At 61.1% G+C, this 109,002-nt stretch carries 114 protein-coding genes, 2 tRNA genes and 2 pseudogenes (2 of these 118 running past the window's edge); 62 read left to right on the top strand and 56 right to left on the bottom strand.

Annotated features, from left to right (window positions below; all coding sequences use genetic code 11):
• The 3 genes from AB4N98_RS05845 to AB4N98_RS05835 all read left to right on the top strand — a co-directional run.
• Window positions 1-337, top strand: the final stretch of a protein-coding gene (locus AB4N98_RS05845; RefSeq protein WP_026067408.1) for a TPM domain-containing protein. 389 nt of this gene lie to the left of the window's left edge; the window shows 337 of its 726 coding nt (coding positions 390-726); its start codon lies off the left edge, out of view; its stop codon occupies window positions 335-337.
• Between the two features lie 31 nt (window positions 338-368).
• Complete coding sequence (locus AB4N98_RS05840) at window positions 369-986, top strand: TPM domain-containing protein (RefSeq protein WP_017529634.1); 618 nt, start codon at window positions 369-371, stop codon at window positions 984-986.
• 158 nt (window positions 987-1,144) lie between these two features.
• A complete protein-coding gene (locus tag AB4N98_RS05835) occupies window positions 1,145-2,347 on the top strand; it encodes a class I SAM-dependent methyltransferase (protein ID WP_017529633.1) in 1,203 nt (400 codons plus the stop codon).
• A gap of 16 nt (window positions 2,348-2,363) precedes the next feature.
• Here AB4N98_RS05835 and AB4N98_RS05830 read toward each other — a convergent pair whose 3' ends face one another.
• The 6 genes from AB4N98_RS05830 to AB4N98_RS05805 form a co-directional block, all read right to left on the bottom strand.
• A complete protein-coding gene (locus tag AB4N98_RS05830; protein ID WP_116078292.1) occupies window positions 2,364-3,263 on the bottom strand; it encodes a DMT family transporter in 900 nt (299 codons plus the stop codon).
• A 99-nt stretch (window positions 3,264-3,362) separates the two neighbouring features.
• Window positions 3,363-5,933, bottom strand: a complete 2,571-nt coding sequence (locus tag AB4N98_RS05825) for a TonB-dependent receptor (protein ID WP_460149306.1) — start codon at window positions 5,931-5,933, stop codon at window positions 3,363-3,365.
• Window positions 5,934-6,061: 128 nt separating this feature from the next.
• On the bottom strand, window positions 6,062-7,030 hold the full coding sequence (locus AB4N98_RS05820; RefSeq protein WP_017529631.1) for a FecR family protein: 969 nt from the start codon (window positions 7,028-7,030) through the stop codon (window positions 6,062-6,064).
• Complete coding sequence (locus tag AB4N98_RS05815; RefSeq protein ID WP_460149305.1) at window positions 7,027-7,566, bottom strand: RNA polymerase sigma factor; 540 nt, start codon at window positions 7,564-7,566, stop codon at window positions 7,027-7,029. The genes AB4N98_RS05820 and AB4N98_RS05815 overlap by 4 nt, the downstream gene beginning before the upstream one ends.
• Window positions 7,567-7,683: 117 nt before the next feature.
• Window positions 7,684-8,556 (bottom strand): dihydrodipicolinate synthase family protein, encoded by an 873-nt coding sequence (locus AB4N98_RS05810; RefSeq protein WP_017529629.1) that lies wholly within the window; start codon window positions 8,554-8,556, stop codon window positions 7,684-7,686.
• 28 nt (window positions 8,557-8,584) lie between these two features.
• Complete coding sequence (locus tag AB4N98_RS05805; protein ID WP_017529628.1) at window positions 8,585-9,367, bottom strand: aldolase; 783 nt, start codon at window positions 9,365-9,367, stop codon at window positions 8,585-8,587.
• 159 nt (window positions 9,368-9,526) lie between these two features.
• On the opposite strand from AB4N98_RS05805, the gene AB4N98_RS05800 reads away from it, so the two are divergent.
• The gene (locus tag AB4N98_RS05800) at window positions 9,527-10,054 is read left to right on the top strand and encodes a helix-turn-helix domain-containing protein (RefSeq protein WP_116078288.1); all 528 of its coding nucleotides are present in this window, start codon (window positions 9,527-9,529) and stop codon (window positions 10,052-10,054) included.
• A gap of 18 nt (window positions 10,055-10,072) precedes the next feature.
• Here AB4N98_RS05800 and AB4N98_RS05795 read toward each other — a convergent pair whose 3' ends face one another.
• A complete protein-coding gene (locus AB4N98_RS05795; RefSeq protein ID WP_017529626.1) occupies window positions 10,073-11,089 on the bottom strand; it encodes a DUF4917 family protein in 1,017 nt (338 codons plus the stop codon).
• A 124-nt stretch (window positions 11,090-11,213) separates the two neighbouring features.
• Here AB4N98_RS05795 and yiaY point away from each other — a divergent pair, with 124 nt between their 5' ends.
• From yiaY to AB4N98_RS05765, 6 genes are all read left to right on the top strand, one after another.
• A complete protein-coding gene (gene yiaY, locus AB4N98_RS05790) occupies window positions 11,214-12,362 on the top strand; it encodes an L-threonine dehydrogenase (protein WP_026067406.1) in 1,149 nt (382 codons plus the stop codon).
• 85 nt (window positions 12,363-12,447) lie between these two features.
• Window positions 12,448-13,122 carry an NAD(P)H-binding protein gene (locus AB4N98_RS05785; RefSeq protein WP_017529624.1) on the top strand — a complete coding sequence of 225 codons (675 nt, stop codon included), beginning with the start codon at window positions 12,448-12,450 and terminating at the stop codon, window positions 13,120-13,122.
• A complete protein-coding gene (locus tag AB4N98_RS05780; RefSeq protein WP_065877116.1) occupies window positions 13,122-14,075 on the top strand; it encodes a LysR family transcriptional regulator in 954 nt (317 codons plus the stop codon). Before AB4N98_RS05785 ends, AB4N98_RS05780 begins: the two co-directional genes overlap by 1 nt.
• Before the next feature lie 102 nt (window positions 14,076-14,177).
• Window positions 14,178-15,371: a CaiB/BaiF CoA transferase family protein gene (locus tag AB4N98_RS05775; protein WP_065877115.1), complete on the top strand. Its 1,194-nt coding sequence runs from the start codon at window positions 14,178-14,180 to the stop codon at window positions 15,369-15,371.
• On the top strand, window positions 15,368-16,309 hold the full coding sequence (locus AB4N98_RS05770; protein WP_116078284.1) for a hydroxymethylglutaryl-CoA lyase: 942 nt from the start codon (window positions 15,368-15,370) through the stop codon (window positions 16,307-16,309). The genes AB4N98_RS05775 and AB4N98_RS05770 overlap by 4 nt, the downstream gene beginning before the upstream one ends.
• A 59-nt stretch (window positions 16,310-16,368) precedes the next feature.
• Entirely contained in the window at window positions 16,369-17,697 is a 1,329-nt protein-coding gene (locus AB4N98_RS05765; protein WP_065877114.1) for an MFS transporter, read from the top strand.
• A 7-nt stretch (window positions 17,698-17,704) separates the two neighbouring features.
• Here the strand turns inward: AB4N98_RS05765 and AB4N98_RS05760 are convergent, their stop codons facing one another.
• Window positions 17,705-18,190 (bottom strand): DMT family transporter, encoded by a 486-nt coding sequence (locus AB4N98_RS05760; RefSeq protein ID WP_017529619.1) that lies wholly within the window; start codon window positions 18,188-18,190, stop codon window positions 17,705-17,707.
• A gap of 77 nt (window positions 18,191-18,267) precedes the next feature.
• Here AB4N98_RS05760 and AB4N98_RS05755 point away from each other — a divergent pair, with 77 nt between their 5' ends.
• The 3 genes from AB4N98_RS05755 (at window position 18,268) to AB4N98_RS05745 (ending at window position 20,537) form a co-directional block, all read left to right on the top strand.
• A complete protein-coding gene (locus AB4N98_RS05755) occupies window positions 18,268-19,173 on the top strand; it encodes a LysR family transcriptional regulator (RefSeq protein WP_411736600.1) in 906 nt (301 codons plus the stop codon).
• Window positions 19,174-19,248: 75 nt separating this feature from the next.
• Window positions 19,249-19,890: a LysE family translocator gene (locus tag AB4N98_RS05750; protein ID WP_065877112.1), complete on the top strand. Its 642-nt coding sequence runs from the start codon at window positions 19,249-19,251 to the stop codon at window positions 19,888-19,890.
• 119 nt (window positions 19,891-20,009) lie between these two features.
• Complete coding sequence (locus tag AB4N98_RS05745; RefSeq protein WP_017529616.1) at window positions 20,010-20,537, top strand: DUF4142 domain-containing protein; 528 nt, start codon at window positions 20,010-20,012, stop codon at window positions 20,535-20,537.
• Between the two features lie 64 nt (window positions 20,538-20,601).
• Here AB4N98_RS05745 and AB4N98_RS05740 read toward each other — a convergent pair whose 3' ends face one another.
• The 5 genes from AB4N98_RS05740 to AB4N98_RS05720 form a co-directional block, all read right to left on the bottom strand.
• Window positions 20,602-21,102, bottom strand: a complete 501-nt coding sequence (locus AB4N98_RS05740; RefSeq protein ID WP_017529615.1) for a methylated-DNA--[protein]-cysteine S-methyltransferase — start codon at window positions 21,100-21,102, stop codon at window positions 20,602-20,604.
• A 101-nt stretch (window positions 21,103-21,203) separates the two neighbouring features.
• Complete coding sequence (locus AB4N98_RS05735) at window positions 21,204-21,536, bottom strand: hypothetical protein (RefSeq protein ID WP_065877111.1); 333 nt, start codon at window positions 21,534-21,536, stop codon at window positions 21,204-21,206.
• A gap of 83 nt (window positions 21,537-21,619) precedes the next feature.
• A complete protein-coding gene (locus AB4N98_RS05730) occupies window positions 21,620-22,030 on the bottom strand; it encodes a type II toxin-antitoxin system HicB family antitoxin (protein WP_065877110.1) in 411 nt (136 codons plus the stop codon).
• 22 nt (window positions 22,031-22,052) lie between these two features.
• Window positions 22,053-22,235 (bottom strand): type II toxin-antitoxin system HicA family toxin, encoded by a 183-nt coding sequence (locus AB4N98_RS05725; RefSeq protein WP_065877109.1) that lies wholly within the window; start codon window positions 22,233-22,235, stop codon window positions 22,053-22,055.
• 168 nt (window positions 22,236-22,403) lie between these two features.
• The gene (locus tag AB4N98_RS05720; protein ID WP_017529614.1) at window positions 22,404-23,297 is read right to left on the bottom strand and encodes a LysR family transcriptional regulator; all 894 of its coding nucleotides are present in this window, start codon (window positions 23,295-23,297) and stop codon (window positions 22,404-22,406) included.
• 95 nt (window positions 23,298-23,392) lie between these two features.
• Here AB4N98_RS05720 and AB4N98_RS05715 point away from each other — a divergent pair, with 95 nt between their 5' ends.
• Entirely contained in the window at window positions 23,393-24,532 is a 1,140-nt protein-coding gene (locus tag AB4N98_RS05715) for an MFS transporter (protein WP_460149301.1), read from the top strand.
• 92 nt (window positions 24,533-24,624) lie between these two features.
• Here AB4N98_RS05715 and AB4N98_RS05710 read toward each other — a convergent pair whose 3' ends face one another.
• From AB4N98_RS05710 to AB4N98_RS05675, 8 genes and pseudogenes are all read right to left on the bottom strand, one after another.
• Window positions 24,625-24,930: a DUF6482 family protein gene (locus AB4N98_RS05710; protein ID WP_017529612.1), complete on the bottom strand. Its 306-nt coding sequence runs from the start codon at window positions 24,928-24,930 to the stop codon at window positions 24,625-24,627.
• 21 nt (window positions 24,931-24,951) lie between these two features.
• On the bottom strand, window positions 24,952-25,476 hold the full coding sequence (locus AB4N98_RS05705) for a DUF3833 domain-containing protein (protein WP_017529611.1): 525 nt from the start codon (window positions 25,474-25,476) through the stop codon (window positions 24,952-24,954).
• 304 nt (window positions 25,477-25,780) lie between these two features.
• Window positions 25,781-26,641, bottom strand: a complete 861-nt coding sequence (locus AB4N98_RS05700) for a DUF6216 family protein (protein ID WP_065877107.1) — start codon at window positions 26,639-26,641, stop codon at window positions 25,781-25,783.
• Window positions 26,642-26,846: 205 nt separating this feature from the next.
• Window positions 26,847-26,920, bottom strand: a tRNA-Gly gene (locus tag AB4N98_RS05695).
• Between the two features lie 110 nt (window positions 26,921-27,030).
• Window positions 27,031-27,915 (bottom strand): alpha/beta fold hydrolase, encoded by an 885-nt coding sequence (locus tag AB4N98_RS05690; RefSeq protein ID WP_017529608.1) that lies wholly within the window; start codon window positions 27,913-27,915, stop codon window positions 27,031-27,033.
• A 305-nt stretch (window positions 27,916-28,220) separates the two neighbouring features.
• Window positions 28,221-28,913, bottom strand: coding sequence for a 16S rRNA pseudouridine(516) synthase (locus AB4N98_RS05685; RefSeq protein WP_065877105.1), 693 nt, complete (start codon window positions 28,911-28,913; stop codon window positions 28,221-28,223).
• Window positions 28,903-29,115: a cysteine-rich CWC family protein gene (locus AB4N98_RS05680; RefSeq protein ID WP_017529606.1), complete on the bottom strand. Its 213-nt coding sequence runs from the start codon at window positions 29,113-29,115 to the stop codon at window positions 28,903-28,905. Before AB4N98_RS05680 ends, AB4N98_RS05685 begins: the two co-directional genes overlap by 11 nt.
• A 127-nt stretch (window positions 29,116-29,242) precedes the next feature.
• Window positions 29,243-29,353, bottom strand: a pseudogene (locus tag AB4N98_RS05675) (methyl-accepting chemotaxis protein); the annotation flags it as partial.
• A 128-nt stretch (window positions 29,354-29,481) separates the two neighbouring features.
• Here AB4N98_RS05675 and AB4N98_RS05670 point away from each other — a divergent pair.
• Window positions 29,482-29,859 (top strand): hypothetical protein, encoded by a 378-nt coding sequence (locus AB4N98_RS05670; protein WP_083221617.1) that lies wholly within the window; start codon window positions 29,482-29,484, stop codon window positions 29,857-29,859.
• Between the two features lie 54 nt (window positions 29,860-29,913).
• On the opposite strand, the gene AB4N98_RS05665 is transcribed toward AB4N98_RS05670, so the two are convergent.
• Window positions 29,914-31,026, bottom strand: coding sequence for an enoyl-CoA hydratase/isomerase family protein (locus tag AB4N98_RS05665; protein ID WP_065877104.1), 1,113 nt, complete (start codon window positions 31,024-31,026; stop codon window positions 29,914-29,916).
• A 135-nt stretch (window positions 31,027-31,161) separates the two neighbouring features.
• On the opposite strand from AB4N98_RS05665, the gene ung reads away from it, so the two are divergent.
• Window positions 31,162-31,854 (top strand): uracil-DNA glycosylase, encoded by a 693-nt coding sequence (gene ung, locus AB4N98_RS05660; RefSeq protein WP_065877103.1) that lies wholly within the window; start codon window positions 31,162-31,164, stop codon window positions 31,852-31,854.
• A 4-nt stretch (window positions 31,855-31,858) separates the two neighbouring features.
• Here ung and AB4N98_RS05655 read toward each other — a convergent pair whose 3' ends face one another.
• The 5 genes from AB4N98_RS05655 to AB4N98_RS05635 form a co-directional block, all read right to left on the bottom strand.
• Window positions 31,859-32,896: an AbrB family transcriptional regulator gene (locus AB4N98_RS05655; protein WP_026067404.1), complete on the bottom strand. Its 1,038-nt coding sequence runs from the start codon at window positions 32,894-32,896 to the stop codon at window positions 31,859-31,861.
• Entirely contained in the window at window positions 32,889-34,403 is a 1,515-nt protein-coding gene (locus AB4N98_RS05650; protein WP_017529601.1) for a tripartite tricarboxylate transporter permease, read from the bottom strand. Before AB4N98_RS05650 ends, AB4N98_RS05655 begins: the two co-directional genes overlap by 8 nt.
• 1 nt (window position 34,404) lies before the next feature.
• Window positions 34,405-34,863, bottom strand: coding sequence for a tripartite tricarboxylate transporter TctB family protein (locus tag AB4N98_RS05645; protein ID WP_017529600.1), 459 nt, complete (start codon window positions 34,861-34,863; stop codon window positions 34,405-34,407).
• 62 nt (window positions 34,864-34,925) lie between these two features.
• Window positions 34,926-35,909, bottom strand: a complete 984-nt coding sequence (locus AB4N98_RS05640; protein WP_017529599.1) for a Bug family tripartite tricarboxylate transporter substrate binding protein — start codon at window positions 35,907-35,909, stop codon at window positions 34,926-34,928.
• Window positions 35,910-35,943: 34 nt separating this feature from the next.
• Window positions 35,944-37,236, bottom strand: coding sequence for an OprD family porin (locus AB4N98_RS05635; RefSeq protein WP_017529598.1), 1,293 nt, complete (start codon window positions 37,234-37,236; stop codon window positions 35,944-35,946).
• A gap of 235 nt (window positions 37,237-37,471) precedes the next feature.
• Here AB4N98_RS05635 and AB4N98_RS05630 point away from each other — a divergent pair, with 235 nt between their 5' ends.
• A complete protein-coding gene (locus tag AB4N98_RS05630; protein WP_017529597.1) occupies window positions 37,472-38,143 on the top strand; it encodes a response regulator in 672 nt (223 codons plus the stop codon).
• Window positions 38,136-39,521, top strand: coding sequence for a sensor histidine kinase (locus AB4N98_RS05625; protein WP_017529596.1), 1,386 nt, complete (start codon window positions 38,136-38,138; stop codon window positions 39,519-39,521). The genes AB4N98_RS05630 and AB4N98_RS05625 overlap by 8 nt, the downstream gene beginning before the upstream one ends.
• On the opposite strand, the gene AB4N98_RS05620 is transcribed toward AB4N98_RS05625, so the two are convergent.
• On the bottom strand, window positions 39,522-40,343 hold the full coding sequence (locus AB4N98_RS05620; protein ID WP_217855973.1) for an HDOD domain-containing protein: 822 nt from the start codon (window positions 40,341-40,343) through the stop codon (window positions 39,522-39,524).
• 36 nt (window positions 40,344-40,379) lie between these two features.
• Window positions 40,380-41,321 carry a CAF17-like 4Fe-4S cluster assembly/insertion protein YgfZ gene (gene ygfZ, locus AB4N98_RS05615; RefSeq protein WP_460149300.1) on the bottom strand — a complete coding sequence of 314 codons (942 nt, stop codon included), beginning with the start codon at window positions 41,319-41,321 and terminating at the stop codon, window positions 40,380-40,382.
• Between the two features lie 140 nt (window positions 41,322-41,461).
• Here ygfZ and AB4N98_RS05610 point away from each other — a divergent pair, with 140 nt between their 5' ends.
• On the top strand, window positions 41,462-41,716 hold the full coding sequence (locus AB4N98_RS05610; RefSeq protein WP_017529593.1) for an FAD assembly factor SdhE: 255 nt from the start codon (window positions 41,462-41,464) through the stop codon (window positions 41,714-41,716).
• Window positions 41,700-42,146 (top strand): protein YgfX, encoded by a 447-nt coding sequence (locus AB4N98_RS05605; protein ID WP_135196708.1) that lies wholly within the window; start codon window positions 41,700-41,702, stop codon window positions 42,144-42,146. The genes AB4N98_RS05610 and AB4N98_RS05605 overlap by 17 nt, the downstream gene beginning before the upstream one ends.
• On the opposite strand, the gene nadB is transcribed toward AB4N98_RS05605, so the two are convergent.
• Complete coding sequence (gene nadB / locus AB4N98_RS05600; RefSeq protein WP_068937766.1) at window positions 42,115-43,731, bottom strand: L-aspartate oxidase; 1,617 nt, start codon at window positions 43,729-43,731, stop codon at window positions 42,115-42,117. The two genes, AB4N98_RS05605 and nadB, sit on opposite strands and share 32 nt — an antisense overlap.
• A gap of 463 nt (window positions 43,732-44,194) precedes the next feature.
• On the opposite strand from nadB, the gene rpoE reads away from it, so the two are divergent.
• The 4 genes from rpoE (at window position 44,195) to AB4N98_RS05580 (ending at window position 48,050) form a co-directional block, all read left to right on the top strand.
• Window positions 44,195-44,776 (top strand): RNA polymerase sigma factor RpoE, encoded by a 582-nt coding sequence (gene rpoE / locus AB4N98_RS05595; protein ID WP_003172477.1) that lies wholly within the window; start codon window positions 44,195-44,197, stop codon window positions 44,774-44,776.
• 32 nt (window positions 44,777-44,808) lie between these two features.
• Window positions 44,809-45,396 (top strand): sigma-E factor negative regulatory protein, encoded by a 588-nt coding sequence (locus AB4N98_RS05590; protein WP_003172479.1) that lies wholly within the window; start codon window positions 44,809-44,811, stop codon window positions 45,394-45,396.
• Window positions 45,397-45,412: 16 nt separating this feature from the next.
• Window positions 45,413-46,375: a MucB/RseB C-terminal domain-containing protein gene (locus AB4N98_RS05585; RefSeq protein WP_017529590.1), complete on the top strand. Its 963-nt coding sequence runs from the start codon at window positions 45,413-45,415 to the stop codon at window positions 46,373-46,375.
• Between the two features lie 235 nt (window positions 46,376-46,610).
• Entirely contained in the window at window positions 46,611-48,050 is a 1,440-nt protein-coding gene (locus AB4N98_RS05580; protein WP_116078267.1) for a DegQ family serine endoprotease, read from the top strand.
• Between the two features lie 65 nt (window positions 48,051-48,115).
• Here the strand turns inward: AB4N98_RS05580 and AB4N98_RS05575 are convergent, their stop codons facing one another.
• A complete protein-coding gene (locus AB4N98_RS05575) occupies window positions 48,116-49,549 on the bottom strand; it encodes a M48 family metalloprotease (RefSeq protein ID WP_068937763.1) in 1,434 nt (477 codons plus the stop codon).
• A 96-nt stretch (window positions 49,550-49,645) separates the two neighbouring features.
• Between AB4N98_RS05575 and AB4N98_RS05570 the strand changes: the two genes are divergently transcribed.
• Window positions 49,646-49,885 carry a sulfurtransferase TusA family protein gene (locus AB4N98_RS05570; RefSeq protein ID WP_010212198.1) on the top strand — a complete coding sequence of 80 codons (240 nt, stop codon included), beginning with the start codon at window positions 49,646-49,648 and terminating at the stop codon, window positions 49,883-49,885.
• A 31-nt stretch (window positions 49,886-49,916) separates the two neighbouring features.
• The gene (locus tag AB4N98_RS05565) at window positions 49,917-50,987 is read left to right on the top strand and encodes an AI-2E family transporter (RefSeq protein WP_003172484.1); all 1,071 of its coding nucleotides are present in this window, start codon (window positions 49,917-49,919) and stop codon (window positions 50,985-50,987) included.
• 44 nt (window positions 50,988-51,031) lie between these two features.
• Here AB4N98_RS05565 and AB4N98_RS05560 read toward each other — a convergent pair whose 3' ends face one another.
• Together AB4N98_RS05560 and AB4N98_RS05555 are read right to left on the bottom strand one after the other, a co-directional pair.
• Window positions 51,032-51,505 carry a peroxiredoxin gene (locus tag AB4N98_RS05560; RefSeq protein WP_017529586.1) on the bottom strand — a complete coding sequence of 158 codons (474 nt, stop codon included), beginning with the start codon at window positions 51,503-51,505 and terminating at the stop codon, window positions 51,032-51,034.
• A 10-nt stretch (window positions 51,506-51,515) separates the two neighbouring features.
• Window positions 51,516-52,076: a glycine cleavage system transcriptional repressor gene (locus AB4N98_RS05555; protein ID WP_017529585.1), complete on the bottom strand. Its 561-nt coding sequence runs from the start codon at window positions 52,074-52,076 to the stop codon at window positions 51,516-51,518.
• Between the two features lie 272 nt (window positions 52,077-52,348).
• Between AB4N98_RS05555 and dapA the strand changes: the two genes are divergently transcribed.
• From dapA to AB4N98_RS05520, 7 genes and pseudogenes are all read left to right on the top strand, one after another.
• Window positions 52,349-53,227 carry a 4-hydroxy-tetrahydrodipicolinate synthase gene (gene dapA / locus AB4N98_RS05550; RefSeq protein WP_017529584.1) on the top strand — a complete coding sequence of 293 codons (879 nt, stop codon included), beginning with the start codon at window positions 52,349-52,351 and terminating at the stop codon, window positions 53,225-53,227.
• A gap of 17 nt (window positions 53,228-53,244) precedes the next feature.
• Complete coding sequence (gene bamC, locus AB4N98_RS05545; protein ID WP_017529583.1) at window positions 53,245-54,360, top strand: outer membrane protein assembly factor BamC; 1,116 nt, start codon at window positions 53,245-53,247, stop codon at window positions 54,358-54,360.
• Between the two features lie 4 nt (window positions 54,361-54,364).
• The gene (locus AB4N98_RS05540; RefSeq protein ID WP_065877095.1) at window positions 54,365-55,123 is read left to right on the top strand and encodes an MBL fold metallo-hydrolase; all 759 of its coding nucleotides are present in this window, start codon (window positions 54,365-54,367) and stop codon (window positions 55,121-55,123) included.
• Between the two features lie 27 nt (window positions 55,124-55,150).
• Entirely contained in the window at window positions 55,151-55,864 is a 714-nt protein-coding gene (gene purC, locus AB4N98_RS05535; protein ID WP_003172493.1) for a phosphoribosylaminoimidazolesuccinocarboxamide synthase, read from the top strand.
• A gap of 83 nt (window positions 55,865-55,947) precedes the next feature.
• Window positions 55,948-56,037 (top strand) — tRNA-Ser (locus AB4N98_RS05530).
• A 531-nt stretch (window positions 56,038-56,568) separates the two neighbouring features.
• Window positions 56,569-57,288, top strand: a pseudogene (locus tag AB4N98_RS05525) (MCP four helix bundle domain-containing protein); the annotation flags it as partial.
• Between the two features lie 42 nt (window positions 57,289-57,330).
• Window positions 57,331-58,194, top strand: coding sequence for a methyl-accepting chemotaxis protein (locus tag AB4N98_RS05520; protein WP_370737713.1), 864 nt, complete (start codon window positions 57,331-57,333; stop codon window positions 58,192-58,194).
• 60 nt (window positions 58,195-58,254) lie between these two features.
• Here the strand turns inward: AB4N98_RS05520 and tcuC are convergent, their stop codons facing one another.
• Window positions 58,255-59,559, bottom strand: a complete 1,305-nt coding sequence (tcuC, locus tag AB4N98_RS05515) for an MFS transporter (protein ID WP_017526708.1) — start codon at window positions 59,557-59,559, stop codon at window positions 58,255-58,257.
• A 198-nt stretch (window positions 59,560-59,757) separates the two neighbouring features.
• On the opposite strand from tcuC, the gene AB4N98_RS05510 reads away from it, so the two are divergent.
• The 3 genes from AB4N98_RS05510 (at window position 59,758) to AB4N98_RS05500 (ending at window position 61,341) form a co-directional block, all read left to right on the top strand.
• Window positions 59,758-59,904, top strand: a complete 147-nt coding sequence (locus tag AB4N98_RS05510) for a hypothetical protein (RefSeq protein ID WP_175404185.1) — start codon at window positions 59,758-59,760, stop codon at window positions 59,902-59,904.
• A 96-nt stretch (window positions 59,905-60,000) separates the two neighbouring features.
• Window positions 60,001-60,924: a LysR substrate-binding domain-containing protein gene (locus AB4N98_RS05505; RefSeq protein ID WP_065877074.1), complete on the top strand. Its 924-nt coding sequence runs from the start codon at window positions 60,001-60,003 to the stop codon at window positions 60,922-60,924.
• 54 nt (window positions 60,925-60,978) lie between these two features.
• Window positions 60,979-61,341, top strand: a complete 363-nt coding sequence (locus AB4N98_RS05500) for a 5-carboxymethyl-2-hydroxymuconate Delta-isomerase (protein ID WP_065877073.1) — start codon at window positions 60,979-60,981, stop codon at window positions 61,339-61,341.
• A 49-nt stretch (window positions 61,342-61,390) separates the two neighbouring features.
• Here AB4N98_RS05500 and AB4N98_RS05495 read toward each other — a convergent pair whose 3' ends face one another.
• The 4 genes from AB4N98_RS05495 to AB4N98_RS05480 all read right to left on the bottom strand — a co-directional run bounded on the left by AB4N98_RS05495 (window position 61,391) and on the right by AB4N98_RS05480 (window position 65,387).
• Window positions 61,391-62,326 (bottom strand): LysR family transcriptional regulator, encoded by a 936-nt coding sequence (locus AB4N98_RS05495; RefSeq protein ID WP_065877072.1) that lies wholly within the window; start codon window positions 62,324-62,326, stop codon window positions 61,391-61,393.
• A 137-nt stretch (window positions 62,327-62,463) separates the two neighbouring features.
• A complete protein-coding gene (locus AB4N98_RS05490) occupies window positions 62,464-63,651 on the bottom strand; it encodes a cyanate transporter (protein ID WP_017526703.1) in 1,188 nt (395 codons plus the stop codon).
• A gap of 220 nt (window positions 63,652-63,871) precedes the next feature.
• Window positions 63,872-64,486, bottom strand: a complete 615-nt coding sequence (locus AB4N98_RS05485; protein ID WP_017526702.1) for an NAD(P)-dependent oxidoreductase — start codon at window positions 64,484-64,486, stop codon at window positions 63,872-63,874.
• 34 nt (window positions 64,487-64,520) lie between these two features.
• Complete coding sequence (locus AB4N98_RS05480; protein WP_065877071.1) at window positions 64,521-65,387, bottom strand: MBL fold metallo-hydrolase; 867 nt, start codon at window positions 65,385-65,387, stop codon at window positions 64,521-64,523.
• Between the two features lie 107 nt (window positions 65,388-65,494).
• On the opposite strand from AB4N98_RS05480, the gene AB4N98_RS05475 reads away from it, so the two are divergent.
• Together AB4N98_RS05475 and AB4N98_RS05470 are read left to right on the top strand one after the other, a co-directional pair.
• Entirely contained in the window at window positions 65,495-66,400 is a 906-nt protein-coding gene (locus AB4N98_RS05475; RefSeq protein WP_065877070.1) for a LysR family transcriptional regulator, read from the top strand.
• Between the two features lie 100 nt (window positions 66,401-66,500).
• The gene (locus tag AB4N98_RS05470; protein ID WP_017526699.1) at window positions 66,501-66,677 is read left to right on the top strand and encodes a hypothetical protein; all 177 of its coding nucleotides are present in this window, start codon (window positions 66,501-66,503) and stop codon (window positions 66,675-66,677) included.
• On the opposite strand, the gene AB4N98_RS05465 is transcribed toward AB4N98_RS05470, so the two are convergent.
• Window positions 66,670-67,548 (bottom strand): helix-turn-helix domain-containing protein, encoded by an 879-nt coding sequence (locus AB4N98_RS05465; protein ID WP_017526698.1) that lies wholly within the window; start codon window positions 67,546-67,548, stop codon window positions 66,670-66,672. The two genes, AB4N98_RS05470 and AB4N98_RS05465, sit on opposite strands and share 8 nt — an antisense overlap.
• Window positions 67,549-67,737: 189 nt before the next feature.
• Between AB4N98_RS05465 and pobA the strand changes: the two genes are divergently transcribed.
• Window positions 67,738-68,922, top strand: coding sequence for a 4-hydroxybenzoate 3-monooxygenase (pobA, locus tag AB4N98_RS05460; RefSeq protein WP_175404186.1), 1,185 nt, complete (start codon window positions 67,738-67,740; stop codon window positions 68,920-68,922).
• A gap of 66 nt (window positions 68,923-68,988) precedes the next feature.
• Window positions 68,989-70,506 (top strand): MDR family MFS transporter, encoded by a 1,518-nt coding sequence (locus AB4N98_RS05455; protein ID WP_068934967.1) that lies wholly within the window; start codon window positions 68,989-68,991, stop codon window positions 70,504-70,506.
• Window positions 70,507-70,575: 69 nt separating this feature from the next.
• On the opposite strand, the gene AB4N98_RS05450 is transcribed toward AB4N98_RS05455, so the two are convergent.
• Both AB4N98_RS05450 and AB4N98_RS05445 read right to left on the bottom strand, forming a co-directional pair.
• Window positions 70,576-71,415, bottom strand: a complete 840-nt coding sequence (locus AB4N98_RS05450) for a cache domain-containing protein (RefSeq protein ID WP_217855977.1) — start codon at window positions 71,413-71,415, stop codon at window positions 70,576-70,578.
• A gap of 116 nt (window positions 71,416-71,531) precedes the next feature.
• Complete coding sequence (locus tag AB4N98_RS05445; RefSeq protein ID WP_026067168.1) at window positions 71,532-72,305, bottom strand: transporter substrate-binding domain-containing protein; 774 nt, start codon at window positions 72,303-72,305, stop codon at window positions 71,532-71,534.
• 367 nt (window positions 72,306-72,672) lie between these two features.
• On the opposite strand from AB4N98_RS05445, the gene AB4N98_RS05440 reads away from it, so the two are divergent.
• From AB4N98_RS05440 to AB4N98_RS05420, 5 genes are all read left to right on the top strand, one after another.
• Window positions 72,673-74,043 carry a glutamine synthetase family protein gene (locus AB4N98_RS05440; RefSeq protein WP_135196705.1) on the top strand — a complete coding sequence of 457 codons (1,371 nt, stop codon included), beginning with the start codon at window positions 72,673-72,675 and terminating at the stop codon, window positions 74,041-74,043.
• A gap of 101 nt (window positions 74,044-74,144) precedes the next feature.
• On the top strand, window positions 74,145-74,744 hold the full coding sequence (locus AB4N98_RS05435; RefSeq protein WP_017526692.1) for a class I SAM-dependent methyltransferase: 600 nt from the start codon (window positions 74,145-74,147) through the stop codon (window positions 74,742-74,744).
• Window positions 74,745-74,866: 122 nt separating this feature from the next.
• Complete coding sequence (gene rnd, locus AB4N98_RS05430) at window positions 74,867-76,000, top strand: ribonuclease D (RefSeq protein ID WP_017526691.1); 1,134 nt, start codon at window positions 74,867-74,869, stop codon at window positions 75,998-76,000.
• Window positions 75,997-76,290 (top strand): YcgL domain-containing protein, encoded by a 294-nt coding sequence (locus AB4N98_RS05425; RefSeq protein WP_017526690.1) that lies wholly within the window; start codon window positions 75,997-75,999, stop codon window positions 76,288-76,290. The genes rnd and AB4N98_RS05425 overlap by 4 nt, the downstream gene beginning before the upstream one ends.
• A gap of 107 nt (window positions 76,291-76,397) precedes the next feature.
• Window positions 76,398-77,330 carry a D-2-hydroxyacid dehydrogenase gene (locus AB4N98_RS05420; RefSeq protein WP_065877067.1) on the top strand — a complete coding sequence of 311 codons (933 nt, stop codon included), beginning with the start codon at window positions 76,398-76,400 and terminating at the stop codon, window positions 77,328-77,330.
• 26 nt (window positions 77,331-77,356) lie between these two features.
• Here the strand turns inward: AB4N98_RS05420 and AB4N98_RS05415 are convergent, their stop codons facing one another.
• Window positions 77,357-77,950 (bottom strand): nitroreductase family protein, encoded by a 594-nt coding sequence (locus AB4N98_RS05415; RefSeq protein ID WP_135196704.1) that lies wholly within the window; start codon window positions 77,948-77,950, stop codon window positions 77,357-77,359.
• A gap of 153 nt (window positions 77,951-78,103) precedes the next feature.
• Between AB4N98_RS05415 and AB4N98_RS05410 the strand changes: the two genes are divergently transcribed.
• Complete coding sequence (locus AB4N98_RS05410; RefSeq protein ID WP_016971382.1) at window positions 78,104-78,553, top strand: YcgN family cysteine cluster protein; 450 nt, start codon at window positions 78,104-78,106, stop codon at window positions 78,551-78,553.
• A 13-nt stretch (window positions 78,554-78,566) separates the two neighbouring features.
• A complete protein-coding gene (locus AB4N98_RS05405) occupies window positions 78,567-79,787 on the top strand; it encodes a hypothetical protein (RefSeq protein WP_017526687.1) in 1,221 nt (406 codons plus the stop codon).
• Window positions 79,788-79,930: 143 nt separating this feature from the next.
• Here AB4N98_RS05405 and AB4N98_RS05400 read toward each other — a convergent pair whose 3' ends face one another.
• The 3 genes from AB4N98_RS05400 to AB4N98_RS05390 all read right to left on the bottom strand — a co-directional run bounded on the left by AB4N98_RS05400 (window position 79,931) and on the right by AB4N98_RS05390 (window position 81,351).
• The gene (locus AB4N98_RS05400; RefSeq protein ID WP_017526686.1) at window positions 79,931-80,281 is read right to left on the bottom strand and encodes a YgaP family membrane protein; all 351 of its coding nucleotides are present in this window, start codon (window positions 80,279-80,281) and stop codon (window positions 79,931-79,933) included.
• Between the two features lie 67 nt (window positions 80,282-80,348).
• On the bottom strand, window positions 80,349-80,816 hold the full coding sequence (locus tag AB4N98_RS05395; protein WP_017526685.1) for an RNA methyltransferase: 468 nt from the start codon (window positions 80,814-80,816) through the stop codon (window positions 80,349-80,351).
• A 160-nt stretch (window positions 80,817-80,976) separates the two neighbouring features.
• Window positions 80,977-81,351, bottom strand: coding sequence for a YajD family HNH nuclease (locus AB4N98_RS05390; protein WP_003210675.1), 375 nt, complete (start codon window positions 81,349-81,351; stop codon window positions 80,977-80,979).
• A 101-nt stretch (window positions 81,352-81,452) separates the two neighbouring features.
• Between AB4N98_RS05390 and AB4N98_RS05385 the strand changes: the two genes are divergently transcribed.
• The gene (locus AB4N98_RS05385; RefSeq protein WP_135196703.1) at window positions 81,453-82,373 is read left to right on the top strand and encodes a ParB/Srx family N-terminal domain-containing protein; all 921 of its coding nucleotides are present in this window, start codon (window positions 81,453-81,455) and stop codon (window positions 82,371-82,373) included.
• 57 nt (window positions 82,374-82,430) lie between these two features.
• On the opposite strand, the gene AB4N98_RS05380 is transcribed toward AB4N98_RS05385, so the two are convergent.
• Window positions 82,431-83,117 carry a spermidine synthase gene (locus AB4N98_RS05380; RefSeq protein WP_017526683.1) on the bottom strand — a complete coding sequence of 229 codons (687 nt, stop codon included), beginning with the start codon at window positions 83,115-83,117 and terminating at the stop codon, window positions 82,431-82,433.
• A 78-nt stretch (window positions 83,118-83,195) separates the two neighbouring features.
• On the opposite strand from AB4N98_RS05380, the gene AB4N98_RS05375 reads away from it, so the two are divergent.
• Window positions 83,196-83,474, top strand: a complete 279-nt coding sequence (locus AB4N98_RS05375; protein ID WP_026067166.1) for a hypothetical protein — start codon at window positions 83,196-83,198, stop codon at window positions 83,472-83,474.
• Here the strand turns inward: AB4N98_RS05375 and AB4N98_RS05370 are convergent.
• Together AB4N98_RS05370 and AB4N98_RS05365 are read right to left on the bottom strand one after the other, a co-directional pair.
• Complete coding sequence (locus AB4N98_RS05370; protein WP_065877064.1) at window positions 83,471-83,956, bottom strand: cyclic nucleotide-binding domain-containing protein; 486 nt, start codon at window positions 83,954-83,956, stop codon at window positions 83,471-83,473. The two genes, AB4N98_RS05375 and AB4N98_RS05370, sit on opposite strands and share 4 nt — an antisense overlap.
• Window positions 83,957-84,024: 68 nt before the next feature.
• Complete coding sequence (locus AB4N98_RS05365) at window positions 84,025-86,067, bottom strand: S9 family peptidase (protein WP_065877063.1); 2,043 nt, start codon at window positions 86,065-86,067, stop codon at window positions 84,025-84,027.
• 24 nt (window positions 86,068-86,091) lie between these two features.
• Here AB4N98_RS05365 and AB4N98_RS05360 point away from each other — a divergent pair, with 24 nt between their 5' ends.
• Genes AB4N98_RS05360 through AB4N98_RS05350 form a run of 3 tightly spaced genes read left to right on the top strand, consistent with a single transcriptional unit; the run spans window position 86,092 to window position 87,974 of the window.
• Window positions 86,092-86,622: an MFS transporter gene (locus AB4N98_RS05360; protein ID WP_460149298.1), complete on the top strand. Its 531-nt coding sequence runs from the start codon at window positions 86,092-86,094 to the stop codon at window positions 86,620-86,622.
• Between the two features lie 21 nt (window positions 86,623-86,643).
• The gene (locus AB4N98_RS05355) at window positions 86,644-87,420 is read left to right on the top strand and encodes a class II glutamine amidotransferase (RefSeq protein WP_003172536.1); all 777 of its coding nucleotides are present in this window, start codon (window positions 86,644-86,646) and stop codon (window positions 87,418-87,420) included.
• 11 nt (window positions 87,421-87,431) lie between these two features.
• Window positions 87,432-87,974 (top strand): DUF2937 family protein, encoded by a 543-nt coding sequence (locus tag AB4N98_RS05350; protein WP_017526678.1) that lies wholly within the window; start codon window positions 87,432-87,434, stop codon window positions 87,972-87,974.
• Between the two features lie 50 nt (window positions 87,975-88,024).
• Here the strand turns inward: AB4N98_RS05350 and AB4N98_RS05345 are convergent, their stop codons facing one another.
• Entirely contained in the window at window positions 88,025-88,954 is a 930-nt protein-coding gene (locus tag AB4N98_RS05345; protein WP_065877061.1) for a LysR family transcriptional regulator, read from the bottom strand.
• A 178-nt stretch (window positions 88,955-89,132) separates the two neighbouring features.
• On the opposite strand from AB4N98_RS05345, the gene AB4N98_RS05340 reads away from it, so the two are divergent.
• The 3 genes from AB4N98_RS05340 to AB4N98_RS05330 are packed head-to-tail and all read left to right on the top strand — an operon-like array spanning window position 89,133 to window position 91,485.
• Window positions 89,133-89,873: a 5-oxoprolinase subunit PxpA gene (locus AB4N98_RS05340; protein ID WP_017526676.1), complete on the top strand. Its 741-nt coding sequence runs from the start codon at window positions 89,133-89,135 to the stop codon at window positions 89,871-89,873.
• Window positions 89,870-90,574 carry a 5-oxoprolinase subunit B family protein gene (locus AB4N98_RS05335; RefSeq protein ID WP_017526675.1) on the top strand — a complete coding sequence of 235 codons (705 nt, stop codon included), beginning with the start codon at window positions 89,870-89,872 and terminating at the stop codon, window positions 90,572-90,574. The genes AB4N98_RS05340 and AB4N98_RS05335 overlap by 4 nt, the downstream gene beginning before the upstream one ends.
• Window positions 90,571-91,485: a 5-oxoprolinase subunit C family protein gene (locus AB4N98_RS05330; RefSeq protein ID WP_068934956.1), complete on the top strand. Its 915-nt coding sequence runs from the start codon at window positions 90,571-90,573 to the stop codon at window positions 91,483-91,485. Before AB4N98_RS05335 ends, AB4N98_RS05330 begins: the two co-directional genes overlap by 4 nt.
• A gap of 72 nt (window positions 91,486-91,557) precedes the next feature.
• Here the strand turns inward: AB4N98_RS05330 and AB4N98_RS05325 are convergent, their stop codons facing one another.
• From AB4N98_RS05325 to AB4N98_RS05315, 3 genes are all read right to left on the bottom strand, one after another.
• Complete coding sequence (locus AB4N98_RS05325; protein ID WP_017526673.1) at window positions 91,558-92,736, bottom strand: vWA domain-containing protein; 1,179 nt, start codon at window positions 92,734-92,736, stop codon at window positions 91,558-91,560.
• Window positions 92,736-93,581 carry an AAA family ATPase gene (locus AB4N98_RS05320; RefSeq protein ID WP_017526672.1) on the bottom strand — a complete coding sequence of 282 codons (846 nt, stop codon included), beginning with the start codon at window positions 93,579-93,581 and terminating at the stop codon, window positions 92,736-92,738. The genes AB4N98_RS05325 and AB4N98_RS05320 overlap by 1 nt, the downstream gene beginning before the upstream one ends.
• Window positions 93,582-93,685: 104 nt before the next feature.
• The gene (locus tag AB4N98_RS05315) at window positions 93,686-94,762 is read right to left on the bottom strand and encodes a DUF748 domain-containing protein (protein WP_017526671.1); all 1,077 of its coding nucleotides are present in this window, start codon (window positions 94,760-94,762) and stop codon (window positions 93,686-93,688) included.
• 127 nt (window positions 94,763-94,889) lie between these two features.
• Here AB4N98_RS05315 and cysK point away from each other — a divergent pair, with 127 nt between their 5' ends.
• The gene (gene cysK / locus AB4N98_RS05310) at window positions 94,890-95,864 is read left to right on the top strand and encodes a cysteine synthase A (RefSeq protein WP_065877057.1); all 975 of its coding nucleotides are present in this window, start codon (window positions 94,890-94,892) and stop codon (window positions 95,862-95,864) included.
• A gap of 109 nt (window positions 95,865-95,973) precedes the next feature.
• On the top strand, window positions 95,974-96,912 hold the full coding sequence (locus tag AB4N98_RS05305) for an aspartyl/asparaginyl beta-hydroxylase domain-containing protein (protein ID WP_017526669.1): 939 nt from the start codon (window positions 95,974-95,976) through the stop codon (window positions 96,910-96,912).
• 131 nt (window positions 96,913-97,043) lie between these two features.
• Here the strand turns inward: AB4N98_RS05305 and acnA are convergent, their stop codons facing one another.
• The gene (gene acnA, locus AB4N98_RS05300; RefSeq protein ID WP_116079550.1) at window positions 97,044-99,785 is read right to left on the bottom strand and encodes an aconitate hydratase AcnA; all 2,742 of its coding nucleotides are present in this window, start codon (window positions 99,783-99,785) and stop codon (window positions 97,044-97,046) included.
• A gap of 196 nt (window positions 99,786-99,981) precedes the next feature.
• On the opposite strand from acnA, the gene rlmM reads away from it, so the two are divergent.
• Complete coding sequence (gene rlmM, locus AB4N98_RS05295) at window positions 99,982-101,058, top strand: 23S rRNA (cytidine(2498)-2'-O)-methyltransferase RlmM (protein ID WP_065877055.1); 1,077 nt, start codon at window positions 99,982-99,984, stop codon at window positions 101,056-101,058.
• Window positions 101,059-101,085: 27 nt separating this feature from the next.
• Window positions 101,086-101,337 carry a sulfurtransferase TusA gene (tusA, locus tag AB4N98_RS05290; protein WP_065877054.1) on the top strand — a complete coding sequence of 84 codons (252 nt, stop codon included), beginning with the start codon at window positions 101,086-101,088 and terminating at the stop codon, window positions 101,335-101,337.
• On the opposite strand, the gene AB4N98_RS05285 is transcribed toward tusA, so the two are convergent.
• Window positions 101,334-102,728, bottom strand: a complete 1,395-nt coding sequence (locus AB4N98_RS05285; RefSeq protein ID WP_068934951.1) for an MATE family efflux transporter — start codon at window positions 102,726-102,728, stop codon at window positions 101,334-101,336. The genes tusA and AB4N98_RS05285 overlap by 4 nt on opposite strands.
• A 168-nt stretch (window positions 102,729-102,896) precedes the next feature.
• Between AB4N98_RS05285 and pdxB the strand changes: the two genes are divergently transcribed.
• On the top strand, window positions 102,897-104,039 hold the full coding sequence (pdxB, locus tag AB4N98_RS05280; RefSeq protein ID WP_460149297.1) for a 4-phosphoerythronate dehydrogenase PdxB: 1,143 nt from the start codon (window positions 102,897-102,899) through the stop codon (window positions 104,037-104,039).
• Window positions 104,040-104,091: 52 nt separating this feature from the next.
• Here the strand turns inward: pdxB and AB4N98_RS05275 are convergent, their stop codons facing one another.
• The gene (locus AB4N98_RS05275; protein ID WP_017526663.1) at window positions 104,092-104,265 is read right to left on the bottom strand and encodes a PA1571 family protein; all 174 of its coding nucleotides are present in this window, start codon (window positions 104,263-104,265) and stop codon (window positions 104,092-104,094) included.
• Window positions 104,266-104,501: 236 nt separating this feature from the next.
• Between AB4N98_RS05275 and AB4N98_RS05270 the strand changes: the two genes are divergently transcribed.
• Window positions 104,502-106,271 (top strand): ABC transporter transmembrane domain-containing protein, encoded by a 1,770-nt coding sequence (locus AB4N98_RS05270; RefSeq protein WP_175404183.1) that lies wholly within the window; start codon window positions 104,502-104,504, stop codon window positions 106,269-106,271.
• Between the two features lie 67 nt (window positions 106,272-106,338).
• On the opposite strand, the gene AB4N98_RS05265 is transcribed toward AB4N98_RS05270, so the two are convergent.
• Window positions 106,339-108,267 (bottom strand): transglycosylase SLT domain-containing protein, encoded by a 1,929-nt coding sequence (locus AB4N98_RS05265; RefSeq protein WP_017526661.1) that lies wholly within the window; start codon window positions 108,265-108,267, stop codon window positions 106,339-106,341.
• A gap of 213 nt (window positions 108,268-108,480) precedes the next feature.
• Between AB4N98_RS05265 and AB4N98_RS05260 the strand changes: the two genes are divergently transcribed.
• A protein-coding gene (locus AB4N98_RS05260; RefSeq protein WP_017526660.1) for an ATP-binding cassette domain-containing protein crosses the window boundary here: on the top strand, window positions 108,481-109,002 show its beginning. The gene runs 1,398 nt beyond the window's last position; the window shows 522 of its 1,920 coding nt (coding positions 1-522); the start codon lies at window positions 108,481-108,483; its stop codon lies off the right edge, out of view.

The following is a 109,002-nucleotide window of genomic DNA, read 5'->3' as shown; positions in this document are numbered from 1 at the left end:
CCAGGTCATTGTTCCCAAATTCAAGGCCGGCAACTTCAGCCAGGGCATCAGCGACGGCGTGGCCGCGATGATCCAGGTGGTGGGCGGCGAGCCGCTGGCGGTGCCCGCCCATGTGGCGGATGCCAATTTCGCCAAGGATAATCCCGGGTTTTCCATTGGCCTGTTCGTGCTGCTGATCGGCGTGTTGTGGTTGTGCAACCGCATGGGCCTGCCGGTGGGGGCGATCTTGCTGGCGCTGCTCAGCAGCGGGCGCGGCGGCGGGGGAGGCGGTGGTGGCGGTGGTTTCCGTGGCGGTGGTGGCGGTTTTGGCGGCGGCGGCGCTTCAGGTGGCTGGTGATGACAATAACGAGAAAAGAGCATGTACAACCATGGCATTACTGACTGAACACGAGCAACGCCAAGTCGCCGAAGCCATCGCCCGGGTCGAGCAACAGACCGACGCCGAACTGGTGACGGTACTGGCCGCGCGTGCCGATGATTACGCCTACATCCCGTTGTTGTGGGCCAGCTTGATCGCGTTGGTGGTGCCAGGTGTGGTGCATTACCTGTCGGGCTACCTGACCATGTACACCTTGTTGCTGGCGCAATGGGCGACGTTCATTGTGCTGTGCCTGGTGTTTCGCCTGCCCAAGGTCACCACGCGGCTTATCCCCCGGTCGGTGCGCCACTGGCGTGCTTCGAACCTGGCACGTCGCCAATTCCTCGAACAGAACTTGCACCACACCCTGGGCAGTACCGGCGTGCTGATTTTTGTCAGCGAGGCCGAGCGGTATGTGGAGATCCTAGTGGATGAGGGCATTTCCAAGCGCCTGGATAACAGCAGTTGGGATGCCATCGTCAAGGCGTTTACCCAGCAGGTGAAACAGGGGCAGACGCTGGCCGGGTTTATCGCTTGCATTGAAGCCTGTGGCGAGTTGCTCAAGGTGCATGTGCCGGTGACGCAGGCTCGCAATGAGTTGCCCAATCGCCTGGTGGTACTCGAATAGCCCAGCCACCACTGAGCAAAAGTGTGGGAGGGGGCTTGCTCCCTCCCACATTGGATCTACAGTGGCTCAGGAATTTACCACTGATCAAATAACCCCGTGCCCTTAACCCCCATCCCCCCTAAAATGCCTGGTATTCCCTGCCCGAGGCGTTTTTGTTCATGTCTGTCACCGCTCAACCGGATCATCACGCCCAGTTCATCGAACTGCTGAGCACAAACCTGGCGCAGAACGCCTTTATCAAACTGGTACTGGCCAAGTACGTGGGTGACGAAGCCGAACTGCAACGGCTGATCATCAAGCCTGTGACGGTCAAGGAGCAGGCATGCCTGTCCTTCGTTTACCGCTACAAAACTCGCGACATCACCAAGAACTTGCCCTTGGCCGACGGGGTGGCAGCGATTGCCGAACTGCTGCCGGCAGCGTTCAAGAACGCGCATTTGCTGGCGCTGACCGATGAAGCGCAGTTGGAATACAGCAAGAAGAACAAAAGTTCGCTGTTCAAAAGCAAGCCGCAGCAACTGCGTGAGGCGCCCTCGGCCGAACATAACCGCGAGAAGCATCGCTTTCTCGACCTGAGCCGCCCGTTCCTCGCCGACCTGGGCGTGACCGACGCCAAGCAGGCGTTGATCCCGTCGATGTCGCGCAAGTGGAAGCAGATCAACAAGTTCATCGAAGTGTTCAGCCATGCCCTGACCTCGTCACCGCTGAAGCTTGCGCAACCGGTGCGCGTCGCCGACTTCGGCTCGGGCAAGGGCTACCTTACGTTCGCGATCCACGACTACCTGCGCAATACCCTCAAGGCCGAAGGCGAAGTCACCGGCGTGGAACTGCGCGAAGACATGGTAACCCTGTGCAACGCCGCCGCCGCCCGCCTGGAACACCCGGGGCTGGTGTTCAAGTGTGGTGACGTGCGCAGCGTGGCGCCCAGCGAGTTGGACGTGATGATCGCCCTGCATGCCTGCGACATTGCCACCGACTACGCGATCCACACCGGTATCCGTTCCGGCGCGTCGATCATCATGTGCTCGCCGTGCTGCCACAAACAGATCCGCCTGCAGATCCAGAGCCCGGTGTTGCTCAAGCCGATGCTGCAATACGGCCTGCACCTGGGCCAGCAGGCGGAAATGGTCACCGACAGCTTGCGTGCGTTGTTCCTTGAAGCCTGTGGTTACGAGACCAAGGTGTTCGAGTTCATCTCTTTGGAACACACCAACAAGAACAAGATGATCCTGGCGGTCAAGCGCGCCGAGCCGGTGGACAACGCGCAGTTGCTGGAGAAGATTCAAGAGCTCAAGGCGTTCTACCACATCAGCGAACACTGCCTGGAAACCCTGCTGCGCGCGGATGGGTTGCTGGGCTGAACACAGCACCTCACCGTTAGACGGTGTGTACCTTGGGGATGGGCGCAGGCTGCACCGCTGTCTTGCGCCCCAACATCACCGTCACGATCACCCCACACGCAAACACCCACGTAATCGGTTCGATATGTTCCCCGAAGAACAATGCCGAAAACGCGATGGTGAAGAAGATTTGCAGCAACTGAATCTGGCTGACCCGCGCAATGCCGCCCATGGCCAACCCGGCGTACCAGGCAAAGAACCCCAGGAACTGCGAGAACAGCGACACATAGCCAAACGCCCACCAGGTGCGCATGGAAATCACACCTTGATGCTGCGCCGCCAGGTACCACACCGGGCCGATCAGTACCGGTGTCGACAGCACCAGTGCCCAGCAGATTACCTGCCAGCCGCCCATTTCCTTGGCCAGGCGGCCGCCTTCGGCATAGCCCAGGCCGCCTACCGCAATGGCGCCGAGCATCAACAGATCGCCCGCCTGGATACTGCCGGCCCCGGTGATCAACGCGTAACCGAGCACCAACCCGCTGCCCAACGCCGCGCAAGCCCAGAAGGCTTTGGATGGCCGCTCATGGGACAACCACGCCGCGTACAGCGCCACGCAGAGCGGTTGCAGGCCATTGACCAGCGCACCATGGGACGCCGGCAAGGTTTGCATGGCCCAGGCCGACAGCACCGGGAAGCCCAGAATCACCCCGGCGATCACCAGGCACAGCCCGCGCACCTGGCGCCAGCCAGGCCAGCGCTCGCGGCGCCACAGCAGCAGCGCCGCCGCCGGCACTGCCGCAAACAGCGCACGGCCGAGGCCGTTGAGCAGCGGGTGGATCTCCTGCACCACGATACGAGTGAAGGGCAGGGTCAGGCTGAAGATGATGACGCCCAACAGGCCGAGGGCCATGCCGGTGTTTTCGCGCGAGTTCATGGGGTAACCGAAATCCAGAGGGCTTCAAGGGAAGCCCATCTAGCCACAACCCCCGCCGAACGCGGGCCTACAGCTGGGCGCGGATTTATCCGTACAGTTTTAGAAGAAGCGGGTGACGCTGATCTTGGCGTTGCGGCCTTCGCTGTAGACACCTTCGCCGCTGAGCGCAGGTTGGTAGCTGCGGTTGAACAGGTTGTCTACGGTGAAGTTGAATTCGGTGCCTTTGAGGCCTGCCTGTTGCGGTTTCCAGTTGGCGAACAGGCCCTGGGTGTCGTAGCTGGCGTTTTCGGTTTGGTCATAGATAAAGTCGCCGATGGTTGAGTTCAAGCCGCCAGAGTAGATGTCGGTGGGTACGCGATCGGTCTTGCGTACGAACTGGCCCTGCCAGCCCACTTGCGCGTTCCAGCTCGGAATCTTGGTGCCCAATACCACGACCCATTTGGCCGGGGGGATATCCCGTGCCCATACGTGACGGTCGGTAGCCCAGGGGTTGGTGTAGGGGTTATCGCGTTTACCTGTAGCCCAGGAGTAAGTCAGGGAGCCGAACAGGTACGTCGAGTCGTAGTAGCCCTCCAGTTCGACACCCTTGATAGTCATGCCGCCGACGTTGCGATAGTTGGTTCTGGACGCCGTGTCGGTACACACCGTATCGATATTGCCCGGCACCGTCATTTGCCGTTCGCAGCCAATGCCGGTGGCCTTCATGATTTCGTCTTCGATACGGTTGTGGAACAGGGTGGTGCGCAGTTGCAGGTTGTCATCGCGGGTAAAGACACCGGAAAAATGGGTGACGTTGCCCGCTGTGATGGCCGTAATACGCTCCGGTTCGAGGTTGAGGCTGGTGGCGCTGCGAGTGCTGTTGGCACCTTGGACCTCGTATTGTTCATCAATGACCGGCGCACGCCACGTGCGGTTCCAGCTGGCGAAGAACGCCACATCCGGGGTCACGTTCCAGAACGCGGCCAGGCGCGGCGACCATCCTGTATAGGTGCGGTCGCTGTAGTCATGGCCGACACGCGGGTCCGGGTTGCTGTAGTACGGCGCATCATTGGCTTCGCCGCGGTTGCGCACATGGTCGTAACGCAGGGACGGGGTGATTGTTACGTCGCCGAGTGTTACGGCGTCCTGCACATAGAAAGCGTTGGTATCGGCCTTGCCGTGAGGCATGAAGTAGGGCTGGAAATGCCCATAGTTGTATCTAGCGGTGTTGTAGGTCGCCCCCGGCATCCAACTTTCGGTTTCGCGGCTGTGCTTGCGGATCTGCACGCCGGTGGTGACCGCGTGTTCCAGCGGGCCGGTGGTCAGCAGGCTTATATTGCGTACCTCAAGTATTCGATCGGTGTAAGACGTTTCCATCTTGCGTCCACCGGTACTCAGGCCTATGACGGCGTTCTCGGCGCGCTCGTCAGTCTGGTCGGTCTGAGAGAATGAGTAGCTGAGTTTTAGGTCGATCAACGGATTGTTCAGCGGCTGGTATTGGTATTTGCCCGACCAGGTGGTGTCGACGGTTTCTCGGTCGGCCAGAAGACGTTTCAGCGCGCCTTCGTAGCCATACCGGTTGATGGTCGTTTGCGTGGGTGGTGACGGGTAGCTTTTAGCCGAAAACGGCGCCATGCGTTCGCTTTTGGCGCTGGAGTAGGACAGTCCCATGCTGTGTTCGTCGGTGAAGTGAGCATTGAACTTCAATAGCTCGCCTTCTACATCCTGCGCACTGTTGGGTAGGCGCTTGGGGTTTATAGGGTATTCATTGCGCGGGTCCGGCGGCGTGCCTGCCAGCTTCATGTCTGCGCCGTCGCGCTTGGTCAGGTAGATCAGGCCGTCCATGCGCCCGTCATCGGTGCGACCATACAGCGCGCCGCTGTACACCTGCTCGTGGGTATTGCTGGAGTAGCCGTACTTGGTCATTGCTCCGGCATTGCGCCCGTCCTGGAGCAGGTCCGGTGCATCTTTTGTGGTCATGTTGACCGTGCCGCCGAAACCGCCGTTGCCGTTGAATGGCGAGTAGGGGCCTTTCTCTACCTCAATGCTTTTGATCAGCTCCGGCTCGATAAAAACCGTGCCTTGTTGATAGCGTTCGAAGCCGCTTTTGGTCGCGCCATCCACGGTCATGGGCACATCTTCGGCGTCGCCCATGCCTCGAATGTTGATGGTCTGGCCGCCTGGCTTGGGTGAGCCGCCCATGAATATCCCAGGTAGGGTCTGCAGCAGCGATGGAATGTTGTCGGGCTGGTATCGATCGATATCCGCCTGGCTCAAGGTGGAACGCCCTACGGTGCTGGAGTCGACTTCATTGCCGGTGCCGATCACGCTCAGGGCGTCCAGCTGGATCGCGCCGCTGTTGGTGGTCTTGGCCTCTTCGGGCCTTACCACGTAGGTGCTGCCGACCTTGATCAAGGTGAATTCGCCGTTTTTCAGCAGGGTGCGGATCGCCACTTCCGGCGTGAAGTCACCGCTGAGGGCCGGCGCCTTTACGTTCTTGAGCAACTCTTCATCGAACAGCAGCTGGATTTTTGCCTGCTGCGCCACTTGGCTCAAGGATGTTGCCAATGGCTGCGCAGGCAGCTGCAGCGTGAGCGAGTCGGCTTGGGCGCTGAGGCTTAAGGCCAGGCAGGTGGCGATGAGGGTCGGTCGAAGAAACAGGTGCGAAGCATGGCAAGGCGCGCGAAACATGAAATCCCCCGGTGCGGCCAAATGGCCAGAAAGGTGCGCGTATCAAACGCAGACCGGAGGAAGACGGAGCAGGCAAAAAAAACCACACCTGCGAATGAAAAATATTCTCATGTGTGGCTTTCAGCGAGTTATTTGCTCGATTCAATCCGTACGATGCCATCGGCCGAGACCACGGTTTTCACCGGCAGCAGGGCCGGTAATGCGTTGAGCAGGGCGTCTGGATCGTTCACATCAAGATTGCCCGAGACCTTCAGGTGCGCCACGGCGTTGCTGACCTGCATCGGTGCCTGGGGGCGGTACAGGCTCAGTTCATCGATCAGGCCGGCCAGCTCACGGTTGCGAAACGACAAGTGGCCACCGCGCCAGTCGGCGACCTCTTCGCCGGTGAGGGTTTGTTGTTGCACGGTGCCCTGGGCGTAGCTGTAGTTGGCGCGTTGCCGGGCGCCAAGCAGGGTGGCCGGGCTTTTTGCGTCCGGCTCGAAGGCGACCTCTCCATGGGCGACGCTGACCACCAGCTGTTGCGGGCTGCGCCGCACGTCAAACCCGGTGCCCACTACCCGCACGCTGGCCTCGCCGGCTTGCACGAACAGCGGCCGTTCCTTGTCGGCGGCCACTTCGATGTACAGCTGGCCTTTGTCCAGATGCACGATGCGTTGGTGCGCGGTGAAATCCACGCGCAGGCGCGTATTGGCATTCACATACAAGGTACTGCCATCCGGCAGGGGCAAGGTGCGCATGCCCTTGGCATGCGCCGCGACCTGGGTGTGGTAAAGCGTGCGGGGCGCGCCTATCTGGGTGGCCAGTACGGCGCACAGCAACCCGGCGGCCACGGCCAGGGCAGGGCGCCACACGGAGGTTTTGCGCGTCGGCAGCGCCACGGGTTTGTTCAGTTGCTGCAATTGGGCCAGGTCGGCCCACAGTTGTTCGAACTCGGCATAGGCGCGCGCGTGCGCGGGTGTTGCCAGCCAGGCGGCAAAGGCCTTGCGGTCGGCACGGTCGGCGTCGTTGCGATGGCGGGCAAACCAACTGGCGGCCTGGGCATCGATGGCGTCGCTGTCTTCGATGTCGAGGGCGTCGGTGTCGCTCAGGCGGTTCATTCTGGCTGCTCCGTGCCGGGTTCGGTGTGAAGGCGTCGCTTGCAATGCAGCAGGGCAAAGGCGATGTGCTTTTCCACCATGCTGGTCGAAATGCCCATGCGCTCGGCGATCTGCGCCTGGCTCAGGCCTTCGAAGCGGTGCAGCATAAGGGCTTCTCGCCTGCGGGGCGAGAGTTCGGCGAGGACTTCTTTCAACTGTTCCAGGCGTTGCAGGCGCAGCGCCGCGGCCATGGGTTCGTTTTGCTCGTCGGTGACAGGTTCCGCGTCTATGTCATCGTGACCCGCATGGACGGTGTGCCGTACCTTCTGTTTGCGCCAGTGATCACGCAGCAGGTTGCGCGCCATCTGGAACAGAAACGCCCGTGGCTGCTCGACGTTGGCCCGGTCGCGGTAGTTGAGCCATTGCGCAAAGACATCCTGGGTCATGTCGGCCGCGTCGTTGACGTTGTCGGTGCGTTTGCACAGGAAATACAGAATGTCCGTATAAAACCCGCGAAAGGCATCGGCCGACAACGGGTCGGGCTTGGGACGAGACATGGATATCCTTCTTGACGAAGCACGGCTTGGAAAGGTCGCGAATGATATCGAGAATTATTGCTATTTGTCTCTATTTAAAAGGTGGGAAGGGGCCCCCTCCCACACTCGATCGCCGCTTCAGCGCAGCAATGTTCTCAGCTGTTCCATTGCCGCTTCGCCCAATGGAAACACCGGCAAGCGCGGATCGCCCACCTCCAGCCCGGTCAAGCGCAAGCCCGCCTTGATCGTCGCCGGCAACCCACCTTTGAGGATGAAGTCCAGCAACGGTAACTGGCGATAAAACAAATCCCGCGCCTTGGTCAGGTCGTTGGCCAATACGGCGTCATACAACGCGAGGTTCAGCTGTGGGATCAGGTTAGGCGCCGCCGTGCACCAGCCTTTGGCGCCCGCCGCGAAGGCTTCCAGCGCCAGCGGGTTGCAGCCGTTGTAGAACGGCACGTCGCTGTGGCGATGCAACTGATGCATGCGTTGAATATCCCCGGTGCTTTCCTTGACCATCGTGACGTTACTCACCTGCTTGATGATGCGCAGGATCAAATCCACCGACATGTCCGTGCCGCTGGTGGCCGGGTTGTTGTACAGCATGATCGGCACGCCGATGCTGTCGCCGATCGCCGCGTAGTGGGCGAGGATTTCCGCCTCGCTGAGTTTCCAGTACGAGGTCGGCAGCACCATCACCACATCGGCGCCGTTGGCCTCGGCGTACCGGGCACGGCGCACGGCTTTGGTGGTGGTCAGGTCGGACACGCTGACGATAGTCGGTACGCGCCGGGCGATCTTTGCCAGGCTGTAGGCGCTGACTTCATCCCACTCGGCATCGCTCAAATACGCGCCTTCGCCGGTGCTGCCCAAGGGGGCGATGGCATGCACGCCGCTGTCGATCAAACGGTCGATGGAGCGCCCGAGGGCATCCAGGTCGATGCGCTGGCCGTCGGCGCTGAACGCAGTGATGGTGTAGCCGATGATGCCGTGAATAGTTGGGCTGGACATGGAAAGTCTCCGGTCGAAAAAGGGCAGGTCAGTTCAGGCAATCGGCGTGTTGGCGCAGGTTCTGCCGGGCGTAGTAATTGAACGCGGCGCCATCACGCTTGGGCCGGGAGATCCAGTCGTGGGCTTCGCGCCCAAGCGCCGGCAGGATTGGCTTGATGGTGCCCGCCGCCATTGCCAGCAACTGCAACTTGGCCGCGCGCTCGATCAACTGCGCGATCACGCAGGCTTGCTCGATGCTCGCGCCGGTGGACAATTGGCCATGGTGCGAGAGCAGAATCGCGCGTTTATCGCCCAGGGCCGCGGTGATGATTTCGCCTTCTTCATTGCCCACCGGCACCCCTGGCCAGGTTTCCAGGAAGGCGCAGTCTTCGTACAGTGGGCACAGATCCATATGCGACACCTGCAACGGTACTTCCAGCATCGACAATGCCGCGATATGCGTCGGGTGCGTGTGAATAATGCAATTCACATCCGGGCGGCCACGGTACACCCAACTGTGAAAACGGTTCGCCGGGTTGGGGATGCCATGACCTTCCAGCACTTCGAGGTCTTCGTTCACCAGCAACAGGTTGCTGGCGGTGATCTCGTCAAAACCCAGGCCCAGTGGTTGAGTGTAATAGGTGCCCGGTTGCGGCCCGCGCGCGGTGATCTGTCCGGCCAGACCGGAGTCGTGGCCGTTCTCGAACAGGATGCGGCAAGTGAGCGCCAGCTTTTGCCGGTCGGTCCACGTATTATCCGCCAGGGTGTTTTGCATCTGGACCAGCGCTTGCTTGACCAGTTGGTCTTTGGGGAGTGCTAATGTCTTGGCCATATCGGTGTCCTTTGGGTGGTTCAATGGACGTCGGATTTGCTGTTTCCCGCTGCTCGCAAGGTCGTTGGGTGAAGGCAAATGACACTAATGATGCTATATGACACTTTGTGTCATTGGCAAGCGCAGCCTATCGTTTCTTGCATGGATTAACTGCAGCACATGTCTATCCGTTTGAAATTATTGAGAAAAAAACTTGGCGTAACCTTGGAGACCCTGGCCGAAAAATCCGGGATGACCAAGAGCTACTTGTCCAAGGTCGAGCGCGGGCTCAATACGCCGTCCATCGCCGCCGCGTTGAAACTGGCCAAGGCGTTGAACGTGAACGTCGAAGAACTGTTCAGCGAAGACCGTGTCAGCCTCGACAGCTACAGCCTGGTACGCAGCCACGAGCGGCCCGACACCTCACCGGGTTACGCGGTACTTGCCCATCAGGTCAGCGAACGCAGCCTGTTGCCGTTCATCATCTACCCGCCGGCGCAATTCAGCGACAAGACCTTCAAGGAGCACCTCGGGGAAGAGTTTTTGTTTGTGCATGAAGGTTCGGTCGAGGTGGATTTCATGAATGAGCGAGTGATTCTGGAGCGCGGTGACGCGCTGCATTTCAACGCGCAAAAGCCCCACCGGATTCGCTCGGTGGGGGAGGTGCAGGCGCAGTTGCTGGTGGTGGTGCACAGCGCCGAGGAATGATAGCGATGGGGCTTGAAATCAGCGTTCGACCGGCACCGACAACGCCGGATTACCCAATGCATGGGTGCGCGCCGCAAAAAACTTCAGCTGCACGCCGGTGCCGTCAAACAACTCCGAGTAGCGCCGCTTCTGCTGGCGGATAAACCCCTCGCTGCGCCCCGATACCGAGATCGCCAGGGTCGTCAGCCGGGCCTGGCGAATCGCATCCACCAAGTGTTTGTCCTGCGGCCCCAACTCATGGCCGAAAACGCACAGCGCGCCCTCGTGGTTCAACAATTGCTCATAGCAGAACGACAGGTAATCGGAGCTGCGGATGGTTTTGAGCTTCTCTTGCACCTGGCCTTCGCTGACGAACAGCGGCACGTCGTCGAGGGTCTTGATCGTATGGTTGATGGCAAAGCTGCTGAGCAAGGTGCTGTCGGTGGAAGGCAATTTGCGCGCGGTGCCGTCGAGGTTGCGCACCAGGTGCAGGCCGCCGTGCAGGTACAGAATGCGCGTGGCCTCGCAGTGGGTGTGGCGCAGGTCGAAGCTGGCGTCGGCGCTGCCGAATAGATCGTCGATGCCGGGGGCATGCAGGGTCGCCCAGTAATTGAGCAGGTCGTAATTGCTGGTGAACACCGTTGAGTAGTGCTTCAACTCGGCGTTGATCGTCGCCAGCGTCGATGGCTGCACCAGACGCCACGGGATGTGCACGCTGTGGATGGTATTGATCAAGGCTTCCTTGATTGCGTAGTAGCGATTGCGCGGTGCGGCCGAACTGACCGCCAGGGCCTTGTTGACCCGGCTGGTGGTTTTCAGCGCCCCCAGGGCCTGCTCGAAGCTACGGGTTTGCAGGGCGTCGAACACGCTGAGTTCGGATTGGCTCAGGGGTTTTTCTTCCACGGTGCGTGCGTTTTCAAACAGCGAGTCGTAGGCGAAGTCTTCCCAAATCGTGCGGCTTGCGCCGTTGCCGATCAAAATCCCGCTGAAGTGGATGGCGCTGCGCAGTGCGCTCCAGTCTTCAAGGTGGGCGTCAATAGCTTGGAAGTCCTTCATTGCGGCGGGTCTACTCAAATCGGCTGGGTGGTGACTTTATCACGAGCCGGCGTTGATCCTGATCAAGATGCCGCTGGCGCGCGAGGTCGATGCTGTAGGCATAAACGTTATCCGAGGATTCGCCATGAGCAGCACCTTTTTCATTCCCGCCGTCAACATCATGGGCACCGACTGCCTCGACGAAGCCATGAACGCGATTCGCAACTACGGCTTTCGCAAGGCGCTGATTGTCACTGACGCCGGCCTGGCCAAGGCGGGCGTGGCGAGCATGATCGCCGAGAAACTGGCGATGCAGGACATCGATTCGGTGATTTACGACGGCGCCAAGCCCAACCCCAATGTGGAAAACGTCGAGAAAGGCCTGGCGCTGCTGCAGCAAAGTGCCTGTGATTTCGTGGTGTCTTTGGGCGGCGGTTCGCCCCATGACTGTGCCAAGGGCATCGCCCTGTGCGCGACCAACGGCGGGCACATTGGTGACTATGAAGGTGTCGACCAATCAGCCAAGCCGCAACTGCCCTTGGTGGCCATCAACACCACCGCCGGCACCGCCAGTGAGATGACCCGTTTCTGCATCATCACTGACGAAACCCGTCACGTGAAAATGGCCATTGTTGACCGCAACGTCACGCCGCTGCTGTCAGTCAACGACCCCTCGTTGATGGTCGGCATGCCCAAGGGCCTCACCGCCGCCACCGGTATGGACGCCTTGACCCATGCCATCGAAGCCTACGTGTCCACCGCCGCCACGCCGATCACCGATGCGTGCGCCATCAAGGCGATAGAGTTGATCAGCGCCAATCTGCGCCTGGCCGTACGCGACGGCAGTGACAAGGCCGCCCGGGAAAACATGGCGTACGCGCAGTTCCTCGCCGGCATGGCCTTCAACAACGCATCCCTGGGGTTCGTGCACGCCATGGCGCACCAACTGGGTGGTTTCTACGACTTGCCCCACGGCGTGTGCAATGCGGTGCTGCTGCCCCATGTGCAGAGCTTCAACGCCAGCGTCTGCGCCAGACGCCTGAGCGACGTGGGCCGCGCATTGGGCGCTGACACCAGGGGCATCAGCCATGAAGAGGGCGCCCAAGCGGCCATCGCCGCCATTCGCAGCCTGGCCCAGGATGTTGAAATTCCCGCCGGCCTGCGCGAACTGGGGGCCAAATTGCAGGATATTCCGCTGCTGGCCGGCAATGCCCTCAAGGATGCGTGTGGGCTCACCAACCCACGACGCGCGGATCAGCGGCAGATCGAGGAGATCTTTCGCAGCGCGTTTTGAATAGGGGCAGCGGCACGCTGCACGCGTTAAGCTACAAGTCGAATGCGTTTAACTTGAGCTTGCGGCGTGCCGCTGAGGTCCCCTTATGAGAGTTCTGTTATTCGGCGCCACCGGCATGGTTGGCCAGGGCGTCCTGCGTGAATGCCTGTTGGCCGCCGACGTGCAGGAGGTCGTCGCCGTCGGCCGCACGCCGTTGCCTCAGGAGCACGGCAAGCTGCACCAGGTATTGCACAGCGACATGCTCGATTTCCATCCCCTGGAAAACCTGCTGCAAGGCTTTGATGCGTGCTTCTTTTGTCTCGGCGTTTCGTCGGCAGGCATGAATGAAACCCGCTACACCCACCTCACCTATGACCTCACGCTGGTTGCCGCCAGCACCTTGGCGCGGCTCAATCCTCAGATGACGTTTATCTATGTGTCCGGCGCCGGTACCGACCGTTCCGAAGCGGGCAAGTCGATGTGGGCGCGGGTCAAGGGCAAGACCGAAAATGCGTTGCTGCGCTTGCCGTTCAAGGCCGTGTACCTGTTCCGGCCGGGGCTGATCCAGCCGCTGCACGGCGTGCGCTCGAAGACGCCGCTGTATCAAGGTTTTTATGCCGTCCTGGGCCCGTTGCTGTCGCTGGTGCGCCGTGTCAGGCCGGGCTGGGTGGTGAGTACCGAGACGGTCGGCCGGGCGATGTTGCAGGCGGTGCGTCAGGGCGCGCCGCAACCGGTGGTGGAGCAGGCCGATCTCCATCGCTTGGCCGGCGAGCGTCACTGATGTTGCACAAAAGCCTGGTGCGCCGCCTCGACCTGATCACCTTGCAGTTGTTTGTCTCGGTGTTCGAGGAGGGTACGCTGACCCGCGCCGCCGCCCGCGAAGCCATAGCGGTATCGGCCGCCAGCAAGCGCCTGATGGATCTGGAGCATGTGTTGGGCGTGAGCCTGTTCGTGCGCCGCGCCAAGGGCATGGACCTGACGGCCGCCGGCGAAACCCTGTTGCACCACGCACGGCAGATGCTGTTCAACGTCGAAAAAATGGGCATGGAGCTGGGCGAGCACAGCCACGGTGTGCGCGGTTATGTGCGGATGCTGGCCAATCTCTCGGCGATCATTCAGTTCCTTCCGGAAGATTTGCGGGATTTTTCCGAGCTGCATCCCGAAGTGAAGACCGACCTGGAAGAACGCCCGAGTACCGGCGTTGTGCAAGGCGTGCTGGATGGCGTGGCGGACCTGGGCATCTGTTCCTGCGATACCGATACCAAGGGCCTGCTCAGCGTGACCTATCGCCACGACAAACTGATGGTACTGATGCCCGCTCATCATCCGCTGGCCGCGCGCGACAGTTTGGCTTTCGCCGAGACGTTGGGCAGTGACTACGTGGGGCTGCATGTTGCCAGTTCCATCAATATGCGCACCCATGCCGCCGCGCGCGAGGCCGGCAAGATGTTGCGCCTGCGCATTCATGTGCCGGGCTTTGATGCAATGTGCCGCATGGTCCAGGCGAATATGGGCATCGGTATCCTGCCGCAGAAGGCCTACGAACTGTTTGGACGTGCGCTGGGCCTGCACGCGGTGCCGCTGACCGACGCCTGGTCGGACCGCCGATTGATCCTCGTGGCGCGTGACGAGGCGCAGTTGTCGCCGGTGAGCCGTTTGTTGTTCGATTATCTGAGCCTCTCGATGCCTGCCCTTGAGCTGCCTGTGAGTTCTGTCCTACAGACTATTCGCTGAGCGTTCGCGTTTTGCGAACGAACCTTGCCGACTGACGGTTGGATTTCTCTAATGCCGGTCCTCTAGCCTTGGTTCACATTCCAAGAATAAGAGGTACACCTCATGACGACTCCCCTGAGCGGCATCAAGGTGATCGAGATCGGCACCCTGATCGCCGCACCGTTTGCCGCACGGTTGATGGCCGAGTTTGGCGCCGAAGTGATCAAGATCGAATCCCTGGGCCAGGGCGATCCGCTTCGCAAATGGCGAAAGCTGCATGAAGGCACGTCGTTGTGGTGGTACCTGCAATCGCGCAACAAGAAGTCGTTGGCCCTGAACCTCAAGTCCAGCGAAGGCCTGGGGCTTATCAAGCAACTGCTCGGCGACGCCGACGTCCTCATCGAAAACCTGCGCCCCGGCGGCCTGGAAAAACTCGGCCTGGGCTGGGACGTATTGCACGCTCTAAACCCCAAGCTGACGCTGGTGCGCATTTCTGGCTACGGCCAGACCGGTCCCTATCGCGACCGCCCGGGGTTTGGTGCTATCGGAGAGGCCATGGGCGGCATTCGCTACACCACCGGCAACCCGGATTCGCCGCCGGCGCGGGTGGGGGTGAGCCTGGGTGACTCCCTTGCGTCCCTGCACGGTGTGATCGGTGCCTTGATGTCCTTGCTGCGGGTCAAGACCGGCCAGGGTGATGGGCAGGTGGTCGATGTGTCCCTGGCCGAAAGTGTGTTCAACGTGATGGAAAGCCTGGTGCCCGAATACGACATGCTCGGCCATGTGCGTGAACGCAGCGGCGGCGCGTTGCCCGGCATTGCACCGTCCAATACCTACCTGACCGCCGATGGCGCCTACGTGGTGATTGCCGGCAACAGCGACCCGATCTACAAGCGCCTGATGACCGCCATCGGCCGCTCCGACCTGGCCGAAGCCGCTGAGTTTGCCCACAACGATGGCCGCGCGGCCAAAAGCGCCGTGCTGGATGCCGCCATCACCCACTGGACCAGCAGCCTGCCCATCGAACAAGTGCTCAGCGCGCTGGAAGCCGCTGAAGTACCGGCCGGGCGCATTTACTCGGTGGCGGACATCGTCAGCGATCCGCACTACCAGGCGCGCGACATGTTGCTCAACGCCCAGTTGCCCGGCGGCGTGTCGGTGAAGATGCCCGGCATCGTGCCCAAGCTCTCCGAGACACCGGGCGCCGTGAACTGGCAAGGCCCGGCGCTGGGCCAGCACACCGACGACATCCTCAGTGGGCTGGGCCTCGCCGACGCCGATATCCAACGCTTAAAAAATACGGGGGTGGTGCAATGATCCAGGATTATTCCGAGCCATTGATCGTGCAGGAAGTCTCGCCGCGCGATGGCCTGCAAATCGAACCGACCTGGGTCGAGACGGCCGATAAGATCGCGCTGATCGACCAACTCTCTCTCGCCGGGTTTTCACGGATCGAGGCGGGCTCGTTCGTCTCGCCCAAGGCCATCCCGGCGCTGCGTGACGGCGAGCAAGTGTTCCACGGCATCGAACGCAAAGCGGGTGTGATCTATGTCGCGTTGATCCCCAACCTCAAGGGCGCCCAGCGCGCCATCGAGTCCCGCGCCGATGAACTGAACCTGGTGATGTCCGCCAGCCAGACCCACAACCTGGCCAATATGCGCATGCGCTGCGAAGCATCGTTGGCGGCGTTTGCCGAGGTGGTGAGGTTTGCCGCCGACCATCCGGTGCGCCTCAACGGCAGCATCGCCACCACCTTCGGCTGCCCGTTCGAAGGCAAGGTCGACGAAGACCGCGTGCTGCAGATCGTGCAGGCCTATCGCGAGCTGGGCATCCAGGGCATCACCCTGGCTGACACCACCGGCATGGCCAACCCGCGTCAGGTGCAGCGTTTGGTGAAACGCGTGCTGCAACACGTGCCGGTCAGCGACCTGACCCTGCATTTCCACAACACCCGTGGCCTGGGTTTGTGCAATGTGCTGGCCGCCTACGAGGCCGGCGCACGGCGTTTTGACGCGGCGCTCGGCGGCCTTGGCGGCTGCCCGTTTGCGCCGGGGGCGTCGGGCAATATCTGTACCGAAGACCTGGTCAACCTATGTGAGGAAGTGGGGATTCACACCGGTATCGACCTGCCGCATCTGCTGACCCTGTCGCGCCGTTTGCCGGCGCTATTGGGCCATGAGTTACCCGGCCAGGTGGTCAAGGCCGGGCGCAACAGTGACCTGCATTCACCTGCGGCTTACATCGCCACGTTGTAACGCCATACCAGACAACAAAAACAATCGGACGCCCATGAGCGGTCCGCTGGAGAAGCACAATGAGCACTGATACGTTAGAGACTGGCGCGCACCCGGTCGGCAAAGACGACGCCATTAAAGCGGTGGTTAAAAAGGTCGCCTGGCGCCTGATGCCGCTGATCATGGTGTGCTACCTGTTCGCGTTTTTTGACCGGATCAACATCAGTTTCGCCAAGTTTCAATTGCAAGCCGACCTGGGCTTGAGCAATACCGCGTATGGCCTGGGGGCGGGTCTTTTCGTGGTGGGTTACGTCCTCTTCGAAGTGCCGAGCAACATGATGCTGTACAAGTTCGGTGCACGGCGCTGGATCGCACGGATCATGGTGTCGTGGGGGCTGGCGACCGCCGCCATGGTGTTCGTCACCGCGGAGTGGCAGTTCTACGCGCTGCGTTTTCTGATCGGCGCCATGGAGGCCGGTTTTGCCCCTGGCGTGCTGTATTACCTGACGCTTTGGTTCCCGCAGGATTTCCGTGGGCGCATCACGTCAATGCTGTTCCTGGCTTCGGCGTTTTCCGGGCTGGTGGGCGCGCCGTTTTCCGGGCTGGTGCTGGAACACATGGATGGCGTGCTGCAGATACGCGGCTGGCACTGGTTGTTCCTGCTGGGTGGCCTTCCGTGCCTGCTGTTGGCGTGGATGGTGCTGACGCAACTCAAGGACCGCATTGAAGATGCACATTGGCTGAGCGCCGACGAAAAGGCCCTGTTGGCCAGCCGCATCGCGGTGCATGAAGTGCACAAGAAAGGCTCGTTGCTCCAGGCTGTGCGCATCCCGGGTTTCCTGATGCTGGGGCTGATCTATTTCCTGATCCAGGTGGCGTCCTACGGCCTCAACTTCTGGGCGCCACAGTTGATCCGAAGCGCGGGTATCGAAAGCCCGATGGTGATTGGCTTGTTGACCGCCATCCCGTACATCTGCGGGGCCATCACCATGGTCGTGGTGGGGCGTTGGTCGGACGCCACAGGTGAGCGTCGCAAGTTCGTCAGTGGGTTGGTGGTGTTGGGGGCGATTGGCTTCTTCTGCGCTGGGATCTTTGATAACCACACCACCTTCCTGATCATTGCGCTGGGTTTGCTGGGGGCCGGCATTATTGCCTCGATCCCGACGTTCTGGACGTTGCCGCCCAAATTGCTGGCAGGTGCCGGCGCCGGTGCGGCGGGCGGGATCGCGTTGATCAATACCCTGGGGCAACTGGGCGGTATCGTCAGCCCGGTAATGGTGGGGCGCATCAAGGACATCACCGGCAGCACCACGCCGGCGCTGTATGTCATTGGCGTGTGCGCGTTGGTTGCCGCGGCGCTGCTGATGTGGGGCCTGCCGCAAAAAATGCGTACCTCCGACAAGCGCTGACCTCGTTTCACGCAGCGGCCAAGGCTTTGGCCGGCGCGTTGGCGAACTGAATCAACGCCACTGCGGCCATCAACAACAGCGCCCCGACGACACGGGGCGTTGTCAGTTGGCGCTGCGCCAGGCCGAACAGGCCGAAGTGGTCGAGCAGCAGCGATGCCAGCATCTGCCCGGCCAGGGCCAAGGCAATAAACCCCGATGCCCCCAGCTTGGGCAACAGCATTAACGCCAGGGAAATAAAACACACGCCAAATGCACCGCCAGCCCACATCCACAAGGGTGCCTGGGTGATAAACGCCAGGCTCGGCAAGGGCAGTCGCAGGGCGATAATCACGGGCAACAACACGATGATACTCACCAGCAACGAGGCCAAAGTGGCCCACAACGGGTGGCCGAGCCCGCGCCCGAGGTTGGCGTTAATCGCACTTTGAAACGGCACCACCGCGCCAGCCATCAGCGCCAGCGCGCCCAAACCTGCCCAATGCCACATCGTCATGTCGAAACTCCTAGAGGTTTTGCTGGACTCTAAGTTATTCGTCGCGCAAATTTAAATTCAAAGTTTTTATGCTGAGTATGCAGCTGATGAATGACCTGCGCCGTATCGACCTCAACCTGTTGGTGATCCTCGACGTCTTGCTGAGTGAGCAACATGTCACCCGCGCCGCCGAACGCCTGCACCTCAGCCAACCGGCGGTCAGCCATGCGCTGGCGCGCTCGCGTGACCTGTTGGGTGACCCGTTGTTGGTGCGCCAGGGCGGCGCATTGGTGCCGACCGCGCGTGCGCTGGAGCTGGCTGCCCCACTGGCCGAAGCCCTGGCCCAGGTGCAGGCACTGCTGGCGCCGAATCGCTTCGACCCAGCCTCGGCCAAACGCCGTTTTCGCGTGGCGATGTCGGACTACAGCGCGGCAATTTTCCTACCCAAGTTGATCCGTGTGCTGCGTCGTGAAGCGCCGGGCATCGACTTGCAGATCATCCAGGCCAGCCGTGAGGGCATGGTGGACGGCGTGCTCAATGGCGATCTCGACCTGGCCGCCGGGGTATTTCCCGACATGCCCTGCGAGCTGCGTACTACGCCATTATTCGAAGAGCACTATACCTGCCTGGTGGACCGCAATAGCCTGCCGGAAAACGCCACGCTCGATTTGCCTACCTACCTGGCGCGTCCCCACGTGCTGTTGGAAATGCGCGGCAGCGGTACCCCGGAAATCGAACGGGCGCTGACGGCGATTCGCGAGCGGCGCCATGTGGCAGTCAGCCTGCCGCACTGGGGCGTGGCGCCGCAGTTGATTGAAGGCACGGACTTGATCCTGACGGTGTCGTCGCGGGGGTTGCTGAATATCGATCAGCAGCATTTGCTGGCCGTGCCACCGCCGTTTCATATCCCGGCGTTTGCGTTTGAGCTGGCATGGCACGCGCGGCGCGGCGGGGATTCGGGGTTGCAGTGGTTGATTGGGCGGGTGCAGGGCGTATTGACGTAACCCGCTCGTGGCATTTGCACTCCTTGGCAGAACAGGCAGAATCCCTCCACGTTCAACCTCTCCAGAGTCGCCGCCATGACCCCATCCCTGCTGCTCGCGGTCCTTGCTTCAGGCTTTATCTATGGCATCACGCCTGGCCCTGGTGTGCTGGCTGTGTTCGGCATCGGCGCCGCCCGAGGCCGTCGCGCCGGGGCGGGTTTTCTTTGCGGGCATTTGCTGGGGGATGTGGTGTGGTGCAGCACGGCGCTGATCGCGATTGTCGGCGCGCGGGAAGTGGGCAGCAGTGCGTTTGATGTGCTGGGCGTGCTCAGTGGGCTGTACCTGTTCTGGCTTGGCTGGCGCGCGATTCGCACCCGCCAGCGTAGCGGTGATGCGCCACAGGGCGCGGCGCGGCATCCGTTCTGGCACGGCATCGTGTTCGGCTTGACCAACCCCAAGGCTTACCCGGTGGCGGTTGCAACCTTCACTGCGTTGCTGTCCAGTCGTGCCGAGATGCTGACCTGGGCGATGCTGCCGGGGTTGATTGTTTTGAGCTTTATCGGCGGCCTATTGGCCTATGCGATCCTGGTCGGCGTGGTCGGCGCGCAGCGCGTGCGCACGGTGTATCAACGTCATGAAATCCTTATCACCAAGCTCTGCGGCGTGATGTTTATCGGTTTCGCCATCAACGCCTTGGCGCATGCATTACCCGGCCTGTTCGGCAGTAAACCGGCCTGATGCGGCAACGACCGTTCGTCGTGCGGGCAAGTTTTTTCTAAACCTTTACCGTCCTGAAAATTCGAATTCAGGGCGGGGCGTGTTCCCCCGCACTTATTTTTGCCCTGGAGGAACCCATCATGAGCCGCATGGCTATCCGGTTACGCACCGCCAGTTTCGCGATGCTGCTGGGCCTCGGCGCCAGCAATGCTTTCGCCCAGTCGCCTGCTGAATTCATCGAGCAGGCATCGGCCAAAGGCATGGCCGATATCGAAACCAGTCGCATGGCCCACGCCAAAACCTCGTCCCAGGAAATCAAGGACTACACCATCGAGGTAATCAACGAGCGCACCCTTGCCAACCAGCACCTGGCCGCCATTGCCAAGAAGCTCGACCTGCCTGTGGCGCCGCGCGAGAAGATCGTCGACAAAGCCGAGACCCTGATGCCTGAACTCAAGGACGGCGACTCCTTTGATGCCGCCTACACCGCGCAACAGGTCAAGGAAAATGAAGACGCTATCGCCCTGTTCAAGCAGGGAGGCGCTGCTTCGGATGTCCCGGAAATCAAAGCCCTGGTGGACGAAACACTGCCTAAGCTGGAAGAGCGTTTGCACAAAGCCCGTGCTTTGGCATCGACCTACGGCAAAGGTCATCAAGGCGACGGTTGAGGCCTTGGGTTGAAATAAAAAACGGCGGTTGGATTTGATTCAACCGCCGTTTTTTTTGCCTGGCTCAGAATGCCAGAGCCGCCTGGCCTGTGCCTTCCAGCGCGAGCAAATATTGCTTGGCTTGCAGCCCTCCGGCGAAGCCGGTGAGGCCGCCCGACGCACCGATCACTCGATGGCAGGGGGCAATGATCGAGATCGGGTTACGCCCGTTGGCGGCGCCGACCGCACGCACGGCTTTGGGGTTGCCGATCTGTCGGGCGATCTGGCTGTAGCTGCGGGTTTCACCGAAGGGGATGGTGAGAAGTGCCTGCCAGACTTGCTTTTGAAAGTCGGTGCCGGTGAAGTCCAGTTCCAGCTCGAATGTGCTGCGTGTGCCGGCGAAGTACTCCCGCAACTGGCGCTCGGCTTCCAGCAGCACCCGGCTGTCGTTTGCCTCGCGCAATTCGCCCAGGCGCACTCGGTTGGCGCGCTCGCACTCCCACAAAATGGCGCTGAGTTTGCCATCACGCGCCACCAGGGTGAGCTGGCCGACGGGGGAGGGCATGAGCTTGTAGTCGTAGGGCATGGATGGGCTCCTCAAAAGGCCGGTTCAAACGGTTACGTCGTGACTGTAGTTCTATCAGCCGGGTGGGAAACTACGTTTCTTGCGATCAAATTCTGCAGGGTCTAAAAGCTCCAGTACGCCCAGTTTGAATAATGCGGATACGCGTACAACCAGACGATGTAATACAGGGCTTTGAGCACTGAGGGTGTCGACATTGCCAGAAACGAGACCCCATTGAGCGCGGTGACGATTGCGGCGAACAGGGCCACGCGTCGACTGGCATGGCGCCTGGCTAACTGTACGCCGTAAAGCGAGGCCGCCAAAACGCCCAGCGAGAGTACCAGCGCCAAGGGAAACGGCAGTTTTATAAACGAGACCAGCAGGGGCAGTACCAGCACCCAACCGAATACCTGGCGCACTATGAACTTTGGTGTGGGTTGTCCAGGTTCCAGCATGGGGTGTTTCCGCTTTCAGGCCAACAATCCGGCATTGTCGGGGTACTTGCTGTGGGTGGCTGTCAGGCAATGCTGACGTGATGCTACCGATCCTGTTGCAGCACCTTCAGCGCCGCGGATGCGAGAAAACCTGAACGGCTTTTCTCTTCAGGGTGGTGCAGAACGTATTCATCTATGCGGTTAAGCAGATAACCCGGCAAGGTGATGTTGAGTTTCTGCGCCTTGCCGAGGTACTTGGTGACGTCGATATCCACGACTGCCCATGTGCAGCCGGCGTACTGCGGGTTGGCGGCATGCACGGTGACTTTGCGCGCGCTGGGAATCGGTGCACCGTCTTCGGCGAGGATCTCGAAGTGCCCTTCGATCGCTTCCCGGGCCATGGCCATGGCGTCGTCCAGGTCGTCGCCGGCTGAGTAGCAGCCGGGAATATCCGGGACTTCCACACCCCAGGCATGGTCGTTATCGCCCGTTGAAATTGCGATGGGATACAGCATGTGTGTTGTCCTCCAGGGACGGTTAGCTCATTAGAGCTTGTTTCAAAATGCTCTTGGCGGTCTTGTCCAACAGGTCCTTTTTTGGATGGGGAATCGTCACCAGCCCCGGCTTCACAGGGTGTTTGAAATGATGATGACTGCCCCTTGTGCGCACCAGATACCAACCGTCCGCAACGATGTGACCTATCAAATATCGGCTATCCACAGCACCTCCTTGTGGTGTGTGTTGGTGGTGACTATAACCACTGAAAATAAATTATCAATACGCTACCTACCGACAGTCGATGACCGGTATTTCGGTAGGGGGTCAAGGAAGTGTATGAGTGCGCGCAGAGGGCGCAGGAGAGAGGTATTGCGGGGTTTTTCGATGGTATTACAGCGTGTGTGGTGCCTCTGTGAGGACTGTCAGAAACGCGTCGATCAATACATTTTTTGTTTCAGCGCGAGTGAGTACGAGCAACTGTGCACACGCCTCCAATTCCATCATCGGCCTGTACGTCACACCTTTGTTCATCAGGCTTTGCGCACATTCGGGTACCAGCGCCACGCCTTGCCCGGCTGCCACCAGCGCGATGATCGAGGTGATCTGCCGCCCGGTAGGCCCCCGTCGCAAGGGCCGGTCGTGGAGGCGGTAAAGCGCTTCGATGGATTGGTTCAGCCCCGAGCCGTAGTCCGCCGGAAACAGAATCAGCGGATACGCGCTCAACTGTGCGAGGCTGATCTGCGCCAGGTTCGCCAGCGGGCTGTCGGTGGACACCGCCGCGACCAAGCGCTCTTCACCCAGCGACAGCGCCTGCACGTCTGTGCGTTGCGGCAACAGCCGGCTCAGGCCAATATCCAAGCGCCCATCCGCCACCTGTGCGCCCAGGTTGCCGGAGGCGCACTCCACCAAGGTCAACTGCACGTCGGGAAAGCGTTGGGCGAAGGCCTGGATCGCCTGGCTGAACAGATCCGATAGGGCGATCGAACTGGCATAGCCCAGCGCCAGTTGCCCGGCGGTGCCCGCGGCCAGTTTATCCGCCATGACCTGAGCCAGCGCCACCTGTTCCAGCACACCACGTGCGTAGGGCAGGAACGACCGGCCTTGCGCGGTGAGGGCCACTGTGCGGCTGGTGCGATCGAAGAGCTTGAAGCCCAACGCGGTTTCCAGCGCCGAAATGTGACGTGTCAGCGGCGGCTGGGCCAGGTGCAGGCGAATGGCCGCGCGGCCGAAGTGCAATTCTTCGGCGACTGTCAGAAAGTAACGCAGCTTGCGTAGGTCGAGCATCCAGGTCCTTGGGTATCAATCGGTCGTCATTCGGTATTGGTGCAAAACCTTTCGGCCATTCTATAAAGGCCTTTCAACATAAAACGAGAGGTTTCATGAAACCGCGCCTGCATTGTGCCCGCCTTGCCCTCTTCCTGTGTGGTTGCGCGGCGTTTCTCAACCTGTACGCCACCCAGAGCATCTTGCAAATCTTTGCCGCGCAGTTTCAGATCAGCGCGAAGGCTGCCGGGTGGAGTATCACCGTGACCACGCTGGCGGTGGCGCTCACTGCGCCGTTTGTCAGCCGCCTGACTGGGCGTTTCGAGCAGCGCGCGGTCATCGCCGCGGCCGCGCTGCTGCTGGCGTTGCCGACGCTCATGACCGCGTATGCCGACAGTTTTGCCGAAGTGCTGGTGTGGCGCTTCGTAGAAGGCATGTTGATACCGGTGGTGTTTGCCACCAGCGTGGCTTACATCGGCGACCGTTGGAGCGGCGGTACCGTCACTGAAGTCACCAGCCTGTATGTCGCCGGCACGGTGTTGGGCGGGTTTGCCGGGCGTTTTGTCACCGGCGTGATGACTGAATATGTCGGTTGGCGCGAAGCCTTTGAATTGCTTGCGGCGTTGAGCCTCATGGTTGGCGGGTTTATTCAGTTCCTGCTGCCGGCCAATCGTGCGCGAGCAAAGCGGCTCAGTGGGTCCGTTTCAGGTGTTTTTCGTCAACCGTTGTTGGCCGCCTATGCCGTAGGCTTTTGCGTGTTGTTCTCTCAGGTCGCGACATTCACCTACGCGGGCTTGTACCTTGGCCTACCGCCGTTCAACCTCGGGCCTGCGGCCTTGGGTACGCTGTACATGGTGTTCCTGCTGGCGCTGGTTGTGATCCCTATCGCAGGGCGCCTCAGTAAAGCCCGCCCGCATGGCCAATTGCTGACGGGTGCTGCGTTGTTTGGCGTAAGTGGGTCGGCCCTGACCCTGGTGCCATCTTTGTGGTGCATCGTGACCGGCCTCGCCCTGAGCTCCACCGGCGTATTCCTCGCCCAGGCCGCTGCCAACGCCTTCACCACCGCGACCGCTCGCGATAACAAAGCCGCTGCCGTTGGGGTCTACCTCACGTGTTACTACTTGGGTGGCAGTTGCGGCGCTATCGCTCCGGCGTTGATCTGGGAGCAGTGGGGCTGGGCGGGGTGTGTGGCGCTGATCATGGGTTTTCAGCTGCTGACTCTGGTCATAGCGCTGACCGGGTGGCGGCCAGCGTAGCCTCTACGGGAGCGAACATCGTGACGTTATCCGGCGCCGCTTGCACCTGAAGGCGCCTATCAAGGGCAGCGCAGCCAAGAGACACCGCGATCTTAAAAGGGTGCCGCTAGCGAAAAAGGAATGCGCAACGCACCGATCGCCCCTTCACGGGTACCGCACATTTCGTCATGTACGCACTGCTGCACCAGCACACACGGGAATGGCGGCACTTGCTGCAACAGGTCGCGTAAATGCGTGCTCGACCGGATGCGCAAAGTCTTGCCGCTGTCGTCCAGTAACGTCATCTCGAGGTGCGCAAGTTTTATACGCGCAATATAGAAACCGCCTTCCAACGACAGTAACTCCAACTCACGTATTTCGCCTTTTTCGGCCAGTGCGGTCAGCCTGCGCAGATTCATGATTCACCTTCGCTGTGGGTGTTATTGGCGTCGAAAGAACAGCGTGACCTGGCCCCACTCCACGCCGAATTTGGACATGCTCGACCGGTTGATCATCGTGTCTTCATCCATCAAGTACATCCAGTCGTCAAAGCTCACTTCGTACACCGACCCGTCCACGGGCAGGTTGAGGCGGTAGCGCCAACGCAATGCGTTCCCGGCCACTTCGCCGATGGCCTCACCGACCACATCCCCGGCCCGTCCGCGCCAGCGCCCCGGGCCATCGGGCGTGAGCGTCCATACGCGTTGCTGGCGCGTGCCATCGCTGTACAGGAATTTTTCGTCGAGAATAAGGTTGTTGCCCTCGCGATGACTGGCAATATCCACCTCAAAACGCTTGGCGACTTCGCCCGAGCGTTTCTCGAATATTCCCCAGGCCTTGACGGGTTTACTGAAGAAGCGCTCCAAGTCCAATTGCGGCTTTTGGTCGGCATAGTGCTCGACACCGACGTTACCGCAGCTGCACAGGCTCAATAGCAGGAACAGTGAAACCAGCAGGCGTTTCATTGCCTGGCTCCTTGATCGTGCGAGGCGTCATGCCAGCGCTCAAGGTCTTATAGTTGTACAGAATTTTGTGTTTGTATAGATTTTTGGTCAAGGAACTACTGAGCCCCTTTATCGGCCACGCAGCCTTCTCGGACTTTCAATGGGTCAGGACGGCTGCGAGAAGCTTGGGGGGGTTGTGTCAGCGGCAATCTGGATTTGATGCTGGTTCGAGCAGCGCGTTAGCTAAGTTTCAATGCGCTATAGCTTATGTAAGGCGACTCTAAAGGAGGGCAGTAGAGTCGCGATGCAGTGGAAAGTCGATTTATTATTTATTGGTTGTTTTCGGTAGGTTTATTTTTTTATGAAGCTTTCTCGCTACGTCTTGCCTAGTGAGCATGACCAGCATGCAAAATACGGAAAATATCGAGATGGCGACAATGCTCAGTAAGATGCCTCGTTGCCCTTTTAGCCCATCGGCGATATGCGTGCGGTAGTTGTCGAGCAAGAAGAACGAGCAAATAGTATCTAACTGGTCTGTTGTGAATCCAAGTTCGGAGAAGGCTTCAAGCGACTCAGCCGATTGGCATTCCGTATTTGATAGCGTTGGCTCGGATTTGAAAAAGTAGAATTTTGCATTCTCTTTTGAAAGATAAAATGACGGGGCTTCGGGGGCGTCTTTCAACGAGACCATCAGGTAGGGTGAGTTTGTGACAGGTACGATGAAAGAAATGATAATAAAAAAGAATATAAGCAATCCAATGGTGATGTTTTGGGTGAGCTTGGAAAATAGCGTTTCTTTAAATGTTAATGTACTGAAGTTATTCCAATTTATGTAGTTTCTTACTTTTGCCACGTCCCTGTGACAAAAGCCATGCTTTTTGATCCACTCTTCAGCAAGTTTTGTCTCGGTCAGATTTTGCGCGGGTATATTAAATTCGAAACGGTAGTACTCAACCTCGCGCAAGTTTTTTCGAACGAGTTCATATTCTTCATCTTCGAATTTAGTAGAACCCCCAAAAAAGCGCCACATGAGGTCGCGCAAAAATATTAGTGAACCTGAGCGCTTGTAGATATAAAAAATCAACGCGCAGATTGCAATTCCACTCAGCATGCTTGCCAGCGTGGCGTAGTTCTGGAAGGTCCAGTCTACGATGTTGGCGTCGATATTTGCATTGGGTTGTGACACAGCGTCATCCTTGGCTTGATTTTGATAAAAATTAGGGTTTTGGCAATTCTGTTATGAAGGTGTGCATGTCCAACTTATCCCTAAGTTGTGCGGCTAGCGCTACGCAATGAGCGTACACGACCGCAGAGAGCGCAGGTTGCCGGGCAGGTCGCTGATGTGGAAACGTAGGGGGGATGATGCGGAAAAACGAGGGGAACGCAAAAAGTGGAGCGGGTAGAGGGAATCGAACCCTCAACTAAAGCTTGGGAAGCTTTCGTTTTGCCACTAAACTATACCCGCTCAGAGCGGCTGACTTTGTACCAGATGTTCGCCTGGATTTGAAGTTTTTCTTTGGAAATGTGCAAGTTATGACGAGGGAGCGCGCTCCCTCGCCACCGTCAGGTGCCGCCTCAAACCGCAAATGCATGCTGTGTCTGGCCTTGGCTGTAACGCAACCGGCTGATCGGCCGCTGCGGTTTCAAAAAGCCCACGACCGCGTCCCGACTGTCCCGGCATGCCGCTTTGTGTTCCATGTCCAGAAAATGTCCTGTCGCCGCAATGGTGCTGAAGCTGCTGTTGACCACATGCTGGCCAAACAGCTTGGCATCCTGGGCGCTGGTGTATTCGTCCCATTCACCGTTCAAAAACAACACCGGAATGTCGATGGCCTTGGCTGCCTTGAGGTAGCACAGGCGATCGCTGTTGAGCACTTGGCTGATATGGAAGTGCATCTGCCCGTATTCGTGTTCGGCCAGGCTGCTGACATGTTTGTAGTTGAAACGTTTGAACAGCGACGGCAGGTGTTTGCCGATGGTGCTGTTGACGAGGTGCCCCACGCGATCGCGGTCGAGGTTACCGAGGTAGTCGACGCCGCGTTCCAGGTAGTCGCGCATGGGCGCATTGATGACGGGCGAGAACGAGCTGATCACCGCTCTTTCCACACGGCGCGGGCGGTGGGCGAGGGCGACCAGGGTGGCGGCGCCGCCCCATGAGAATGACAGCACGTGTTCGGCGGCGAAGTGATCGATCAACTCCAGAAGGATCTGGCCTTCGACTTCCTTCGTCAGCATTTGCTCATGGCGGTTATGGATTTTGGAGCGGCCAGCGTAGGGCTGGTCGTACAAAACCACATTGAATTGCGGGTGCAGGCTTTTCACGGTTTGGGCGAAGGATGCCGTGGTGGCCATGGAGCCGTTGACCAGGATGATGGTCTTTTCAGCAGCGTCCGCGCGATAGAACTCCGTGTAAACCCGATACTGACCCTGTATATCCAACACAGCGATTTCTGGCCTCATGTCGTAAGACTCCTGGCAAGCGGGTAGGGCGCGCAGATAACTCTGCACGAGCTTTGTGACAGGTAGGCATACGCCTGGAAAAGGAAGGCCCATGTCGGTCCGATGACGGCTGGCCGGCGGGTGTTGTTATGGCGGGCTGTTTGCCTGGAGGGCCCGTAGATCAAGCGCGGGCGATGGCAAGGTAGGTCTTGGAGGTTATAGGCGACTCGCCAGTCATCATTGGGCTGGTGAATGGGAGTCAAGCACAGACTCGGTATCACGCAAGTGGTTAAAAAGAGATTTGGCTTTCACCGGCCGAACGGTCGTCAAACCTGATGGATTTCCTCAACGGTCAACGCGCGATATTCGCCCGGCGCGAGTGCAGGATCCAGCTCAAGCGGCCCCATGCGTTCGCGATGCAAGCCAATCACTTTGTTGTTGAAGTACCCGAACATGCGCTTCACCTGGTGGTAACGCCCTTCGATGATGCTCAAGCGCGCCGTCGTCGGCCCCAGCACTGCCAGCTCGGCAGGTTGGGTGGTGAGGTCTTCAAACGCGAAGTACAGGCCGGCGGCAAACGTCGCCGCGTAATCGGGGCCGATAACGTCTTCAGTTTCTACCCGGTACACCTTGGGCAGTTTGGTCGTCGGTTGCGTGAGACGCCGCGACCACTGGCCGTCATTGGTGATCAACATCAGCCCGGTGGTATTGAAGTCCAGGCGCCCGGCAATATGCAGCTCGTTTTTATCCGACTCACGCAGTAAGTCGAGGACCGTGGGGTGTTGCGGGTCCGACGTTGCGCTCACGCACCCCTGGGGCTTGTGCAGCATAAAATAACGCGCCGGTTTGCCCGCCTGCAGCACTTCAGCATCAAGGCATACGCGGCTGAATTCGCGGACTTCGTAGTGAGGGTCGCTGACCGTCACGCCATCCACGCTGATCCGTCGTTCAACCAACAACCGTCGCGCTTGCTGGCGATTGAACCGCGGCAAGTTGCTGAGGAAGCGATCAACCCGCATTGCGGTTGCGCAACTGTTCGTCCACTTGGGCGCAACGTGGGCACAGGCAAGCCTGGTTGCGCACTTCATCGGGCAGTGCTTGGAGCACCGCAGGGTCGATGGTGACGCTGTAGCACCAGCAGGCCTGGTCGGCGGTACGCGGGTCGGCCAGGGAGCAGTCGTTGCGGGCGCCGCAGGCGGGACAAAGGGTTGGCGTGGTCATGGGGCGGGCTGCATCGGGCATGGTTCGCTTGGACCTGCACGATACAGCGCCCACCCTCGACCGGCTACTTACAAATGGAACTTGCTGACCAGCCCATTGAACGAAGTGGCCAGGCGCGACAGGGCCTGGATGTCTGGGTGCGATGGGCCTGTGCTCGCACCTCACCGGCGCGAGCTGCTTCGATTGCCGCGTTGAGCGCCAGCAGCTTGGTCTGGTCGGTAATGCTGCGGATCACATCATGTATCAAGTTGTTACCGAAACGCACCAGATTCGGTTTTTGATGTCAGATATTTCGTCATTCAGTGAAAGCTGTATGCCGCCCTTCAGCGTCGCTGGAGGTGCTCTTTCGCGGTCCAGGAGGCCGCCATGTATCGACGACTGCTGCTCAGCGCTTTACTCGGTCTAACCCTTTGCGCTTGTGTGCCCTACTACGATGGAGGCCAAAGCTACTATCGATCCGAGGTCTACACCTCACCGGCGCCGGCGTACTACTACGGTGGTGGCTCCGCGTACCCGTACCGCCGGGATTACTACCCGTCGCCACGCTATTACGCGCCTGCACCGCGTTACTACTCTGCGCCACGTTATTACCAGCCTGCACCGCGCTACTATCCGTCGGGACCAAGGGCCGGTTATCGGCCTTACCCGAACCAGGGCTGGGGCGATCGTTGGGGCAACGGTGGGCGTGGGCGCGGTGAGCATGGACGCGGCGGTCATGGCGGTGACCGGGGTGGGCACCGTTGACAGGTCCCATGACAAAGCGGCGCATGAAGCGCCGCTTTTTTGTGGGCCGATATCTCAATAATCGGACAAGTCGGCCAACGGGTGGCGACCTTCCCACGCCTTGGTAAAGTGCGCCTGCACTACGGTTTCCGGGATCTTGTCGATGTCCGTCCAATGCCAGTGGGGCTTCTGGTCCTTGTCGATCAACCGCGCGCGCACGCCTTCGCTGAATTCCGGGTGACGGCAACAATTGAGGCTCAGCGTGTATTCCATCTGGAACACCTGGGCCAGGGACAAATGGCGGGCGCGCTGGATTTGTTCCCATACCAGGTGGGCGGTCAGTGGGCAGCCTTCGCTCATGGTTTTGCCGGCGCGGCTGAATAATGGGTCGGCGTGATCGCGCAATTGGCTGATGGCGCGCCAGGCGCCGTGTACATCCCCCACATCCAGCCACGCGTCGATCTGCGCCCGGCGGGGCAGCCATTGCGCTTCGGGTAGCTGGCCCACGGCCTCCTGAGCCAGGGCCTTGAGCAGGCTGTTGAGCTGCATCGCGGTCTGTTCCTGCCAGTTCAGTTGCAGCAAGCCGTCGAGCAGTTCGTCTTGTTGATCGTCGCGCAGGAAACGGTCGGCCAGCCCCAAATCCAAGGCATCTCTACCGTTGAGATGGGCGCCGGTGAGCCCGAGGAACACCCCCAGTTTCCCCGGCAGGCGCGACAGAAACCAACTGGCACCCACGTCCGGATACAAGCCGATGCTGATCTCGGGCATGGCCAACCGACTGCTCGGCGTAACGATGCGTATGGCCGCGCTCTGCAGCAGGCCCATGCCACCGCCCAGCACGTAGCCGTGGCCCCAGCAGATCAGCGGTTTTGGATAGGTATGCAGGCGATAGTCGAGACGGTATTCCGCAGCAAAGAACTGCGAGGCCAGTGCCGGTACTTCGCCTGGCTGCTCAAGGCAGGCCAGGGCCAGGCTGCGCACTTCGCCACCCGCGCAAAACGCTTTGGGGCCGTTGCCGCGCACTAACACGCAGACGATTTGCGGGTCTTTGGCCCAGGCATCCAGGCGCTCGCCCAGGGCCAGGATCATCGGCAGGGAGAGGGCATTGAGAGACTTTTCAGCATCGAGGCTGGCGATGCCGATACGGGCGCCGGCGCTGCCGGTCAGCTCTTGGAAGTGCAGGTTCATCATGACCTCATTCAAGAAGGTGAAGGATGAGTATGGTCGCGCCAAGGGAAAGTGCGGTTGGTGTGTTAGATCAATTGACAAGCGGGGTCGGCTTTCCTAGGGTTCGCCCATTCTTTTTTACACGATGACCTCACGATGACCGAAGGCGACCGCATCAAACTCGAACCCAGCTGGAAACACGCCCTGCGCGATGAATTCGACAAGCCTTACATGACTCAGTTGCGCGAGTTCCTGCGCCAGGAGCACGCCGCCGGCAAAGAGATCTACCCGCCCGGCCCGCTGATTTTCAATGCGCTTAACTCAACCCCGCTGGACAACGTCAAAGTGGTGATCCTCGGGCAAGACCCCTACCACGGCCCTGGCCAGGCCCACGGTTTGTGCTTCTCGGTGCAGCCGGGCGTGCCGGCGCCACCGTCGTTGGTCAATATCTATAAAGAACTCAAGCGCGACCTGAACATCGACATCCCCAACCACGGCTACCTGCAAAATTGGGCCGACCAAGGGGTGCTGATGCTCAACACCACCATGACCGTTGAACGCGCCAACGCCAACGCCCATGCGGGCAAGGGCTGGCAGTTCTTTACCGATCGGATTATCGAAGTGGTCAGCGAGCATCAGCCGCATCTGGTGTTTTTGCTGTGGGGCGCCCATGCGCAAAGCAAGCAGAAGCTGATCGATGCCACCAAGCACTTGGTGCTGACGTCGGTGCATCCGTCGCCGTTGTCGGCGTATCGCGGGTTTTTGGGGTGCGGTCATTTCAGCCGCACCAACAAGTTTCTTGAGCAGAACGGCGAAACGCCGATTGAATGGCGGTTGCCACCGCTCTGAGGGCTCAGGCCTTATCCGGCTGGCGGTTCCAATGCCGGAACAATGGCTCCGCCAAAAACAATACAAACAACAAGCGCATCACTTGCATCGCCGTGACCAACGGCACAGACAGTTGCAGGGTCTCGGCCGTGAGGCTCATCTCGGCAATGCCGCCCGGCATCATGCCCAGGGTCAGGGAGCGCAGGTCGAGGTGGGTCAGGGCACTCAAGCCCACCGCCGCCAGTGTCGCCAAGGCCATGGTCAGCGCCGTGCCGATCAGGGTGCGCCCCATGAATGACGGCGCGCTGCGAAAAAACTGACGGTTGAAGTGGCAACCCAGGCCGCTGCCGATCAGCCATTGGCCAATCTGGCTGCCGCCGTCGGGCAGGCCGATATGCAGGTCCCACACCACGCTGGCGGTGGCGCTGACCAACAACGGTCCGAACAACCACGGGTTTGGCTGATGCAAACGCTGCCAGCCCCACGCCACCAGCGCGCCGACGGGAAACAGCAACGCCAGCCAGGCCCAGCTGACCGGTGCCGGATGAAACTGCGGCGCGCCGCCTCCCAGCAAATACTTGAAGATCGCCGGTACACACAGCACCACCACCAGCACCCGCAAACTCTGACCCGCCGCGACACGGCTGAGCACCGCGCCATTGCGGGCGCCGAGGTTGACCATCTCGCCGGAGCCGCCCGGCATGCTGGAGAAAAACGCGGTGGCTCGGTCTTCACCACTGCGGCGCATCAGCCACACACCGACCACGCTCGACAGGCTGGTGACCAGCGCGCCGAAGAAGATCAGGCCGAAGTGGCTCATCACCTGCTCGATCACCAGCGGCGTGAAATGCAGCCCGATGCCGATGCCCACCACCCATTGGCCGCATTTTCGCCCGCCGGGAATTTCGGCCAATTGCCACGGCGTGAGGCAGCGCACCAGGATGATCGCCAGCAGCGAGCCGACCATGTACGGCAACGGCCAGCCGACGAGGCTGGCCAGGTAACCGCCGGCCAGGCCGACCAGCGGTGTTGCCCACCATTGTTTAAAGGTGACCTCAGACATCGGCCAGTGCACGACGCTGTTGCACACGTTTACGCCAGATACGCAGCAGCGGTACGAACAGCATGATCGCGGTCAATACCCAGACGCCGAAGGTGATAGGGCTCGACCAGAGGATCTCCAGCGCACCGTTGGAGATCGACAGCGCGCGCCGCAGGTTCTGCTCCATCAGGCCACCGAGGATAAAGCCCAGCAGCAGCGGCGACAGCGGAAAGTCGAGCTTGCGCAGGATGTAGCCGAAGATGCCGATGGCGATCATCAGGAACAGATCGAAGGTGGTGGCATGCACTGCATAGACGCCTATCGCAGTGATAATGGCGATCACCGGCACCAGTGCCCAGTTCGGCACGGCGAGGATACGCGTAAAGATGCGGATCATCGGGATGTTGAGGATCACCAGCATAATGTTGGCGATAAACAACGACGCGATCAGGCCCCAGACAATGTCCGGTTGCTGTTGGAACAGCAGCGGGCCCGGCGTGATGTTGTACAGCGACAGGGCACCGATCATCACCGCCGTGGTACCCGAGCCTGGAACGCCGAGGGTCAGCATCGGCACCATGGCGCCGCAGACTGACGCGCCGATGGCTGTTTCCGGCGCGGCCAGGCCACGCATATCGCCTTGGCCGAATTTGCCGCTGGCACCCGCGATACGTTTCTCAGTCATGTAGGCCACGGCCGAAGCCATGGTCGCTCCGGCACCCGGCAACACACCGATGATGAAGCCCGACACGCCGCAACGGATATTCACGGTCAACACCGACAAGGCTTCCTTGACGTTGAACATCATGCGTCCGGTGGCTTTCACCGCTTCCTGACCACGGTGGGTTTTTTCCAGGAGCAGCAGAATCTCACTGATGGAGAACAGGCCCAGCACCAACACCACGAACTGGATGCCGTCGGTGAGGTGGATGTTGTCGCCGGTAAAACGGTACACGCCACTGTTGGCGTCGATGCCGACGGCCGAGAGGAACAGGCCAATCAGCGCCGCTACAAAGGTCTTGAGGGGCTTGTCGCCGGCCATGCCGCCCAGGCAGACAATCGCGAACACCATGAGTACGAAATATTCCGCCGGACCGAAGGCAATCGCCCATTTGGCCAGCAGCGGGGCAAACAGCACCATGCCGCAGGTGGCGATAAACGCGCCGATGAACGAACTCCACGCCGACAACGACAGCGCTACGCCGGCCAGGCCTTTACGGGCCATTGGGTAGCCGTCGAGGGTGGTCATCACGGTGGAGGCTTCACCCGGAATGTTGAGCAGGATCGAGCTGATACGGCCGCCGTATTCACAGCCCAGGTACACCGCCGCCAACAGGATCAGTGCCGACTCCGGCGGCAGGCCCAGGGCGAACGCGATGGGGATCAACAGCGCCACGCCGTTGATCGGGCCCAGGCCCGGCAACAGGCCGACCACCGTACCTATCAAGGTGCCGCACAGCGCGGTCACCAGGTTATAGGGGCTCAGCGCGATGCCGAAGCCCTGGCCCAAATAGCCAAAAGTATCCATATCAGTTCTCCAGAACGTCGAGCAGACCGAGGGGGAGCGGTACGTCCATGGTTTTATCGAACAACAGATAAAGACCGACGCTCATCAAGGTGATGATCACCGCACCGGGCAACCAGCGGCCGCCGTACAGCCGTGCCATCGGTATACCGATCAGCATGCTGCTGAGGATGAAACCCAGGGATTCGAAAGTGCCGGCAAACACCAGCAACAACACCACACAGATCGCGATCTTGATCAGTGTCGGTCGGTCCAGCGCGGGTTCGTCGTCGGTGTGTTTGGTCGGTTGCGGGCGAATCAGCATATAAACAAGCGCCAGCCCCATCAGCCCGAGCAGCAGCAATGGGAAGGCCCTGGGCCCTACGGGCTCGTAGGAAAAGGCCGCCTGATACGGCCAGGCCATCAGCGCCAAGCCGACACAGGCCAGTAACAGCACGGCCGCGAAAATGCGTTGTAAGAGCATGGGAAACTCCTGGGCCACGTCTGTGCTGCGCAAAGACGTGGCTGCGCGAACAGGGGGGGCGTTTACTGGATCAGGCCAAACTCTTTGGCCAACACTTTGTAGTCAGCCACCTGCTTCTTCACGTAGGTGTCCAGCTCCGGGCCGGTCATGGCGAACGGGAACAGCTCGCGTTGGTCACGCAGCTTGGCGAACTCGTCGGAGGCCAGCAGTTTGTCGAAGGCGTCTTTCCACCAGGCGTACTCGGCATCGCTGACTTTTGGCCCCAGGTAGAAACCGCGTACCACCGGCCAGACGATGTCGTAGCCTTGCTCCTTGGCGGTCGGGATGTCTTTCATTTCGGGCTCGTCCAGGCGCTTCTCGGAGAACACCGCCAACAGGCGCATGTCACCGCTGAGGATGTGCGGCATGGAGTCGGAGATGTCGGTACTGCCGACCTGGATGTGACCCCCGAGCAGAGCGGTGGCGATTTCACCGCCGCCTTCAAGGGCCACGTAACGCAACTCGCGCGGGTTGATCCCGGCGGCCTTGGCGATCAGGGCGGTTTGCATCCAGTCCTGGCTGCCGACGGTGCCGCCGGAACCGATCACTACGCTACCCGGATCTTTCTTCAAGGCTTTTACGAGGTCGTCAAGAGACTTGTAGGGCGAATCGCTTTTCACCGCGATGGCGCCGTAGCTGGTGCCGACCGCGGCCAACCAGCGCACCGCGCTTTCGTCGAAACGCCCGAACTTGCCCTGGGCCAGGTTCAGCAGCGAACCACTGGACCAGGCCACCAGGGTGCCGGCGTCGGCAGGGCGCTGGGCGACCACCGCGTTGTAGGCCACCGCGCCCACGCCGCCGGGCATGTAGGTCACGCGCATCGGCTTGCTCAGCAACTTCTCGTTGACCAGCGCGCTTTGCGCCAGTTTGCACGTCAGGTCAAAACCACCGCCGGGGGAGGCCGGGGCGATGCATTCCGGGCGCTTGGGCTCATCGGCGGCCAGCAGTTGGCCGGCAAACAGCATGCAGCCGGCGGCGAGGGCCAATTTACGCAGTGAAGGGGTCATGGTTATCTCCATCGTTGTTGTTATGGGGTTCTACTTACCAGAGCGCGACGCTGTAGCTCACCAGCACACGCATTTCGTCCGCATCGCGGGCCGAGTAGTTGGAGCGGTACGTGGCATTGCGCAGGCGCACGGCCACGTCCTTGAACGTACCGGTTTGCACCACGTACTTGATCTCGGTGTTGCGCTCCCATTCTTTGCCGGTGTCGCCGTTCTTGAGTTTGATGTTGTCACCCGACAGGTAACGGCTCATGAAACTCAGGCCGGGGATGCCCAACTTGGCGAAGTCGTAGTCGTAGCGCGCCTGCCAGGAGCGCTCTTGGGCACCGGCGAAGTCGTTGATCTGCACAAAGTTGACCAGGTACGGGTCACTGCCGTCCACATACGGGAAGGCGCTGTCGCCGGACATGTGCTGGTAGCCGGCGCTGAGCTTGTGACCATTAAGGGCATAGCTGAACAGGCCGTTGAGGGAAGTGTTGTCGATCTTGCCGCCACGGGCTGAACCGGTGTCATCACTGATGGCCAGGCGCAGGTCGGTGGCGAAGGTGCCGGGGCCCATGGGGCGGGCGGCGACCAGGCCGAGGAAGTGCTGGCGGTAGACGTCGTCGAGCTGGGCGAAGTGGTAGCTGCCGGTGATTTTGTCGGCGAACTTGTAGTCCACGCCACCGAAGTTGAAATGCTTGCCGGTGGCGCCGCTGAGGAAGCGGCTGTTCTTGTTGTTGAGGGCGATGTCTTCGTAGTTGCTGTCGTCGCGGTCTTTGGCTTTATCCAGCCGACCACCGGTGAATACCAGGTTCTTGAATTCCTTGGAGGTCAGCAGGCCACCATTGAAGGTTTGCGGCAGGATGCGCCCGTCGTTGGGCTTGAGGATCGGCAGTTCAGGCATCAGCGAGCCGATTTTCAACTCGGTGGCGGAAATTTTCACTTTGCCGGTCAGGCCCAGTTTGGAGTATTCATCGGCGGCGCGGCCATCGTCGTGAGTGGGCAGCAGGCCGGTGCCGGTGCGGTCGGGGCTTGAGTCGAGCTTGACGCCGAGCATGCCCAGGGCGTCCACGCCAAAACCGACGGTGCCGTCGGTGTAGCCCGATTGCAGGTTGAGCATGAAGCCCTGAGCCCATTCGTCGCGCTTGGATTGCTGGGCACTGGTGCCGTCGCGGAAGTCGCGGTTGAAGTACATGTTGCGGGTTTCCAGGGTCGCGCTACTGTCTTCGAAGAAGGCAGCCTGGCTAAGCGGCGAAAAGCCGGCAAGTGCGGCGGCGCTGGCAAGGGCGGTCTGGGTCAGGCGGGAAAAACGAACAGGCGGGCAAGCGTGGGGCTGTGTCGACAGCATCGTGGTGCACTCCGTTATTGTTCTTATTTTGGCGAAAACGCTTCGAGGCGTTTTTCGGGCGCTACGGTTGAGGTAGCTGGGCGGGCATGGCCTACCTTGTCTGGATGCTAAAGGGCGAAGCTTTCATCAACCTTTCAATCGCCTTTCAATGTTTTCGGGCTTCACAGGGCAGGCGGCGCCTGTAAACTGCCTCGCAAAGCGTGGCACTGACCACTTTCGAATAAGGTAGAAATCCATGCGTGTCCTCCTGGTTGAAGACCATTTGCAACTCGCCGAAAGTGTTGCCCAAGCGCTCAAGAGCACGGGGTTGACCGTCGACGTGCTGCACGATGGAGTGGCCGCGGACCTGGCCTTGAGCAGTGAGGAATACGCGGCGGCGATCCTCGATGTGGGGTTGCCGCGCATGGATGGTTTTGAGGTGCTTGCGCGTTTACGCGCCCGTGGAAAAAACCTGCCCGTGCTGATGTTGACCGCGCGCAGTGATGTCAAAGACCGCGTGCATGGCCTGAACCTGGGGGCTGATGATTACCTGGCCAAGCCGTTCGAACTGACGGAGTTGGAAGCGCGGGTCAAGGCGTTGTTGCGCCGCAGTGTGCTGGGCGGTGAGCGCCAACAGTCCTGCGGCGTGCTGGTATACGACCTCGATACGCGGCGGTTCACCGTAGGTGGCGAACTGATGACGTTGACCTCCCGCGAGCAGGCCGTGCTTGAAGCGTTGATCGCGCGCCCGGGCCGGGTGATGAGCAAGGAGCAGCTCGCGTCCCAGGTGTTCGGCCTGGATGAAGAAGCGAGCCCCGACGCCATCGAAATCTACGTGCACCGGCTGCGCAAGAAACTCGACGGCCAACCTATCGCCATCGTGACTTTCCGCGGCCTCGGCTACCTGCTGGAAGCTCGCGATGCATAAGCCCAGCAGCCTGCGCTGGCGCCTGCTGTGGAACCTGGCGCTGCTGCTGGTGTTGTTGATGCTGGCCAGCGGCATGAGCGCCTACTGGAACGGTCGCGAGGCGGCCGACACCGCCTATGACCGCACACTGCTGGCTTCGGCGCGGACCATCGCCGCCGGCCTGACCCAGGTGGACGGTACCCTCAGCGCCAACGTGCCCTACGTGGCCCTGGACACCTTCGCCTACGACAGCGCCGGGCGCATCTATTATCAGGTCAATGACATCCACCAGAAGCTGATCTCCGGTTACGAGAACCTGCCCGGCCCGCCGCCCGGCACGCCGCGAACCGATGACTATCCGGCGCTGGCACGGTTTTACAACGCCAAGTATCAAGGCCAGCAAGTGCGGGTAGTGAGCTTGCTGAAGGCCGTCTCCGAACCGAACATGAACGGTATGGCGGAAATCCGCGTGGCCGAAACCGATGAAGCGCGGGTGAGCATGGCCCGCAGCCTGATGGCCGACACCTTGCTACGCCTGGGCATGCTCGCCATCGGCGCGTTGCTGCTGGTGTGGTTCGCCGTGAGCGCGGCGCTGCGTCCACTGGAACGCCTGCGCACTGCGGTGGAAGAGCGCCAGCCCGACGACCTGCGGCCATTGCCGTTGGTGGAGGTGCAACATGAATTCGGCCCGTTGGTGCGTTCGCTCAACCACTTCACCGAGCGCCTGCGCGGCCAGTTTGAGCGCCAGGCGCAGTTTATTGCCGATGCATCCCACGAACTGCGCACCCCGTTGGCGGCACTCAAGGCGCGCCTGGAGCTGGGCCTGCGCGCCGAAGACCCGGCGACCTGGCGCAGCACGCTGGAAACGGCCGCGCAGAACACCGATAAGCTGACCCATTTGGCCAACCAATTGCTGTCCCTGGCGCGTATCGAAAACGGTGCCCGGGCGATTGCCGAAGGCGGCGCGCAATTGCTGGACCTAAGCCAATTGGCCCGTGAACTGGGCATGGCGATGGCGCCGTTGGCTCACGCGCGAGGCGTAGCGCTGGCGCTGGAGGCCGATGAACCGGTGTGGTTGCGCGGCGAACCGACGTTGCTCAATGAGCTGCTGAGCAACCTGGTGGACAACGCCCTGGCCCACACGCCACCCGGCGGCAATGTGATTTTACGGGTCACGGCGCCAGCGGTACTGGAAGTTGAAGATGACGGGCCGGGGATTCCGGCCGACGAGCGTGATCGTGTGTTCGAGCGATTCTATCGGCGTAGCCAGCAGGGCATGGGGTCTGGCCTGGGGCTGGCGATTGTCGGCGAAATCTGCCGGGCGCATCTGGCGCAGATCAGCCTGCACGATGGCGAACTGGCGGGGTTGAAGGTGCGGGTGAGTTTTATCGCCGGTTGATCAGTAGAACATCGACCGTGCTTCATCCAGCTCCGCTCGTAGCTTCTCGCTGTAGGGGTCAATTGACAGTTTCTTCATCGCCGGCACGCTTGAGACATCCACTCTGGCCAGCGGATGATCCGTATCGCAATGGCAATACAGCACGGCGACCTGCACCAGATCGATGTAGTCGAGGCTGGCAGAGTCGCGTTCCAGGTTCAGGTACTGGCCCGGCAGCTTGGCCAGCATTTCCGGGAAGTCCCAGCGACTGAGCAGTTTGTCGCCCAACACCGGATGGATGCTGTCGATCATGTGGTTGAGGCTGACGGGGTCGGAAAGCAGCTCATAGTGGTCTTCGGCGTAGGTAAGGATCGGCAGCACGCCGATCTGGTGCACCAGGCCGCCCAGCGCTGCCTGGTCCGGCTTGAGCTGGCTGTGGCTGCGAGACAAGGCATAACTGACGCCCGCCACTTCCAGGCTGCGGCGCCACACATCGCGCATCTTCTGTTCGACGACTTCGGAGCGGGCATGGAAGATCTGTTCCATCACCAGGCCGATGGCCAGGTTGCTGCTGTAGTTGGTGCCCAGCCGGGTAATGGCGGTGTGCAGGTCGGTGACTTCCTGGGTCGCGCGCAACAACGGGCTGTTGACCACTTTGATCAGGCGCGCCGACAGCGCGGTATCGCGACCGATCACTTTGCTCAAATGGTTGATGCTGATTTCCGGGTCTTCGGCGGCCTGACGGATGTTCAGGGCCACTTCCGGCAATGTCGGCAGAACCAGGTCATCGTTATCGATGGCCTTAACCAACGCCTGTTGGATTTTTTCCGCCAGTTTGTTCATTCATGCTCTCTAGGGTGTTGCAAAAAGGTACGGCGACTAACGCTGGATCTCTCGATCGCGGTCGAGGGTGTAGGGCAGATCAAGCAGGTGCAAGCCAGGACCCTCCAGCGTGCCTACATGCACATCGCCACTATCGGCTGCTTCGGCTTGTAATACCGCCAGAAGTTCAATCACTTGGTCAGCTTTCGCTGCAAGCACCACTTCGCCGATCGCGCTGTTGTGGCTGGGGGAAAACAGCGGAGTGCCTGGCTCGGGCATGTGTGTCGCATCAAGGCTCAGGTGGTACAGGCGACGCTTGAGTTTGCCTAGGTACTGCATGCGCGCGACGATCTCCTGGCCTGTGTAGCAGCCTTTCTTGAAGCTCACGCCGCCCACGGCCTGCAGATTGAGCATCTGCGGGATGAACAGTTCGCGTGTCTGCGCCATCACCTGGCCGATGCCGGCGCGGATTTGGCCCAGCAGCCATTCGTTCAACTCGGCTTGCTGCAAGTGCGCGGCCAATTGGCTGCGCACGGCGTCGGCCCGCTTCGCAGGCACCCAGAGTTCGGCACGGCCGGGGGAGACGCGGAGGGCGATCAGTGCGTCCGCGCGCACCACGCTGTCGGTCTCGGCCGGCAGCGCAAGACCCAGACTGGAAAGGGCGTGATCACCATTGGCTACACCGAAGCGCGCCCAGGCGGGGCTTTCGTCGGTGAGTTTGGATTTGGAGAATACGGCGTACTTCTTTAAGTCGGCCAGTTGCGGTTCCAGCAACTCGCTGGCCATCGCCAACAGCACGCCATCGCCTTGCAGCAGGATGCGGAAGCTCGACTGCATGCGGCCTTTTTGCGTGCAGCGCGCACCGAGGCTGGCGTGGGCGTCACTCAGGTAATTGAGGTTGCAGGTGAGTTGGCCCTGCAGAAACTTGGCAGCGTCGGCGCCGCGGACGGCGAGAACGCCTTCGTGGGACAGGGGGCAGAAAAAAGCGGAGTCGGCCATGGGTCATCGCAGGTCAAAAAGTCATGGGTGCATCATAGAGGGGCGCCCGGCAAATGGATAGTTTCGATATGGGGCGACCAAAGCCGACTGTTCCGCTGTACTCGGGCCTGTATACTGACGCGCTATTTGAGGAGCGCTCCATGGTCGAAGACGTAGAAATCAATCGCCTGTACTGGCACAGCCGCCGCGGCATGCTGGAGTTGGATGTGTTGCTGGTGCCTTTTACCAAAGAGGTCTATGCGACGCTCAACCCAGTGGACCGCGACCTTTATGTACGGCTGCTGACGTGCGAAGACCAGGACATGTTCGGCTGGTTCATGGAGCGTGCCGAATCTGAGGACCCTGAGTTGCAGCGCATGGTTCGGATGATTCTGGATCGTGTCCAGCCCAAATAATCGCTTTGAATGCCGCTGGCAGGCCTCACGGTTGCTGCTCGCGGTGTATCTGCTTGCCCAGGTAGTCGCCCTGGGGGCTCTGCTGGCGCTGGACCTGCCTTTTGCTTTCCTTGGCGGGTTCCTGTGCCTGGCTCACGCCGCCTGGGTGCTGCCGCGCCATGTCCTGTTGACTCACCGCTCATCGATTCGGGGCCTGCGCCGTGATGAAGATGGCTGGCAGCTATTGAGTCACGAGCGAGGTTGGCACAGCGTGCAATTGCGGCCCGACAGCCTGGCCTTGCCGCTGCTCGTGGTGCTGCGCTATCGCGTGCAAGGCGAATGGTGGGTGCGATCGATCTGTGTACCAAAGGACTCGCAGGCCGCCGATGTGCATCGGCGCCTGCGGGTTCGTCTGAAGTTCAGCCGGCGTAGGTGGTTGGCACCAGAATAGTGTCCCGGGCCTCGGGCAACATCTGCGGGTAGTCGAGGGTGTAATGCAGGCCCCGGCTTTCCTTGCGCTCCATGGCCGAGCGGATCATCAACTCGGCCACCTGGGCCAGGTTGCGCAGTTCGATCAGGTCGCGGCTGACCTTGTAATTACTATAGAACTCATCGATTTCATCCAGCAGCAGGCGCACTCGGTGCTGCGCGCGTTGCAGGCGCTTGTTGGTGCGCACGATCCCGACGTAGTCCCACATGAAGCGCCGCAGCTCATCCCAGTTGTGCGCGATGATCACGTCCTCGTCCGAGTCGGTCACTTGGCTGGCGTCCCAGCGCGGCAGTGCGGCCGGCACCGGTATGCGCGGCAGTTGCTCGAGAATGTCCGCCGCCGCCGAGCGGGCGTACACGAAACATTCGAGCAGCGAATTGCTGGCCATGCGGTTGGCGCCGTGCAGGCCGGTGAAGCTGGTTTCGCCGATCGCATACAGGCCGGGTACGTCTGTACGACCGTGCTGGTCGACCATCACGCCGCCACAGGTGTAGTGCGCCGCCGGTACGACGGGGATCGGGCCTTTAGTGATGTCGATGTTGAACGCCAGGCAGCGCTCGTAGACGGTGGGGAAGTGGGCCTTGATGAAGGCTTCGGGCTTGTGGCTGATGTCCAGGTACACGCAGTCGACACCCAGGCGCTTCATCTCGTGGTCGATGGCGCGAGCGACAATATCGCGCGGGGCCAACTCGGCGCGCGGATCGAAGCGCTGCATGAAGCGTTCGCCGTTGGGCAGTTTCAGGTGTGCGCCTTCGCCTCGCAGGGCTTCGGTGATCAGGAAGCTCTTGGCTTGCGGGTGATACAGGCAGGTGGGGTGGAACTGGTTGAATTCCAGGTTGGCCACCCGGCAGCCCGAGCGCCAAGCCATGGCGATGCCATCCCCGCAAGCGCCGTCCGGATTGCTGGTATAGAGGTAGACCTTGGCCGCGCCGCCCGAGGCAAGAATGGTGAAGCGCGCACCGTAGGTGTCGACCTCGCCGCTGGTGCGGTTGAGCACATAGGCGCCGAGGCAGCGCTCGCCCGGCAGGCCCAGGCGTTTCTCGGTGATCAGGTCGACGGCGACGCGCTGTTCGAGCAATTCGATGTTGGGACGTTGGCGGGCCTGTTCGAGCAGTGTCTTGAAAATAGCGGCGCCGGTGGCGTCGGCCGCATGGATGATGCGGCGATGACTGTGGCCGCCTTCGCGCGTTAGATGGAACTCGAAGCCGCCGTCATCGCTGCCCGCGTGTTCATCGCGAGTGAAGGGCACGCCTTGGTCGATCAGCCACTGGATTGCCTCGCGGCTATGCTCGACGGTAAAGCGAACAGCGTCTTCGTTGCACAGGCCGCCGCCGGCGTTAAGGGTATCTTCGACGTGAGATTGCACTGTGTCGGTGTCGTCCAGCACGGCGGCTACACCGCCCTGGGCCCAGAAGGTCGAACCATTGGCCAGGTCGCCCTTGCTCAGTACTGCAATGCGCAGGTGGCCGGGGAGGGTCAGCGCAAGGCTCAACCCGGCCGCGCCGCTGCCAATCACCAGAACATCGTGTTGAAACTGTTGGCTCATTTGAAGGATTCCGCAAAAAGCGATCCAAAGGGGGTGGCGCAAACAGGACGCCCGGATCGGCGAATCAAAGGGTCACACGGCCCACTAGTATATAGAGGGGGGAGCGGCACAATAGTCAGGCATTCGTGGCAATGTGAGATTACGGTGCACGGCTTGGGTAAAATCAACCGGTTATTGAAACGGGAACTTTTTGCATAAGCCCTGACTCAATAGCAGGTTGCCCGAAAGCTGGGAAAACGTTGAGTTTATTGGCCCGTCGGGAGCAGTGGACGCGTCAGAAAACCGGCGACAAGATTATTCGCGCAGCCGGCGTTGCCCGCGCTGCGTTTTTCGTGTGTGCCAAATCAGTGCATGCCGGAAACTTGCTTGAAGGGGGAGAACTTTTGCGAAAAGTCCGAGTCTATGTTTGCAAGCCTGATCGTTTAGTTATGCAAGCCTCCTTAAAGCACAACGAGGAGTGTTCATGCTAACCCAGGAAGAGGATCAGCAGCTGGTCGAGCGCGTACAACGCGGCGACAAGCGAGCATTTGATCTGCTAGTGCTGAAATACCAGCACAAAATTCTCGGGTTGATCGTGCGGTTTGTGCACGACACCCATGAAGCGCAGGACGTTGCACAGGAAGCCTTTATCAAGGCATACCGTGCACTAGGCAATTTCCGCGGTGACAGTGCGTTTTACACGTGGCTGTACCGCATCGCCATCAACACGGCGAAGAACTATCTGGTGTCTCGCGGACGCCGCCCGCCGGATAGTGATGTGAGTTCAGAAGATGCAGAATTTTACGATGGTGATCACGGCCTCAAAGATCTCGAGTCGCCGGAGCGTGCATTGCTGCGCGATGAGATCGAAGGCACCGTTCATCGCACTATTCAGCAACTGCCAGAAGATTTACGTACGGCGTTAACTTTACGTGAATTTGATGGTCTGAGTTACGAAGACATTGCGAGCGTCATGCAGTGTCCGGTGGGGACTGTAAGGTCCCGGATTTTCCGGGCCCGGGAAGCCATCGATAAAGCCTTGCAACCGTTGTTGCAGGAAAACTAAAGACAGCGGCGACAGCCAAGAGAGGAACCGCCATGAGTCGTGATGCCCTGCAGGAATCGCTGTCCGCAGTGATGGATAACGAAGCGGATGAACTGGAACTTCGTCGAGTGCTCAATGCATTTGATGATGCCGAAACCCGTGATACCTGGTCTCGTTACCAAGTCGCTCGGGCGGTGATGCACAAGGATCTTCTAATCCCTCGTCTGGATATTGCTGCGGCCGTTTCTGCTGCGTTGGCCGATGAAGCCGTTCCGGCAAAAGCTGCTCGTGGTCCTTGGCGTAGCCTGGGCCGTCTGGCGGTCGCTGCCTCGGTAACTGTTGCAGTGCTGGCCGGTGTTCGCTTGTACAACCAGGACGAAATTGCCGGTGCCGAACTGGCTCAGCAGACGCAGCAACCGGTCATGGCCGGCCCGCAAGTCAAAGGCCCAGCAGTACTGGCCGGCTACAAGGAAAGCTCCGACACCACCGGCCCCATGGCTAACGGTGTATTGCAAGGGCAATCCGGCTGGCAAGACCAGCGTCTTCCAGGCTACCTGCGCCAACACGCACAGGAATCGGCCTTGAAAGGCACTGAAAGCGCTCTGCCATACGCTCGCGCTGCAAGCCTGGAAAACCGCTAAACCACTAAGGGGCTCTATGCGCGCCATACCGCTCCTTACGCTTTTGCTCAGTGGCTGGTTTGCACTCCCCGCCCATGCCGATGAAGCCCAAGACTGGCTGACACGGCTTGGGCGTGCAGAGCAGCAGCAAAGCTTCCAAGGGACGTTCGTCTACGAGCGTAACGGCAGTTTTTCTACCCATGACATCTGGCATCGTGTCCAGAACGGTCAGGTCCGTGAGCGGCTCTTGCAGCTTGATGGTTCCGCCCAGGAAGTCGTGCGGGTAGATGGCCGAACCCAATGCGTCAGTGGCACCCTTGTCGCCGGCCTTGGCAATTCGCGTGATGCATCTTCACGCGCGCTTGACCCACAGAAACTCAATCAATTCTATGAACTGGCTGTCATTGGCAAATCCCGCGTGGCTGGTCGAAATGCGGTGATTGTTTCAATCGCGCCGCGTGATCAGTACCGCTACGGTTTCGAGCTGCATCTGGATCGGGAAACCGCGCTACCGCTCAAGTCTCTTTTGCTCAATGACAAAGGGCAGTTGTTGGAGCGCTTTCAATTCACACGTTTGAACACATCTAAGCCGCCCGATGATAGCGACTTGCTGCCCAGCAAGGAGTGCACGCCTATTTCTGTGGTTGATGGCAGGGCGCCGGCCGTTGAGTCCACCGAGGCGTGGCATTTGGAATGGTTGCCGCCTGGCTTTCAACTGACCAATAGCACTTCGCGCAAAGACACCCACACCAAAGCCACCGTCGATAGCTTGATGTATGAAGATGGGCTGGCGCGTTTCTCGGTTTTTCTTGAGCCGATCAGTGATGTGGGCATCACCGAGACGCGTACCCAGTTGGGCCCCACGGTCGCGGTGTCCCGTCGGTTGAACACGGTGGATGGGGAAATGATGGTAACGGTGGTGGGGGAAATCCCGATCGGTACGGCCGAACGTATCGCGCTGTCGGTGCGCGGTGAAAAAAAGGCGATCACTCAGCCGTGAGCCGTTAATCCTATGTTCATCCAGCGCTTTCATTGTTGGTCTGTGCCACGTTGGCTACCGAGAGACATGAAATGTCCGGATCAGCATTTTCACTTGCAAAAATCTCTCATGTTTTTTATAGGTCAGGGCTTCTCGGCTCTGGCCTTGTTTTGTTCGCGGAACAAAGACGTCGGTCGCAGTTTTCGGCGTTTCTTGAACCCTGTCGCTCAACCCTGCTCGTCGTAACGGGAGCTGTATGTCGATACCACGTTTGAAATCCTACCTATCCATAGTCGCCACGGTGCTGGTGCTGGGGCAGGCTGTGACCGCGCAAGCGGTCGAGCTGCCTGACTTCACTCAATTGGTTGAGCAAGCCTCGCCAGCCGTGGTGAACATCAGCACCACGCAGAAGCTGCCGGATCGCAAGGTCTCGAACCAGCAGATGCCCGATCTGGAGGGCCTGCCGCCAATGCTGCGCGAGTTCTTTGAGCGTGGCATGCCTCAACCGCGCGCGCCTCGTGGCGGTGGCGGTGGCCAGCGTGAAGCGCAGTCGCTGGGCTCGGGCTTCATCATTTCGCCCGATGGCTACATCCTCACCAATAACCATGTGATTGCCGACGCCGACGAGATTCTCGTGCGCCTGGCCGATCGCAGTGAGTTGAAAGCCAAGCTGGTGGGCACCGACCCGCGCTCCGACGTGGCGCTCCTGAAGATCGAGGGCAAGGACTTGCCAGTGCTCAAGCTGGGCAAGTCTCAAGACTTGAAGGCCGGGCAGTGGGTCGTGGCCATCGGTTCGCCGTTTGGCTTTGACCACACCGTGACCCAAGGCATTGTCAGTGCCATCGGCCGCAGCCTGCCGAATGAAAACTACGTGCCGTTCATCCAGACCGACGTGCCAATCAACCCAGGCAACTCCGGCGGTCCGCTGTTCAACCTGGCGGGCGAAGTGGTAGGCATCAACTCGCAGATCTACACCCGTTCCGGTGGTTTCATGGGCGTGTCGTTCGCTATCCCGATCGACGTGGCCATGGATGTTTCCAATCAGCTGAAAAGCGGCGGCAAGGTGAGCCGCGGCTGGTTGGGCGTGGTGATCCAGGAAGTGAACAAGGACCTGGCTGAGTCCTTCGGCCTCGACAAGCCGGCCGGTGCGTTGGTTGCGCAGATCCAGGACGGCGGTCCGGCTGCCAAGGGTGGCCTGCAAGTTGGTGACGTGATCCTGAGCATGAACGGCCAGCCGATCATCATGTCGGCAGACCTGCCACACCTGGTCGGCGCACTTAAGGCGGGCAGCAAAGCCAAGCTGGAAGTGATCCGTGATGGCAAACGCCAGAATGTGGAGCTCACCGTTGGCGCCATTCCTGAAGAAGGCGCAACGCTGGATGCTCTGGGCAACACCAAGCCGGGCGCCGAGCGCAGCAGCAACCGCTTGGGCATTGCCGTGGCGGAGTTGACCGATGAGCAGAAGAAGGCGTTCGACCTCAAGAGCGGTGTCGTGATCAAGGAAGTGCAGGACGGTCCTGCCGCCTTGATCGGCCTGCAGCCGGGCGATGTGATCACACACCTGAACAATCAGGCGATTGAAACGACCAAGCAATTCACGGATATCGCCAAGGCATTGCCGAAGAACCGCTCCGTGTCGATGCGCGTGTTGCGTGAAGGGCGTGCCAGCTTTATCACCTTCAAGCTGGCTGAATAACTTCCACGGCCCGATAAAAAGCCCCGCCTTCGTTAAACGAAGGCGGGGCTTTTTTGTATCGGGTTTTAGCCCATCATCCCCTTGACCAAGCGTTCCTGTTCGATCAGCTCACGCTGGCGTGCGTCGATACGCGACGAAAGGGGGAAGTTGCTGCCGGCGCGACGTTTGGCAAAATCCAACTGTTGGATCGCCTGCTGAAAGTCGCCCACCAGGGCAAAGTACTCGGCGCGTGCCTGATGCAGACCAATGATGTTGCCGGACAATCCACGAGTCTCCGCGACCTGGTACCACACGTCAGGATCATCCGGGCGGGACTTGAGCAAGCCATCCAGCGCTTTTTCGGCATCGGCGGTGCGGTTCTGTTTAAGCAGCAGGTCTACGCGCATCTGATTTAGCGGATAGTTGCCGGGGTATTGGCTCAGCATCCGATCGGTGCGTTGCTGGGCGTCGGGTAAACGGTTGTTATCGATATCGAGCTGAATCTGCGCCAGGTTATAGGTAATGTCGTTGGGCGCCTTGGCCAGTAAGGCTTGCAGGCTATCCCGCGCTTGCTTGAACTGCGAGGCTTTGATTTGGGCGATAGCCAGGCCGTAGCGCGCCACATCGTTTTTCGGGTTCTCGTCCAATTGCGCTTGGAAGCGCTTGGCTGCGAGTCCTGATGTGTCCTCATATTGCAGTTGCACCCGGGCGCGAATCAGTTGGTAGCGCAGGCTGTCTTCCTTGCCGCCGGGCTTGGATTGTTCGGCGCGGTTGCGAGTGTCGGCGATCCGCGATTCGGTGACCGGGTGGGTCAGCAGGAACTCCGGTGGTTTGGCGTCGAAGCGGTACTGGCGACCCAGCCGCTCGAACATGGTCGGCATGGAGCGAGGGTCATAGCCAGCTTTTTCCAGGTTGACGATACCGATGCGGTCCGCTTCTTGTTCATTTTGCCGAGAGAACCGTCGCTGCTCCTGGATGGCGGCGGCCTGGGTGCCGGCAATCGCGGCAATGCCGGCATCGCCGGCACCCGCCGCCGCTGCAATGATGCCGCCGAGCAGGGCTGCCATCATTGGGATCTGCATGCGTTGTTGCGCTTCAACGCCACGAGCGAAGTGACGCTGGGACAAGTGAGCCAATTCGTGGGCCATTACCGAGGCGTATTCCCCCTCGGTCTGGGCATTGAGGAACAGGCCGCCGTTCACGCCCACGATGCCGCCTGGCGCGGCAAAAGCGTTGAGTTGCGGGCTGTTGATCAGGATGAACTCCAGGCGCCGGTCATTGACCTGGCTGGTCTCCACCAGTTTGTACACGCTGGTTTCGACGTAGTCCTTGAGTTGCGGGTCGTTCAGTTGCGAAACCTGCCCACGTAGGTAGGCCAGCCAGGCACGGCCCAATTGATATTCCTGTTGCGGCGAGACAATGGCAGAGCTGGCGTCGCCAAGCGACGGCAGGTCGTCGGCGAAGCCTGGGGAGGCCAGCAGGCAAGCCAGCGTCAGCATAGTGGGGCGCAAAAAAGTCATGCACAAAGCCTTTCAACAAAGAGCTTACTGTAGCCGGACACTGAGCTTCGGACCAGATATTCTAAGCACCCCCGAACGCTTGCCCGGAGTAAAACCATGACCGACGCTGTAGCCTTTGATGCCGAACTCGATGCCAGCGGCCTCAATTGCCCGTTGCCCTTGCTCAAGGCCAAGCTGGAGCTCAATCGATTGGCCAGTGGCGCCGTGCTCAAGGTAATCGCCACGGACGCAGGGTCACAGCGTGATTTCCGTACATTTGCCAAGTTGGCCGGGCACACGTTGCTGCACGAAGAAGACGCCGCCGGTGTGTACCGTTACTGGTTGCGCAAGGCCTGAACCGTTTGCTCCCATCGCTCGAGGTTGATTGATGTTCAAAGTGTTACGAGACTGGATCCAGCGCTACTTCTCCGATGAAGAAGCCGTGGTGCTGGCCGTCCTGCTGTTTCTGGCCTTTACGGCGGTGCTCACCTTGGGTGGCATGCTCGCGCCGGTATTGGCGGGAATGGTGCTGGCGTATCTGATGCAAGGCCTGGTCACCACCTTGGAACGCTTGCGCTTGCCGGGCGGGGCGGCGGTAGGGCTAGTGTTTGCCTTGTTCATGGGGCTGCTGGTGGTGTTTATCGTGGTGGTGTTGCCGCTGCTGTGGCATCAACTGATCACGCTGTTCAATGAACTGCCCGGCATGCTCGCCAAGTGGCAGTCGCTGTTGCTGCTACTGCCGGAGCGCTACCCGCACCTGGTGTCAGATGAGCAGGTGCTGCAGGCCATTGAAGTGGCGCGCGGTGAAATCGGAAAGTTCGGGCAATGGGCGCTGACCTTTTCCCTGTCCAGCCTGCCGCTGCTGGTCAACATCATGATCTATCTGGTGTTGGTGCCGATCCTGGTGTTTTTCTTTCTCAAGGACCGCGCAATGATCGGCCGCTGGGTGAGTGGCTACCTGCCGCGCGAAAGGGCGCTGATTACCCGAGTGGCCGAGGAGATGAACCGGCAGATCGCCAACTATATCCGTGGCAAGGTCATTGAGATCATTATCTGCGGCGGCGTGACCTACATCGCGTTTATCGCCCTGGACCTGAACTACGCAGCGCTGCTGGCATTGCTGGTCGGCATTTCAGTGGTGGTGCCGTATGTCGGCGCAGTGGTGGTGACGGTGCCGGTCACCCTGATCGCCCTGTTCCAGTGGGGCTGGAGCGACCAGTTCATCTACCTGATGGCGGTGTACGGGATTATCCAGACGCTGGATGGCAACGTGCTGGTTCCGCTGCTGTTCTCGGAGGCGGTCAACCTGCACCCGGTAGCGATCATTTGCGCGGTGTTGCTGTTTGGCGGGTTGTGGGGGTTCTGGGGAGTGTTCTTTGCGATACCCCTGGCGACGCTGTTCAAGGCGGTGCTGGATGCGTGGCCGCGACGGGAGCCAGTGGTGGCGCCGCTGCTGTAGCGGCATCACCCTTTCTAGTGAGCGGGGCAAGCCCGCTCGTTACATCAGGCCTTGTTCAGTGCCTGCGCTGCCGCCAGAACGGCATCCACATGCCCTGGCACTTTCACGCCGCGCCATTCCTGGCGCAGTACACCCTGGCTGTCGATCAGGAAAGTGCTGCGATCCACGCCCAGGTATTCCTTGCCGTATAGCTTCTTCAGCTTGATCACATCAAACAGCTGACAGACCGCTTCGTCCTTGTCGCTGATCAGCTCAAAGGGAAACGCCTGCTTGCCCTTGAAGTTCTCGTGGGACTTCACGCTGTCGCGCGACACGCCGAATACTTCGGTGTTGGCCGCCTTGAACGCCGCGTACTGGTCACGAAAACCCTGGCCTTCGGTGGTGCAGCCTGGGGTGCTGTCCTTCGGGTAGAAGTAGATCACCACTTGCTTGCCCTTGAGCGCGGCCAAGCTGAAGGTCTGCCCGCTGGTGGCCTGGGCGTCGAAATCGGCGACCGGTTTATCGATGACTACCGCCATGAGTACTTCCTTACATTGGGTTCTGTGGGCGCCATGGCTCGATCAGTGCGTCGAGGTTCAGGGCATCGGCGAAATCCAGGAACTGGTCGCGCAACCAACTGATCTGCACCCCGGCCGGCAAGGTCACGGTAAAGGTGGCGTTGAGCATGGTTCCGCCTGTTTGCGGGGCCTGGTAGGTATCGCAGGTGAGGTTTTCCAGCTCGACGTTATGGTCGATAAAGAACTGGCACAGCTCATTGACGATGTCCGAGCGGTAGGCCGAACTTACGTAGGCCACGTAAGGCAAGGCTTGTGGGCGATTTTCCAGGGCGGCGCTGCGCACCACGTTGACGGTGAAATTGTGCTTCTTGGCCAGGCCCGGCAGGCCGGTCTCCAGACGCGCCAGCGCATCCCAGGTGCCGGATATCTGCAACACCAGCGCGCTGCACTCGCCGTGGCGGGTCAGGCGGGAGGTCACGACGGCGCAGCGGTTTTCATGGCTGGCGCGGCACAGGACGTTGGTCAGCTCCATGGGGTTGGCGCCGAGGGCACTGATAACAAGGAATTGTTCGCGAACTGTGGGGGTGGACATGCAGCCTTCCTAAACGATGAGCGGTCGATACTATGGGGGCCGTATCGATCAAAGGATCAAGGGTAGCGAAAAGCATCGCTAAGGGATAGGAGGTGGCGTTTTCATTGCGTGATCGGCTGGATTTCACCCCGTTCAAAGCCATGCTCTGGCCCGATGATGGCATTGCCCATCGTTTAGTTGCGCCAGAACGCATCCACACGCGGTACTTTGCTTGTACAAGCATCTTGGCGCCAGTACCATTACGGCTCTCTTTTTCCGGCAGGAGCGGTTGCATGATTGCGGGCAGTATGGTGGCACTGGTCACACCCATGGATGCACAAGGTAATCTCGACTGGGACAGCCTGGGCAAACTGGTGGACTTTCACCTGCAAGAAGGCACCAACGCCATTGTGGCCGTCGGCACCACAGGTGAGTCGGCCACCCTTGATGTGGAAGAACACATCCAGGTGATCGAATTCGTGGTCAAGCGTGTTGCGGGCCGTATCGCCGTCATCGCCGGTACGGGCGCCAACTCGACGCGTGAAGCGATCGAGCTGACCAAGAACGCCAAGAAGGCCGGCGCCGACGCCTGCCTGCTGGTGACCCCGTACTACAACAAGCCGACCCAGGAAGGCTTGTACCAGCACTTCAAAGCCATCGCCGAAGCCGTCCAGATCCCGCAGATCCTCTATAACGTACCGGGTCGTACCGCGTGCGATATGAAGGCCGAGACGGTGATCCGCCTGTCCACCGTGCCGAACATCATCGGTATCAAGGAAGCCACCGGCGACCTGCAGCGCGCCAAGGACATCCTGGCCGGCGTGAGCAGCGATTTCCTGCTGTATTCCGGTGACGACGCCACCGCTGTCGAGCTGATCCTGTTGGGCGGCAAGGGCAACATCTCCGTGACCGCCAACGTGGCCCCGCGTGCCATGAGCGACATGTGCGCCGCCGCCATCGCCGGTGACGCCGTGACCGCCCGGGCGATCCACGAGAAGCTGATGCCGCTCAACAAGACACTCTTTATTGAATCCAACCCTATTCCCGTGAAGTGGGCACTGACTGAAATGGGCATGATGCCGGACGGTATCCGTCTGCCGCTCACCCGTCTCAGCGAAGCCTGTCACGAACCGCTGCGACAGGCCCTGCGCCAGTCCGGCGTCCTGGTTTAATTGAGGAAGCACTACGCATGAAGCGATTGGCCGGACTTTCCGCACTTGCCTTGATTATCTCCAGCACCAGTGGCTGCGGTTGGATCTGGGGCCCGGAAGGCTACTTCCGTGACCGCGGCAGCGATTACCTGGAAGCACAACCCACCAAACCAATGGAATTGCCGCCGGGCGTCAACGTCGCCAAGCGCCTTGATCCGTTGCTGCCGATCCCGCGCAACGTTGCCGACGACACCACCAAGGGTGAGTACGTGGTGCCTCGTCCGCAGCCGATCTCGGCCGTGGCGGATGCCAGCGACTACAGCCTGCAGAAGAGCGGTGACTCGCGCTGGATCGTGGCTCAACGCCCTCCCGCGGAAGTTTGGCCGGTGGCTGTGCAGTTCTTCCAGGACAACGGCTTTCGCATCGACGAGCAGCGCCCGCAGACCGGGGAATTCACCACGGCATGGCAGCAAGGCAGCGAACTGTCCGCCACTATGGCCAAGCGCCTGCAGGCCGGCGGTGTAGCCGCCGACAGCGAAGCGCGCGTGCGTGTGCGCATCGAGCCAGGCGTGCAGCGCAATACCAGTGAAGTCTACGTAGTCAGCGCCGAGCGTCCCGCCGGCAGCACCGCCGATGTCGCCTTCACCAACCGTTCGGTCAACACCGGCGTCGATTCGGCACTGGTCGACGAGATGTTGGCCAGCATGAGCCGTATTTCCGAGAAGGGCGGTTCCGTTTCCCTGCTCGCCGCACGTGATTACGACACCCCGAGCCGCGTCAGCCTCACCGAAGACGGCAGCGGCAACGTGGTGCTGAACCTGGGTGAAGACCTGGACCGTGCCTGGGCCAGCGTGGGTCGTGCCCTGGAGCAAGGCCCATGGCGTGTTGAAGACATCAACCGCAGCCTGGGCCTTTACTACATCAACGTGGCTGAAAAGGCCGAGCGCAAAGACGACGAGCCTGGTTTCTTCGGCAAGCTGTTCGGCAGCCAGCCGACCAAGGAAGAAATCGAGACCCGCGCCGAGCGTTATCAGGTGCGTTTGAGCAAAGTTGGCGAAAGCGTGCAAGTCACCGTCGAGAAGAACATCAACACCGTTGCGCCGGCTGAAACAGCCCGCAAAGTGCTGGGCGTGATTCAGGACAACCTGGGCTGATCCGATGCGTTTTGCTGTTCTCGGTAGCGGTAGCCAAGGGAACGGCACGCTGGTCGCCCACGACGACACGTACATACTGGTGGATTGTGGTTTCTCGTTAAAAGAAACCGAGCGGCGCCTGCTGCGCCTGGGGGTTCACCCCGCGCAGCTGAGTGCGATTCTGGTGACCCACGAACATGCCGACCACGTGCATGGCGTGGGTTTGCTGTCTCGGCGCTACAATCTTGCGGTGTACTTAAGTCGCGGCACCTTGCGCGGGATGCGCAAACCCATTGAACCCGCAGGTTTCCTGGCCGGTGGCGAGCAACTCCAGATCGGTGCCTTGAGCATTGACGTGATTGCCGTGGCGCATGATGCGCAGGAGCCAACGCAGTATGTCTTCAGTGATGGGCAGCGGCGCTTCGGCGTACTGACCGACCTGGGTTCCTATTGCAGCAAGGTGCTGGACGGCTATCGAGACCTCGACGCATTGATGATCGAGTCCAACCACTGCCGAGACCTGCTGGCTCGCGGTCATTACCCGTACTTCCTCAAGCAGCGGGTGGGCGGCGAACTGGGACATTTGAACAACCACCAGGCGGCGTACCTGGTGTATGAGTTGGGCTGGCAAGACCTGCAACACCTGGTCCTGGCCCACCTGAGCAGCAAGAACAACCTGCCGACGCTTGCCCGGCAATGTTTTGTCGACACCCTAGGGTGTGACCCGGACTGGCTGCAATTGGCCGATCAAGATTCAGGGCTCGACTGGCGACACATCGCCTAGCCCACCTCACTCAAAGCGGAGCCCATCATGGAAAAACGTGAAGAACTCTACCGCGGCAAAGCCAAGTCGGTTTACAAGACCGACGACGCTAACCGCCTGATCTTGCTGTTTCGCAACGACACTTCGGCGTTCGACGGCAAGCGCATCGAACAGCTGGACCGAAAAGGCATGGTGAACAACAAGTTCAACGCCTTCATCATGCAGAAACTCGAAGAGGCCGGCATTCCGACCCAATTCGACAAACTGCTGGGCGACAACGAGTGCCTGGTGAAGAAGCTGGACATGATCCCGGTCGAATGCGTCGTGCGTAACTATGCCGCCGGCAGCCTGGTCAAGCGCCTGGGCGTGGAGGAGGGCCTCAAGCTCAACCCTTACACCTTCGAACTGTTCCTGAAGGACGACGCCAAGGGCGACCCGTTCATCAACGAATCCCACGTCGTGGCGTTCGGCTGGGGCACCGCTGAACAACTGGCGCGCATGAAGGAGTTGTCCCTCAAGGTCAACGACGTGCTGAGCAAGCTGTTCGACGACGCAGGCCTGCTGCTGGTGGACTTCAAGCTGGAATTCGGCGTATTCCACGACGGCTCCATCGTCCTGGGTGACGAATTCAGCCCGGACGGTTGCCGCCTGTGGGACAAGGACACCAAGAAGAAGATGGACAAAGACCGCTTCCGCCAGGGCCTCGGTGACGTCATCGAAGCCTACGAAGAAGTCGCCAATCGTCTAGGCGTACCGCTTTAATCGACGCAAGCATCTGATAGCACGGAAAAAAATCGCTTCGGCGCTTTGCATCCACGAGTCATGCTGTTATGATGCGCGCCGTTGGAGAGATGCCAGAGTGGCCGAATGGGACGGATTCGAAATCCGTTGTACCTTCACCGGTACCTAGGGTTCGAATCCCTATCTCTCCGCCATTATTGAAAAACGAAAAACCCCGATAACTTAAATGTTGTTGGGGTTTTTTGTTTTAGGGCAGAAACTTCCTGCCATTCAGCGCGCATATCCCAGCGAAAGGCGCGCTCCAGTCAGCTACACCCAAACCTCAGTAAATACCCCTAGCACCCGGCGCGGTTAATTCTGCTAATGCATGATATCTTTGTGCCATCACGCGTCGTGATTGGCCACGGGGGATGTTATGAAGACGTTATCGATGGTGGTTGTGCTGATGGTATTGGCCGCGAGCCCGATGTTTGCAATGGGTTGCCCGAAGGGCACGCATCCGGTTGGCGGGACCGGGTCGCATCACAAAGGTGGCACTTGTCAGTAGTCAACCGGTGAAGTGTCACTGCTGGTGAGCCTCTGCTCAGATGACTGAAAAAAGCCCGCTGATCTCAATGCTCAGCAGGCTTTTCGTGCATTGGAGGGTCGATTCCTAAAGTCCGCCTCCTTCTGGTCGAAATGCTGTCATACGATGTCGTATCCCAAAATAAGAGTATCCCGCCTAAATGTCCCTTCGCAGCCTGTCTATCGCCCGCCGTGCGGGCCTGGGTTTTGCCTTGATTGCTTTGCTCGTGGCCCTGTTGGGTTTTTTTGCGCTATCGAACATGGCGAGCATCCGCGCCAGTGCGGTACAGGTTGAAAGCGGGCTAGTGCCCAAGATGCGGTTGGTCGCTGATATTCGTGAAATCATGCTGCGCATTCGTACGATCTCTTTGCGAATGGCGCTGGACCCGAACCCTGCGGGCATCCCGCAATACCGCAGTCAGATGGACACTCGCAGCCAGGACCTGACGAAACGGCTGGCCGATTTGGAGGCTGTGATCGACACGCCTGAAGTCCGTACGCTCTACGACCAGTTCCAGGTCTCGCTTCGCCAATACCAGCAAGCTTTGGCTCAATCATTCGTGCTGGCCGACAAGCAGCAGGGCGCCGAACTTAACAAGTTGCTGTTGGTGGATATGAAAACCGTGGTCGATGGCTCCGGCGCTCAACTCAATGCGCTCGCCGATTACTACAACGCCCAGATCAACCAACAGGGGCAAGCGGCGGAGTCGCAGTACAGCCGCTCGCGCACCATGGTGTTCGGTTTTGTGCTCCTTGCCGCGTTGAGCACCGTGGTGCTGGCGTGGTTACTCACGCGCAGTATTGTCGGCCCGTTGAGCCAGGCCGTTCGGGCTGCCGAGAACGTTGCCCAGGGTGACCTGACGCAAACGGTGGCGGTGACTGGCGACGATGAAGTCACTCGCCTGCTGGTGGCTCTCAAGAGCATGCAAGCCAACCTGCGCGGGACCTTGCAACTGATTCGCCAGTCAGCGGGGCAGATGGCGTCGTCTGCCACCGACCTGAATGGCATCACCGATCAAAGCAGTCGCAGCCTGCAAAAGCAGACGGCGGAAATCGAGCAGGCCGCTACCGCGGTCAACGAGATGACCTCGGCGGCGGACGAAGTGGCGCGCAATGCGGTGTCCACCTCCGAGTCCACGCGGCTGTCCAACGAAACCGCGCGCGAAGGCCAGCATCGCGTGGGCGAGACCGTCAGCGCGATTCAAGCCCTGAGCACCAATATCGGCGAAACCTCGACCCTGGTGCAGAACCTGGCGGAGCAGTCACGGGATATCGGCAAGGTCCTCGATGTGATTCGCTCTATCGCCGAGCAGACCAACTTGCTGGCGCTCAACGCGGCGATCGAGGCTGCGCGCGCCGGTGAGTCCGGGCGTGGCTTTGCGGTGGTAGCCGACGAAGTGCGTGCGCTGGCCCATCGCACCCAGCAATCGACCCTGGAAATTGATCAGATGGTGACCGCCATGCGCACCGGCTCCAATGATGCATTGACTTCAATGCAGTCCAGTACCCAGCGTGCTACCGACACCCTGGCCCTGGCGGAGGGGGCGGGGGGGGCCTTGAGCCAGATCACCGACTCTATCGACCAGATTCACCAACGCAACCTGGTGATTGCCAGCGCTGCCGAGGAACAAGCCCAGGTGGCCAAGGAAGTGGATCGCAACATCGTGAACATTCGCGACCTGTCGGCGCAATCGTCTTCCGGTGCCGGGCAGATCAATGGTTCCAGCCAGGAGCTGGCGCGGCTGGCGGTTGCACTCAACGAAGCGGTGGCACGCTTTCAGGTGTAGCAAGCGCGTGCCACCGACCACGGGTGGGTGGCACGCAGGTCGTGAGGCGCCGAGGCGACGTTACATCGCCTGCTGAACCACCTGCCCACGGTTGCCGGCGCGGCGATACAACGCCAGGGTCGAGCACAGGGCACACAGCGCGGCGAACATCATCCAGTAAGCCGGCGAGGCCTTGTCTGCGGTGATGTGGATAAACCAGGTGGAAATGGCCGGGGTAAAGCCACCAAACACCGCGGTCGCCAGGCTGTAGGCGAGGGAGAAGCCTGCCACGCGCACTTCCACCGGCATGATTTCGGTGAGCGCCGGGATCATCGCGCCGTTGTACATGCCATAGAGGAAGGAGAACCACAGCAGCGTCTCCAACATATGCGCAAAGCTTGGGGCATTCACCACGTAGGACAGGGCTGGATAAGCCGTGAGAACGGTCAGCACAGTCATGGCCAGCAGCACCGGCTTGCGGCCGAAGCGATCGCTCAATGTGCCGCCGATGGGCAGCCAGACAAAGTTCGACACGGCTACCAGCAAGGTCACCAGCAGGGCGTCGGAGGTGCTCAGTTGCAGCACGGTCTTGCCGAAGGTCGGCGCATACACGGTGATCAGGTAAAACGCAGTCGTGGTCATGGCTACCATCAGCATGCCGCCGATCACCACGGTCCAGTTCTTTGCCAGGGTCGCCATCACTTCGCGCATGGTCGGGCGATGCTGGCGCTTGGCGAACTCTTCGGTTTCCTGCAGGTTGCGGCGCAGCAGGAAAATGAACGGAATAATCACGCAACCGACGGCAAACGGAATGCGCCAGCCCCAGTCGGCAACCACGGCCGGCTCCATCCACACGTTCAGGCCGTAACCCAGGGCAGCGGCGACCACGATGGAAATCTGCTGACTGCCCGACTGCCAACTGGTGTAGAACCCTTTGCGGCCCGGGGTGGCCATTTCCGCCAGGTACACCGACACACCGCCCAGTTCCGCGCCGGCCGAGAAGCCTTGCAACAGGCGACCGAGCAGCACCAGCAACGGTGCCCACAGGCCAATGGTGTGGTAGCCCGGCACCAGCACGATCAACAGCGTGCCGCTGGCCATGATCGACAAGGTCACGATCAGGCCTTTACGGCGCCCCACGTCATCGATGTAGGCCCCCAGGATCACCGCACCCAGCGGGCGCATCAGGAAACCTGCGCCGAACACGGCGAACGTCATCATCAATGAGGCAAACTCATTGGCGGCGGGGAAGAACGCGGCGGCGATGTAGGTGGCGTAGAAGCCGAACAGAAAGAAGTCGAACTGTTCAAGAAAGTTGCCCGAAGTAACGCGGAAAACCGCACCAATTTTCGAGCTGGCAGAATCGGGCCGGGAAGGGCTAGTCATGGTTATGTGTCTCCAGCGTTCTTTTAAAGTGCTTGTTTCGCTTACGACCTGAGATAGTGGCTGACACATTTAGAAATGATAAGTGAATATTTTTCTTTTTATTTTTGTGAGCCGCTTACCGGACGGGCACAGCGTTCAAATCATCCAGCCTGTTCTATGCTTAAAGGTGTGACCAATTCTTACGGATGGGAGATGGCTATGGGTAACGAACGCAAGCAACAAGACGAGCCGGAACGCGAACAACCCCAGCGGCAGCACGAAGAGGAGAAACCGCAGACCTGGAAGCACCCGGACGACGGGACGGAGCTTTCTGAGCGGGATCAGGAGTTTCCGCTCAAGCCTTGAGCCGCGGGCCTTGCGGCGTATCGGCAGATAGGCGCATAGACGCCGCGCGCCGCGCTTTCTACACTGCGGCCTGTCGTGGGGAAGAGGCAGGCGCCGATGAATCGCAATGAATTACGCAAGGCCGACATCAACCTGATGGTGGTCTTCGAAGCACTGATGCTGGAGCGCAATGTCACGCGGGTGGCCGAGAAGCTGTTTCTCGGCCAGCCGACCATCAGTTCTGCCCTCAACCGCTTGCGCACCTTGTTCAACGACCCGTTGTTCATTCGGGTCGGCCACCGCATGGAGCCCACGGCGCGCGCCGAGGAGATCATCCTGCACCTGTCACCGGCCCTGGATTCGTTGTCCTCGGCGCTGAGCCTGACCCACGATTTCGACCCGTCCATCAGCACCATGACCTTTCGTATCGGCCTGTCCGACGATGTGGAATTCGGCCTGCTGCCGCCGTTGCTGCGCGCCTTGCGCCAGGAAGCGCCGCAGGTGGTGTTTGTGGTGCAACACGTGGATTACTGGCGCATTCCTGACCTGCTGGCCTCCGGTGACATTACCGTCGGCATCACCCAAACCCGTGGGCTGCCGGCGAATGCCAAGCGCAAATTGCTGCGCCATATCCGCCCGCGACTGCTGCGCGCCGATGCCTCGGACACGCCGCTGACCCTCGATGAATATTGCTCACGCCCCCACGTGCTGGTGTCTCACACCGCCAACGTGTCGGGCTTTGCCGATGAGTGGCTGGCAGAAATCGGCCGCAAGCGTCATGTGGTGCTGTCGGTGCCGCAATACAGCGCCTTGCCCGCATTGCTGGCCGGTACCGACCTGATCGCCAGCCTGCCGGACTACACCGCCGAAGCCATGGCGGTGTCGGGCAACCTGTTCTGTGAGCCGTTTCCGTTCGAAACACCGACGTTGGACTTGTCCATGGTCTGGCTCAGCCACGTGGACACCGACCCGGCCGAGCGCTGGGTACGCTCGCGGTTGGAGGCGTTTATGAGTGATCGAGGGCTTGGGGCCAAGGCCTGAAGCGTTTATCCGTGGTATATCTAAGAATCTTCCTACAAGAACTCGGAGACACCCATGCCCCACCTGCACCTCGAATACACCGCCAACCTTACAGGCCTGGCCGTCGAAAAGGCCTTGTTGCGGCTTAACAATGTGTTGATGGCATCCGGGCAGTTCGGTTCTGAATTCGATATCAAAAGCCGCGCGGTGAAAGTCGAGAGTTTCCAGGTGGGTACATCGCTCAGTTCACGCGGCTTTATCGCGGTGAAGCTGTCGTTGCTCAGCGGGCGGTCGGCGCAGGTCAAACAGCAGTTGTCCCAGAGCCTGTTGGCGGCATTGCAGGATCTGGGCGACTGGCCGGCTGACGTGCAGGTTCAACTCAGTGTTCAACTGGTCGACATGGATCGCGACGCTTATAGCAAAGTCGCAATCGGCTGATACGCATTAACACGGCGGGTGGGGGAGCAAGCTCCCTCACCACCGGTGTTCAGAGCAGACCTTGCTCGGCACACACCTTCACCACTTGCTCGCGAAACCAGGTATTGGCGCTGTCCTGTTCACTGGTTTCATTCCATTGCATATCCAGCGTGAACCCAGGCAACCCGTTGGGCGCCTCGCAGTGGCCGTAGGCGGGGGCCAAAGCCAGCAGCTTTTGCACGCGGCGGGGCAGGGTGACGATAAAGTCGGTGCCGGTGATCATCTTTAAGGCTGCGCTGTAGCTGTTGGCCCGGGCGATCACGTGGCGCTTGTGGGCCTGGCGGGCGAGCCAGCCGTCGATCATGTTGGTATCGGACGTCCATGGCGTGGGGAATACGTGGCGCCGCTCGACGAACGATTGCAGGCTGAATGCGGGCTCCCGGGGAGCCGAGCGTTTGTCGAACACGCACACCAAATCGTCTTCCAGCAGCATCTGGGTCTTGAAGTCTTTATGGGCGCGGTGAAAATGCGGGCCGAAACAGATCACCAGGTCCAGGCGGCCTTCGCGCAGGTCGTCGGCGGGGATGTCGGTTTCCAGTTTCTGCACATTGACGATCACCGGCAGGTCGGCGCGGTCGAAGGTTTTCAACAGGCGCGGCAGGATCAATTGCTCGAAGTATTCCGGGGCACAAATATTGAAGGTCACGGCCTTCTGCGTGGGATCGAAGGCCTGGCCACCGGCGTGGCACAGGTTGATGCTTTCGAGGATCTTTTGCACATGGCCGTACATGGTCGTGGCCTTGTGCGTAGGACGCATGCCCGCCCGAGTGTTGATAAACAACTCGTCTTCAAAACTGGTGCGCAGCTTCTTCAGGCTGTAGCTCACGGTGGACTGGCTGACGAACAGCGTTTCTGAAACATCGGTAACGCTGCTCTGATCGTAGACGGCGATAAATACCATCAAGTCCTGCATATCGAGTTTTCTGAGCAAGTTACTGTTTAGCATCCATTCCGTCCGTAAACCCGCTGTACCGAACTCAGTACACAACAGCGCAAAAGCTTAACGGAACGGGCGTGCCAATAGAAAGAGCTGTAGGTTTTTTCTATGTTTTGGGTGGGACAAATACTGTTTGCAACACGACGTCAGCGGATATGTTGCGCGTAATGCCTGGGGTCAAAGCGCATGACGATCAACAGCATCACCACCACAACCGCCGTCAGCGCCCACCAGGCCCATTCGAAGCTGCCCAATTGGTCGCGAATCATCCCGGCGATCAGCGGCGACAAGCCGGCAATCAGGTAGCCGATACCTTGTACGAACGCGGTCAGCCCACCGGCACGGCGCGGGTTGTCCAGGTGGTCCAGGGAAAGGATCAGGCTCATCGGGAACAGCCCGCCGATGCCCAGGCCGAGCAGGCATGGCCATAACAGGCTCAGCTGGTGCGGGCTCAGGATCAGCCCACAGAAGCCGATGATGATCAGCACCAGCAACACCGCCACCACGCTGCGTTTATCCCGGCGCCGATTGGCAATGGCCGGGGTAACCAGGCCGGACACGACTTCCATCGCCGTCAGGAAACCCAGCAGTAAACCGGCGTTTTGTTCGCTCCAGCCTTGCTCGACGTAGTACGGCGCCAGCCAGGCGAGTACACAGGTGTAGGACGCTGTGCCAAGGCCAAAAAAGATCGCCAGCAGCCAGGCGCGACCATTACCGAAAAAAGCTTCCTGTGCGCCTGAACCGGCGTGGGGTAACGGTGGCAGCACCGAGCGCTGGGCGTACCAGACGACCACCGCCACCAGCGCCAGCACTGCCCAGATCGCCAAGCCGATGCGCCAACTGCCGGTGTGCACTTGCACGAAGGGCGAGAACGCTGCCGCCAGCGCCGCGCCGCCCATGATGGCGGTGACATACAGGCCCATGAACAGGGAAACATTGTTGCTGAAGCGCGACTTGATCAGCGCCGGCATCAACGCTTGGATCATCGCAATACCGATGCCCGCCGCGATGGCGCTGACGATCAGCTCCAGCGCCGAATCGAGGAACAACCGCGACAACGTCGCCACGCCAATCACCACCAGCGACAACACAATGCTGCGGTGCTCGCCAACACGCTTGGCCAGGCCCATGCCAAAGAACATCGCCAGGCCCATGGCCATCACCGGCAGCATGGTCAGCAACGCCGCGCTGCTGAAACTCAACGGCACATCGCCGCGAATCGACGCCAACAAGGGGCCTACCGCCGCCATCGATGGGCGCAGGTTAAGGGCGACCAGTACCACGCTGATCATCAGCCAGAGGGCGGTGGTGGGTTTTGCCTGAACGTTTTCCATGGGCCTGCCTTGGGTGAACAAGGGGCAATCAGGCCATGGTTGGGGGAGTGGGGCAAATGAGAAAGTCGCAGGCACTATTGAAAAATTGCAGTGGCTGCAAGAGCACCTATCAAAATGTGGGAGGGGGCCTGCTCCCGATAGCGGTGGTTCAGTGGTTACATCCTGACTGATCCGCGGCTATCGGGAGCAAGCCCCCTCCCACATTTTTGACCGCGTTGGGTCAGTAACCGACGGTAAAGCGTTGGCGCGAGTGCTTCGGTGTTTCCACTTCATCGAGCATGGCGATGGCATAGTCGGCAAAGCTGATCGAGCTTTTACCGTCACTGCCCACCAGCAAATTATCCTGGCCCAGGCGGAATTTACCGGTGCGTTCGGTGCCATCGAACAGCGCCGATGGCGACAGGAACGTCCAATCCAATTGTGCTTCCTGGCGCAGGGCCTCCAGGAATTCAGCACCTGCGCTGGCCTCGGCCTTGTACTCGGCAGGGAACCCCTCGCTGTCGATCACCCGGCCGCCACCCGGCAGCAACAGCGAGCCCGCGCCGCCCACCACCAGCAAGCGTGGTACGCCGGCCTTTTTCACCGGGCCGATCACGGCACTGGCGGGGAGGGTGGCGAAGTGCGCGGCACTGATCACCACATCGCTACCGCTGATTGCCTGTTGCAGGGCTTCGGCGTTCAGCGCATCGACCTGTTTAACGGTGACGTCCGGGCGCGCGGCCAGCTTGTCGGTATTACGCGCAATAGCCACCACGCTATGCCCGCGACGCAGCGCTTCTTCCAGCAGTTGACTACCCGCACGGCCAGTGGCCCCAATAATTGCGATTGTGCTCATGATGTTCTCCAGTACGGTTAAGGTTTGAACGGTTTCACCACTTCATTTCGCCCTTGGCGACTTTGGCGCTCAGCTCCAGCGAGCTTTCGTCAGCCAGGGTCGGGTAACGCTTTTTCATGGCCGCGATCAGCGCGGCGGAGTCCTTGGCCTTGGCGGTTTCGAGGTCGAACGCCTTGATGTAGTCGGCGGTAAATGCCACCGAGGCCGGCGACGGTGTGCCCAGGTAGTGGCCGGGGACCACGGTGCGCGGCTTCAGGTCTGCAATGCGTTGCAGGGTGGCCAGCCAGTCTTTGTGAGACTGCGAACTTTGGGTGTCGGCCATCCACACGTGGATGTTCTCGGCGACCACTACTCCACCGACCACGGCTTTTATCGAGGGGATCCACACAAAGCTGCGATCCGGCTGCGGGCCGTCCAGGCCGATTACGTCCAGCTGCTGGCCTTCGAGCGTCAGGCTATGGCCTTGTAACACCTGCGGCACGATGGTCTTGGCCGGTTTGTCGGCGCCCATTTTCGGGCCCCAGAACGCCAATTTGCCGGCCACGGTGGCGTTGATATGGTCGACCACCGGTTGCGGCGCCACTACCTTGGCTTTCGGGAACGCGGCGGTGAGGGTGTCGAGGCCGAAGTAATAATCCGGGTCGCCGTGGCTGATGTAGATGGTGGTCAGGTTTTTGCCGCTGGCGCGGATCTTCTGCACCAACTGCTCGGCCTGGCCTTTGCCGAATTGCGCGTCCACCAGGATCGCGTCCTTGGCGCCGCTGACCAGCACCGAGGTCACCGGGAAGATCGCCGCCTCGCCAGGGTTGTACACGTCCAGGCTCAGGTCGGCCGCTGCCGCATGGGCGGCAAATGCCAGGGCGGCGGTGGCCAGGGTCAAGCGCTTGAAGGTTGAGAACATCGGGCAGCTCCAGCAATCGGTTCAAAGAGTGCATAGAGCTTAGTTGCACCAAACAAGACTAAAAATGCGATGCTGGGACATAGTTTGTTTCTGAAATCGGGCAAATCATGGATCGTCTTCAAGCAATGCGGGTATTCGTCACCGTGGTGGACCTGGGCAGCCAGTCTGCCGCGGCTGATCATCTGGACCTGTCGCGCCCGGTGGTGTCGCGCTATTTGGCCGAGTTGGAAGACTGGGTCGGCGCGCGCCTGCTGCACCGCACCACGCGCAAACTGAGCCTCACGGCCGCCGGCAGCGAAACCTTGCCGCGCTGCCGGCAACTTTTGGAACTGTGCGGTGACATGCAGGCCGCCGTCAGCGAACCCGACGATGCGCCTCGCGGCCTGCTGCGCTTGAGCGTCAGCACTTCATTTGGCCAGGCGCAATTGGCCGAGGCCATTGCCGAATACGTCAAGCGCTACCCCTTGGTCACGGTCGACCTGCAAATGCTCGACCGCACGGTGAACCTGGTGGATGAGCGCATCGACCTGGCCATCCGCACCAGTAACGACCTGGACCCCAACCTGATCGCCCGGCGCCTGACCGTGTGTCGCTCGGTGGTGTGCGCGTCCCCGGCGTATCTGCTGGAGCATCCGGCGCCGCAAAAAGTCGAAGACCTGGCGCGGCACAACTGCCTGACCCACTCGTATTTCGGCAAAAGCCTGTGGCATTTCGAAGAGCAGGGTGAGCACGTGTCGGTGCCAGTGCACGGCAATATCACGGCCAACGAGGCCAGCACCCTGCTGCGCGTGACGCTGGCCGGGGCCGGGGTGGCGATGCTGCCCAGTTACCAGGCCGGTGATCACATCCGCCGCGGCGAATTGGTGAAACTGCTGCCCCAGGCCGCCCCCCGGCAAATGAACATCTACGCGGTGTATGCCTCGCGTAAACACATGCCCTCGGCGCTGCGCAGCCTGCTGGATTTCCTGGTGCTGAGGTTCCCCGAAGAGCCGGCATGGGATATCGGTCTCTAGGGCGACATAACGCTGTTGAATGTCGCCCAATAATGGCAACTCGCCCTGGCTGGCCTATGCTTTAAACAGCACCGTGTGGATCCGTCCAGAGGTCTGTGCCATGAGCATCAAAACCAGAAAATACCTGATGATTTTCACCCTCTGCGCCTTGGCCAGCGCACTCTACGGGACTGCCGCCTACCGGGTGGAACAGACCCGTATGCAGCCGACCTTCGCGATCAGCTGCCATCAGGACCACTGCGTTCCCCACTCCGGCAGTTTCAGTGCACTCAGGTAAGCGGCGGTTCAGCCTTGAGTTGCTCGCGAAACGCCTTGGGTGAGAACCCGACCCGTCGGCGAAACAGCCGAGAGAAGTTGGTGGGGTCGGAAAAACCCAGCACCTCCGACATTTCATTGATGGTCATGCTGGTGTAAGTCAGCAAGCGCTTGGCTTCCAGCAACTGGCGGTCATGCATGATCTGCAACGCTGGCTGCCCACCCAGCTCGCGACAGGTTCCATTCAGGTGTGAGACCGAAATACCCAGCTTGTGGGCCAAGTCCTCGATCTTCGGGTGTTCGCGGTAATGCTGTTCGACCAGTTGGGTAAAGCGCCGGAAATACTCGCTGCCCCGTGGTGCGCGCGGGTGGCGACGTTGGATGGCCTGGCGGCTGATCCACACCAGCAGCACGCTGATCAAGGCGTGCATCATCATGTCCCGTGCCGGTTGTTCGTTGGCGTATTCCGCTTGCAGGCGGGCGAACTGGCTGTTGAGGTAGTCGCTGTCCGCGCCCGCCGGGTAACTGCCCAACGCCTGCAGGCCGCCTGCCGTGGCGCCCAACTGGGCCTGCAAATGGCTGACCAGCGGCGCCGCCAGGGTCACCACATAGCCTTCGACATCTTCGGCAAAGCGAAATCCGTGCACGCATAACGGCGGCAATACCTGCAGCGTGGCTTCGTTGAGCGTGGTGCGCTGGCCCTCGATTTCCAGCTGTGCCTGGCCTTTGTGTACATACAACAACTGGCACAGATCCGCGTGCCGGTGGGGCTGGATTTCCCACTGGTATTCCCGACTGCGGCGGGAAATGGTTTCGCAGTGCAACAAATCGGGGGTCGGCCATTGCTGGCTTTCTCCGTAAAGCTTGAAGACCGGAATCGCGGTTTTAGTCATGGTTTCAATCCGACACTCAGGATAGTTGTTCGGTAATCGCCCCAATTGGCAAAAAGCGCAGGCTTTGGCTAAGTTTTCACCTTCTTATGCCGCCCACTCAAGTGAAAAATGTCAGCTACCTCAGCAATGACAACTCTTTCACCTGATCCGTTCGGGTGTAACGTGCGGGCGATAAAAATAATGAAAACGCTGAAAACCCAAGTCGCCATCATTGGCGCCGGTCCCTCCGGACTGCTGCTCGGCCAGCTGCTGCATAACGCCGGGATCCAGACGCTTATCCTGGAGCGCCAGAGCGCCGATTACGTGCAAGGCCGTATCCGCGCCGGGGTGCTGGAACAAGGCATGGTCGACCTGCTGCGCGAGGCCGGTGTCAGCCAGCGCATGGAGGCCGAAGGCCTGGTGCATGATGGCTTCGAACTGGCGCTCAATGGCCAGCTCACCCATATCGACCTCAAGGCCCTCACCGGCGGCCAGTCGGTGATGGTCTACGGCCAGACCGAAGTCACCCGTGACCTGATGGCCGCTCGCGCCGCCGCCGGGGCCCAGACTTTTTACGAAGCTAGCCATGTGCAGCCCCACGACCTGAAAACCGATCGCCCCTGGCTGACCTTCGAGCACCAGGGCCAGGCGTATCGCCTGGACTGCGACTACATCGCCGGTTGCGATGGTTTCCACGGCGTGGCGCGCCAGTCGATCCCTGCGGAGTCATTGAAAGTCTTCGAGCGCGTCTACCCCTTTGGCTGGTTGGGCATCCTCGCCGACACGCCACCGGTGCACGATGAACTGGTGTACGCCAAGCATCCGCGTGGCTTTGCCCTGTGCAGCATGCGTTCGCCCACCCGCAGCCGCTATTACCTGCAAGTGCCGGCCGAGGAGCCGCTGGATGAGTGGTCTGACGCGCGCTTTTGGGACGAACTGAAAACCCGTCTGCCCAGCGCCCTGGCCGCACAGCTGGTCACCGGCCCCTCGATTGAAAAAAGCATCGCGCCGCTGCGCAGTTTCGTGGTGGAGCCGATGCAATACGGGCGCCTGTTCCTGCTCGGGGATGCGGCGCATATCGTGCCGCCCACCGGTGCCAAGGGCCTGAACCTGGCCGCCAGTGACGTGAGCACCCTGTTCCGGATCCTGCTCAAGGTGTATGGCGAAGGACGCGTGGATTTGCTGGAACGCTACTCCGCCATTTGCCTGCGCCGCGTGTGGAAGGCCGAGCGGTTCTCCTGGTGGATGACCTCGATGCTGCATCAATTCCCGGAGGCCGATGGCTTCAGCCAGCGCATTGCCCAGAGCGAGCTGGAGTACTTCATTCACTCCGAAGCCGGGCGTAAAACCATCGCGGAAAATTACGTCGGGCTTCCTTACGAGGCTATCGAATAGCCTGCTATCGTATCGAGCATTGCCGTGGGCTGCCGTTGCCTGCCGGCCTGGCTCGAAGGTTCTACCGTGACTCAGCTCAATCAGCCCGCACCGCCGCTCCCGGCGGTGCGCAGTATCCTCGCCTCGTTGATGATGGCGATCTTCCTTGGCGCCCTGGACCAGACCATCGTCGCAGTGTCCATGCCCGCCATCTCCGCGCGGTTCCACGATGTCAACCTGCTGGCCTGGGTGATCTCCGGCTACATGGTGGCCATGACCGTGGCGGTGCCGATCTACGGCAAGCTGGGCGACCTGTACGGGCGCCGCCCGATGATGCTGATCGGCATGGGCCTGTTCACCGTGGCGTCGCTGTTTTGCGGCCTGGCCCAAAGCATGGAGCAACTGGTGCTGGCGCGGGTGCTGCAAGGCATCGGGGCGGGGGGGATGATCTCGGTGAGCCAGGCGATCATCGGCGACATCATCGCGCCCCGTGAGCGCGGGCGTTACCAGGGCTATTTCAGCAGCATGTATGCGGTCGCCAGCGTGGCCGGGCCGGTGCTGGGCGGTTACATGACCGAATATCTGTCGTGGCGCTGGGTGTTCCTGATCAACCTGCCGCTGGGCGCCGGCGCCTGGTACGTGGCCTATCGCACCCTGGTGGGGCTGCCGATACCGCAGCGCAAGCCGATCATCGATTACCTCGGCACCGTGCTGATGATCATCGGCCTGACCGCCTTGCTGCTGGGCATCACCGAAATCGGCCAGGGCCGGCCTTGGCGTGACAGCCAGGTGCTCGGCCTGCTGGCGTGCGCGCTGGTGGCGTTGACGCTGTTTGTGTGGCACGAACGCCGTGCGCCGGAGCCCTTGCTGCCGATGCACCTGTTCGCCAACCGCAGCGCGGTGTTGTGCTGGTGCACGATTTTCTTCACCAGCTTCCAGGCCATTTCCCTGACAGTGTTGATGCCGCTGCGCTTTCAGGCCGTGACCGGCGGCGGTGCCGACAGCGCGGCCTTGCACTTGCTGCCCCTGGCGATGGGCCTGCCGATGGGCGCGTATACCGCCGGGCGCATGACCTCGGTGACAGGGCGCTATAAACCGATGATCCTCAGCGGTGCGCTGTTGAGCCCGCTGGCGATTATGGGCATGGCTGTGAGTGCGCCTCAGGACGTGCTGCTCACCGGCGTGTTCATGCTGCTGTGCGGGATCGCCGCCGGCATGCAATTTCCGACCTCGCTGGTGGGCTCGCAAAACTCGGTGCAACAGCGCGACATCGGCGTTGCCACCAGCACCACTAACCTGTTCCGCTCCCTTGGTGGCGCGGTGGGCGTGGCCTGTATGTCGGCGTTGCTGCTGGCGTTGTTGCAGGACTCCAGCTTCGCCCACCTGGCCAGCGGTGCGCTGGTGGCCGAGGGCAGTTCCGGCAACGTGTTGTTGGACGGGCTGAACGCCGCTCCAGGCCCGGCGCAGGATGCCTTGCGCGGGGAACTGGCGGTGACGTTCCGGCATTTGCTGATGGTGAGTGCAGCGGTGTCTCTATTGGGGCTCGCGGCCGCCATCGCCATGCCGAATCGGGTACTGCGCGGCCGCGAAGACAAGGCCAGATAACGGACACCATAGAGATCAAAATCTGTGAGGGGGCCTGCCCCCCCCACATTTTTTTACCGCATTTCAGCTTCAGGGGCTGTAGTAACCCACCGCCACCATGAAGTGCCCGCTCTTGCGGATATAAGCATGTTTGTTCTCGACCTTATCGGTCACCGGGTTTTTCCAGCGGTACTTGTATTCCCCCTGGTCCTGCTCGGCCATCAGCTTGAGAATCGGCTCGCCCACCGGTTTGCCATCCGGGTCCTTGATCTTGCTGAAGTCCGTGTTGATCAGTCTCAGGTTGGTGCCGTGGGCCACGTAGCGTCGGGTGTTCAGGTCCACCACAAACACATACAGGTCGTCCTGCAGGAAGCCACCCTGCAATGAGTTGATGGCCTTGAGCGTGCCGGCCTCATCCTTGACCAGCGCGTTCACCGCCTTGTTGCGCAGGGCGCGCGCCTGTTCCGGCGTGGCCCGTGGCAGGTAATAACCCACCGCGAGGATGCGTTCGCCGACGCGCTGATAAAACACATGCTTGTGCTCGACCTTGCCGTCGTTCCAGTTCTGCCAGCGGTAGTCGGCCTGCTGGATACCCTGGCCTTCGGGTACCTTGAGGGCGTCCTTGAATGACTGGCGCAAGTCCGGCCCCAATACTTCAGACACGTCGCGGCCGATCAAGGCCGAAGAGGGCCCGCCGCTGGCCAGCAACACACCTTGGGTATCGACCACGAATACGTAGCGGTCCTGGTCGATAAAGTCGCCCTGGCGGCTGAACGTGGCGAATGCCTTGTCGCCATGGCTCTGGTAGTAAGCCAGGGCTTTTTCCAGCAGGGCCTTGGCCGCCTCGGCGTCTTGAGCCTGAGTTGGATTGGCGTGCACCTGGCTGAAACACAACAACAGCAGCCAGGTGATCCGCAACAGTGCCTTCATGACCCGTCCCTCGTTTTGTTGATTTCCAAGAGCGTAGACGGTGCCGGCTGATCAGAGCGGTTTGTCGGGAGGTATTTACCCTCCAACTGCCTGCCGCCGCGCCGCGTGCCCGTTGATCAAGGCGCCGCCAGCCACTGCTTGACGATGGCTTGGTACTCGCCTGTGGCCACGCTCAGGTGCAGCCACTGGTCGACATAGCTTTTCCAGGCCATATCGTCGCGCGGCAGCAAAAAGGCTTTTTCGCTGTACTGCATCTGCCGCTGCGGGTTGACCGCACACAGCCCGGGCTTGAGTTTTTGCTGGTAACGCGCTTCGCTGGCGTCGGTGATCATCACATCGGCTTTGCCGGCGAGCAGTTCGTCGAAGATGGTCACGTTGTCGTGCAGGCGGATCTGCGCCTGGCCCAGGTGGGCGCGGGCGAACACTTCGTTGGTGCCGCCGGCCGGCTCGATCACCCGTACCTGCGGCTGGTTGATCTGTTCGACGGTCTGGTAGCGCTGCACATCGGCGCAGCGCACCAGCGGGATCTTGCCGTCTTCGCCGAGAGACTGGCTGAAGAACGCCTTTTTCTGGCGCTCCAGCGACACCGAAATACCGCCTACGGCGATATCACAGCGCTTGGCAAGAAAGTCCGGCATCAGGGTTTTCCAGGTGGTGGGCACCCAGATGAGCTTGGCAGTGAGGCTCTTGGCCAGGGACTCGGCCATGGCAATGTCGATGCCTTCATAGGTGCCGTCGGCGCGCAGGGAGGTATAGGGCTTGTAGTCGCCGGTGGTGCACACGGTGAGGGTGCCGCGTTGCAGCACTTCATCCAGGCGCGACGGGGCGGTGTCGGCCAGGGCGCTGGTGGCCAGGGTTGCCAGTACACACAGGGCGAGCGGAGCTTTCATGCGGTCGAGTCCTTGGGGCATGGTCGGGGGCAGCCATTATTTCCAGCGCGGGGCAGGGTGGCAAGGCGCGGCGAATGTTTAGCCGGGTTGCAACCACACTCCGGCATCCCTGAATTTAACCGCCTGCCCAGGCGTGTGACGCTGCGGGCCTGTACCTCACCGTGATTCGCCCATGGACGGTTCCGCTGATACGCACCTTGCGACACTGCCGTCCACGCTGGCGTTCTGGGCGTTGTTTCACTGTCGGCATGCACGCCCTCCAGACACCTCTCTCCTACGTTGATCTACCCCATGGATGACGCGCGCCTGTGCGCATCTGCCCGGCGGCGCCCGCGCGCCCGCCAGTCGCAACCGTATGAGAACCGCCATGAGTGTGTTTGCCAGCCTGCACGAAGCCCAATCCTTCCTTGAGCACAACCCCGACATCGAGATGTTCGAGCTGTTCATCCTCGACAACAACGGCGTACCGCGCGGCAAGTTGCTGCACCGGGATGAACTGTTGGCGGTGTATCAATGCGGGCGCCCGTTGCCCAGCACCATCCTGGGCCTGACCATCAATGGCGACGACGTGGAAAACTCCGGCCTGGTGTGGGACGTGGGCGACATCGACTGCCGCGCCTACCCGATCAGCGGCAGTTTGCAACGCATGCCCTGGCGCCTGATCCCGACCGCCGCGGTGCAAGTCAGCATGCACCCCACTGAAGGCCTGCCCGCCACCGTGGCCGACCCTCGGCATTTGCTGGCCAGGGTAATCGACGCGCTCAAGGCCGACGGCTATTACCCGGTGATGGCGGCCGAGTTGGAGTTCTATCTGCTCGACCAGAAACCCGATGGCAACGGCCGCCCCCAACCGGCGCGGGATGTCGACGGCGGTCGCCCGCGTTCGACCCAGGTCTACGGGTTGCGCGAACTGGAGCAGATCGAACCCTTCCTCGCTGACCTCTACAGCGCCTGCAAGCTGCAAGGCATTCCGGCGCGCACGGCGATTTCCGAGTACGCCCCGGGCCAGGTGGAAATCACTCTGCAACACCGCGCCGATGCCCTGCAGGCGATGGACGAAGCCGTGCGCTACAAGCGCCTGGTCAAGGGCGTGGCCCACAAGCACGGGATGAGCGCCTGCTTCATGGCCAAGCCGTTCGACGACCTGGCGGGCACCGGCATGCATATGCACGTGAGCCTGGCGGATGCCGAGGGCAACAACCTGTTCGCCAGCGAGGCCGGCGACGGTACGCCGCTGCTGCGGCATGCGGTGGGCGGCATGCTCGGCACGTTGCTCGACTCGCTGCTGATGTTCTGCCCCAACGCCAACTCCTATCGGCGCTTCCAGGCCAACAGCTACGCACCCCTGGCCGCCACATGGGGGGTGGACAACCGCACCGTCAGCCTGCGCGTGCCGGGCGGCCCGGCCAGCTCCCGGCACATCGAGCACCGTATCTGTGGCGCCGACGCCAATCCCTACCTGGCCGCCGCCGCGATCCTGCTCGGCATCCACCGGGGAATCCGCGAACAATGCGACCCCGGCGCGCCGGTCGAGGGTAACGGTTACGCCCAGGCCAGGAGCCTTTTGCCCACCGACTGGCTCACCACCCTGCGCGCGCTGGAAGATTCCAGCTGGGCCAGGGAGGCATTCGGCAGCGAGTTCCTTGGCGTGTACCTGGCGGTCAAACGTGCTGAATATCGCCAGTTCATGGGTGAGGTGGGGGAGCAGGATTGGCGTTGGTATTTGCATCAGGCCTGAGCCGATCAACGGGCGTGATGGCTTCGACCTTTTTTTCACGTTGCAGTGGTTAAGCTGCGAATCAAGGTCGTTCACTCCCGTTTAACCCTTATGAGCCGATGATGTCGCCACAACCTCCCTCCTCGATCGAGATCGAATACGCCGAACGCTGTGACCGCGAACACGCCAGGGCCTGCGGCGACACGCGCCCGCCTGGGCTACGCCGCCGCCTGGCGTCGTGGCGCGACGAGTGGTTGGTACGCCAGGCGCTCAAAGTGGCCGGCGAACCGGGGCTGATCCTCGACCTGGCCTGCGGCGCGGGGCGGTTCTGGCCGGTGTTGGCCGAGCACGTCAACCGGGTGATCCTGGCGTCGGACAACTCCCAGGCCATGCTCGATCACGCCTGTACCCATCACCCGGCGGCATTGCTCAAGCGGATCAAGACCTTTCAGGGCTCGGCGTTTTCCATTGGTCTGTCGGCGAATGCGGTGGATTGCATCTTCTGCCTGGAGTTGTTTCGTCATGTGCCCAGCAGTGAAGGGCGACTGGCGTTGCTGCGCGAGTTTCACCGGGTCAGCCGCGACACGGTGATTGTCTCCGTCAACTCGCGTACGGCAGTGGACGATGAGTTTCGCCAGGCCGGCTTCAAAGTCCTGAATTACCAGGAATTCATTCCGGGCTCCGCGCTGTGGCGTGTCTACGTGCTGCGTAAGAAAGGATAACCATCCCCTGTAGGGCTATTCTTCGTCTCCTGTCTGAGTTTTCATGGTTGCCTGTGCACTGTGGATGCTCGCAAGTCCCTTTCGCGATATATACTGCGCGCCATTCTTCAAGGGAGAGCCGTGTGGCCATCGATATTCACTGGATCTGCGACAACGATAGCCTCGGCCAGCACTGCGCCGAATGGCAGCAGTTGCCATTCGTCGCCCTCGACACCGAATTCATGCGGGTCGACACCTTTTATCCCATTGCCGGGTTGATCCAGATCGGCGATGGCGCACGCGCTTACCTGATCGATCCCCTGACCATTGACAACTGGCAACCCTTGGCCGCGCTGCTGGAAAACCCAGCGGTGATCAAGGTGGTGCACGCCTGCAGCGAAGACCTCGAAGTCTTGCTGCGTCTGACCGGCAGCCTGCCGGTGCCGTTGTTCGACACCCAATTGGCGGCGGCTTACCTGAACCTCGGCTTTTCCATGGGCTATTCGCGCCTGGTGCAAGCCGTGCTCGACATCGAACTGCCCAAGGGTGAGACGCGTTCGGACTGGTTGCAGCGGCCATTGTCCGAGACGCAAATCAGCTACGCCGCCGAAGACGCGGTGCATTTGGCCGAGGTCTACATTCGCCTGCGCCCGCAGCTGTCCGACGACAAATACGCCTGGGTGCTGGAGGACGGTGCCGAACTGGTGGCCAACCTGCGCCGCGAAGTCGACCCGTACGAGGTGTACCGCGACGCCAAGCTGGCCTGGAAACTGTCCCGCGCTCAACTTGCCGTGCTGCGAGAGCTGTGCGCCTGGCGCGAGCAGCAAGCCCGCGCCCGCGACCTGCCGCGCAACCGAATCGTTCGCGAGCACTCGTTGTGGCCCCTGGCCAAGTCCCAGCCGGACAACCTCGCCGCACTGGGCAAGATCGAAGACATGCACCCGCGCACCGTGCGCCAGGATGGCCAGTTCCTGCTGGACTTGATCAAACGTGCCGGCAGCCTGCCCATGGACCAATGGCCGCCCGCCGTGGCTGAACCGCTGCCGGTGGATGCCGCCGCGCTGATCAAGCAACTGCGTGCCCTGGGCCAAACGTTCGCCGAGCGCCTGGACATGGCGCCGGAACTGATGCTGCGCAAGAAAACCCTCGAAGCCCTGGTTAAAAGTGGCTACCCCGATGGGCCTTACCAATTGCCAGACTCGCTGCGTGGCTGGCGCCGCGAGTTGATGGGCCAGGCGCTGCTCGACAGCCTGGCCACTGCCGGAGAACAGCCTTGAAACGTATCTGCTCCATCTATCGCAGCTTGAAAAAAGACGGCATGTACCTCTACGTGCTCAAAAGCGATGCCCTCGAGCGCGTGCCCGAGCCCTTGATGGCCGCCTTCGGCAAGCCGCACCACGCGTTCGACATGGTGCTGACGCCCGAGCGCAAGCTGTCGCGCGAAGACATCGCCGTGGTCCTGGAAAACCTCGACACGCAGGGCTACCACCTGCAAATGCCGCCGGCCGAGGACGAGTACATCGAACACTTGCCCGAAGAGCTGCTGCGTCGCAACGACCCGATGTGATCGACCGGTGCTCTGTCCTGGGCACCTGCTTCAATGAAATCGTATTAGTGGGCGGTGGCCGTAAGGATGCGGGCGGCCGTCTGCACTGTTTTTGAAAGGTTTGAACCATGCGCGTTCTGATTGCTGAACAGGATCACCCGCTCTACGCACAATTGCTCAACGACGTGGCGCCGGACCTTGAGGTGCTCACCAGCGGCGACTCGGCCGAACTGTCGCGCCTGGCCGCCGATTGCCCGGTGTGGCTGGGCCAGCCGGACCTGTTGGCAACGCTGTTGCGCCAGGGCCATCGTCCGCAATGGCTGCAATCGACCTGGGCTGGCATTACGCCGCTGCTGGCCGAAGGCTTGCCGCGCGATTATCGCCTGACCCGCGCGGTCGGCATTTTTGGCCAGGTCATGGCCGAATTTGTCCTCACCTACATGCTGGGCCATGAGCGCGAAGTGCTGGCGCGGTTGGTCAGCCAGGTCGAACGCAAGTGGGACAACCGCACGGGCCAGAGCCTGGCGGGGCGCAAGGTGTTGATCGTCGGCACGGGCGATATCGGCCAGAGCGTCGCCGAGTTCCTCGTACCCTTTGGCGTGAAGCTGTACGGCATCGCCAGTACCGCGCGCGAGCAAGCACCCTTTATCGAAGTGGCCGGGCTCGAACAACTGGGCCGGCTGGTAGGGGAGGTGGACTACGTGATCAACCTGCTGCCCAACACGCCTAATACCCACGATGTGTATAACGCCGCGCTGTTCAAGCAGTTCAAGCCGACGGGCTTGCTCATCAACGTGGGCCGTGGTGTGGCGGTGGTCGATGCCGACCTGGTCGAGGCATTGAAAGAAGGGCACCTGGCCGGCGCGGTGATCGACGTGTGCCGCCAGGAACCGCTGCCGCAGCGCCACCCGTTCTGGACCGCCTGGGGCCTGTTGTTGACCGGGCACAGTTCCGCGCCGACGTCGCCGCCGATGATGGTCGAGTTGTTTTTACAGAACCTGCGTGCCTACCGGACCAAGGAAACGCTGCGCGGGGAAGTTGATTTCGCACGGGGTTACTGACACGACGCAATACCAATGTGGGAGGCCTACAGGCTGAAGTCACCTTCGCAAACCAGCTCGCTCAACGGCTTGCGCGGGCTTGGCGCTTCACGATCTTGCAGGTACGCCGGCAAGGTCGACTTGTCTCCCAGCTTGCCAATCGCCACGGCGGCATGCAGTGCATAACCGTCTGGAATCTTCAGCTCCTTGCGCGTCAGGTCCTGATCGAAGCCGGCCATGCCGTGGGTGTGCCAGCCGCTGAGGCTGGCTTGCAGCGCCAGGTGCCCCCAGGCCGAGCCGGTGTCGAAGGTATGCCACAGCGCCGGGGTTTCTTCGGTGGCGCCCGGAGCGATGAAGTCGGTTTTCGAGGCGATGATCACCAGGGCCGACGCATGCTGCGCCCAGCCGCGGTTGAATTCATTGAGCAGGCCCAGGAAACGCGCCCAGTCTGCCGTGTCGCGGCGCGCATAGAGGAAACGCCATGGCTGCGAGTTATAGGCCGACGGCGCCCAGCGTGCGGCTTCGAAGAAACTCAGCAGGGTGTCTTTCGGGATGCTCTCGCCGGTGAACGCGCGCGGCGACCAGCGGTCGGTGAATTGAGTGTGGATCGAGTGGTCGGCAACACGTGGATTGGCGCTCATGGGCGGCTCCTGAAGGACGATTCGGCGTTCCAAGCTACTGCGCGCCCACTGGGCTGACAAGTCTTGTAACGCCGCCAGTCGTAAGCACTTGGTTCCGAAGGCCTTGGGTACTAGACTGGCGGCCTTTTCACCTACCGATACTGATGTAGAACCATGGCCGCCAAAGTCGAACCTTTCTGGATACGCAAAACCCTCGAACACCTCGATCAGGAGGAGTGGGAGTCGTTGTGCGACGGCTGTGGCCTGTGCTGCCTGCAGAAACTTGAGGATGAAGAGGACAACAGCGTCTATTACACGCGAATCGCCTGCAAACTCCTTGACCTGAAAACCTGCCAGTGCACCGACTACCCCAACCGGCGCGCCTCGGTCCCCGACTGTATCCAGCTCACCCCAGGCCAGGCCGACCAGTTCAAATGGCTGCCGCCCACCTGCGGCTACCGTCTGGTCAGCGAGCGCAAGGACCTGCCGCTGTGGCACCACCTGGTCTGCGGTGACCGCGACGCCGTGCACCACGAACGCATTTCCCAGTCCGGGCGCATGCTCAGTGAAGGCAGCGTGCCCGAAGACGACTGGGAGGATTACCTGATCTTCCGCGCGGGCTGAACAAGGAGTGTGTATGAAGCTGGGAACCCGGCTGGCGGCAGGCCTGGTGCTGCTGGTGCTGAGCGCTCCGGCCTGGTGCGCCAACAAAGTCGACCTGGACTATCACGTCAAGCTGCTGCCCCAGAGCGATCAGGCGCAGGTGCGTGTGAGCCTGGCCCAGGGCTCGGCGGTGCGCAGCCTGGACTTCGACCTTGGCCGCGACGGTCGCTACAGCGATTTCAAGGCCGACGGCCGGTGGCAGGTCACGGGCAGCCGCGGCGTGTGGCAGCCCAGCGCCGACAAGGCCAGCCTCAGCTACCGCGTACGCCTGACCCAGGCGCTCAAGCCGGGCAGCTATGAAGCGCGTATCACCCCGGGCTGGGCGCTGTTTCGCGGCGAAGACCTGGTGCCTGGCGCGCGGCTGGACCAGCAGGACGGCGTCGAGTTGGTCGCGCGGCTGGTGTTCGAACTGCCGGCCGGCTGGAAAAGCATCGAAACCGCCTGGCCGCGCATCGGCAAAAACAAGTTCCGTATCGACAACGTGTCCCGCCTGTTCGACCGCCCCACCGGCTGGATGCTCGCCGGCACGCTCGGCAGCCGCCGCGTGCGCCTGGGCGAAACCGAAGTCACCGTGGCGTCGCCCAAGGGCCAGGCCATGCATCGCATGGATGTGCTGACGTTGCTGACGTTCGTCTGGCCGCAGGTGGAAGCCGTGTTCCCGCGCCATCCGGGCAAACTATTGGTGGTGGGGGCGAGTGACCCGATGCGCCGTGGCGCATTTGCGGCGCATGACTCGATTTACCTCAACAGCCGCACGCCGTTGGTCAGCGAAAACGGCAGCAGCCCGTTGATGCGTGAAGTGGTGCAAGCCATTGGCCGTTTCAACGACCACGACACCAGTGACTGGATCAGCGAAGGGTTGGCGCAGTACTACGCCATCGATCTGCTGCGGCGTGCCGGCGGCATCACCGATGAGCGCTATAAAGCGATACAGGTGCGCTTGGCCAGGGAAGGCCAGGACGTGACCACCCTGCGCGGCGAACACGTCAGCGGCGCGACGGTGTCACGGGCGGTGTTGGTGATGCAGGAGCTGGACCGCGAGATTCGCGTGAAAACCCATAACAAGCGCTCGCTGGACGATTTGGCGCAGGCGGTGATGCGGGCCGATAGCGTCAATACCCAAGGCTTCGTTCAATTGGCCGAGAGCATCCTGGGCGAATCGTCGGTGGTGCTCGATTCCAAACTCCTGCGCTGATTCGTAGCCCTGCACAAAACGAAATGTGGGAGGGGGCTTGCTCCCGATAGCGGTGGTTCAGTCACTGATGTATTGACTGACACACTGCTATCGGGAGCAAGCCCCCTCCCACATTGGAATCTCCAATAGTCTGGAGGCCGAGGTCAGCCGGTGGTCTTCACCGCTTTTTCAGCCGCCACTTCCGCCTTGGTCTTCAAGTTTTTCAACTCTTCACCCGCGCGCTCAATCTTGGTACGCACGCTGTTCATTTCCTGGCGACCCTGCTCCAGCTTATCCTTGAGCGAGCTGTGCCCGGTAAAACCACGGGCCAGCGCCACGCCGCCGATCGCCACTTGGATCAAACCGAAAATCCCGCCACGCCGCAGGCCTTTGCCCACCATCATCACGCCACCGGCCACCGAGCCGATGCGCTCCCAGCCATGCACGTTTTGCGTGGGTGGGGACTGAAGTGGCGCGGGTTCGATGATAGGTCGCACGGTTTTGCTGTCGCTCATAATCTGTCTCCAACAAGGGCAAGTGTAAGTAGCTGACTGTCGGCGAGAGCCGGATGTTCCCGAAAACTCAGTACTTGGGGCCCGAGCGGGTGTTATTGCCCTTGGCCATGCGGTCGTAGAGCACCACATTGACGGTGGCGGCGAGGTTCATGCAGCCGGTAGTGGGGATGTACACCACGTCTTCGCACCAGTCGCGAATCTCTTTATCCAGCGAGCCGTCTTCCGGGCCGAAGATATACAGCGCACGGTCGGGGTGGGTGTACTCGGGCAGCGGGCGGGCGCCTTCAACCAGCTCCACCGCAACCGGGATGCAGCCCAGGGGCAGGATTTTTTTCAGGTCATCGATACCGATCAGCGGAATGTCGTGGTGGACCTTCTTGGTGTCGGTGATGAAGTCTCGGGCGCGCTCGTAGCGCACGCCGGTGTAGAACACCGAGGCCACGCCGTAGCAGCCGGCGGCACGCATGACCGAACCGACGTTTTCAGGAGATTTGGGGTTATACAGGCCGATGCAGCTGTAGCGTTTATTGCCCACGGGGGAAGGTGCCTTGGAGAAAAGCGGCGATTATACGGCCTGAAGGTGATGTATTGCTTGGGCCACCGCTCTCGAGAGCCAGCCCCTTCCCACCGTTTGAACGTATTCACCCATCAACGTGTGGAGGGGGCTGGCTCCCGATGAGGTCGCAAGGGCCTCTTCAGTCGTCTTTCTTCATCAACCCGGCCAACGCCGCAAACGGGTTGTGCGTGGCCTTGGCAATGGTCGGGCTGCTGGTGGAGCCTTCGCCGAAGTACTGTTGGTCGGTGTAGCGCGAATGTTCGTTGTCGTGACAATACAGGCACAGCAATTCCCAGTTGGAGCCGTCCTGGGGGTTGTCATCATGGTTGTGGTTACGGTGGTGAACGGTGAGTTCGCTCAGGCGTTTGCCGGCGAATTCACGGGCGCAACGGCCACATACGTGGGGGTACATCTTCAGGGCTTTGTCGCGATAGCCCATTTCCCGGTCGCGCTGGGCATCGGCGAGGATGCGGTCCAGCTTGGCGGTGTGGGAGGGCGGGTTGGTCGAGCTCATCATGGCTCCTGGCTGTCTGGTGGGTCACGGATAAGCTTGATTCTAGCCGCCGGCGCGCGTTTGTAGTATCAGTTCATTCAATTCATCAGGAGCTGAACCCTATGCGCCGGTACACCTGGATACTTGCACTGCTACTCGGCGCCCTGGCGGCTCAGGCCCAGGCGTTGTCGACGCCCAGGCCCGGGCAGGTGATCGAGGTCGCCCTTGAGCAACTGCACCCGACCCAGGCCGTGGTCGGGTTCGACCAGATCTATTACAGCCTCGGGTTGTTTGCCGACAAACCTACCAAAGCCTTCGATGAATACTGCGAGACCAACGGTCAGGGCGAGGCCGACAAGGTGCCCAAGAACGCCAAGCTGCTCCAGCCCACCAGCTTCACCTGCAAAGACCCGGTAGGCGCGCACCCCGAGGACATGAAAACCGTGGTTGTCGGCCCCGGCGGCCAGTTGTACCTGACCGACGGTCATCACAGTTTCACCACATTATGGGAAGCCCCCGGTGGTGGCCCGCAGCTGAAAATGTGGGTCAAGGTCACCGACGATTTCAGCAACAGCCCGGACCTCGCCACCTTCTGGCAACGCATGGAAGCGGCCCGCAAGGTTTGGCTCAAGAACAATCAGGGGCAACCCCTGCAGCCCGGGCAACTGCCGGCGCACCTGGGGTTCAAGAACTTGCAGGACGACACCTTTCGCAGCCTGGTGTATTTCACCCGCAAGGCTGCCTACGGCAAGCCGGACGCGGGGGCGGTCGCACCGGAATTTCTGGAGTTCTATTGGGGCAACTGGCTGCGCACGCAAATGGATCTGGGCCAGTACGACCTGAACAAAAAAAGCGGCTACAGGGACGCTATCGAAGCGGTGGCCAAACGCATGGTCCGCCTGGCACCGGGCGCACAGGTCGGGAACAGCGGCTTCACCGCCCAGCAACTGGGCGGCATGACCCAGCTGGACCGCGATGAACTGGAAAAGACCTTCGATAAGAAAATCCCGTACGTGATCGACTACCGCAATTCCCATAACTGACCAGGGATCAACAATGTGGAAGGGGGCTGGCTCCCACATTGATCTTCAGTGTTGTGCTCAGCCCTTGAGCTTTTCCGCAATCCAGATGGTGTGCCGGGTGCCTTTGTTGCCATGGGCGAACACCTGCACTTCCTCGGCCTTGAAGCCGGCCTTGCGCAGTTTTTCGCTGAACAGCCTGTCGGCGCTGGCCGACCACACCGCCAGTACGCCCTTGGGGCGCAGGGCCTTGGCGCAGGCGGCCAGGCCACCGGCGGAGTAGAGCCAGCTGTTGGCTTTTTGCGTGAGGCCTTCGGGGCCGTTGTCGACGTCGAGCATGATCGCATCAAAGCCCTGAGGCTCGGCTTGCAGCACCTTGGCTACGTCTTCCAGGCGGATCACCGTGCGCGGGTCGAGCAACGGGCGCCCGGATTTTTCCCCCAGTGGGCCACGGTTCCACTCCACGACGCCGGGCACCAGTTCGGCCACCACCACTTCGGCGGTCTTGCCCAAATGCTTGAGCGCCGACGCCAGGGTAAAGCCCATGCCCAAGCCACCGATCAGCACCCGTGAAGCCGGGCGGCCAGCGACCTTGCGGCAGGGGATTTCGGCCAGCGCGTCTTCGGAACCGTGCATGCGCGTGTTCATCAGTTGGCCGCCATCACCGCCCTGGATCTTGATGACAAAATCCTCACCGTATTCGAACAGGCACAAGGCACCGCCGTTGTCGGGGATCGGGGTGGTGTCCAGCAGAACGAAACGTTTCATGGAAATCTCATTGGGAAGGGCATTCTTGCGCGGTTGGGAGTAGCCTTACGACATTCCGGTCAGGCCATGGAGCCATCGATGAAGTGCAGCATTCTAACGGTCATTGTGTTGAGCGCGCTCGCCTGCGGTGGGGTACGGGCTCAGGAGTTGCAAACCGTACCGGTCGCACCCGCGCCAACCCCCGGTGCGCCGGGCACGCCGACACCGACGCTGTACCCGCAAGTCACCCCGCCGGCACTGCCCAAGACCAACGGCTCGCCGCCCTTGACGCCTATTGTGCTGCCCGCGCCGCCGAAGGACCAGACCGTGCCTGGCCTGCAGCAGAACGACAGCAAGCCGAAGACGCCCGGCGGTTAAAACTGTTGATTGAGTAATTGGCCATCCGCCATGCGCAGGCGCTTGGACAAGGCAATCGCAATCGCCCGGATGATCTTGGCGGCAATCCTGGGCGCTTCGTTGAGCATCTTTTCCAGGGAGTCCTTGCCCAGGTTCAGCAGCACGCAGTCACTGGCGGCCACGCAACTGGCGGAACGTCGCTCGCCGTCGAGTACCGCCATTTCACCGAAGGCCCGGCCACTGCGCAGGGTGGCGATGGTCAGGCGTTGCCCGTCATGGTTGGTTTTTTGCACCGCCACCTGGCCGCTGTGGATGATGCACATGAAGGTTCCGGCATCGCCTTCGAGGAAAATCGCTTCATCGCGGGCTATGGTGCTGATGTTGAAGTAGCCGGCGGCGATGTGGAAATCTTCCGGCAACAGAGGGTCAAACAGGCCGCAATCCATGAGCATTTCGCGGATTTCTGTTTGTAGGGAAGAACTCATCAAAGTCGGTAGTGCCATGGCTGCAATCTTGATCCATCAATCCGTGGGCGGTCCTGTGTTCAGACAAAACCGCCGCCCTTAGTTCCTTAAACCAGCCCCAGCGCCTTGAACACAAATGCATATTCGAGCGCTACGTCACGTAATCCCTGGTAACGACCGCTCATCCCCCCGTGGCCGGCACCGAGTTCGGTCTTGAGCAACAGCAGGTTGTCGTCCGTCTTGGTGTCACGCAGCTTGGCCACCCATTTGGCCGCTTCCCAGTACTGCACGCGGCTGTCGTTGTAGCCGGCGATCACCAGCAGGTGCGGGTAGGCCTGGGGCCGGACGTTTTCGTACGGCGCATAGGCCTTGATGCGTTCATACACCTCGGGCTCTTCGGGGTTGCCCCATTCGTCGTACTCGGTGATGGTCAGCGGCAGTTCCGGGTCGAGCATGGTGTTGAGCACATCGACAAACGGCACTTCGGCAATCGCCGCCTGGAACAGCTCAGGGCGCTGGTTGAGCACCGCGCCGATCAACAAGCCACCGGCACTGCCGCCACTGATCGCCAACTGTTTGGAGGTGGTCAGGCCGTTGTTGATCAGGTGTTCGGCGCAGGCGATAAAGTCGCTGAAGGTGTTCTGCTTGTGGGCCTGCTTACCGTTGCGGTACCAGGCTTCACCCAACTCGCCGCCGCCGCGCACGTGGGCGATGGCAAACGCCACGCCACGGTCGAGCAGGCTCAGGCGTGCGTGGGAAAACCATGGGTCGAGGCTCGAGCCGTAGGCGCCGTAGCCGTACAGGTACAGCGGCGCGGCTTTACCGAGCTGGTCGCGCTTGACCACCAGGCTGATCGGCACCTGGGTGCCATCGGCGGAAGTGGCCCACAGGCGTTGGCTTACGTAATCGTCGGCGTTGAACACGCCCAGCACCGGAGTTTCCTTGAGCACCTGTTGCGCGCCGCTGGCCAGCTCCAATTGACGCACCTGGGCCGGGCGGTTGAGGGCCTCGTAACGCAGGCGAATCTTGTCGCTGGCGAACTCCAGGCTGTTCTGTACGTAAAGGCTGTAGGCGGCGTCGGGCAATTCCACGCGATACGCCGGCACGCCCTGAGGGTGCACTTCGATCACCGGCAGGCCACCGATGCGCAGGCTCAGGGTCATGGCACCGGTATTGAGGCTCACACCGTCGAGCATCACGTCATCGCTGTGGGGGATCAGGTTTTGCCACTCAGCCTCGGTGGGCACGTCGCCAATGTCGGTGGCCACGAACAGCGCGTAGTTGATGCCGTCCCGGTTGCTGCGGATAAACCAGGTCCAGGCACCATTGAGTTGGCCGTGGTCGACATCGTATTCGTGGTCCTCGACCCGAGGCGCCAGGCAGGTAAAGGCCAGGTGCGGCTGGTCGGCGTCCAACGCCCAGACTTCGCTGGTGGTCTTGCTGCCCAGGGTCAGCAGCAACTGGCGTTCGGAGCTGGAACGGTAGCAATGCAGGAAGAAACGTCCGTCGGGCTCGTGGAACACTTCCTGCGCCGCCGTGCCGTCCAGGCGATAGCGGTAGAGTTTGTGCGGGCGGTGGGTGTCGTCCAGTTCGCCGAAGAACAGGGTCAGGCTGTCATTGGCCCAGGTCATGCTGCCGTCGCAGTCCTGAAACTCCAGTTCGCTGACCTTGCCGTTGGCCAATTCCTTCACAAACAGGGTGTAGATCTCGTCACCGCTGGTGTCGAGGCTGTAGGCCAGGCGCTGGTGGTCGGGGCTGATGCTGAACGCGCCGAGGGAGAAGAAGCCGCCGTTGGCCAGTTCGTTCGGGTCCAGTAGCAGCTCTTCGCTGCGCTCGTCCACCTGGTTGCTGTCGTCGGCCGGGCGGCGGCAGCGGTAGTGGCGGGCGTACTCGTCGCCAGCGGTGGTGCGCGTGTAATACAGGTACGGCCCCCATGGCGAGGGCAGCGACAGGTCGGTTTCGAGGATGCGGCCCTTGATCTCTTCGAACAGGCTTTCACGCAATGCGGCCTGATCGGCGAGTTGGGCGTCCTGCCAGGCGTTTTCGGCCTTGAGGTAATCGAGTACTTCGCGGTTGTCACGCTCTTGCAGCCAGGCGTACGGGTCTTGGCCTGGGGCCTTGCGGGCGATCGGGGCGGTCGATATAGGCATGGATCACTCTCTGTCTGGCGGACGGTGGCAGGCATTGCAGCCGCGACACGCAAAAGCCGTTATCATAGCCGCCTGTTTGCCTACCTTGCCATGGACACCATGACCGAGAACGACTATCTGACCGCGTGGGGCCTTTACGCCTTTGCCGCTTTGGGCTGCCTGTTGGTGTGGTGGCGCATGACCCGCTGGATCTGGCGCTGGCTGCGCGAGCCGCTGCAATTGCTGATGGCGGTGCTGTTGTTCAGCCCGACCATCGTCGACCCGGTCAAGACCCAGTTTGCACCGGCCGTGGCCATCACCGCCCTGGACCTGGTGCTCAAGGTCGGCAACAACGCCTGGCGGGCGATTTCCGATTTGTTCATGTACACGATGATCGCCTTTGGCGTGTATCTCATCATTGTCTTGATCCGCTGGCCCATCGAGCGCGCGGCCAATGCGCGCCGTGAGCGCAAGGCCGCTACGGATGCCGCCCTGGCCGCCGAGCCGCACGAGGATGACGACGAGACATTCCGTCGCCCGGCGCCGGGCGGCATGCGGGTCGAACCGCGCCTTTAACGTTGCAGCGAGAGCCCTGGCATGTGTGAATTATTGGGCATGAGTGCCAACGTCCCCACCGATATCGTGTTCAGCTTTACCGGGCTGATGCAGCGCGGCGGGCGCACCGGCCCCCACCGCGACGGTTGGGGCATCGCCTTCTATGAGGGGCGCGGCCTGCGTCTGTTCCAGGACCCGGCCGCCAGCAGTGAGTCTGAAGTCGCGCTGCTGGTGCAGCGTTACCCGATCAAGAGTGAAGTGGTCATTGGCCATATTCGCCAGGCCAACGTGGGCAAGGTGAGCCTGGCCAACACCCACCCCTTCGTGCGCGAACTGTGGGGGCGCAACTGGTGTTTTGCGCATAACGGCCAACTGGCGGATTTCAGCCCGCGAGCCACCTTTTACCGGCCGGTGGGCGATACCGACAGCGAAGCGGCCTTCTGCGATTTGCTCAACCGTGTGCGCGAAGCCTTCCCGGAGCCTGTGGACATCGAGCAAATGCTGCCCGACCTGATCGCGGCCTGTGCCGAATACCGCAGCAAAGGCGTATTCAATTGCCTGCTCAGCGATGGCGACTGGCTGTTCTGCTACTGCTCGACCAAATTGGCCCAGATCACCCGCCGCGCCCCGTTTGGCCCGGCGCGCTTGAAGGATGTCGACGTGATCGTTGATTTTCAGGCCGAAACCACCCCCAATGACGTGGTGACGGTGATCGCCACCGAGCCGTTGACCGACAATGAAAACTGGACCCGCTACGAACCGGGCCAATGGAGCTTGTGGCGACGCGGTGAATGCGTCAGCCAGGGCATTACCGAGTAAGGATATCGACCATGCTGCTCAGCTATCTGCGGTTGGTGCTGTTTGCCATTGGCCTGTTGGTCGGGGTGCAAGTGCCGGGGTTTATCAACGACTACGCCAAGCGCGTCGAAGCTCACCTGATCGAAGCCCAAACCGGCTTGCGCGGGTTTGAATCCACCGCGCAGCAGTTTTTCAAGGGCGACTTGCACGCGTTGGTGGCGCACTACCGCGCCAGCGATGACCCGGTGTTCCAGAGCGACGCCAACAGCCTGGGCGCCATGCTCGATCGCCAGGTGGCATTGGACAAGCAATTCCAGGCCATGCAAGGCCCGTGGTACATCCGCGCGCTGCAAGTGGCGGTGGCGGCCGACCCGGATATCCGCCTGGAAACCTGGAACGGCTACAGCTACCAGATTCTGCTGACGCCAGAGGCGATGGGTTGGGGCCTGGGCGGGGCGATGTTGTTGTCGTTCGGGTTGGAATGCCTGTTCCGCCTGATCGATTGGATCGTGCTGGGCGGCAAGCGCATGCGCCAGAGCCGGCCGATCGAAGAGCGTGACCTCAAAGGCCTCTAAAGACCCAACTCGGTCAAACTGTGGGAGGGGGCAAGCTCCCTCCCACATTTTTAATCGTGTTTCGTCAGGGCAGGCAGCACCATCCGCTCTTCGCCGACTTCCTCGGCATACCGCGCCACCGCCTTCTGACACAACCCCACAATCTCCTCCACCAGCTCCACGCCCACGCGCCACGACACTACCACCTGCAAGTGCGGCAAGCGCTGCGCCAGCGGCAACACCACCAATTCCCCGCGCGCCAGTTCTTCGCTGACCAGCACCGGCGGCAATGCGCCAATTCCAAACCCGTCGCGCAGCAAGCGCGTGATCGCCGACACCGAATTCACGCAGTTCATGCGCGGCGCGGCCACGCCGTTGGCCTGCATCAGGCTCAGTACATCCTGGTGCGGGTGGGAGTTTTTCGAGTAGGTGATGATGCGCTCCTGGGCCAGTTCGGCGAGGGACGCGTAGTCGCGGTTATAGATCGACCGGCTGGCGACGATCCAGGCCATGGGATGGCTGCACAGCTCCAGGCTGCGCACGGTTTCGAGTCGCAGCAGGTCGGTTTGCAGGATCAGGTCGAGGAAGCCTTTTTGCAGCTGATCGCTGAGGTTGAGCGCGGTATCGGCGACCAATTCGATTTCCACCAGCGGGAAATGCTCCATCAGTTCCGCCACGAACGGGCTCAGCCACGTGTGGATGACGGTGTCCATCGCGCCGATGCGAATCCGCCCGACCTTGCTGCTGGTGGTTTCCAGGGACTGTTTCAAACCCTGCATGGTCACCATCATCTGCTCGGCGTAATCGAGCACCTTCACACCGTCCGGGGTCAGGCTCACACCGCGCGAATCACGCAGAAACAGCTTCACGCCCAGCTCGCTTTCCAGCACTGCGATGCGGCTGGAAATCGAAGCCTGGGTGGTGAACAGCTTTTCGGCGGTCAGGCGAAAGCTCTTGAGCCTGGCCACCCAGACGAAGGTTTCGAGGAACTTCAAATTCATGGGATCAACTTTTTCTTATGCATGGATCGGTTTTTATTAGTTGGACGCCGTTGCCGGCCAGCGCCAAAAATCGAGCCATTCCACGATAAGCGTGGTTGGGTTTCAGGACAACAGCGTTGCGGGATCTTGGTAAAAGATCCCACACTACAAAAAAACAAAGCCTACAGGAGCGACCAGCGTGAGCCGCCTTTTACTCAATTGCGACATCGGCGAGAGCTTTGGCAACTGGACCATGGGTCTGGACGCCGAAGTCATGCCGTTCATCGATTGCGCCAACGTGGCGTGCGGCTTCCACGCTGGTGACCCGAGCATCATGCGCAAGACCGTCAGCCTGGCACTCAAGCATGGCGTCCAAGTCGGCGCGCACCCGGCGTATCAAGACCTGCAAGGCTTCGGTCGGCGCTCCATGCAGTACACACCCCAGGAAATCCAGGACCTGTTGCACTATCAGATCGGCGCGCTTGACGGTATTTGCCGGGCGCAGGGTGGTCGGGTCAGCTACGTAAAACCCCACGGCGCGATGTACAACGACATGATGGCCAACCCCGTGCAGTTGCGCGCGGTGATCCAGGCCGTCGCCGCCTATGGCGAGTTGCCGCTGATGCTGCTGGCCACCCGTGACAACAGCGCCGCCCAAGCCTTGGGCGACGAGTACGGCGTGACCCTGTGGTTCGAAGCGTTCGCTGACCGCGCCTATCACAACAACGGCCAGTTGGTGTCCCGGCAGTTGCCGGGCGCGGTGCATCACGATTCCGACACCATCGTGCAACAGGCCCTGACCCTCTCCCGTGGCCAACCGCTCACCGCCAGTGACGGCAGCCCCTTGGTCTTGCAGGCCAACACCTTGTGCGTACACGGCGACAATGCCAGTTCCGTCGCGGCGGTGAAGCGTATCCGCGAGGCGTTGAAGCCAGCATGAAGCCACGCATTGAAGTGGTAGCCATCGACTGCCTGATGGTGCGTCTGTTTAACGTGATCGCCGAAGCCAACATGCCGTGGATGCTCGCCGCCACCCAGCGCCTGCGCAGCGGGTTCGGCGCGGCGCTGGTGGATCTGGTGCCGTCGTACACCACCTTGATGGTGCATTACGACCTCACCGCGTTGAACCCGGCCCAGGCACGCGAACTGATCGACCAGGCCCTGACCGACCTGCAACCCCAGGCCCAGGGCAGCGGCCAGTGCCATGTGCTGCCGGTGTGGTACGACCTGAGCGTCGGCCCTGAGCTGAGCTTGCTCAGCCAACGCAGCGGCCTGGCGGTAAGCGAGGTAGTCCGTCGCCACAGCGCTCACCAATACCAGGTGTTCGCCCTCGGTTTCGCTCCCGGTTTCGCCTTTATGGGCCTGGTGGACGAGATCCTCGCCGCGCCGCGCCTCAACACCCCGCGCAAGCGCGTGGCCGCCGGCAGCGTTGGGATTGCCGAACGGCAGACCGCGGCATACCCGGTGGTCTCCCCCGGTGGCTGGAACCTGATCGGCCGCACCCCGGCCAAACTGTTCGACCGCGAGCGTGACGGTTATAGCCTGATGCAACCCGGTGACACGGTGCGTTTTGAACCCGTCGAGCGTGCCGAATTCATCAACTTGGGTGGCGATGACACACCGTTGGAGGCGCAACCATGAGCCGCTTGATCATCGAGGCCAGCACGCCGTTGTGCCTACTGCAGGACGCCGGCCGCTTTGGCGTGCGCCACCTGGGCGTGACCCAGGGCGGCGCGCTGGATTGGGTGTCGATGTCCTGGGCCAACTGGCTGCTGGGCAATGCATTGGATGCGCCGGTGGTGGAAATCACCTTGGGCGGGTTTACCGTGCAGGCCGAGGATTATTGCCTGCTGGCCCTGGCCGGAGCGGATCTGGGCGCGTACATCGACGAGCGCGCCATCAGCCCTGGACGCAGTTTTATCCTGCAAAAGGGCCAGCGTCTGCGCTTTACCCAGCCATTCAGCGGCGCGCGGGCATACCTGGCGGCGCCGGGTGGGTTCCAGGCGCCGGCTGTGCTGGGCAGTTGCGCCACGGTAGTGCGCGAGGAATTGGGCGGCCTGGACGGTTTTGGCAAAGCCTTGGGCGAAGGCGGGCGGTTGGCTTATTCGGGCACAGGCGGGGCGATGAAAATGCTCAGCGAGCCCGCCTTGCCCGCTAAAGCAGCGCTGCAGGTGATCGTCGGCGCGCAAATTGGCCAGTTCAGTGGGCAAAGCCTGTTTGATGCGTTCAACACCGACTGGGCCTTGGACAGCCGCGCCGACCGCATGGGCATGCGCTTGCTGGGTACGCCATTGCAGTACCAGGGGCCGTCGTTGATTTCCGAAGGGATCCCGCTTGGCGCGATCCAGGTACCGCCCGATGGGCAGCCGATTGTGTTGCTCAATGATCGGCAAACCATTGGCGGGTACCCGCGTCTGGGCGCGTTGACGCCTTTATCGCTGGCGCGACTGGCGCAATGTTTGCCGGGGGAAAAGGTGAGGTTGGCGCCGGTGGTGCAGGAGACGGCGCATCGGCAGCACATCGAATTCCTGCAGCGGCTGAGCACCGCCTGAAAAACACCGAGGTCCAAATGTGGGAGGGGGCCCCCTCCCACATTGGATTACCTGAATTATCTGGATGTGTGGTTACTTGGAGAGAAACCGCATCCCTTCCTCAAGCCCGCGCAGCGTCAGCGGGTACATCTGGTCCTCCACCAACTCGCGCACAATCCCCGTCGAGGCCGTAAAGTCCCAGGTGTCTTTCGGATACGGATTAATCCAGATCAGCTTCTTGTACTTGGCCATGAAGCGCTGCATCCACACATACCCCGGCTCTTCGTTCCAGTGCTCGACGCTGCCGCCGGCCTGGGTGATTTCATACGGCGCCATCGACGCATCGCCGATAAAGATCACTTTGTAATCGGCACCGTACTTGTGCAGCAGGTCTTGGGTGGAGGTGCGCTCCGAGGTGCGGCGCAGGTTGTTTTTCCACACGGATTCGTACACGAAATTGTGGAAGTAGAAATATTCCAGGTGCTTGAACTCGGTCTTGCACGCCGAGAACAGCTCTTCGCAGATCTTCACGTGGGCGTCCATCGAGCCGCCGATGTCGAACAGCAGCAACAGCTTGATGGTGTTGCGCCGCTCCGGGCGCATCTGGATATTCAGCAGGCCGGCATCGCGGGCGGTGTGGTCGATGGTGCCGTCGATATCCAATTCGTCCGCCGCGCCTTGGCGGGCGAATTTACGCAGGCGGCGCAGGGCGATCTTGATATTGCGCGTGCCCAGTTCAACCTGGTCGTCGAGGTTTTTGTACTCGCGCTGGTCCCAGACCTTCACCGCCTTGCCCTGACGCTTGCCGGCGTCGCCGACGCGAATGCCTTCGGGGTTGTAGCCGCCTGAACCAAAGGGGCTGGTGCCGCCGGTGCCGATCCATTTGTTGCCACCGGCGTGGCGTTCCTTCTGTTCTTCCAGGCGTTTCTTGAATTCTTCGATCAGCTTGTCGAGGCCACCGAGGGATTGGATCTGTGCCCGTTCCTCATCGCTGAGCGAACGTTCGAACTCCTTGCGCAGCCAGTCTTCGGGAATCAGCGCCTGCAGGTGGTCGTCGAGCTTTTCCAGGCCGTTGAAGTAGGCCCCGAAAGCCCGGTCGAACTTGTCGAAATGCCGCTCGTCCTTGACCAGGATCGCCCGGGCCAGGTAGTAGAACTCGTCCATGTCGGCGAAGGTCACGCGCTGCTTGAGCGCGTTGATCAGGTCGAGCAGCTCGCGCACCGACACCGGCACCTTGGCGGCGCGCATCTCGTTGAACAGGTTGAGCAACATCAGCGGTTACCGCGACGGCTCATGAACGCCAGACGCTCCAGCAATTGCACGTCTTGCTCGTTCTTGACCAGGGCACCGGCCAGCGGCGGGATGGCCTTGGTCGGGTCGCGCTCGCGCAGCACCGCTTCGCCAATGTTGTCGGCCATCAGCAATTTGAGCCAATCGACCAGTTCGGAGGTGGACGGCTTTTTCTTCAGGCCCGGTACCTTGCGCACGTCGAAGAACACGTCCAGCGCTTCGCTGACCAGGTCTTTCTTGATGTCCGGGTAGTGCACGTCGACGATCTTTTGCAACGTGGTGCGGTCGGGGAAGGCGATGTAGTGGAAGAAGCAGCGGCGCAGGAACGCGTCCGGCAGCTCTTTTTCGTTGTTGGAGGTGATGATGATGATCGGGCGTTTCTTGGCCTTGATGGTCTCGTCGATTTCGTAGACGTAGAACTCCATCTTGTCGAGTTCTTGCAACAGGTCGTTGGGGAATTCGATGTCGGCCTTGTCGATTTCGTCGATCAGCAGGATCACCCGCTCGTCGGACTCGAAGGCCTCCCAGAGCTTGCCCTTCTTCAGGTAGTTGCGCACGTCGTGCACCTTGTCCACGCCCAGTTGCGAGTCGCGCAGGCGGCTGACCGCGTCGTACTCATACAGGCCCTGATGCGCCTTGGTGGTGGACTTGATGTGCCAGGTGATCAACGTGGCGCCGAAAGACTCGGCCAGCTGCTCGGCGAGCATGGTCTTGCCGGTGCCCGGTTCGCCCTTGACCAGCAACGGACGCTCCAGGGTAATGGCGGCGTTGACGGCCAGTTTCAGGTCATCGGTAGCCACATAGGCCTGGGTGCCTTCGAACTTCATCGGTGTTTCCTCGAATTCATCAATGCCCGGACTATACCGCGCAGCCCTGGCGACTGTGAACGCAGACGGGTTATTCAGTCTCTGAATGGCCGGTCAGCGTTACATCAATCCGCTGACGGCTTGGGTTGTTCATAGCGTGCGTTGAAGGCCTGGATAAAACCGTTGCGCAGGATCGCTAAAAATGCGGAGAAGGCGCTGATATCTTGCTGATGCACGCTGCCGCTGAGTTCGACGCGGGTGGCGAACTGGTTTTTGCGCTGGTTTTTCAACACGGTCTCGCTGGCGCCCACAACGGCCTCCCAGATCGAGCGGAAGATGTTTTTGTCTTTGTTTTCCACATCCTGCTGCCAGTCAAATACCTCTACATCGCGCATCAGCGGCTTGATGTAGCCGGTCAATTGGCCTTTGTCGGCCTGGGCTTCGATGACCACGTCCCCGGTGCCCGCCCTGAAATCGAACTTGCCGTAGGCCGAGGCAAAGTCATTCATGCGCTTGAGCTGCAAGTTTTTGGCGCGAAAGCGGAATTCGAAGTCTTCGAAATTGCTCAGCGGGTCGAAGGTGGCGCTGGCCTCCAGCGGTGCCTGGCCTTGCAGCAGGGCTTTGCCGTCGAAGCGTGCGTCGCGCTTGCCTTTGAGGTCGACCACGTTGGTCAAGTTGTAGAAGCTGGCGTTGACCTCGGTAGCGTTGATGTTCACCGGCGGTTGGGAGTTGAAGTTATGGAACGCGACCTTGCCATTCTGGATGCGCACCTCATCCAGAGTGATCGGCAACAGTTTGCCCAGTTGCTCGCGCCAGTCGGTGCCCTTACCGGTCTGGGACGCCTGCTTGTTGGCGCCGCCGTCGACAAAATTAACTTGCGGGTCGATAAACAGCACGGTGGCCACCACCGCATGGTCGTACCACAAGGAGTGCCAGCTCACTGCCAGGTCGATCAGCGGTGCCTTGACGAACGGTACCGGCACCTTGCCGTCGACCTTGACGATCTGCAGCCCGTTGATCTTGTAGGCGCCTCGCCACAGGGCCAGGTCCACATCGGTGATCTGGCCACGGTAGTCGCCCATGTCCGCAAGCTTGTCATTCAAGTAATTGCGCACCAGGTAGGGCAGGGCGATAGTCAAGGCAACCAGAACCACCACCAGCCCGGCGATGGTCAGGAGCGGCCAACTGTAGCGACGTTTCATGGGAAGGGTCCTCTGTGCCATATAGGGGATGGACTGTTGCGATGGGCGCAACGTTCCTCCGACTGGACGCCTTGGAAGACGAGGCATACCCTTGTTGCCTTCCTGAAATTGCCCAATAGGACCCGTCATGAGCCGCATTTTTGCTGACAACGCGCATTCGATCGGTAACACGCCCCTGGTTCAGATCAACCGCATCGCCCCGCGTGGCGTGACCATCCTGGCCAAGATCGAAGGACGTAACCCGGGTTATTCGGTGAAGTGCCGCATCGGCGCCAATATGATCTGGGACGCGGAAAGCAGTGGCCGACTCAAGCCCGGCATGACCATCGTCGAACCCACCTCGGGCAATACCGGCATCGGCCTGGCGTTCGTCGCCGCCGCGCGTGGCTACAAGCTGCTGCTGACCATGCCGGCATCCATGAGCATCGAGCGCCGCAAGGTGCTCAAGGCCCTCGGCGCCGAACTGGTGCTGACCGAGCCGGCCAAAGGGATGAAGGGCGCCATCGAGAAAGCTGCTGAAATCGTGGCTGGCGACCCGGCTACCTACTTTATGCCCGGCCAGTTCGAAAACCCGGCGAACCCTGCGATCCATGAAAAAACCACCGGCCCGGAAATCTGGAATGACACCGACGGCGCGGTAGACGTGCTGGTGGCCGGCGTGGGCACTGGCGGTACCATCACGGGCGTGTCGCGCTACATCAAGAACACCGCGGGCAAGCCGATTCTGTCGGTGGCCGTGGAGCCGATCGTGTCGCCGGTGATCACCCAGGCCCTGGCCGGTCAGGAGATCAAGCCGAGCCCGCACAAGATCCAGGGGATCGGCGCCGGTTTCGTGCCGAAAAACCTCGACCTGTCGATGGTTGACCGCGTGGAGCTGGTGAGTGACGACGAGTCCAAGGCCATGGCCCTGCGCCTGATGCAGGAGGAGGGGATTCTGTGCGGTATTTCCTGCGGCGCGGCGATGGCGGTGGCGGTGCGACTGGCCGAGAAGCCGGAAATGCAGGGCAAGACCATCGTGGTGATTCTGCCGGATTCGGGTGAGCGCTACCTGTCGAGCATGCTGTTCAGCGATTTGTTTACCGAGCAGGAAAACCAGGCTTGATTTGGGTCAGCGCCGATAGCCAGGGCCTTCTGCATACTGGCCCAACTGTTTATCATGGCCAGCTGCTATGTCTGCTGTTGGCTAGGCGCTTATTTTCAGGAGTTGCTGCATGACCGTTTCGTTGGCCGCCAAGTTGTCGGTGTTGCTGTTGTTTATCGGCAGCACGCTGTATGTGCACCTGCGCGGTAAGGCCCGTTTGCCGATGTTGCGCCAGTTCGTCAACCATTCGGCGCTGTTCGCCCCGTACAACGCCTTGATGTACCTGTTCTCGGCGGTGCCCTCCAAACCCTATCTGGACCGCAGCAAGTTCCCTGAACTGGATGTGCTCAAGGACAACTGGGAAGTGATTCGCGAGGAGGCCATGCACCTGTTTGACGAGGGTTACATCCGCGCCGCCGAAAAGAACAACGACGCCGGTTTCGGTTCGTTCTTCAAGAAGGGTTGGAAGCGTTTCTACCTCAAGTGGTATGACAAGCCGCTGCCATCCGCCGAGGCGCTGTGCCCTAAAACCGTGGCACTGGTGAGCAGCATTCCCAACGTCAAGGGCGCCATGTTCGCGCTGTTGCCGGGCGGCAGCCACCTCAACCCGCACCGCGATCCGTTTGCCGGTTCCCTGCGTTATCACCTGGGGCTGTCCACGCCCAATTCCGACGACTGCCGCATCTTCGTCGACGGCCAGATTTATGCCTGGCGCGACGGCGAAGATGTGATGTTCGACGAAACCTACGTGCACTGGGTGAAGAACGAAACCGAGCAGACCCGCGTGATCCTGTTCTGCGATATCGAACGCCCGCTGAGCAACCGCCTGATGACCCGCGTCAATCGCTGGGTCAGCAAGCAACTGGGGCGTGCCACCGCGCCGCAGAACCTGGATGACGAGCGTGTCGGTGGGATCAACCAGGCCTATGCCTGGAGCAAGACCTTCAGCGATAAGTTCAGCGGCCAGGTCAAACAGTGGAAGCGCAAGCATCCCAAGGCTTACCGCATTGCGCGGCCGGTGTTGGCGGTGGTTGTCCTCGTACTGCTGTGGAAGTGGTTGTTCGGCTGAGCCGAAGCGTTAAACGCGGTCAAAATGTGGGAGGGGGCTTGCTCCCGATAGCGGGGGTTCAGTCACTGATGTATTGACTGACAGACCGCCATCGGGGGCAAGCCCCCTCCCACATTGGTTTGCGTCGTTCTTCAAGAGGCGATCAACTGGCGCAGCACGTAGTGCAAAATCCCGCCTGACTTGAAGTACTCCACTTCATTGAGCGTGTCGATCCGGCACAGCACCTCGACCTTCTCGCTGCTGCCATCCTCCCGCGTAACCACCAGCGTCAGGTTCATGCGCGGCACGATCTCCACGTCCGTCAGGCCGAGGATGTCGATCTTCTCTTTGCCGGTCAGCTTGAGTGTCTTGCGGTTCTGGTCCAGCTTGAACTGCAACGGCAGCACACCCATGCCCACCAGGTTGGAGCGGTGAATGCGCTCGAAGCTTTCGGCAATCACCGCCTTGACCCCCAGCAGGTTGGTACCCTTGGCCGCCCAGTCGCGGCTTGAGCCAGTGCCGTATTCTTGCCCGGCGATCACCACCAGCGGCGTGCCCGAGGCCTGGTATTTCATCGAAGCGTCGTAGATCGGCATTTTCTCGCCGGTGGGGATATACAGCGTGTTGCCGCCTTCCTCGCCGCCGAGCATTTCGTTACGAATACGGATATTGGCGAAGGTGCCCCGCATCATCACTTCATGGTTGCCCCGGCGTGAGCCGTAGGAGTTGAAGTCACGCGGTTCCACGCCTTGCTCGCGCAGGTAGCGGCCGGCGGGGCTGTCGGTCTTGATGTTGCCGGCGGGCGAGATATGGTCGGTGGTGACCGAGTCCCCCAGCAGGGCCAGCACGTTGGCGCCTTTGACGTCCGCGATCACCGGCAACGGGCCGGCGATGTTGTCGAAGAACGGCGGGTGCTGAATGTAAGTGGAATCCGGCTGCCATACGTAGGTTGCGGCCTGCGGAACTTCAATGGCCTGCCACTGCGCGTCGCCGGCAAATACCTCGGCATATTCCTTGTGGAACATGCCGGTGCTGACCTGCGCCACGGCGTCGGCGATCTCCTGGCTGCTTGGCCAGATGTCCTTGAGGTACACCGGTTTGCCGTTTTTATCGTTACCCAGCGGCTCGCTGCTGATATCGATGCGCACGGTGCCGGCCAGGGCATAAGCGACCACCAGCGGCGGCGAGGCCAGCCAGTTGGTTTTTACCAGGGGGTGCACGCGGCCTTCGAAGTTGCGGTTGCCGGACAGCACCGAGGCGACGCTGAGGTCGGCTTTCTGGATGGCTTTTTCGATCGGTTCGGGCAACGGGCCGGAGTTGCCGATACAGGTGGTGCAGCCGTAGCCCACCAGATCGAAGCCGAGGGCGTCCAGGTATTGCGTGAGCCCGGCGGCCTTGTAGTAGTCGGTGACCACTTTGGAACCGGGCGCCAGGGAGCTTTTGACCCAGGGTTTGCGGGCCAGGCCTTTTTCCACGGCTTTTTTGGCGACCAGCCCGGCGGCCATCATCACGCTGGGGTTGGAAGTGTTGGTGCACGACGTAATTGCGGCAATCACCACCGCGCCGTTTTTCAGGCGATAGGTGCTGCCTTCATATTCGTAATCGGCTTCGCCCACCAGGTCGGCATTGCCTACGGCCACACCGCCGCCGCCTTCGCTTTCCAGGCGGCCTTCTTCCTTGCTGGTGGGTTTGAATTGCAGGTCGAGAAAGTCACTGAAGGCCTGGCCGACATGGGGCAGGGCCACGCGGTCCTGCGGGCGTTTCGGCCCGGCCAGGCTGGCTTCGACGCTGCCCATGTCCAGGGCCAGGCTGTCGGTGAAGACGGGTTCCTGACCGGCATGGCGCCACAGGCCCTGAGCCTTGGTGTAGGCCTCCACCAGTTTCACGGTTTCGGCCGGGCGGCCGGACAGGCGCAGATAGTCGAGAGTGACCTCATCCACCGGGAAGAAACCGCACGTGGCGCCGTATTCCGGAGCCATGTTGGCGATGGTCGCGCGATCCGCCAGGGGCAGGTCGGCCAGGCCGTCACCGTAGAACTCGACGAATTTACCCACCACGCCCTTTTTACGCAGCATCTGGGTCACGGTCAGCACCAGGTCGGTGGCGGTGATGCCTTCTTTCAATTTGCCGGTGAGCTTGAAGCCGATCACTTCCGGGATCAGCATCGATACCGGCTGGCCGAGCATCGCCGCTTCCGCCTCGATACCGCCGACGCCCCAGCCGAGTACGCCGAGGCCGTTGATCATGGTGGTGTGCGAGTCGGTGCCTACCAGGGTGTCGGGGAAGGCATAGGTGCGGCCGTCTTCGTCTTTGGTCCAGACGGTGCGGCCCAGATATTCGAGGTTGACCTGATGGCAGATACCGGTGCCGGGCGGCACCACGCTGAAGTTGTCAAAGGCGCTCTGGCCCCAGCGCAGGAAGGCGTAGCGTTCGCCGTTGCGCTGCATTTCGATGTCGACGTTTTGCTCGAAGGCGTCGGCGTTGCCGAACTTGTCGACCATCACCGAGTGGTCGATCACCAGGTCCACCGGCGACAGCGGGTTGATGCGCTGCGGGTCGCCCCCGGCCTTGGCCACGGCGGCGCGCATGGCGGCCAGGTCGACCACGGCGGGCACGCCGGTGAAGTCTTGCATCAGCACGCGGGCGGGGCGGTATTGGATCTCGCGGTCGGACTGGCGCTCTTTGAGCCAGGCGGCAATGGCCTTGAGATCGGCGCCGGTGACGGTCTTGTCGTCTTCCCAGCGCAGCAGGTTTTCCAGCAGCACCTTGAGCGACATTGGCAACTGGTCCAGGTCGCCCAGGCTCTTGGCGGCTTCGGGCAGGCTGAAGTAGTGGTAGGTTTTGCTGTCTATTTGCAGGGTCTTAAGGGTTCTCAGGCTATCAAGCGATGACATGACGCAACTCCTTATGGTCCGCACGGCTACGGACCTGACGGGACGAACAGAGCTTTAAAACTAGCTCTGTTTTGATTAGCAGGCTAATAACTGGACTCTATCGCTGAGTCCAAGGTTCCGAACTCGGCTATCATGCGCGCGTTTTCATGACAGGCATGGCGATAGCGCAACGCCGGTTGATTCACCAGGAGATGCAATGAACACCCTTTTTATGCACTGCCGCCCGGGGTTTGAAGGCGAAGTCTGTTCCGAGATCGCGGAACACGCCGCGCGCTTGAACGTGTCCGGCTACGCCAAGGCCAAGACTGGCAGCGCCTGCGCCGAATTCGTCTGCACCGAAGAGGACGGCGCCCAGCGCCTGATGCACGGCCAACGTTTTGCCGAGCTGATCTTCCCCCGGCAGTGGGCGCGCGGGGTGTTCATCGACCTGCCGGAAACCGACCGCATCAGCGTCATCCTCACCCACCTGCAAAGCTTCCCAGTCTGCGGCAGCCTGTGGCTGGAGATGGTCGACACCAACGATGGCAAGGAGCTGTCGAATTTCTGCAAAAAGTTCGAAGTGCACCTGCGCAAAGCCTTGTTGAATGCCGGCAAGCTGGTGGAAGACCCGAGCAAGCCGCGCCTGTTGCTGACGTTCAAGAGTGGCCGCGAAGTGTTCATGGGCCTGGCCGAGTCGAACAACTCGGCGATGTGGCCGATGGGCATTCCCCGCCTGAAGTTTCCGCGTGAAGCGCCGAGCCGCTCGACGCTCAAGCTGGAAGAGGCCTGGCACCACTTTATCCCCCGCGACCAGTGGGACGAGCGCTTGCATGGCGACATGACCGGCGTCGACCTCGGTGCCGCACCGGGCGGCTGGACGTGGCAATTGGTCAACCGTGGCATGCTGGTGACGGCCATCGACAACGGCCCCATGGCTGAAAGCCTGATGGACACCGGCCTGGTACAACACCTGATGGCCGACGGCTTTACCTTCGTGCCCAAGCAACCGGTGGACTGGATGGTGTGTGACATCGTCGAGAAACCCGCGCGCAACGCCGCGCTGCTGGAAACCTGGATCGGCGAGGGGCATTGTCGCGAAGCGGTGGTGAACCTGAAGTTGCCGATGAAACAGCGTTATGCCGAAGTGAAGCGCCTGCTGGAGCGCATCGAAGACGGCTTCAAGGCGCGCGGCATTCGCGTGGAAATCGGCTGCAAGCAGCTGTACCACGACCGCGAGGAAGTGACGTGCCACCTGCGTCGGCTGGTGGATGTGAAGAAAACCAAGGCCCGCTGAACTGAGCGCCGGTTTCAGGAGTAGACAATGAGCGATATTTTCAACACCGCCGTTGATGGCACCCTCGACGCAACGGGCCTCAATTGCCCGGAGCCGGTGATGATGCTGCACCAGCACATCCGCGACCTGCCGGCTGGCGGTTTGCTCAAGGTGATCGCGACCGACCCGTCGACCCGTCGCGATATCCCCAAGTTCTGCGTGTTCCTTGACCACGAGTTGGTGGGTCAGCAGGAACAGGCCGGTACCTACCTGTATTGGATCCGCAAGAAGGCCGATTAACCCCGCGCCTTGTCGGCCCGGATGCGCCGGCGTGCGCTGCGCGCCAGGCGCACCAGCAGCATCCCCGCCGCGCAACTCAGGCCCACGATCAGCCCCTGCCATAACCCGCTCGGGCCGCTGGGTTCGCCGAGCCAATCGGTCAGCCCCAGGGCATAGCCCACCGGCAGCCCCACGCCCCAATAGGCAAACAAGGTCAGCACCATGGTCACCCGAGTGTCCTGGTAGCCGCGCAAGGCGCCGGCGGCGGTGACCTGGATCGAGTCCGAGAACTGAAACAACGCGGAAAACACGATCAGCGTCGACGCCAGGTGGATCACTATCGGGTCCGGCGTATAGATGGCCGCGATCTGCTCGCGAAACACCAACATCAGGCTGCACGACAGGCAGGCATACGCCAGCGCGGTGCCCATGCCGACCCCAGCGGCGAAGCGAGCTTCACGCGCCTCGCCACGCCCCAGGGCCTGGCCGACGCGCACGGTGACCGCCATGCTCAGGGAGTAGGGGATCATGAACACCAGCGAACTGACGTTCAGCGCGATCTGATGCCCCGACACCACCGTGGCGCCCAGGCTGCCGAGCAGCAGGGCGATCACGGCAAAGATGCTCGATTCGGCAAAGATCGCCACGCCAATCGGCAGGCCAATCCCCAATACGCGTTTGATCACCGCCCATTGCGGCCAGTCGAAGCGTTTGAACAATTCGCTGCTCTGGTACGCCGCTCCCCAGCGCGTCCAGACGGCCATGCCGAGCATCATCACCCACATCGCAATGGCCGTGGCCCAGCCGCAGCCCACGCCGCCCATGGCCGGCACGCCAAAGTGGCCGTAGATGAAGATGTAGTTCAGTGGAATATTCAGCGCCAGGCCGACCAGCCCCATCACCATGCTGGGCCGGGTGCGGCCCAGGCCGTCGCTGAAGCAGCGCAGCACGTAATACAGCGCCACCGCCGGCATGCCGGCCGCAATGCCATGCAGATAGCCCATGGACGGTTCGATCAGGTCGGCTTCGACCTTCATCGCCTGCAGGATCGGTTCGGCACACAGCAGCAGCAAGGCGCCGATGGCCCCCACGACCACCGCCAACCACAATGACTGACGTACCAGCGGGCCGATTTCACTAAAGTGACCTGCGCCGTAGCGCTGGGCGACTTTCGGCGTGGTGGCCAGCAGGGTGCCCGTCATCAGCAGGTACACCGGGATCCAGATCGAGTTGCCCAGGCCCACCGCCGCCAGATCCTGAGGGCTGACCCGCCCGGCCATCACCGCGTCGACGAAACTCATGGCGGTGGTGGCCAGTTGGCCGATCATGATCGGCAGGGCGAGTGTCAGCAGGTCGCGCACTTCCCGGCGGATGCGGGCGGGGCGGGTGAGTGGGGCGATGGCAGTGTTCACGTACAGGTGTCCGATAGAAGGGGCGCAAGGACGGCGGATTCTACGCTTTGACGCAACGGTCAGGAAAAAACCTGTGTTAGCGATTTGTAAGCACTCCCAAGATCAGTGCCCCTCCCACATTGGATCTTCGCAAGCCTGTACACTGCCGGTCCGCCAAAGGAGCCTGCCATGCTGATTGTTGCCGACGAAAATATCCCGCTACTCGATGCATTTTTCCAAGGGTTTGGCGAGATTCGCCGGGTACCCGGCCGCTCCATGGATCGCGCCAGCGTCGAGCAGGCCGATGTGTTGCTGGTGCGTTCGGTGACCAACGTCAACCGTGCGCTGCTGGAGGGTTCCAAGGTGCGCTTTGTGGGAACTTGCACCATCGGCACCGACCACTTGGACCTGGACTACTTCAAGCAGGCCGGTATCCAGTGGGCCAGTGCCCCTGGCTGCAATGCCCGTGGGGTGGTGGACTACGTGCTGGGCAGCCTGCAGACCCTGGCCGAGATCGAAGGCGCCGACCTCGCCACGCGCACCTATGGCATCGTCGGTGCCGGTGAAGTGGGCGGGCGCCTGGTCAAGGTGCTCAAGGGCCTGGGCTGGAATGTGCTGGTGTGTGACCCGCCACGGCAGAGCGCCGAAGGTGGCGAGTATGTGAGCCTGGCGCAGGTCATCGAACAGTGCGATGTGATCAGCCTGCACACGCCGCTGATCAAGTCCGGTAACGGCGCCACCTGGCATTTGCTTGATCGCCAACGCCTTGAACAGCTCAAGCCCGGCACCTGGCTGATCAACGCCAGCCGTGGCGCGGTGGTGGACAACGCCGCCCTGCGCGAGGTGTTGCTGGAACGCGAAGACCTGCAAGCGGTGCTGGACGTGTGGGAGGGCGAGCCCGAGGTGGACGTCGACCTCGCCGACCTGTGCGTGTTGGCCACGCCGCATATCGCCGGTTACAGCCTTGAAGGCCGGCAGCGCGGCACGGCGCAGATTTATCAGGCGTTCTGCGCGCACCTGGGCCAGGCGCCAGGCATTCTACTGAATGACCTGCTGCCGCCCCTGTGGCTGGCCGAGGTGCACTTGAATGCGGCAACCGACCCGGCGTGGGCGTTGGCGATCTTGTGCCGCAGTGTCTACGACCCGCGCCGCGACGATGCGGATTTTCGTCGCAGCCTTGTAGGAACAGTGCAAGAACAGCGCACGGCGTTTGACCTGCTGCGCAAGCACTACCCCGCACGCCGTGAGATCGAGGGGTTGAAGGTGCGGATCAACGGCGAATCCGCCGCGCTGTCGCAGATCGTCTCGGCCTTGGGCGCTGAACTGATCTGACGCGCATAAAAAACCCGGCCATCTAGGCCGGGTCTGAAAGAGCGTGGGCGCTTCAGCCTTGCTGGGCAGGTTTGACCAGGCGCTGTTCCAGCTCGCTGCAGGCTTGCTGGATCATTTCTTCGGTAATCTGCACTTCGCGGCCCTTGGCGTCGATGTACGAGCAAGGCAGTTGCTGCGGTTGGCGGATGACTTCAATTTTGGCATCGCTGCTGTGTTGCAAGGTCATGGCCTGTCTCCTCATCAGGTTGTGTACCTACTCTAAAACCCTCGCGTGACCACGCTGTTACAACTCCTTGGCGGGTCGGCGGTTCGAACGCTCAGTCCACCAGAAACGGCGGCCAATTGCCAGCCAGGCATTAGACCAATAGCCTCTAGCGGCCCGCATCGGTTGGCATAATTAACCTGACTCATTGTTATTTGCCAGAGTTCCCCCAATGTTGAGGGGTAGGTTCCTCATCGGTGATGCCTTCTATGTTCTCTACCCGTCAACGCCGCGCGATTCGCCTGGCCAGCCGCTTTATCGCGCCCTACCGCTGGCAGGCGCTGGGTGCCTTGCTGGCGCTGATCGTCACCGCCGGCATCACCTTGTCCATGGGCCAAGGCATTCGCCTGCTGGTGGACCAAGGGTTCATGACCCAGTCGCCGCACTTGCTCAACCAATCTATCGGCCTGTTCATGGTGCTGGTGCTGGGCCTGGCGGTGGGCACCTTTGCGCGGTTTTACCTGGTGTCTTGGATCGGCGAGCGGGTGGTGGCGGACATTCGGCGCCAGGTGTTCAACCACCTGATCTACCTGCACCCCGGTTTCTACGAGAACAACCGCAGCTCGGAAATCCAGTCGCGGTTGACCACCGACACCACGTTGCTGCAATCGGTGATCGGCTCATCGCTGTCCCTGTTCTTGCGCAATGCCTTGATGGTGATCGGCGGCATTGTGCTGTTGTTTGTGACCAACCCCAAGCTCACCAGCATCGTGGTGGTGGCGCTGCCGCTGGTGCTGGCGCCGATTCTGATTTTCGGCCGGCGTGTGCGCAGTCTGTCGCGCCTGAGCCAGGACCGTATTGCCGATGTGGGCAGCTACGTGGCCGAAACCCTCGGCCAGATCAAGACCGTGCAAGCCTATAACCACCAAGTGCAGGACGAGCAGCGCTTTGCCGTGACGGTGGAAGAGGCGTTCGCCACCGCGCGCAAGCGCATTGCGCAACGCGCCTGGCTGATCACATTGGTGATCATGCTGGTGCTCGGCGCCGTGGGTGTGATGCTGTGGGTGGGCGGTATGGACGTGATCAGCGGGCGCATTTCCGGCGGCGAGCTGGCGGCGTTTGTGTTCTACAGCCTGATCGTCGGCAGCGCCGTCGGTACGTTGAGTGAAGTGCTGGGCGAGTTGCAGCGCGCGGCCGGCGCAGCCGAGCGCATCGGTGAACTGCTGCAGTCCAGCAACGACATCCAGGCACCCGCCACCGCCGCCGTGAAATTGCCGCAGCGGGTCAGCGGCCGCATGGAATTGCAGGACCTGCGGTTTTCCTACCCTTCAAGGCCTGACAGTTACGCCGTCGATGGCCTGAGCCTGACCATCAACCCCGGCGAAACCCTGGCGCTGGTCGGCCCGTCCGGCGCCGGCAAATCGACGATCTTCGACCTGCTGCTGCGCTTCTACGACCCCCAGCAGGGGCGCATCCTGCTCGAAGGCCAGCCGCTGACCGCACTCGACCCCATGGACCTGCGCCGCCACTTCGCCCTGGTGTCGCAGAGCCCGGCGTTGTTTTTTGGCAGCGTCGAAGAAAACATCCGCTACGGCAACCCAGGCGCCACCCGCGAGCAGGTGGAAGCCGCCGCGCGCATCGCCCACGCCCACGATTTCATCCTGCAAATGCCTAACGGTTACCAGACCCATCTGGGCGATGGCGGCATGGGCCTTTCCGGCGGCCAGCGCCAACGCCTGGCCATCGCCCGCGCCTTGCTGGTGGATGCGCCGATCCTGCTGCTGGACGAAGCCACCAGCGCCCTGGATGCACAGAGTGAGCACTTGATCCAACAAGCCCTGCCGCAATTGATGCAGGGACGTACCACCCTGGTCATCGCCCATCGCCTGGCCACCGTGAAAAATGCAGGCCGGATTGCCGTGATGGACCAGGGCAAGCTGGTGGCGGTGGGCACGCATCAGCAGTTGATCGCGAGCAATCCGCTGTATGCGCGGTTGGCGGCGTTGCAGTTCAGTGGTGGCGAGCGCTAACGAGCCTCACAGTTCAGACATTACAAATAACCAAATGTGGGAGGGGTTTCGTTCTGCCAAGGGTGCCTTACTGGTCGTCAAAGTACCGCTCATGCCAATCCACCAACGGCTGTGGCGAGTTGAGCTTCTGCCCGTAGATCACCGAATAAGACAGCACGTTCTGCACATACTGGCGGGTTTCGTCGAATGGAATGCTTTCCACCCACACGTCGAAACTCAGGTGGTCCGCACCGCGCAGCCACTGGCGCACGCGGCCGGGGCCGGCATTGTAGGCGGCGGAGGCGAGCACGCGGTTGCCGTTGAACTGGCTGTGCACCTGGCTCAGGTAGGCAGCGCCGAGCTGGATGTTTTTATCCGGGTCCAGCACTTGGGCCGGGGAGGCCAGCGGGATGCTGAACTTGCGTGCGGTGTCCTTGGCGGTGCCGGGCATCAGTTGCATCAGCCCGCTGGCGCCGACGCCGGAGCGGGCGTCGTCCATGAAGGCGCTTTCCTGGCGGGTGATAGCAAACACCCAGCTTGAATGCAGGCCACGGACTTTGGCTTCGCGCACCAGGGTATCGCGGTGGGCCATTGGGAAGCGGATGTCCAAGTCGTCCCAGTATTGCGCCTGGCTGATGGTGCGGATGGCCGGGAAATACCACTTCATGTCGTAGGCCAGCTTGGCCTGGGCGACCATTTCGTCACGGTTGAAGTGGCGGCTGACGTGGTACCACTCGCGGCGGCCATCGACCACCTGGCCACGCGCGTAAAACTCCAGGGCGCGGCGTACGCCAGGGGTATTGCGCACTTTGTTGATCAGCGCCTGGCTCATCACCAGTGGCTTGTTGTTCAACTGGTAAGGGGCCTTGGAGCGGTCCGCGGCGAGGAAACCGTAGAAGTCCCGCTCGCGTGACAGGTTCTTGTACAGCACCAGGGCTTGCGGGTTTTTCGGTTCGGCCAGTTCCAGGCTGCGGGCCTGCCAGTAGCGCCAGCGGTTGGTGGTGGCGAGGTCTTGTGGGAGTTTGCGGGTCAACTGGTAGGCATCTTCCCAGCGGGCCAGGCGCAGCAGCAGGCGCAGGCGCCATTCGGAGACGGTGTTGTCGCGCAGTTCCGGGTCGTACTTGGTCATCACGTCAAGGGCGCGCGGGTCGAAGCGTTTGGCCAGGGTCAGGCCGATTTCGCGGGCGATCGACACTTTTTCGTCACGGGAGAAGTGCATGCTGCTGGCGTAGCCGTCGAGCAGGGCCATGGCCTTGTCCGGGTCCTGGCGTGCCAGGCGGCGCAAGCCCAGGCCGACGGCATCCGACATCGCCTCGGTGGCCGGCAGGAAGCGCGATGGGTCGCTGAGCATGTCGGGCTTCTGCGCCACGTCCACCATCAGGCGGCCTTGGGCACCCAGGGTGGGCAAGGTTTTCACCAGGCTATTGGCCAGCGCGTAGTTGCGCGCTTCGGCGGCGAGCTTGGCGCGGTCCCAGATCTTCTGTTCGGTGAGCTGGCCGTCCGCCGCCCATTGGCCGAAGGTGGCATCGCAGGCGGCAGGCTGGGATTTACCGGTCATCCACAGCTTTTCAGCGGTCTTGTAGCCTTCGGCCTTCAGGTTGTGGGTGAGTTGGTATTGGCCGTGCAGGCAGTCCAGTTCGACGAAATTGAGCTTGGAGTCGTAGTACTTTTCAAAGGTCTGCCAGTCGCCCCGTTCCGCCAGCCAGCGCAACCAGCGCAGTTTCATCCAGTTGGCCTGGGGTAGGTCGCCATTTTTGGCAAGGAACTGTTCGATTTCCGGGTTGCTCGCGGTTTTCAGGCGGGCGGTCAGTTCGTCGTAGGCCAGGTAGGGGGTCAGCGGGTAGTCGGCCAGGGCCTGGCTGTATTGCATGTACGGGCCGCTGTCGCCCTTGGCGAGGGCGCGTTTGGCTTCATCGTAATATTGACGTTGGGTGGTGAGGTCCACGGCCTGGGCGGATTGAACGGCGGTGGCGGAAAGAAGCAGACAAGATAAAAAGTTGAAAAGGCGACTGCGCATGAGACGTCCGTGCAGAGAAATCACGACTAGCACCGGCACCGCCGACACTGATTGCCCCTAGCTTAGCCTTTTGCCAGCGACCGGCGAAAGCTTTGCCGGGCGGTTCATTCAAGTTCATCGGAAATGTCCTACAGAACGTGTCGACAGAGAAAATGCGGGCCGCATCCCACCCTCAACTCAGGTAGAATGCGCGCCCAGTTTTTGGAGAAGCGTATGACCCTGCTCAAATTCAGCGATGTGTCCCTTGCTTTCGGCGCTATGCCGTTGTTGGACAAGGTGTCCTGGCAGATCGCCCGTGGTGAGCGGGTGTGCATCATCGGCCGCAACGGCACCGGCAAGTCCAGCATGATGAAGCTGGTAAAAGGCGACCAGAAGCCCGATGACGGTTCTGTGTGGCGCGCGCCGGGCCTCAAGATTGGCGAATTGCCCCAGGAATTACCGGTGGCCGACGGACGGACAGTGTTCGACGTGGTTGCCGAAGGCCTGGACGGCGTGGGCGAGTTGCTCGCGCAATACCACCACCTGGCGCAGAACTGCGTCACCGAAGAAGACCTGGACAAGCTGATGCATGTTCAGCAGGACCTCGAGGCCCGTGACGGCTGGCGCCTGCAGCAACTGGTCGACAGCACCCTGAGCCGCCTGCAATTGCCGGCCGACAAGACCCTCGCCCAATTGTCCGGCGGCTGGCGTCGTCGCGTGCTGCTGGCCCAGGCGCTGGTGTCCGAGCCGGACCTG

This window comes from Pseudomonas sp. S3_E10 (assembly GCF_054667615.1).
This window is presented reverse-complemented; position numbering and strand designations above follow the sequence as displayed.

Bases quoted from the DNA above. Each gene is read 5' to 3' on its own strand.
- AB4N98_RS05670 (WP_083221617.1), top strand. From the start codon at position 29,482: ATGTATCGACGACTGCTGCTCAGCGCTTTACTCGGTCTAACCCTTTGC.
- AB4N98_RS05825 (WP_460149306.1), bottom strand. From the start codon at position 5,933: ATGTTTCGCGCGCCTTGCCATGCTTCGCACCTGTTTCTTCGACCGACC.
- AB4N98_RS05650 (WP_017529601.1), bottom strand. From the start codon at position 34,403: ATGGATACTTTTGGCTATTTGGGCCAGGGCTTCGGCATCGCGCTGAGC.
- rpoE (WP_003172477.1), top strand. From the start codon at position 44,195: ATGCTAACCCAGGAAGAGGATCAGCAGCTGGTCGAGCGCGTACAACGC.
- AB4N98_RS05420 (WP_065877067.1), top strand. From the start codon at position 76,398: ATGCGCGTTCTGATTGCTGAACAGGATCACCCGCTCTACGCACAATTG.
- AB4N98_RS05485 (WP_017526702.1), bottom strand. From the start codon at position 64,486: ATGAGCACAATCGCAATTATTGGGGCCACTGGCCGTGCGGGTAGTCAA.
- AB4N98_RS05355 (WP_003172536.1), top strand. From the start codon at position 86,644: ATGTGTGAATTATTGGGCATGAGTGCCAACGTCCCCACCGATATCGTG.
- AB4N98_RS05450 (WP_217855977.1), bottom strand. From the start codon at position 71,415: ATGAAGGCACTGTTGCGGATCACCTGGCTGCTGTTGTTGTGTTTCAGC.
- AB4N98_RS05590 (WP_003172479.1), top strand. From the start codon at position 44,809: ATGAGTCGTGATGCCCTGCAGGAATCGCTGTCCGCAGTGATGGATAAC.
- AB4N98_RS05560 (WP_017529586.1), bottom strand. From the start codon at position 51,505: ATGGCGGTAGTCATCGATAAACCGGTCGCCGATTTCGACGCCCAGGCC.
- AB4N98_RS05705 (WP_017529611.1), bottom strand. From the start codon at position 25,476: ATGAAACGCCTGCTGGTTTCACTGTTCCTGCTATTGAGCCTGTGCAGC.
- AB4N98_RS05385 (WP_135196703.1), top strand. From the start codon at position 81,453: ATGCGCCGGTACACCTGGATACTTGCACTGCTACTCGGCGCCCTGGCG.
- AB4N98_RS05680 (WP_017529606.1), bottom strand. From the start codon at position 29,115: ATGACCACGCCAACCCTTTGTCCCGCCTGCGGCGCCCGCAACGACTGC.
- AB4N98_RS05710 (WP_017529612.1), bottom strand. From the start codon at position 24,930: ATGAATCTGCGCAGGCTGACCGCACTGGCCGAAAAAGGCGAAATACGT.
- ung (WP_065877103.1), top strand. From the start codon at position 31,162: ATGACCGAAGGCGACCGCATCAAACTCGAACCCAGCTGGAAACACGCC.
- AB4N98_RS05655 (WP_026067404.1), bottom strand. From the start codon at position 32,896: ATGTCTGAGGTCACCTTTAAACAATGGTGGGCAACACCGCTGGTCGGC.
- AB4N98_RS05580 (WP_116078267.1), top strand. From the start codon at position 46,611: ATGTCGATACCACGTTTGAAATCCTACCTATCCATAGTCGCCACGGTG.
- AB4N98_RS05770 (WP_116078284.1), top strand. From the start codon at position 15,368: ATGATCCAGGATTATTCCGAGCCATTGATCGTGCAGGAAGTCTCGCCG.
- AB4N98_RS05495 (WP_065877072.1), bottom strand. From the start codon at position 62,326: ATGCTAAACAGTAACTTGCTCAGAAAACTCGATATGCAGGACTTGATG.
- AB4N98_RS05720 (WP_017529614.1), bottom strand. From the start codon at position 23,297: ATGCTCGACCTACGCAAGCTGCGTTACTTTCTGACAGTCGCCGAAGAA.
- AB4N98_RS05815 (WP_460149305.1), bottom strand. From the start codon at position 7,566: ATGTCTCGTCCCAAGCCCGACCCGTTGTCGGCCGATGCCTTTCGCGGG.
- AB4N98_RS05570 (WP_010212198.1), top strand. From the start codon at position 49,646: ATGACCGACGCTGTAGCCTTTGATGCCGAACTCGATGCCAGCGGCCTC.
- AB4N98_RS05305 (WP_017526669.1), top strand. From the start codon at position 95,974: ATGACCGTTTCGTTGGCCGCCAAGTTGTCGGTGTTGCTGTTGTTTATC.
- AB4N98_RS05625 (WP_017529596.1), top strand. From the start codon at position 38,136: ATGCATAAGCCCAGCAGCCTGCGCTGGCGCCTGCTGTGGAACCTGGCG.
- AB4N98_RS05840 (WP_017529634.1), top strand. From the start codon at position 369: ATGGCATTACTGACTGAACACGAGCAACGCCAAGTCGCCGAAGCCATC.
- AB4N98_RS05740 (WP_017529615.1), bottom strand. From the start codon at position 21,102: ATGCCCTACGACTACAAGCTCATGCCCTCCCCCGTCGGCCAGCTCACC.
- AB4N98_RS05610 (WP_017529593.1), top strand. From the start codon at position 41,462: ATGGTCGAAGACGTAGAAATCAATCGCCTGTACTGGCACAGCCGCCGC.
- AB4N98_RS05380 (WP_017526683.1), bottom strand. From the start codon at position 83,117: ATGAAACGTTTCGTTCTGCTGGACACCACCCCGATCCCCGACAACGGC.
- AB4N98_RS05335 (WP_017526675.1), top strand. From the start codon at position 89,870: ATGAAGCCACGCATTGAAGTGGTAGCCATCGACTGCCTGATGGTGCGT.
- purC (WP_003172493.1), top strand. From the start codon at position 55,151: ATGGAAAAACGTGAAGAACTCTACCGCGGCAAAGCCAAGTCGGTTTAC.
- AB4N98_RS05630 (WP_017529597.1), top strand. From the start codon at position 37,472: ATGCGTGTCCTCCTGGTTGAAGACCATTTGCAACTCGCCGAAAGTGTT.
- yiaY (WP_026067406.1), top strand. From the start codon at position 11,214: ATGAGCAGCACCTTTTTCATTCCCGCCGTCAACATCATGGGCACCGAC.
- AB4N98_RS05575 (WP_068937763.1), bottom strand. From the start codon at position 49,549: ATGACTTTTTTGCGCCCCACTATGCTGACGCTGGCTTGCCTGCTGGCC.
- cysK (WP_065877057.1), top strand. From the start codon at position 94,890: ATGAGCCGCATTTTTGCTGACAACGCGCATTCGATCGGTAACACGCCC.
- AB4N98_RS05410 (WP_016971382.1), top strand. From the start codon at position 78,104: ATGGCCGCCAAAGTCGAACCTTTCTGGATACGCAAAACCCTCGAACAC.
- rlmM (WP_065877055.1), top strand. From the start codon at position 99,982: ATGAACACCCTTTTTATGCACTGCCGCCCGGGGTTTGAAGGCGAAGTC.
- AB4N98_RS05370 (WP_065877064.1), bottom strand. From the start codon at position 83,956: ATGGCACTACCGACTTTGATGAGTTCTTCCCTACAAACAGAAATCCGC.
- AB4N98_RS05785 (WP_017529624.1), top strand. From the start codon at position 12,448: ATGAGAGTTCTGTTATTCGGCGCCACCGGCATGGTTGGCCAGGGCGTC.
- acnA (WP_116079550.1), bottom strand. From the start codon at position 99,785: ATGTCATCGCTTGATAGCCTGAGAACCCTTAAGACCCTGCAAATAGAC.
- AB4N98_RS05270 (WP_175404183.1), top strand. From the start codon at position 104,502: ATGCCTTCTATGTTCTCTACCCGTCAACGCCGCGCGATTCGCCTGGCC.
- pdxB (WP_460149297.1), top strand. From the start codon at position 102,897: ATGCTGATTGTTGCCGACGAAAATATCCCGCTACTCGATGCATTTTTC.
- AB4N98_RS05620 (WP_217855973.1), bottom strand. From the start codon at position 40,343: ATGAACAAACTGGCGGAAAAAATCCAACAGGCGTTGGTTAAGGCCATC.
- nadB (WP_068937766.1), bottom strand. From the start codon at position 43,731: ATGAGCCAACAGTTTCAACACGATGTTCTGGTGATTGGCAGCGGCGCG.
- AB4N98_RS05415 (WP_135196704.1), bottom strand. From the start codon at position 77,950: ATGAGCGCCAATCCACGTGTTGCCGACCACTCGATCCACACTCAATTC.
- AB4N98_RS05320 (WP_017526672.1), bottom strand. From the start codon at position 93,581: ATGAAGTTCGAAGGCACCCAGGCCTATGTGGCTACCGATGACCTGAAA.
- dapA (WP_017529584.1), top strand. From the start codon at position 52,349: ATGATTGCGGGCAGTATGGTGGCACTGGTCACACCCATGGATGCACAA.
- AB4N98_RS05480 (WP_065877071.1), bottom strand. From the start codon at position 65,387: ATGTTCTCAACCTTCAAGCGCTTGACCCTGGCCACCGCCGCCCTGGCA.
- AB4N98_RS05470 (WP_017526699.1), top strand. From the start codon at position 66,501: ATGAGCATCAAAACCAGAAAATACCTGATGATTTTCACCCTCTGCGCC.
- AB4N98_RS05440 (WP_135196705.1), top strand. From the start codon at position 72,673: ATGAGTGTGTTTGCCAGCCTGCACGAAGCCCAATCCTTCCTTGAGCAC.
- AB4N98_RS05510 (WP_175404185.1), top strand. From the start codon at position 59,758: ATGGGTAACGAACGCAAGCAACAAGACGAGCCGGAACGCGAACAACCC.
- AB4N98_RS05475 (WP_065877070.1), top strand. From the start codon at position 65,495: ATGGATCGTCTTCAAGCAATGCGGGTATTCGTCACCGTGGTGGACCTG.
- AB4N98_RS05435 (WP_017526692.1), top strand. From the start codon at position 74,145: ATGTCGCCACAACCTCCCTCCTCGATCGAGATCGAATACGCCGAACGC.
- AB4N98_RS05735 (WP_065877111.1), bottom strand. From the start codon at position 21,536: ATGCTGGAACCTGGACAACCCACACCAAAGTTCATAGTGCGCCAGGTA.
- AB4N98_RS05565 (WP_003172484.1), top strand. From the start codon at position 49,917: ATGTTCAAAGTGTTACGAGACTGGATCCAGCGCTACTTCTCCGATGAA.
- AB4N98_RS05685 (WP_065877105.1), bottom strand. From the start codon at position 28,913: ATGCGGGTTGATCGCTTCCTCAGCAACTTGCCGCGGTTCAATCGCCAG.
- AB4N98_RS05555 (WP_017529585.1), bottom strand. From the start codon at position 52,076: ATGTCCACCCCCACAGTTCGCGAACAATTCCTTGTTATCAGTGCCCTC.
- AB4N98_RS05325 (WP_017526673.1), bottom strand. From the start codon at position 92,736: ATGTTGCTCAACCTGTTCAACGAGATGCGCGCCGCCAAGGTGCCGGTG.
- AB4N98_RS05805 (WP_017529628.1), bottom strand. From the start codon at position 9,367: ATGGCCAAGACATTAGCACTCCCCAAAGACCAACTGGTCAAGCAAGCG.
- AB4N98_RS05520 (WP_370737713.1), top strand. From the start codon at position 57,331: ATGCAAGCCAACCTGCGCGGGACCTTGCAACTGATTCGCCAGTCAGCG.
- AB4N98_RS05375 (WP_026067166.1), top strand. From the start codon at position 83,196: ATGAAGTGCAGCATTCTAACGGTCATTGTGTTGAGCGCGCTCGCCTGC.
- tusA (WP_065877054.1), top strand. From the start codon at position 101,086: ATGAGCGATATTTTCAACACCGCCGTTGATGGCACCCTCGACGCAACG.
- AB4N98_RS05500 (WP_065877073.1), top strand. From the start codon at position 60,979: ATGCCCCACCTGCACCTCGAATACACCGCCAACCTTACAGGCCTGGCC.
- AB4N98_RS05690 (WP_017529608.1), bottom strand. From the start codon at position 27,915: ATGAGGCCAGAAATCGCTGTGTTGGATATACAGGGTCAGTATCGGGTT.
- AB4N98_RS05810 (WP_017529629.1), bottom strand. From the start codon at position 8,556: ATGTCCAGCCCAACTATTCACGGCATCATCGGCTACACCATCACTGCG.
- AB4N98_RS05405 (WP_017526687.1), top strand. From the start codon at position 78,567: ATGAAGCTGGGAACCCGGCTGGCGGCAGGCCTGGTGCTGCTGGTGCTG.
- AB4N98_RS05745 (WP_017529616.1), top strand. From the start codon at position 20,010: ATGAGCCGCATGGCTATCCGGTTACGCACCGCCAGTTTCGCGATGCTG.
- AB4N98_RS05795 (WP_017529626.1), bottom strand. From the start codon at position 11,089: ATGAAGGACTTCCAAGCTATTGACGCCCACCTTGAAGACTGGAGCGCA.
- AB4N98_RS05750 (WP_065877112.1), top strand. From the start codon at position 19,249: ATGACCCCATCCCTGCTGCTCGCGGTCCTTGCTTCAGGCTTTATCTAT.
- AB4N98_RS05315 (WP_017526671.1), bottom strand. From the start codon at position 94,762: ATGAAACGTCGCTACAGTTGGCCGCTCCTGACCATCGCCGGGCTGGTG.
- AB4N98_RS05775 (WP_065877115.1), top strand. From the start codon at position 14,178: ATGACGACTCCCCTGAGCGGCATCAAGGTGATCGAGATCGGCACCCTG.
- AB4N98_RS05835 (WP_017529633.1), top strand. From the start codon at position 1,145: ATGTCTGTCACCGCTCAACCGGATCATCACGCCCAGTTCATCGAACTG.
- AB4N98_RS05350 (WP_017526678.1), top strand. From the start codon at position 87,432: ATGCTGCTCAGCTATCTGCGGTTGGTGCTGTTTGCCATTGGCCTGTTG.
- bamC (WP_017529583.1), top strand. From the start codon at position 53,245: ATGAAGCGATTGGCCGGACTTTCCGCACTTGCCTTGATTATCTCCAGC.
- AB4N98_RS05765 (WP_065877114.1), top strand. From the start codon at position 16,369: ATGAGCACTGATACGTTAGAGACTGGCGCGCACCCGGTCGGCAAAGAC.
- AB4N98_RS05585 (WP_017529590.1), top strand. From the start codon at position 45,413: ATGCGCGCCATACCGCTCCTTACGCTTTTGCTCAGTGGCTGGTTTGCA.
- AB4N98_RS05265 (WP_017526661.1), bottom strand. From the start codon at position 108,267: ATGCGCAGTCGCCTTTTCAACTTTTTATCTTGTCTGCTTCTTTCCGCC.
- AB4N98_RS05645 (WP_017529600.1), bottom strand. From the start codon at position 34,863: ATGCTCTTACAACGCATTTTCGCGGCCGTGCTGTTACTGGCCTGTGTC.
- AB4N98_RS05820 (WP_017529631.1), bottom strand. From the start codon at position 7,030: ATGAACCGCCTGAGCGACACCGACGCCCTCGACATCGAAGACAGCGAC.
- AB4N98_RS05830 (WP_116078292.1), bottom strand. From the start codon at position 3,263: ATGAACTCGCGCGAAAACACCGGCATGGCCCTCGGCCTGTTGGGCGTC.
- AB4N98_RS05635 (WP_017529598.1), bottom strand. From the start codon at position 37,236: ATGCTGTCGACACAGCCCCACGCTTGCCCGCCTGTTCGTTTTTCCCGC.
- AB4N98_RS05490 (WP_017526703.1), bottom strand. From the start codon at position 63,651: ATGGAAAACGTTCAGGCAAAACCCACCACCGCCCTCTGGCTGATGATC.
- AB4N98_RS05755 (WP_411736600.1), top strand. From the start codon at position 18,268: ATGCAGCTGATGAATGACCTGCGCCGTATCGACCTCAACCTGTTGGTG.
- AB4N98_RS05465 (WP_017526698.1), bottom strand. From the start codon at position 67,548: ATGACTAAAACCGCGATTCCGGTCTTCAAGCTTTACGGAGAAAGCCAG.
- AB4N98_RS05330 (WP_068934956.1), top strand. From the start codon at position 90,571: ATGAGCCGCTTGATCATCGAGGCCAGCACGCCGTTGTGCCTACTGCAG.
- AB4N98_RS05400 (WP_017526686.1), bottom strand. From the start codon at position 80,281: ATGAGCGACAGCAAAACCGTGCGACCTATCATCGAACCCGCGCCACTT.
- AB4N98_RS05780 (WP_065877116.1), top strand. From the start codon at position 13,122: ATGTTGCACAAAAGCCTGGTGCGCCGCCTCGACCTGATCACCTTGCAG.
- ygfZ (WP_460149300.1), bottom strand. From the start codon at position 41,321: ATGGCCGACTCCGCTTTTTTCTGCCCCCTGTCCCACGAAGGCGTTCTC.
- AB4N98_RS05540 (WP_065877095.1), top strand. From the start codon at position 54,365: ATGCGTTTTGCTGTTCTCGGTAGCGGTAGCCAAGGGAACGGCACGCTG.
- AB4N98_RS05275 (WP_017526663.1), bottom strand. From the start codon at position 104,265: ATGACCTTGCAACACAGCAGCGATGCCAAAATTGAAGTCATCCGCCAA.
- AB4N98_RS05390 (WP_003210675.1), bottom strand. From the start codon at position 81,351: ATGAGCTCGACCAACCCGCCCTCCCACACCGCCAAGCTGGACCGCATC.
- AB4N98_RS05760 (WP_017529619.1), bottom strand. From the start codon at position 18,190: ATGACGATGTGGCATTGGGCAGGTTTGGGCGCGCTGGCGCTGATGGCT.
- AB4N98_RS05640 (WP_017529599.1), bottom strand. From the start codon at position 35,909: ATGACCCCTTCACTGCGTAAATTGGCCCTCGCCGCCGGCTGCATGCTG.
- AB4N98_RS05445 (WP_026067168.1), bottom strand. From the start codon at position 72,305: ATGAAAGCTCCGCTCGCCCTGTGTGTACTGGCAACCCTGGCCACCAGC.
- AB4N98_RS05715 (WP_460149301.1), top strand. From the start codon at position 23,393: ATGAAACCGCGCCTGCATTGTGCCCGCCTTGCCCTCTTCCTGTGTGGT.
- AB4N98_RS05365 (WP_065877063.1), bottom strand. From the start codon at position 86,067: ATGCCTATATCGACCGCCCCGATCGCCCGCAAGGCCCCAGGCCAAGAC.
- AB4N98_RS05505 (WP_065877074.1), top strand. From the start codon at position 60,001: ATGAATCGCAATGAATTACGCAAGGCCGACATCAACCTGATGGTGGTC.
- AB4N98_RS05800 (WP_116078288.1), top strand. From the start codon at position 9,527: ATGTCTATCCGTTTGAAATTATTGAGAAAAAAACTTGGCGTAACCTTG.
- tcuC (WP_017526708.1), bottom strand. From the start codon at position 59,559: ATGACTAGCCCTTCCCGGCCCGATTCTGCCAGCTCGAAAATTGGTGCG.
- AB4N98_RS05730 (WP_065877110.1), bottom strand. From the start codon at position 22,030: ATGCTGTATCCCATCGCAATTTCAACGGGCGATAACGACCATGCCTGG.
- AB4N98_RS05665 (WP_065877104.1), bottom strand. From the start codon at position 31,026: ATGAACCTGCACTTCCAAGAGCTGACCGGCAGCGCCGGCGCCCGTATC.
- AB4N98_RS05345 (WP_065877061.1), bottom strand. From the start codon at position 88,954: ATGAATTTGAAGTTCCTCGAAACCTTCGTCTGGGTGGCCAGGCTCAAG.